Origin of the sequence: Mycetohabitans sp. B46 (assembly GCF_037389205.1) — a bacterium.
Taxonomy (GTDB): Bacteria; Pseudomonadota; Gammaproteobacteria; order Burkholderiales; family Burkholderiaceae; genus Mycetohabitans.
Window position 1 is genome coordinate 230,687 of sequence record NZ_JADBGL010000004.1, and the last position, 101,844, is coordinate 332,530.

General features: G+C 58.3%; 31 protein-coding genes and 4 pseudogenes (1 of these 35 running past the window's edge). 13 read left to right on the top strand and 22 right to left on the bottom strand.

Annotation, left to right across the window (positions count from 1 at the left end):
- The 4 genes and pseudogenes from mfd to IHE30_RS06585 form a co-directional block, all read left to right on the top strand.
- Positions 1–7, top strand: partial view of a transcription-repair coupling factor gene (mfd, locus tag IHE30_RS06570; protein ID WP_443193612.1) — the end only. The gene continues 3,491 nt to the left of window position 1, outside the view; 7 of the gene's 3,498 nt are visible here — the last part of the coding sequence; its start codon lies beyond the left edge, outside the window; it ends in the stop codon at positions 5–7.
- Between the two features lie 159 nt (positions 8–166).
- Positions 167–1,420, top strand: a complete 1,254-nt coding sequence (argE, locus tag IHE30_RS06575; protein WP_337689584.1) for an acetylornithine deacetylase — start codon at positions 167–169, stop codon at positions 1,418–1,420.
- Positions 1,421–1,481: 61 nt separating this feature from the next.
- Positions 1,482–2,480, top strand: coding sequence for a pyridoxal-phosphate dependent enzyme (locus IHE30_RS06580; RefSeq protein WP_443193615.1), 999 nt, complete (start codon positions 1,482–1,484; stop codon positions 2,478–2,480).
- A gap of 3 nt (positions 2,481–2,483) precedes the next feature.
- Positions 2,484–2,735: pseudogene (locus tag IHE30_RS06585) on the top strand (Tn3 family transposase); the annotation flags it as partial.
- Between the two features lie 255 nt (positions 2,736–2,990).
- Here the strand turns inward: IHE30_RS06585 and IHE30_RS06590 are convergent.
- The gene (locus IHE30_RS06590; RefSeq protein ID WP_337689585.1) at positions 2,991–3,608 is read right to left on the bottom strand and encodes a TetR/AcrR family transcriptional regulator; all 618 of its coding nucleotides are present in this window, start codon (positions 3,606–3,608) and stop codon (positions 2,991–2,993) included.
- Between the two features lie 77 nt (positions 3,609–3,685).
- Here IHE30_RS06590 and IHE30_RS06595 point away from each other — a divergent pair, with 77 nt between their 5' ends.
- The 7 genes and pseudogenes from IHE30_RS06595 (at position 3,686) to IHE30_RS06625 (ending at position 9,530) form a co-directional block, all read left to right on the top strand.
- The gene (locus IHE30_RS06595; protein ID WP_337689586.1) at positions 3,686–4,651 is read left to right on the top strand and encodes an alpha/beta fold hydrolase; all 966 of its coding nucleotides are present in this window, start codon (positions 3,686–3,688) and stop codon (positions 4,649–4,651) included.
- A 116-nt stretch (positions 4,652–4,767) separates the two neighbouring features.
- Positions 4,768–5,006: pseudogene (locus tag IHE30_RS06600) on the top strand (DUF1289 domain-containing protein).
- Positions 5,007–5,233: 227 nt separating this feature from the next.
- A complete protein-coding gene (locus IHE30_RS06605) occupies positions 5,234–5,437 on the top strand; it encodes a DUF1289 domain-containing protein (RefSeq protein WP_237070445.1) in 204 nt (67 codons plus the stop codon).
- A 565-nt stretch (positions 5,438–6,002) separates the two neighbouring features.
- Positions 6,003–6,212, top strand: a complete 210-nt coding sequence (locus IHE30_RS06610; protein ID WP_337689587.1) for a DUF2945 domain-containing protein — start codon at positions 6,003–6,005, stop codon at positions 6,210–6,212.
- Positions 6,213–6,321: 109 nt separating this feature from the next.
- A complete protein-coding gene (locus tag IHE30_RS06615) occupies positions 6,322–7,533 on the top strand; it encodes a putative DNA modification/repair radical SAM protein (protein WP_337689588.1) in 1,212 nt (403 codons plus the stop codon).
- Complete coding sequence (locus IHE30_RS06620; protein WP_337689589.1) at positions 7,530–9,032, top strand: UdgX family uracil-DNA binding protein; 1,503 nt, start codon at positions 7,530–7,532, stop codon at positions 9,030–9,032. Before IHE30_RS06615 ends, IHE30_RS06620 begins: the two co-directional genes overlap by 4 nt.
- A gap of 279 nt (positions 9,033–9,311) precedes the next feature.
- Positions 9,312–9,530, top strand: a complete 219-nt coding sequence (locus IHE30_RS06625) for an antitoxin MazE family protein (RefSeq protein ID WP_337689590.1) — start codon at positions 9,312–9,314, stop codon at positions 9,528–9,530.
- A 55-nt stretch (positions 9,531–9,585) separates the two neighbouring features.
- Here IHE30_RS06625 and IHE30_RS06630 read toward each other — a convergent pair whose 3' ends face one another.
- The 12 genes from IHE30_RS06630 to IHE30_RS06690 all read right to left on the bottom strand — a co-directional run bounded on the left by IHE30_RS06630 (position 9,586) and on the right by IHE30_RS06690 (position 91,988).
- The gene (locus tag IHE30_RS06630; protein ID WP_337689591.1) at positions 9,586–11,154 is read right to left on the bottom strand and encodes an integrase catalytic domain-containing protein; all 1,569 of its coding nucleotides are present in this window, start codon (positions 11,152–11,154) and stop codon (positions 9,586–9,588) included.
- A gap of 780 nt (positions 11,155–11,934) precedes the next feature.
- Positions 11,935–12,234, bottom strand: a complete 300-nt coding sequence (locus IHE30_RS06635; protein WP_337689592.1) for a hypothetical protein — start codon at positions 12,232–12,234, stop codon at positions 11,935–11,937.
- Between the two features lie 233 nt (positions 12,235–12,467).
- Positions 12,468–12,647, bottom strand: a complete 180-nt coding sequence (locus tag IHE30_RS06640; RefSeq protein ID WP_337689593.1) for a hypothetical protein — start codon at positions 12,645–12,647, stop codon at positions 12,468–12,470.
- Positions 12,632–12,901, bottom strand: a complete 270-nt coding sequence (locus IHE30_RS06645; RefSeq protein ID WP_337689594.1) for a HEPN domain-containing protein — start codon at positions 12,899–12,901, stop codon at positions 12,632–12,634. The genes IHE30_RS06640 and IHE30_RS06645 overlap by 16 nt, the downstream gene beginning before the upstream one ends.
- On the bottom strand, positions 12,898–13,242 hold the full coding sequence (locus IHE30_RS06650) for a nucleotidyltransferase domain-containing protein (RefSeq protein ID WP_337689595.1): 345 nt from the start codon (positions 13,240–13,242) through the stop codon (positions 12,898–12,900). The genes IHE30_RS06645 and IHE30_RS06650 overlap by 4 nt, the downstream gene beginning before the upstream one ends.
- Before the next feature lie 617 nt (positions 13,243–13,859).
- Positions 13,860–21,680 (bottom strand): SDR family NAD(P)-dependent oxidoreductase, encoded by a 7,821-nt coding sequence (locus tag IHE30_RS06655; RefSeq protein ID WP_337689596.1) that lies wholly within the window; start codon positions 21,678–21,680, stop codon positions 13,860–13,862.
- A gap of 79 nt (positions 21,681–21,759) precedes the next feature.
- Positions 21,760–34,521, bottom strand: coding sequence for an SDR family NAD(P)-dependent oxidoreductase (locus tag IHE30_RS15100; protein ID WP_443193613.1), 12,762 nt, complete (start codon positions 34,519–34,521; stop codon positions 21,760–21,762).
- Positions 34,522–34,588: 67 nt separating this feature from the next.
- On the bottom strand, positions 34,589–36,046 hold the full coding sequence (locus IHE30_RS06670) for a cytochrome P450 (RefSeq protein WP_337689597.1): 1,458 nt from the start codon (positions 36,044–36,046) through the stop codon (positions 34,589–34,591).
- A 23-nt stretch (positions 36,047–36,069) separates the two neighbouring features.
- Positions 36,070–48,516, bottom strand: a complete 12,447-nt coding sequence (locus IHE30_RS06675) for an SDR family NAD(P)-dependent oxidoreductase (protein ID WP_337689598.1) — start codon at positions 48,514–48,516, stop codon at positions 36,070–36,072.
- Between the two features lie 22 nt (positions 48,517–48,538).
- Complete coding sequence (locus IHE30_RS06680) at positions 48,539–64,258, bottom strand: SDR family NAD(P)-dependent oxidoreductase (protein WP_337689599.1); 15,720 nt, start codon at positions 64,256–64,258, stop codon at positions 48,539–48,541.
- Positions 64,259–64,319: 61 nt separating this feature from the next.
- Positions 64,320–84,716 (bottom strand): amino acid adenylation domain-containing protein, encoded by a 20,397-nt coding sequence (locus tag IHE30_RS06685; protein WP_337689600.1) that lies wholly within the window; start codon positions 84,714–84,716, stop codon positions 64,320–64,322.
- Between the two features lie 192 nt (positions 84,717–84,908).
- The gene (locus tag IHE30_RS06690; protein ID WP_337689601.1) at positions 84,909–91,988 is read right to left on the bottom strand and encodes a beta-ketoacyl synthase N-terminal-like domain-containing protein; all 7,080 of its coding nucleotides are present in this window, start codon (positions 91,986–91,988) and stop codon (positions 84,909–84,911) included.
- An 820-nt stretch (positions 91,989–92,808) separates the two neighbouring features.
- Between IHE30_RS06690 and fabD the strand changes: the two genes are divergently transcribed.
- Positions 92,809–94,764 carry an ACP S-malonyltransferase gene (gene fabD / locus IHE30_RS06695; protein ID WP_337689602.1) on the top strand — a complete coding sequence of 652 codons (1,956 nt, stop codon included), beginning with the start codon at positions 92,809–92,811 and terminating at the stop codon, positions 94,762–94,764.
- A 192-nt stretch (positions 94,765–94,956) separates the two neighbouring features.
- Here the strand turns inward: fabD and IHE30_RS06700 are convergent, their stop codons facing one another.
- Positions 94,957–95,982: a class I SAM-dependent methyltransferase gene (locus IHE30_RS06700; RefSeq protein WP_337689603.1), complete on the bottom strand. Its 1,026-nt coding sequence runs from the start codon at positions 95,980–95,982 to the stop codon at positions 94,957–94,959.
- 1,128 nt (positions 95,983–97,110) lie between these two features.
- Between IHE30_RS06700 and IHE30_RS06705 the strand changes: the two are divergent.
- Positions 97,111–97,224: pseudogene (locus IHE30_RS06705) on the top strand (IS3 family transposase); the annotation flags it as partial.
- A 31-nt stretch (positions 97,225–97,255) separates the two neighbouring features.
- Here IHE30_RS06705 and IHE30_RS06710 read toward each other — a convergent pair.
- The 8 genes and pseudogenes from IHE30_RS06710 to IHE30_RS15105 form a co-directional block, all read right to left on the bottom strand.
- Positions 97,256–97,525, bottom strand: a complete 270-nt coding sequence (locus IHE30_RS06710; protein WP_337689604.1) for a hypothetical protein — start codon at positions 97,523–97,525, stop codon at positions 97,256–97,258.
- A gap of 513 nt (positions 97,526–98,038) precedes the next feature.
- Positions 98,039–98,305, bottom strand: coding sequence for a hypothetical protein (locus IHE30_RS06715; protein WP_337689605.1), 267 nt, complete (start codon positions 98,303–98,305; stop codon positions 98,039–98,041).
- Positions 98,306–98,562: 257 nt separating this feature from the next.
- Complete coding sequence (locus tag IHE30_RS06720; protein ID WP_337689606.1) at positions 98,563–98,829, bottom strand: hypothetical protein; 267 nt, start codon at positions 98,827–98,829, stop codon at positions 98,563–98,565.
- On the bottom strand, positions 98,826–99,644 hold the full coding sequence (locus tag IHE30_RS06725) for a hypothetical protein (RefSeq protein ID WP_337689607.1): 819 nt from the start codon (positions 99,642–99,644) through the stop codon (positions 98,826–98,828). Before IHE30_RS06725 ends, IHE30_RS06720 begins: the two co-directional genes overlap by 4 nt.
- A 778-nt stretch (positions 99,645–100,422) precedes the next feature.
- On the bottom strand, positions 100,423–100,683 hold the full coding sequence (locus tag IHE30_RS06730) for a hypothetical protein (RefSeq protein ID WP_337689608.1): 261 nt from the start codon (positions 100,681–100,683) through the stop codon (positions 100,423–100,425).
- 326 nt (positions 100,684–101,009) lie between these two features.
- On the bottom strand, positions 101,010–101,282 hold the full coding sequence (locus IHE30_RS06735; RefSeq protein ID WP_337689609.1) for a hypothetical protein: 273 nt from the start codon (positions 101,280–101,282) through the stop codon (positions 101,010–101,012).
- Complete coding sequence (locus IHE30_RS06740; protein WP_337689610.1) at positions 101,279–101,683, bottom strand: hypothetical protein; 405 nt, start codon at positions 101,681–101,683, stop codon at positions 101,279–101,281. The genes IHE30_RS06735 and IHE30_RS06740 overlap by 4 nt, the downstream gene beginning before the upstream one ends.
- Positions 101,684–101,713: 30 nt before the next feature.
- Positions 101,714–101,844: pseudogene (locus tag IHE30_RS15105) on the bottom strand (integrase core domain-containing protein); the annotation flags it as partial.

Below are 101,844 nucleotides of genomic sequence, written 5' to 3' on the forward strand. Positions count from 1 at the left end.
CGCATAAGCGGCGCCACGCTGTGCCGCTCACGCATGGCGCGCAACCGCTCGAGCCAAAGCTTGAGTCAAACGCCACGCGCACGATGCTAAGGGAATTTATGCCTTGCAGCTTTGGAACGGATTCGTTTTTGGGTATGATCGACTCGTGATCAATTGGAGCCATACTATGTCTGCATCCGCGACATCGGCGTCGGCCGGTTCATCGGCCGCGCCGCTGGGTACTCCGCCGTCGCCCGACCTGCCCGCCAGTGCCGACGCCATTGCGTGGACCGAGAAGCTGATTAGCTTCGATACTACGAGCCGCCTGCCTAACCTCGGATTGATTGAAACAGTCCGCGACTACCTGCGCTCAGCCGGTCTTGACGCAACGCTGACGTACGACGAAACAGGCCAATGGGCCAACCTGTTCGCCACCGTGCCGGCCCATGATGGCACGACGCACGGCGGCATCGTGCTATCCGGCCACACCGACGTGGTGCCGGTCGATGGACAGCAATGGGACAGCGATCCGTTCGTTGCCCGCATCGACGACGGTAAGCTCTACGGGCGCGGCAGCTGCGATATGAAGGGGTTCATTGGCACCGCGCTCGCCTTGTTGCCGCCAATGCAGGCGGCAAAGCTCGCCAAGCCGATTCATTTCGCGCTGTCGTTCGACGAGGAAGTGGGTTGCGCCGGCGCGCCCCTGCTGCTCGCGGATCTGCAAAAGCGCGGCCTGCGGCCCGAAGGCTGCATCGTTGGCGAGCCGACCAGCATGCGCCCGATCATCGCCCACAAGGGAATCAATGCATACCGCTGCTGCGTGCGCGGGCACGCGGCCCACTCATCGCTGACGCCGCAGGGGCTCAATGCAATCGAGTATGCGGCGCGGCTGATTTGCCACATACGCGACGTCGCGCAGCGCTACCGCTCGCACGGGCCGTTCGACACGCTCTACGACGTACCATTTACGACCGCACAGACCAGTACAATCAGCGGTGGCAACGCGATCAACACGGTCCCAGCGCACTGCGAATTCCAGTTCGAATTCCGCAACCTGCCGACGATGGATCCGCAAGCCATTCTGGCGCAGATTGAGACGTATGCGCGTGATACGCTGCTGCCGCAGATGCGCCACGAGCATCCGGACGCAGCCATCGAGATCTCGGAGATCGCCGCTGCCCCGGGGCTGGACGCCAGCGAGCAGGCGGCGATCACGCAACTGGTACGGGCACTGACTGCCGATCAAGACAAGCGCAAGGTCGCATACGGCACCGAGGCCGGCCTGTTCCAGCGTGCCGGGATCCCGACCGTCGTCTGCGGGCCGGGCAATATCGAGCAAGCCCATAAGCCAAACGAATTTGTTTCGCTCGAACAACTGGGCGCGAGCGAGTCATTCATTCGCAAACTGATCACCAGTCTTGAGGTTAATACACATGTCTGACTGGGCCGCGCCGCCGCCTGTGTCGAAGCCGTTGCCCGCGTCCGCGGCGAAACTATCGACAATGCCCGCGTCGATTGATGGCCAACGCGTACCGACGCTGGATGATATCGCCGCGCAGCACCTGGCGCTCGCCCCGTGGGTGATTCGCACGCCGACCTTCGATCGCAGCGATTTTCCGTCCCTCGAAGGCACAACGATCAACTTCAAGTTCGAGTTATTCCAAGCGGCAGGCTCCTTTAAAGTACGCGGCGCGTTCTCCAACCTGCTGGCGCTGAACGACGCGCAGCGCAGCGCCGGCGTCACGTGCGTGAGCGCCGGCAATCACGCGGCCGCCGTCGCGCACGCCGCGATGCGTCTGGGTATCAGTGCTAAGGTGGTGATGCTCAAGACGGCCAGCCCGACGCGCATCGAGTTGTGTCGGCAGTACGGCGCCGAAGTGGTGTTCGCCGACGACGGCGCGCAGGCGTTCGACAAGGTCCGGCGCATCGAGGCAGACGAGCGGCGCTGCTTCATCCATCCGTTCAATGGGTACCGCACCGTGCTCGGCACCGCGACGCTCGGCTACGAATGGGCCACGCAGACGCCGGCACTGGACGCGGTGATCGTGCCGGTCGGCGGCGGCGGGCTTGGTGCGGGTGTCGCCACCGCGTTGCGCCTGGTGAACCCGCGCATTCATGTCTATGGCGTCGAGCCGGAAGGGGCCGACGCGATGAGTAAGAGCTTCGCGGCAAACCATACGGTGAAGATGGGTTTGATGCGCAGTGTCGCCGATTCGCTGATGGCGCCGCACACCGAGGCGTATAGCTACGAGCTGTGCCGCCGGCACATCGACCGGATGGTGACCGTCTCCGATGACCAGTTGCGCGTGGCCATGCTGCGCTTGTTCGAGCAATTGAAACTGGCTGTCGAGCCCGCGTGCGCGGCGGCGCTCGCCGCACTGCTCGGGCCGCTGCGCGATGCGCTCGAAGGCAAGCGAGTCGGTGTGCTGCTGTGCGGCACCAACACCGATCCCGATACGCTGTACCAGCACCTGACCTACGCGCGTACGCTGTCAAGCTAGCGCGCCCGCTCGGTATTCTTCTATCGCCTCGGCGCAATCCGCGCTCGCAGCTTCGAAGCGCAGCGCTACCGCGCCAGCGGCCTGAACCTGGTCACTGCCACCATTGCGCTGTGGAGCACGGTCTATCTCAAGCGGGCGCTCCAAGCGATGGCCGCACGCGGGGCATTGCATGACGCAATGCGGCTGCCCTATCTTTCTCCACTCAGCTAGAAGCATATCAATCTGACGGGCGACTATGTGGGGAAGCACCATTAGAAGCTTCAACCAGGCAAGTTCCACCCGCTGCGATTAATGCCGGAGTCTGATCGAAGGAAGGCTGCCGGCTACACGTGCTTTATTTCCGTTTCCTAAAGCGACCTCTATCCTAAGGTCCGTGTCAGATTCTTCATGCAATTCGAATACTGGTAGCAATTGAAGGAAATGCGCGGCGAATGTTTCAGCACGATAGTTCGATGCTTTCGTGATTCGCCAATCTTGCCGATTCCGGGCTTGACTGCGCTTCGAGTACCGTCAATCTAGCCGCCCCTCCTTAGAAAGCCGTGCTGCAACACCCGCTACCACCTCTTCAACGATCTCCTGCAGCTGCGTCGGTGTGCTACCGTCCCGCGCCTGGACCGAAATGCCCTGCATGACGGCAGCCAGATGGCGCGCCAAACGCCGAACCTCGTGCGCCCCCGCAAAGGGCTGGAGCGCTTGCGCAATCCGTTCGCGCATGGCATCACGCCGCGCGGCCGCGTCGCGGGCGAGCAAAACATGCTCCGGGTGACAGGCAATCATGCCGCTTGAGATCAAGCAGCCTCGTTCAAGATGAGGGTGGGTGACGGCGCTCACGGCTCCCTCAAGCAATACTCTCACCGCCTGCGCCAGCGACGCTGCCGAGTGGATGGACGCCACATCGAAGCCTCCGAGCGTCGCCTCGTAGCGGTTAACCGCTTCCCGATAGAGCTGCGCCTTGCTGCCGAAGGCAGCATAGAGGCTTGGAGGGGCTATTCCGATTTCCTTCGTGAGATCGCTAATCGACACCCCCTCATAGCCGTGCCGCCAAAACAATCGCATTGCGGTGTCGACCGCCTTTTCCCGGTCGAAGCTCCAAGGCCGCCCGCCCCGCGATTTTGAGTCTCGTTTCATAGCGACACTACACAACCCTTGACATGAAAAGTCAAGTGAGTTAAATATCGATCACTAAACAACATGGAGCGATACTCATGAACCACTCAAGACGTACCTTCCTCGCCGGCGCGGCCGGCCTCGCCGCCCTGGCCGCCGAAGTCGCTTATGCGGCACCTCGAAAGACCACTGCATTCGTCGCCAAACCGGGTGTCCATCCGGATATGGCTGGACCTTCGCGCGAGCCGTTCGTTGTGCGTTCCACCGATGGCGTGATGCTGGCGGGCGAGGCCCAGGGCGACAGCCAAGCGCCCGAGATCCTGTTCATTCACGGCCTGCGCCAGAGCCGCCTGAGCTGGGAGAAGCAGTTCGCCGATCCCGCGCTAAGGCACTTTCGCATGGTCAGCTTCGATCTGCGCGGCCATGGTGATTCCGACAAGCCGACTTCGCTCGACGCCTATTCTGAAGCCGATCGATGGGCGGACGACATTGCCGCCGTTATCGCCGGCGCCAAACTTCGCCGACCGGTGCTGGTGGGCTGGTCGCTCGGCGGCTACGTGGCCGGCGCGTATCTGCGCAAATATGGCGGCTCCGCCATTGCCGGCGTCAACCTGGTCGACGCCGTCACCAAGCTGTCGCCGGATCTTCTCACCGCAGAGGCGGATGCATTCACCAGCACCACCACTTCTCACGATTTCGCCGTACGGACCGCGGCCACGGCCGAGTTCCTCGCCGCCTGCTTTCACCGGCCGCCGACCGAAGTGGAGATGCAGCGCATGCTGGTCGTCAACGGCATGGCGGCACGGGCCGTGAACGAGGGCTTTATCAAGACGCAGACGTCCGATCTCGAGCCCGTCTTTCAAGCCTATTCTGGTCCGATCTTGCTGACGCATGGCGTCCATGACCGGCTCGTGCGCATTGCGATGTCGGAGCGAATCAAGTCGATTCACGCAAACAGCCGCCTGTCGCTTTTCTTCGAAAGCGGACATAGCCCCTTTTACGAGGAGCCGGTGCGCTACGGACAAGAACTTGCGGGGTTCGTGACAGCAGCCAACCAGGACTGAGAAGATCGCCGTGAACAATGCCCGGCGGCGTTCGCTTTGCCGGCGTCATCGGCGGCGCGGGGCCACCGCTCATGCTGCTACACGGGTGGGGACTGTGCACAGCAGCGCGGCTGGCGTTGCCGTGCACGGCCCTCACCCGCTGCTGGCGCCTGTATCGCGGTGTATGTTCCACCCTGTTCGACGAAGTCTGCAAAGGCTGCGGCCACGCCGCAGCCGAAGCGTTGAATTGGGTATTCACGACCGACGACGAAGTCGCATGATTTGGGCCGCTTCACACGCAACGGCACGGGCGATGCGCTTCAAGCGACGTGGCGATGGAGCGGTTACGGCTTGCTGCCGTCAAACAGGTTCATGAAGGTTCATGATCTGCTGACGCTGCCAAATTCATATCGGGCCGCTATCAAAGCGGGGCTCGCGTAGGGGCGCGGTGGGCCGTATCGCGCACGCCACATACAAAATCGAACGGGATTGCAGTTGCCGACATCGACGGTCGGCTCGATAGACGGGCCAGGCTCGATGGACGGGCCAATACGGATCGTTTAGCATGGGCGTCTTCGCCTTTTCATTGTCGACGTGTTATCAATGAGTTCCCCCCTTCACTCGCAGCCGGACAGCCCTTGCATCGGCGTATGCTCTACGTTATTTGACGAAGTCTGCAAAGGCTGCGGCCGGACGGCGGCGGAGGTGTCGAACTGGGTGTTCATGACCGACGATGAAAAGCGCGCGGTCTGGGAGCGCATCACGCGCGATGGAACCGCGATGCGTTTCACGCGCGCCGCCGATTGAGCCGCAGGCCGATGCAGTGTTAGCTGCACCGATGAACACGCGCCGCGGGCCCTGGGCAGCCGTCCCGGGAGATGGACCGCATACGCGCTAGCCAAACTGCCCCGAGCAGAGCGCTTCATGCTAGCAGCGTCGTTTTTTGCGCGGCGCGCATGACTGCCTCCTTCTTTCACGACAACAAGGAGAGGCAAGGGATGAGCCAATAAACAAAAGCCATTTCACGCCAACGACACGGGGGCTGCGTGACTTCGTTCGGCGCGCTGTGCGCTGCCCGGTTTCGGGCCAGAGAAAAATGCTCGCCCACGTCAATCAGACGCTCAATCAGGCAAGTGTGAAGCGAAGAAGCATGTCGTCGGCATCGGACGGGCGTTGCGGATCTCGTGCCGGCGTCGGCAGTCACGCCTCGCAAGCGCCGGTGCAAAAGATTGTCGTTAAGAAGGTTGACAGGCCCTCGCCTCGCCCTGGCATTTGATTGATCGAATCAGTTACGCGCCGTGGACGGCACGCTTGTTGCGCGATAACCGGTCGTCGGGGGCCAATCCGGCCGCCGCGCTTCCGGGAGATCAGTATGTCCACTTTATCCAAAGGCGACAAAGTCCAATGGCAAACTTCGCGGGGACGCACGGACGGCGTCGTCACCCGTAAGGTGACAGGTACCGCTAAGGCGGGCCGCCACGTTGCCAAGGCATCTGCGCGCGACCCGCAGTACGAAGTCAAAAGCGCGCGTACCGGCAAAACTGCAATCCACAAAGCGGATGCGCTGAAAAAAGTGAGCTAACCCCCAATGGTTAGCGTGTCGCGTGGCCCCGGCTGGACGGTAACGCCTGGATTGCCATCCATACGCAATGGCGTATAATACTGTATATCCATACAGTATTGTCAGCGCGATGGAATTGCTGAAAAAGCTCGAAATTTTGGCCGATGCGGCCAAATATGATGCCTCATGCGCCAGCAGCGGCGCGCCTGAACGAGATGCACGAGCGCGCGCCGGACTAGGTGCCAGCACGGGCGCCGGAATTTGTCATAGCTATACGCCCGATGGTCGGTGTGTATCGTTGCTGAAGATCTTGCTGACCAATTTTTGCCAGTACGATTGCCAGTATTGTGTCAACCGGCGCTCCAGCAATGTCCCGCGCGCGCGCTTTTTGCCACAGGAAGTCGTCAATCTAACGATGGACTTCTACCGGCGCAATTACATCGACGGCCTATTTCTCAGCTCCGGCGTGATTCGCAGCGCCGACTACACGATGGAGCAGTTGGTCCATGTGGCACGGTCGCTGCGTGAAGAGCACCAATTTCGCGGTTATATCCATTTAAAGACGATCCCGGACGCCGATCCGCGGCTCATCTCAGAGGCTGGCCGATATGCCGACCGGCTTAGCGTGAACATCGAACTGCCAACCGAGCGCGGCCTGCAACGATTAGCGCCCGAGAAAAACGCGTCGACGATCAAGTGCGCGATGGGAACAATCCGCCTGGCTCGAGAACAAGCGCAGAGCGAGAAACATGCGCCACTGAGCGCGCCGGCCGGGCAAAGCACCCAAATGATCGTGGGCGCCGATGATACCAACGACCGCACCATTTTACGCACCGCGCAAACGCTGTACGGTGCGTACCAGTTGAAACGCGTGTATTACTCCGCTTTCAGCCCGATCCCGGACAGCCCGTCCGCGCTCCCTTCGCAAGCTCCGCCGCTTCTGCGCGAGCATCGGCTGTATCAGGCGGATTTTCTGTTGCGCGGTTATGGCTTCCGTGCCGAGGAACTGTTCCAAAACGACGACGACCTGCCGCTGGACATCAACCCCAAGCTGGCCTGGGCGTTAGCGCACCGCGAATCGTTTCCAGTTGACTTGAATCGTGCGCCGTCATGGATGATCGCCCGCGTACCGGGCATCGGCGTACGCAATGCAAAGCGGCTGGTGCAGTTGCGTCGCGTGCGCGCAATCCGCTATCACGATTTGATTCGCCTGCGTTGCGTGATGGATCAGGTCAAATCGTTTATCGTGGTGCAGGACTACCGGCCCGCACGAGTCGATATGCCATCGGAACAGCTGCGGCACGCACTGTCGCGCGCACCCGTACAATTGGCATTGCTATGAATGGCGCGTGCCCGCCCACGCTGATCGTTGACGGCAGCTACGCCAGTTGGCGCGCCCAGGCGTTGCGCGCGCTCGCGCGGGGGTGGCCACCAGAGGCCGTCACATGGGTTGAGCACGGTTCGATAACAAGCGTCAGCGCAGCGCAAATGCCACTGGACTATCCCACTACCGCACCGGCCGGATGCGACGATCGGACGCGAGGATGGGGTACGGACAGCGACAGCGCCGACTTGCGTGTAAGCGTCTCAAGCGCGTTGGCGTCGCTGCTGCAGGACGCCGCGCTGTATCGTTCGCCGCAACGCTGGGCGCTGTTGTACCGAGTCCTGTGGCGATGGTGGCATGGCGATCGGGCGGTGGCGTCAGCGGCAGACGAAGACGGTGCGCGACTGCATGCAATGGTTAAGTCTGTGCGGCGTGCCAAGCACGATATGATCGCGTACGTGCGTTTTCATCGACGTGGCGACGCTGGAATGCCGGAATACCTGGCCTGGTACGAGCCCGACCACGATGTGTTGGCGTACGCCGCAGAACACTTTGCGCGCCGCATGGGTGCGTCGTCCTGGTGGATCGGCACGCCGCAGGGCGCGGCGCTGTGGGATGGCGCGACGCTGCAGTTCTCGGCCGCATCCGGCGATGCGATGGCAATACGGGCCGGTGCCGCTGTCGACGAAGTCGAATCGCTGTGGCTCGCCTATTACAAAAGCACTTTCAATCCGGCGCGGTTGAACGAAACGGCGCTGCACCAGCACATGCCGGTGCGCTTTTGGAAAAGCTTACCCGAGGGACCACTGATACCGGCAATGATCGCTGACGCGCGAAGTGGCGCGCGTCGTATGGCGCAGGCTAGCGCAGTGCGCGCGATGACAGGCAAGCGGGTCGCCGTGGACGCGCGACACGCGGGGCCGTCACGACCGGTCCCGCCTTCGCTCGACGAATGCCGTCGCTGTGAATTGTGGCGCAATGCTACCCAGCCGGTGCCGGGCCACGGCCCGGAAACCGCCCGGATGATGCTGATCGGCGAACAACCAGGCGACTACGAGGACTTGGCCGGCCGCGCGTTCGTGGGCCCCGCGGGTCAAGTACTGGACGAGGCGCTGCGCCGCGCCGGCGTGCCGCGCGACACGGTCTTCCTGACCAATGCGGTCAAGCATTTCAAATGGATTGCACGCGGCAAGCGGCGTTTGCACAAAACGCCAGCGCAACGCGAGATCGACGCTTGCGCCCATTGGCTAGAGCAAGAACTGGCGCGGGTGCGGCCGACCGTCATCGTCACGCTGGGTGCCACGGCGTTAGGGGCAGTCCTGCGCCGCAACGTCAACCTGCAGGACTACCTGCACGCTCCTGTGCGGCTCGGCGATACGTGGCTGGTCGCCACGTGGCATCCGTCCTACGCGCTGCGGGTGGGCGACGCGGCAGCACGGGAAGAAATCGTGACGGCAATGGAGCAGGCCATCGCGTGCGCACGGCAGTTGGCCACGGAGGCTGTCGATGTGCATTGACGCGAAATGCGCGCAAGGCATGTCAGGCGTGGCATGGGCGGGCCTGATTGTGGCTCGCAAGGACTTCTTTGTTCGCCGACTCCGATAGCGGGAGCGAACAGGCTGCCGGGAGGTGTCAAAAATTTGACAAAAGTGCCTAATACGCTCTAAAAAGCCGGGCCGAGCGCGTCGGTGGAGGCGGCCATCCACTGGAGCCAGCGGTACAGCGCTCCAAGCAGGATTGCATGAGACGGACAATAGCCCTAGAAAGTTACATGTAATTCAGAGGGGGGGAGCGATATGGCACATGTAAATTTACGCGTTCAAAAACACCGTGACGCACTGCGCAAGGCAGGACTTCGCCCGATACAAATTTGGGTGCCCGATATGCGTCGCCCCGACTTTGCGCAGGAATGCCGCCATCAGTCCCGGCTTGTCGCACAGTCGGACATGGCCGCCCCTGATATGCAGCAGTTTATCGATGAAGCTGTGGCGGATGTGGATGGCTGGACAGAATGAGGCGGGGTGGATAGCGTCAAGCAGAATGGCCGGCCTATTGCCTCATGGGATGATGTTACTCCCGGGTAATTGTCACTCTCCGATTATTTTTCGATGAAGGCTGGTGCTGCGTAGCAGCGCCAGCCTTCATCGCGTCGGCATCGCCAAGTATTCTGGCTACCAGTTCTCTGGCGCGGTTCGATCGCCATGCCTTCACACGGCGCTGCAGGGTACGTAGCTGCGCGCCGGAATACATCGCCGGTGCCATGGTGACGAGACGCTCATGTAGCTTCTTGGCCGTGATGCCGGGCTCGGTTTCCAGCCATTGCTGTATCGTCGGCCACGTATGCTCGAATGGATCTTCCCGGCTGCGCCAAGTGTGAGGCACACGCGCCTTTCGCTGATGCGTTGGTCTGACCTCGCCGTCCTGCCACGCTGTGCCAAGACTCGCCAGGAAATCCGCGAGGGGAACGCGAGCAGGTAGGGTTGCCTGCGTCGGCGTCGTGCCGGATTGGCTACATTGTGCGACGTGCTGCTGCGCTTCGCGCATGCGGCTCAACAGCTCCAGTGGATCGAGCGCTCGAAACTGAGCACGTAGTCTGCGTTTGGTTGCCTGTGGCACCGACGCCGAGCGCAGCACGCGCTCAAGCGGCGTCAACGGCGCTTCATACCGCTTCATGACTCTCGCGCCATGACGTGTCTTCGATTTTAGCTTAAATGAAGGCTGGAAGAAGTTAATGTACAAACGTGACACCTCGTAAAGGCAGGCAAGGATTTGCGTGGCTTCAAGTCCGCGTAACCTGCCATACCCGACGAGGCGGCGCACGACTGATCCATTCTTTTGCTCGACCCACGCCTGGTCATTTTTCTTATACGCACGAGAGCGCGTCAACTCGATGCCCGTTGCCTGGCAGTAGTCGAATACGGCCTCATTCATGAAGGCTGTATCGTTATCGCAATCCAGACCACGCAGCGCAAATGGCAATGCTCGGCTGACCCGTTCAATGTGCTCGAGAACGAACGCACCGCTTCGATAGGACATGGCCAGGCATTCGGTCCAGCCGGTCGCGATATCGGTCATCACGAAGCGATGCACGAAGTCGCCGTCGATCTTGGTGCCACCGCAATGCTCGACGAAATCAACCTCGAGATAGCCGGGTGGCGGATGATTCCAGTTAGCGAAGGTGCGGATCGGCACTGCACGGCCAATTGCGTTACCCGCTCCACCAGCGCGTCGGCGTTGACCCGCGAAAGCCTGTTCGCGCACGTCATGCAGCAGCCGGTCAATGGTGGCGGCACTGATCTGGCTCAGCCGTTGGCGAACCTGCTTGGATAGCGTCAGGTGACCATGCCGTGTCATCGCTTCGGTCAGCGTTGGAATGAGGGCTTTCAGTCGTTTGCCGCAGATCCGATCGGCCGCCTCCCACAGCATGGTCAACTCGGCCCGCACCTGATCGTCGTAGCGTCGCTGGGGGCCGGGCTTCGTCCTCGGCGGCACAGGCTCGCGGCACAGCACACGGATGGCGTGCTTGCGGTGATATCCCGTCACCTGGACAAACTCGTCCAGTATCGCGCGCTTCTCGCTCCGATCAGAACGGCGGTACCGCTCGCCGACCGCCTCTATCCATTCCCGTCGTGTTCGCATGCTGAGCCGTCTCGCCATCAGTCGCCCCCGCCAGCATGCTGACGGGTAACACATTACATGAGGCAATAGGCTCCGCTCGGTAGCAAAAAAACTGAGTCAATGCGCCGGCGGCAAAAGTAACTGTCGCCAGACAGTGCGCCAAGCCATGCAGCCTTGGCGACAAGCCTGTACGCCCACGCAGCAGCGACGCACGTATGTGCCACGAGCGGTGCTCTCCACTCACCGCATAAGCTGTTGGTAGCTGAGTCGGGGCACGGCGTCGCTTACCGACGACAACAAGCGGCACATCGAGCGCTTTGTTCAACGGCTCGGCGAGCGAAATCCACTGATTGTGGCGATCTGGAGGCTGTCGCTCGAGTTCGCCACAGAGTCAAGCGCCGCGCACATGAAGCGTTGGCAAGCTGGTTGCGCCAGGCGCAGGCCAGCGGTGTACCAGAAATGCAGCGGTTTGCAGCAGGCATTGGCCACGACTACGACGCAGTATAGGCAGCACTGCTAACACCCTACAGCCACGACATCATCGAAGGCTATATCAATCGGCTCAAGTTCCTCGAACGCCAAATGTGTGGCCGCGTCAGCTTTTCGATGCTTCATGCTCGCGTGTTGAATCGGTGCTAATTCGCCGCGCAAACTTCACACAAAGTGAGGAAGAGCCATTTTTACTTTGCGCGCAACAGCGCATCCTAATTACGTCATTATCTATCAGGTAAGGCCTCGGCTTAGACGAGTCGAAAGTCTCCGGATCAGGCGCGTCGTACAAAAACTTCCAACGAAGATGAATCATTGCATTTCCATGCTGGCGAAATACAGGGCCGACCAATCAGCGTAGGTCGCTTCCGGGGCTGTGATTGCTGCACGCACCATGTCCTCCACAGACACGCCACTCACGTCCTGCACTACATGACCGAGCTGAACAAGCCTCTCGGATACACCAGCTGCCCGTGCCTTATTGGCGAATTCCCACTCTCGGCCACAGCCGTACTCGATCGCGACGCCAAACCGCTTCCGCAGCAGTTCAATTGCCTGCGTGGCAGAATCCGGCAGCAGAATGGTGGTGCCGTCAAGCAAAACCAGCGGCACACCCTCGGGTGCTTCTACAGCCTCGATGTAGCGTTCCGCCCCAATTGTCGCTTGAGTTGAGGGAAACGCGGAGGACTACCAAGTTCTCGTGCATTCTTTTATACCCATACCCCAATCCGGTTTGATGTACAACAGCACAAATCTGATTCTACTTCAAACCAACTGTAGTGGACACGCGGAGAAGAGCGGATAAATGTCACAACACAAGCGGATGCGTTGTCGGCTTACCGGCCTCATGGTTTTATCCGGTGATAAGTTTCATTCGGGTTCTCTGGCATAAACTGACCCAGCATAGCGGCAACGAAGGCCTCGGCCTGCTCCACCATTTCTTGAGCATCGCCCAATGCAACCGACTCATCCTTATAATCCGCTACTAAGCGAATTTCCTCAGCGCGGTTTAGCAGTCGTCCCATGTCTTTCGATACTGGACCGTTCTTAACAAGATAGTTGCCAAAGGCCCCATCAGACCGCTATGAGTACGACCCACATCCGGTTCGACGGGGGCCCCCGACGCCAAAAGCGCAGCGCGCGCTGCATCGAACATCGCATAGTAGGCGCGATTCACTGCGCCATCCACGTCGCCTAAGTCAAGCAGTACGCGGGCGGATGCATATGCCCGCTCCGCCTTCGCCATTAACGCAACGGGCGTCAATTTTTGGTCACTCATAGCCTAACGCCTTCCCGGTTGATGTTGTGGAGCAACGAAGGGTTTGAATAGGTCTCTGGATGCTCCCATTCATCAAGCCAGATCGGCAGCGGCGAGATGAGAATGCCCGTTTGCAGCAGCACGTCAAATGCGATGTCGGCCATTTCAAGCTTGGTGGTGAGGAATCGCTGATGTTCTCCTTTCAGCAGGACAGCCACATCGGCGTCGCTGTCGGCCCGATGGGTACGCCGCGCCCGGCTTCCGTAGAGAATCGCGCCGGCTATGTCGTAACGGTCGGCAATCAGCGTGAGGAAGTACCGAACCGCTCGTTCGGTGTCCTGGTCGATGTGATTCGAGTTCATCGGCAGCATCCCTCCCCCGTAAAATTCGGTCTTGGGTTCATATGTCGCCCGTCGCGCAGCTGCGCGGATAACACAGCTAGTTTGGTACGCAATGAGTACCATGTCAAGCTTGTTTTGTGTGCCGTTTTCTGCAGTCCTGGAGCAGTCGCAGAATCGCCGCGCGTGCGAGATTAGGAAGGGGGCGGTAATCCTTCGACGTATTCGGCATCCGGTACGTCTTCATCGCGCGCGGGCTAATACCGCTGGCAGTTGCAAGTCCGTCCCAGGTTACGCCAAGCTGCTCTTTGGCAGCTCGCAAAAATTCCTGTTGTGTAGGTTCCGACATAGCCTAGAGGCACGATACGCATTGCGTACCATAATAGCGCAGCAACTCAACTTGTGCTAGAGCCGGAGAGCGATGCGAACATCGCCGTGTTTCTGTTGGGCAACAAGACAAGCGCACGCCGATCCCGCTGTGTAAAGCAAGTTGATTGAGGCTACCCTAAATCAGGGCCGGAAATTTCCACTTTAGAACGGCCCTAATTGGGGTAGCCTCATTGCGCCCATACAAATGGTCCATCTGCCTAGTTAGGTAGATGGACCATTTTATTTAACACGCAGGCGTCGAAAGCAACCTCCTACGTCAAGACAGTCTTGACCCCGCGCTTACCCTCGATCCATTCTGACCCATACAGCGACACGCAGAACTCTGCGATCACGTCAAACACCTCGGGTTCGGTCAACAACGTCATATGGCAGGATGAGTTCACCTCAATCATCTCAAAGCTCGGCAATTGCCGTTGCCACGCTTGCCAATAATTGGTGTGATTGAAGGCCGCAAATTCTCGGCTGTCGGTGGAGAAATAGGGCTCCAAATCTCCCATCCACAAGCCACTGGCATTACGGAAGTAATAGCAAGCGACTTCCTCCGCCTTCGGCAAAGGCAGAATCCGATAATGCTCCACCTGGTAGGATTGCTGAATCCGCGCCACTTGCTCCATCATATGCTGCAAACGGTCATCACTTATCTTTAGCCCTCGCTGCCGCGCCAACGCCATCAATTGCTGCCGATATTCTTGATGCGGCAACGACAGATCAATCTCGTCCCGGTGAATTAATACGTCGGCAAAACGTTCCGGCGTGTCGCTGATCGTCATTTGCAAAGACATATTGACTGCCTGTAGCAGTCGGGTCTTATCGGTCAGCTTGGCGGTGCGCTCACCGGTAACATCCGGCGAATCCAGCATCACCAAAGTCGTTACCGCTTCCCCCGATTCCTGCAGTTGCCGAGTCACCTCATAGGCCAGCATGCCACCGAGCGAGTATCCGCCAAGATCGTAGGGACCATGGGGCTGCACCGATTGGATCGCTTGAACATAATAGGCCGCCATCGCCTCGATTCCCTGAAGCGGCTCGTGTTCAGTCATCCATCCTTTGGCTTGGAGTCCGAAAAACGGCCGGTCGATATGCTGGGCCAACTCTTGGTATATCTCGCTGCCACCAAGGGCACCATGGAACCAAAAGATGGGTTGGCCATCATCCACCGTATTGAGCCGCTGCAGCTCCAAGAAGTGCGTCGTTGGACGGGTAAAAAGCTCGCTGATTTTTACTGGCAGCATTGGCCCTTTTGCGCTTACCCGCTCACCCCGTTCGTTCAGCAACGCAAGCAAGTCTTGAATCGTGACGCACTGCTGGATATTGGCCAACGCTAACTCAGGATCTATTTCCGCTTGTAGCTGCATCGCTAACTGGACCATGACGATGGAGTCAGCACCATAGGCACTGAGTGGCTTGGCCGGCGACAACTCTTCTGGTTGCATACCCAGCAAACCCGCCAACACGCGCAGCCCATGTTCAGCGACAGTCTCCTCGTGGTGGGCAGGCTCATCGACCACATTCACTGCCGTACTATCCAAGGTCTGCTGCGTAGCGCTAGCCGCCGTGGCGTTGTCATGCAGCGTTTTTGGCGTGTTGGACTGCTCCAGCCAGTAGCGTTTTTTATCAAACGCATAAGTCGGCAGTGGGACGATTTTTACGCCATAGCCAGCAGCAGTATTTTCCGCCAGATCGTCCCAAGCAATCTCACCGCCCTGCGTCCAGAATAGCGCCAGCTGTTGTCGCTCATCGGCCGCAATCAGGCTGCGGCTTAACGCGTCGGCGCCAGGACCGGATAGCAGGCTAGCCGTCGCCGCAGGAACCTCGTCAATATTGCCAAAGAACAACGGCAAATCGAGCTTATCCAACGCGGCCATCCCGTCACCGTGGTCCAGCATCTGCACAATCTTGCACAGCGCAGCGCGTAACTCATCCATGCTTTTCACTAGCAACGCCAGTCGCCACGGCATCGCCTCCCGGCCAACTTGCAGGGTGTAGGCAACGTCGTTGAGCCGCAAATCCGAATGGGTATCGAAATGGCGTGCCAACCTCGCCACCCCCTGGTGCAACGAGCGGGCGCTTTTCGCCGACATCGGCACAATATAAAGGACGCCGTTCTCAACCTGAGCGACATCATCCGACAGATGTCCTTGGTTCTCCTGATAGCTCTGATATTCTTCAAGCACCAGGTGAGCATTGGAGCCACCAGCACCAAAGGCGCTGAGCGCCGCCCGGCGCGGATATTGGCGACTCACCCCGTCCGTTTCAATCACGGGCTGGGGCCAATGGCCCAACTCGCGTTGCAATACAAAAGGTGAATTCTCAAAGTCCAGCTTAGGATTAAGCGGACCGAGCAACAGAGATGGCGCTAGCTGCTGGTGTTGCAGCTGTAATACCAGCTTGCTGAGTTGGGACATGCCCGACGCCGCCTCGGCGTGGCCGATATTCGACTTGACCGAACCCATTGCACAGGATTGGTTGGCAACACCGGCTTGGCCAAAGACTCGATTCAACGCACTAAGCTCGATGGCGTCGCCCATTGCTGATCCATTAGCCGCCGCCTCCACATAACTGATCGTGCGCGGATCCACCCCTGCCCGCTTGAAGTTGCTGTCGATCAGCGCCGCCTGCGCCTTGGCACTGGGCATCGAAAAACCATGGGTATGGCCGCCATGATTGACGGCGGTCGACTTGATCACTGCAAGAATCCGATCGCCATCGCGTTCGGCATCGGCCAGTGTCTTAAGTAAGACTGCGCCGACCCCTTCCGCCGGCAAATAACCATCGCCGTCGGCAAAGCTGCGGCTGCTGGCTTGGCTGCCAAGCACTTTACCGATACTCAGGCCGATGTATTTTTTGGGATGCAACGTTAGGTTAACACCACCGGCAATCGCCAGCCGGCAATCGCCGTTGCGCAGGGCCTCACCAGCAGCATGGATGGCGGAGATCGACGACGAACACATCGTGTCAATCGCCAAGCTGGGTCCCTGAAAATCAAAGAAATACGATACCCGGTTAGCAATCGCACTGTATGAAGTCACGGACACCAGCGACTCTCTAACGAAGTCCGCTTCAAACGCCTGGTACTGTTGGTACATTACGCCGACAAACACGCCAACCTGCTGCTGATACTGCTGTTTTAGCCGTTGTCGGGTCAGTCCAGCGCTTTCCAGCAAGTTCCAACATGTTTCAATGAACAGTCGGTCATTGGGATTGATGATTTCCGCCTCGCGAGGCGACAAGTTGAAAAACAGCGGGTCGAACTCTTCCACCCCATCGAGAAAACCACCCCATTTACAATAGGTCTTATCAAGCCGGTTGCGCTGATCAGCAAAATAAGCCTGGTGGTCCCAGCGCTGCGTGGGCACTTCGCTAATAAGGTCTTCGCCGCCGGCCAGCTTGTGCCAAAACGTCTCCAAATCTTCGGCGCCAGGGTAGCGCCCGCTGATACCGACGATCGCCAGTTCACGGCTTGGGCTGATCATTGACGGTGTGTCTTGCTGCGTGGTGCGGCGACGACGCTTGCGCGCGGTCATCTGCGTCGCAGCCGCAATTTGCTCCACCCTCTCCACTTTCTCTGTCTTCGGTACGTCCTTGACGGTCGGGTGCCGATTACCCGACTCGCTAAGCACCCGCCGCTGCAACGCCTCGCGATGATGGTGAATAAAGTACTCGCTCAGTTCACGCACCGTTTGGTATTCGTATAGCAAAGTATTCGGTAGCGAGCCAAAACTCTGCTCCAGTTTAGTCGTCAGCTCGGTGAGGATGATCGAGTCAACGCCGTAGCGTTCGAAGGAGCCATCGCTGTCGATTTTCTCTATAGGCCGCTTCAGTGTCGTCGATAGCAGTTGCTTGAAATAACGGATCGCCGGCTCGGTCAAATCCCCGTGCCCGGATTCGTCATGGGCGTTGGCCGTTGGCGACGGCTCGTCCACTCGAACTGGCGTCGTCGGCGCGGCAGGCTGTTCGGCTGCGCTCGGCTCGTCAAACATAGCCGCTACTGGCTCATGCCACTGAGCCGCGATAAATGCTTTAATTTTGGCGGTATTGCCTTCCAACACCATCAACCGCTCGGGTGCGCTAGCATCAGCCAGCGCCCAACGCAGCAGCGCTAGGCCACCTTGATCGCTCAACGGTTGGATACCCGTCTGCTCGACCATGAGTTGCTCGCGTTGAGGATCAATCTGCATCCCACCATTGCGCCATAACGGCCAGTTCACCGTGAGCGTGCGGCCATGGCGATGGCCCATGGCTGTCTGGTGGTGACGCCAGCCGGTAAATTCATCCAAAAAGGCGTTGGCCAGCGCATAGTCGCCCTGGCCGACATTACCAATCACCGCGGAAACCGACGAAAACAGGACAAAGCAATCCAGCGCAAGATGAGCGCTAGCCCGATCCAGATTCAGCGCCCCTGCCACCTTCGGCATCAGCACCGCCGTCCAATCGGCCTCGCTCTTGTTGCTCAGCAGGCTGTCTCGGGTAAGACCGGCGCAGTGAAAAATGCCATTTATCCCGCCAAACTCCCGCTCGCACCTCACGATTAGCTCATCAACAGCGGTCCGATTAGCCACGTCCACCGCCTCAAGCTGCACTTGAGCACCTAACTTTTTGATATTGGCAATCCGTTCGGCGGTTTTAGGCGACAATTGGCCAGCTGAGCGGCTAGCCAGGATCAACTTGGCGCCATGCGCTTCTCGGGCAATCGCTTCGGCTAGCAGCAGCCCCAATCCCCCTACGCCGCCGCTCAATAGGTAGACGCCACCAGCGCGCCACGGCGCGGCTCCGGCGGCGGTCAACGCCGTTTCCCGCCAGGACGCCACTTGGCGCTGATACTGGCCTCCCACGCTATCCTGATAGCGAACTCGCTCGTCATCCTGATCGCTATTCTCGAGCAATAACTTCGCCAGCCACTCAGGCGAATGGATTCCAGGCACCTCGATGAACTGGGCAGCAGCGATCAGTCCTTCGTTTTTGGCGGTCTTGAGCAGCGCTTGCAGTGACGCGAAGACTGGGGCGGTGAGCTGTGAGCCATGATCACTGTCAAGCAGGACCAATTGCACCAAGCTATCCGATCGGTTTTCTTTCAGGTGACCAAGCAAAACGCCAGCCAGGGATGGCAACGCCAAGGCGGGGTCTTCAGCAACGGCAGGCAATTGCTCGACGCTGATCTGCCGGCCCGATATCCGCTCCTGGCAGCAGTCTGCCAGTTTGTCCAGCATAATGGGTAGATTACCCGCCAGTAAGATCAATTGCCGGTTGTAGTGCCGGTTACCGTTCTGACGTGGCGCTTTATCTCGCCAAACCGGTGCCATCACCAACGGCTTAGTCTGGTTGCTATCCAATCTTTTCGACGAGAAGCCAAGCAGACGCAGCGCCACCCGGCCCTGGGCGTCGCACAGATCCACGTCCAACTTGTTAATCCGTCCAGGCTGGTGATTAACGGCATAACGTACCCATGCATAGCAACCGTTGCCGAGCAGGTTCAAATCACCAAAAATCACGCCGTCCAGCGCAAACGGCACCAGTGGCTCACGACGATCATCCGACTGAGCCGGATCCAACAACGCCAGTCCTAATGCCGCCTGCAACGCTGAATCGAGCAGGCCGGGAGGCAAGCGCAGCGACTCGTCGCATTCATCGGCTTCTGAGAACGCGCCAGGCAACGCTAATTTGGCCAGCACTTGGCCGTTGCCCGCCTGTAATTCGCTGATCCCGCGGAAGTGTTCTCCATAGTCCAGCCCCATCTCGCCGAAGATTTGGTAGCATTGCTGTGACGCCAGTCGCTGCTGCTCGGTGGCCGCGGCGATGGCCGGCAGGTCCAGCTGCGGTAAGGCTTGCGCAGCGCCGACCAACGCCGCGCCGCGGCAGTAGCTTGGACCATCAACGGTAGCGCCAAGAATCTCAAACAGAATCTCGCCATTGTCTTGCTCTGACAGCTCAATGTCGATTGACAATTCACTACCGTCATGGCGCATCGGTTGCTGCCACGCGATATGCTTTAATTGGACTAGTGTCTCATCGCCGGCAAGCGACAACTCGATCGCGGCCCTGGCCATTTCCAAGTAAGCGACCCCTGGCAGGATCTTGACGCCATTGACCCGATGCTCGTCAAAGAAGAATTCGTTGCCGTTAAATCGGCTGCTGAAACGTTGCCCCGCCAGATCCGAGGTATTACGTTGCACTAAAGGATGTAAGATCGGCTCACCCGAATGCTCGGCCGCCAGAGCATCGCTGATCCAATAAACTTCACGGCTAAACGGATAGGTCGGCAACGGGATTCGATGTGCCCGGCCATCTGGATAAAGCTGCCGCCAGTCAACGGTTGCACCCCGGCGCCATAACGCAAGCAACGTGTCGCGATCTTGTTGTTGCAGCGCTCGGAGCACCTCACCCGTCGCAATGTCGCCGGCAGGCTCACCACCCTGATCGTCGCCGTTGGCCAGATAGTGTCCGAGCTGAGCCAGAAGGCTGTCTCGACTGTCTGCCACTATGGCCAGCCGGCATTCCATCGCCTCACGTCCCAACTGCAAGCTGGCGGCCAAATCCGGTAACGCAAGCTGGGGCCGTTGCGCTATAAAGTCGATCAACTGCTTGACCCGCGATTTAAGTGCTTCGGGTGTCCTGGCCGATATCGGAAAGATCGTCGCCGCGCTGCCTTGTGCCGTTACGCCGACCGGTGGCTCAACCGCCTCCAGTACGATGTGAGCATTGGTGCCGCCAAAACCGAACGAGCTGACACCTGCACGACGGGGAGTGTCGGACGGTTGCGGCCACGCTCGCGCTTGCTGCAACACTTCAAAAGGGCTGCCGGCCAAGTCGATATAGGGATTGAGCTGCTCGCTATGCAAGCTCTTGGGTAAGTAGCCGTGCTTGAGGATGAGCAATGTCTTGATCAATCCGGCGATACCGGCGGCAGATTCGAGGTGGCCAATATTGGTTTTTACTGAGCCGAGGTAACAGCGCCGCTCGCTGCTACGGCCTAACTCGGCAAATGCCTGCTTGAGTCCGCTGATCTCAATGGGATCTCCAAGCCGGGTGCCTGTACCATGGACCTCGATATAGCTTATGCTGTCAATATCAACGCCCCGACAGGCTTGCTTGATCAGTTTGGCCTGGGCCGTGGAGTTAGGCGCAGTCAGCGAATTGGCGTGGCCACCATGGTTTCTCGCCGAGCCAATAATCGTGGCCACGATGTTGTCGCCATCGGCCAGTGCTTGTTGATAATCCTTGAGGATTAACACGCCCACACCTTCGCCCCGCACATAGCCGTCGGCATCAGCGGCAAAGGTTTTGCAACGGCCGGTAGGGCTTAACATGCCTGCCTTTGCGGCGCCAATGAATACCATGGGCTCAAAACAGAGATTGACCCCGCCGGCGACCGCTACCGTGCAGTCACCGGTAAGAATGGCTTGCGCCGCCTTATACACTGCCACTAACGAACTCGAACAGGCCGTATCGACCGGCGCGCTGGGGCCGTGAAAATCGAACAGGTAGGAGATACGGTTGGCAATGATCGAGTGGGCATTGCCGGTAGCATCGTGGGCACCTGCCGCCGTACGAGCCAGTAAGCCGTTATAGTCGGCTGACGATACGCCGATATAAACCCCGGTATCGCTACCGCGCAGGCTTTGCGGGGGGATCCCCGCGTCTTCAAAAGCAGCCCAAGTTTGCTCCAGCACGATGCGGTGCTGAGGGTCCATCGCTTCGGCTTCACGCGCGGAGATTTTAAAGAAATCGGCGTCAAACGCCATCGGATCCTTGATGAAGCCCCCCGGGCAAGCAAACTCTTTGCGCAGGTGGCGGCGTTCAGCGATGCCCGGCAGGTTCCAATAAGGGAACTCGCCGATGGCCGAGCGCCCTTGCACCAGTAAACGCCAAAATTCCTCGGTATTATCGGCACCGGGAAAGCGCCCGGCGAAACCAACGATCGCCACTTTGCTAGCGTTTGGCTCCGATTTGGCCCCGCTGTCTACGCCACCACCGATTTGCCGTCGGGTTTGCTGCTGCACGGTTTGCCGTTGTCCGGCACGCCGCTGGGTGGGCAGGCTGATGTCATTTAGATCGTTTGCAGTTGTCTTTTCCATGGCTCTGAATGCCCTTCCCGTTCTGGTGTGCCCGGCAGCATTGCGTACCGGGCCGATGCGTCAGATTCAGTCAATCGCCTTAGGCGGCTTCCAGCCTTGCCACCAACTCGCCGAGCTGCTGTTTTTCATAAAATAAATCAGGCATCAGTTTGGTACCGAAGCGTTTGTTCACGCTATCGGTCAGCTGCACGACCATAATCGAATCCAGCCCTAGATCATGAACCTGAGTCGACTCGCCGATGTCCTGCGCCGCAAAGCCCAGCTTGTCCTGTAACTCCTGCTGGATAAAAGCAAGAATTTTTTCGCTCAAGCCAGCTTCGCTATCATCGGTCTGCGGCTTAGCCTCCTGCTTTTCCATCCTAGCTGCAGTAGGCTGGCCCGCCGGCTCAAGCAGCGGCCGGGCGAGCACAGCGGCCGGCATATTGGCTGTTTCAGCTGTCCCAGTCAGTAAGAAGTGTTTTCGATCGACACTCGCTACCTCTTGTTTGCCAAGATACAGACTGACTTTGTCGACCTTGACGCAAATTTGCTCCCGCTCATCCAGCACCAGTAAGCGAAGTGATAGTTCGTTATCATGCAGCCCCATTCCCGAGAGCACCACGGAGAAGCCGCCTGCTGGCGTGTTGTAGCAGCAAAGCCGTTCGATATTGCGCACGATGACTCGGCCTTGCGGCAACCCTAGTTCATCCAGCAACAAGTAAAACGCTTTATCAATGGTCGTCGCCAGGTAAGGCGATAGCTGTACGTTGCCAGCATAATGGTTGTGACGGTTAACCGGCGGCCGCCCCTTCAGCAACAGGCCGCTGCGGCCAATTGCCAATTCGCCGTCATCGTCCAAATAAGGGGCGAAATCATAACCGGCTTGTGTCAGTCGCCGACTGACTTCGGCAGCGCTGAGCTGGCGGCCCGCCTGCAGCGCCTGGCGATTCAGCAACTCGCGGACATCGTCCAACCACTGTTGCGATAGGGGCGGCTCGTCGCCGGTCAGTGGATTGATCACGGCAAAGCCCAGGTTGGCAAGCTGTTCACCACTGCGACGGAATTCGAATTCCAGTTCCAGTTGCTCGCTGTCAATCTCGGACAACCGGTACTCCAGCCCGGTCACCGTCGACCAGTCGGCGATATAGTGTTCGAAAGCACAGGACACCGACAGCGTGCGGCCGTCGAACCGAGACGCCAATGCCGGCATCGCCAGTGCGACATCGGCAAAGTTGAAAGCGCTCAAGCGCCGGCCACCCCGTCCACTGTAGACATAATCCAGCAGTTCGTCTTCGACGAAGTTGGTACGGAATATCGCGCCTGGCTGCGGAGTCGAGCAGTTTTCTGCCACCAGTGGATGCAGCTTGTTTTTAAACATCAGCGGATTGACGATCGACGACTCGTACCCTTCCTCGGTATACCAGCAGCGCGTTTTCTCGAAACGGTAGGCCGGCAAGCTGATCCGCACCGGCGGTTGGGCATATAGACTGGTCCAATCAACTTGATTATCGCCGTTCAGCCACTGGGTCAGCAGCAGCGCCAACGGATCGTTTGAGTCGCGCTCCAGTGTCTGTACCGCGTCGCTTTCCTGGAAGCGGTAGAAGATCTTGCTGTCCGCATCGGATTGATAATGCCCGTCAATACAAGCGTTAAGCGCACGGGACAGCGCCTGGCGGGTGCGACAGCGAATCGCCAGCCGGTTGCGTAAATTGTTTTTGCCCACCTGTAGCGTATAGGCGATTTGTGCCAGCGGTGCCTCACTGCTCGCCAGCCAATCCCTAAAGCTTGTCAGGTTTTCCGCCAACAGCGCCAGTTTGTGCACCGAGAAGACAAACACCAGCTGATCTTCTGGGATGTGTCCGGCGCTATCCGCTGGCACGGGGTATTCCTCGACGATCATATGGGCGTTCATGCCACCAGCAGCAATCGAGGTGAGCCCCGCCCGGCGCGGGAATACCTGCTTGCGGCCATTGACGATGCGCTCCGGCTGGCGCCATTCGATCAACTGCTGTGGCACGACAAACGGCGTATCGGCAAAATCGATATCCTGGTTGAGCTGGCTCGAATGGATCGATGGCACAATCTGCCTATGCTTGAACTGCAGCAAGGTTTTAGTTAAGCCTGCAATGCCCGACGCCGCCAACAAGTGACCGATATTTGACTTGATTGAACCGAGATAGCAAAACTGCTTGTCGTCAGTCGCCCAGCGAAACGCGTTATTCAATCCCAACACCTCGATCGGGTCCCCTAGCTTAGTGCCAGAGCCATGGCCTTCGATATAGGAGATCGAGGACGGGTGCACTTTGGCCTGATCCATCGCTTGGCGAATTGCCTGGGTTTGCAAATCCGGATTAGGCACGTTGAAGCCGTTACGCTCGCCGGCGTTGGTTATCGCTGAGCCTTTGATGACACCGTAGATTTGATCCCGATCGGCAATGGCTCGATCCAAACGCTTGAGTAGTACCGCCCCGACGCCTTCGCCAATCACCGTACCATCCGCACCCACCCCGTAGCTGTTAACCGACTCCGAGGTGATCGATGTGAAATTGCCTTGGGATGTATTCACCGTGGTGTACGGGTGATACATCAGATTAAGGCCACCAGCCAGCACCATCTTGGTCTCATCATGCTTGAGCATCTGGCAAGCGGTGTGGATACAGGTCGAGGACGACGAGCACATGGTATCGATAAACAGGCTCGGACCTGTGAGGCCGTAAAAATAAGACACCGTCATCGGAATGGTCGCCATGCCTGACCCGGAAGCCATCGAGCCACGGAATAAGTTGCTCTCGAAACCGTAGTAATGGTAATCATTGGACATAGTGCCCAACAGTACGCCGACATCGCCGTTATAGCGGCTCAGCATGGTTTCTTTCGAGTAGCCGGCATCTTCAAAAGTATGCACCGCCACCTGGAGGAACAATCTGACCTCCGGCGACATATGGTCGGCATAGACCTTGGGCATCTTGAAATAGCTGTAGTCGAACTTGTCAACGTCCTTGATGAAGGAGCCGTTTATGCAAGTGGTCTTGCCGAGTACCTTACGGTTCTTGTAATAGATTTTGCTGTGGTCCCACCGATCTGCAGGAAAGTCGCTCATGCAGTCAACGCCATTGGCTAAGTTTTGCCAAAACTCATCGATGCTGTCCGCCCCCGGGTAATAGCCGCCAAGGCCGATCACTGCAATATAGTTCTCTAACTCGTTGTCCTCGATACGCTCACCAGACGCACCGGGCGTGACGCTTGGTGCGGCTGGACTGTTGACGTTGGAATGGGCTGCAGCGAAACGATTCCGCGACAACGGCTGCGCTGACGCAGGCTCGACAGCACTTTGTTTAATGGTTGGCACTCGATGTTCAATAGCTGGCACTTGAGCGCCACGCGAAGCCTCCTGATCTTCGTTCGTGCTGAACATCGCGACAAAATGGTCACGGTATTTCACCGCGAAATGGTCAACCATGCCGGCAATATTGACATGCTCGAACAACAGAGTTTTAGGTAGCGAGCCAAGATGTTTTTCCAACTCATTGGTTACGCCCACCGCCATGATGGAATCAAAGCCATAGACTTCGAATTTTTCCGCCGGATGGATTTTTGCCGGATCGATCTGGACCACGTCGGCGATAATTCGGGTAACAAAGGCTTCGATCCTTTTTTTCAGTTCGCTATCGCTCAGGCTCGTGGTTCCGGCAGCCTGTCCCGGTGCGGGTTTGGCCAGGGCCTGCGGTTTGGCGTCCACCGGCTGGCCAATGGCCGCCAGCCGCGATGACTCACCATAAACCACCCAGCCCTGAGCGCTGACCGGGTGATTCAACAGTTGCCACAGGCTTTCGACGCCCTCCTCCACCGGCATCGGCACGATACCAAGCCGTTGCCGCATCTGCTGCTCGATCACGGGAGCCAACTTCATGCCGCCGTCACGCCACAGCGGCCAATTGATGCTCAGTGAACGTCCCTTGCGCTTGCCGTCACCAGCCAAATTTTGGCGGTACTGCATAAAGGCGTCCATGTAGGCGTTGGCGGCGGCATAGTCCACCTGGCCAAGATTACCCATCGCCGCCTGAGACGAACAACATACCAAGAAGTCTAGCGCACGGTCGTTGATCGCCTGATCGAGCGCCTCGATACCGGCCACCTTTGCCGCAAGCACCTGCTCAAACTCGCTAGCAGGTTTATTGATGATCATGCTATCGCGGATGACTCCCGCGCTGTGTATCACCCCATGTAAAGCGCCTTCTTTGGCATAGATGTCGTCGATCCACTGCCTAACCGCCGCAGCATTACCCACGTCTAGCGCCTGGTAGTGAACTTGGGCGCCCAGTGCACGCAACCGATCGGCTTTTTGTTGCAACGGCTGACTGACGGTTGAGCGCCCTGCCAAGTAAAGCACCGGGTTACGGCAGTTGCTAACGATCTGTTCAGCGAAAATCAAGCCCAGCCCACCCGCGCCACCGGTGATCGCATAAATACCGCCGTCGCGCAACGGCGTCTGCTCAGGCTGTTGCGCGGGTGCTAGCTCACGCCACTGCCTGCTATACAGGCTGCCGTTGGCGAAGACTCGCACCAGTTCGTTGTTGTGATAACGGCTCTGCTCGACGATCACTTTAACCATCGCGTCATTGCCCATTTCGGGATCGAGCGCGACCAAGCGAACCTTCAACGCGCTGTTTTCAATCATCGCGGTTTTCAGCATCGCATCCAGTGCAGTCAAGCGCAGATCGTCCTGGCTCTGCCCCACAAAAAGCTGCAAATAGCCGCCGGCATGACCGCCGAGCAACCGCTGTAACCACTCGAGCAGCGCCAGCGCTGCCGCTTGGTAGGCCGCGGCATCATTGTCGCCTGGCGCACCCGGCAGTACGCTCACCTGATTGCCAAACTGCCGGCGTATCTCGCTAACCGTCGCCTCCGGCAATCCAAGCAAAAGCAACTGCGGCTTGGCATCAGCCGGCAGCCATTCACCAGAGCTGCCGACGGGTCTCCAAAACGGCGTCCGGATCAAGCGACCCAAAGCCTCGTCGCTGTCTGCCCCTTTGTCGTTGTCTGCCATGACGGGTGCCTGGACCGGTTGAGGTTCAACGCCAGTCTTGCGTGAGCTAAAACCCTCCAGCTGAACCAGACATTGGCCTGCGTCATTGCAAATTTGCAGGTCAATTTTCTCGATCGTGCCGCCACGCCGAGCTTCACTGTAAGCAGCAGTGACCGTCAGTGACCCAGCTCTGAGCGCCTGTTCCACTGAACCGTACAATCGTAGGCTTTCCAGCGCAAAAGGCAGCATCGGCTCGGCAGCGCCTTGCTGGCGGCTCTCCAATGAAGCTGCGATATGCAGTGCACTGTCGAGTACGCCCGGCGGCAACAGCACACCCTCTAATTGGGGATCAAGTGCCTCGGGGGTCAACCGGCCCATCACCTGGTCGCGGCCGATGCGGATTTGGCTAGCCGCGCGGAATGTCACGCCGTAATGGACGCCCATCGCCTCGAAATCGTGGTACAGCACGTCATGGCTTCGCTCACTGACAGTGCACCGAGCCGTCCATTCCGCCAGATCGAGCGGTTGTGGCAACGGTGCAGCGACGGCCGCCAGTTGCGCGTCGCCCTGGGCGTGCAATTGCTGCGCCCCGCCGTCCAGGCTATAAATCCTAAATGACACGCTGTCGTTGCCGTTCACGGCCAGCTCGCAGTACAGTTCGACGTCACGCTCGCCGCCACCGACCGCAACAGTCAGCGGCCGTAGCCACACAACGTTCTGTAATGTGACTTGCTGCGGCGGCAGCTCGCTCGCCCTGACGATCGCCTCACGAGCCAGTTCGAGGTACGCGGCACCGGGGAAGATAAGCTGATCGCCGATACGGTGATCGGCCAGGAACGTCTCGCGACCGCTGAAGCGGCTGACAAACCGTTGCGTCGCCAGCGTCGAAATATTGTGATGCACCAGCGGGTGCAGCCGGCCCATGTGCGGGCTCGCCACGAGCGCGGGCGGTTGTTGACGCCGGCGCACTTCGGGCCAATAGTGCTCGCGCGCGAACGGATAGCCCGGCAGCGGCAAACGCGGCGGCATGCTATGCGCACCGTTTGATGCCGCGGCAAACAGTCGCCGGCCGTCGATGTCGTAACCCTGGCGATAGAAATCCGCCAGGCCAAACAACAATTCCCTAGCTTCATCTTCGCTGGCGTGGCGACTATCATCCAGCAGCTGATTGATGTAGCGCGCAATTGTCTTCTGCCCGGAAAATTCGCGCTCCACCTCGCCGACAAATAGGTTGGGACGCTTTTCACCAGCCAAATATTGCGTAAGGGTGTAAAGCACTTCTTCCAGATCCGCCGCCACTAGCGCCAGGCGATGGCGAAAATGGTGCCGTCCTTCCAGCAACGTATAGCTGATCGACGGCAACTGATTATCGCGGTAGTCGCCATGCTGTAGGGCCGCGCTCAGTTGTTCGATCTTTTCTTTCAGCGTCTCAGCGGTTTTGGCTGATAGGACAAACAAATAACAGGACCGTCGGAACGGCGAGGCGTCACGCTCACGGCTGTAGCTTTCCAGTACGACATGGGCATTCGTGCCGCTCATACCAAATGCACTAACCGCGCCCAGCCGCTCACTGTCGCGGCCTGCCGCCGGCCAGGCCTTGTTCGTTTTGTTGACGTAAAACGGGCTTTGCTGCCAGTGAATATAGTCGTTTTCCTGCTCGCAGTGCAGGCTGGCCGGAATGGTTTCGTGGCGGAACGCCTGCAACAGGCTAATCACGCTAACCAAGCCCGACGCGGCAAAAGTATGGCCGAGATTGGTTTTGGTGGAGGTCAAGGCGCAGTGGCCTGGCTGGTTGCCCCGGAAGGCATCGTTGAGCGCGTTAATCTCTACCGGGTCTCCCAGTTGCGTGCCGGTACCGTGGGTAACAATATATTCTACCGCTTCAGTATTCATCCCCGCGCGCCGGTAAACCTCCTCCAATAAGCGCTGCTGAGAAGCGCCGCTTGGCGCGGTAATACCGTTGGTCTTGCCATCGTAGTTGATGCCGCTGCCTCGCAATACGCCGTAGATCGGGTCGCCGTCGGCCTCGGCTCGGTTTAGAGGCTTGAGCACGACGCAGCACACCGCCTCGCCCGGCACCATGCCATTGGCCCGACGATCAAAGGCAAAGCATTTACCGTCCGGTGACAGCATCCCCGCCTGGGTCATGCCAATAAAGGCGTCTGGCGAGAAAATCAGGTTGACTCCGGCGACAACCGCCATCTCGCATTCGTTGTTACGCAGGCTCAATGCCGCTTGATGCAGCGCCACCAACGCTGACGAGCAGGCGGTGTTAATCGCCATCGTCGGCCCGGTCAGGTTGAGAAAATAGGCTAGCCGCGACGCCAAAATACCATTATGGCCCGAGGTTAGGCTTTCTTCGCTCGCCAGCCGCTGGAAGTCGCCCTCCTCAACGCCCACGAACATGCCAACCCGCTGCGCTTCAAGGTGGCGCGGGCCAACGCCGGCATCTTCCAGCGCGTTCCAGGACTCCTGCAGTAACAGCCGCTGCCTAGGATCCAATGTTTTCGCTTCGCGGGGCGAGATCTCAAAAAACATCGGATCAAACTCGCTGACCCCTGGCACGCTGCCCATCCAAATACAGCGCGTCTTGCGAGGATCCTCGCGATGATCGCCGTAATAATCACGCCAGTCGTAGCGATCAGTCGGGATCTCGCCCACCATATCACGCCCCTCAGCCAGCACGCGCCACAGCTCATCGGCATTGCGAGCGCCAGGGAAGCGGCCGCTGATCCCGATAATGGCGATCGTGTCGGCATTCGACGTTGACGCGACGACAGGAGCCGGCATCGGCAACGGCTCAGTTGCGCTGATTACCTCACCACGATAACAAGCTTCGACCGCTTGCCGGTGGTGTGCTAATAAATAGGCGGCGATTTTTGCAAGCGTTGAATGGCTAAAAAATAGCTCTGGAGTCAACTTGAGGCTCAGGTGGCGACTCAATAGTCCGGCGTATTCCGCCAAACTAATGGAATCAAAGCCGAAGTCCGCCAAGTTGGTGTCTTCGCCAAGCGTATGCCGCTCGGCATTAAGAGGCCGGCTCGCCAAGTCCCGCAAATCCCATAACAGAGACTGCTCCACGCTCAGCCCTTTGAGTTCGGGGCGGCTTCGCGTCCGCTCAATCATGGGTTGGCGCGCCGTTGCTTTAACAGTTGGGTTAGCCGTTGCCTTGCGTGCCGGATCATTCACCCCGTCCACTAATTGCTGCAATTTCGCCGGCTCCCCGGCCAACACCAGCATGTGATCGGCATCGCTGGCGACAATCTGCTGCAACAACGTCAGGCCTTCAGCGCTTTCCAGCATGCGCTGACCGCTAGACTTCAAATAAAATTCGGTCGATGCCGGCTCGCCCACTGCCATACCGCCATTGCGCCACAACGGCCAATGGATTGCCACGACACGCCGAGCACGTCCAGCCTGCACATAACGCGCATAGGCCTGCTGGAATCGGTTAGCCATCGCGTAGCTGCATGCCCCCATATCGCCAAGCATCGCTGAGCTGGACGAGAAATAACAGATCAACGCCAACGGTTGTGCCGCCAACACTTCATCCAACACCAGCGTGGCCTTGACCTTGGCATGCAATACCGCGTCGAAATCAGCTTGTGCACTGTCAAACAGGCTGCCCTGCGCGCTTAGGCCAGCGGCGTGGATTAATCCATCGATCGGTCCACTCTGTGGCAGCACCTCGGCCAGCGCAGCGGTCAGTGCCTGACGATCAGCACAATCAGCCTGTAAATAGACAATGCTGCACTTGTCATGACGCAGGCTATCCAGTCGCGCCTGTTGGGCTGCCGACAGCGATGAACGGCCATTCAGGATGAGATTGAGTTGACCGCCGCTGCGGCGCTTCGCCCGGCTTGAAAGCTCGCCCGCTAGCCACGACCCCAATCCACCCAGCCCGCCGGTGATCAACAGGGTATTGATCTGCTCCAGTGCCAGCGGCTCGACGGCTGCGGTTGCGCGGGTCGGCGCCAGCCTCAACTGGAAAGTGCGCCCGCTTTGGTATAGCCTGCCGCCCGCCGCGTCGCCGCTAAGCTGCAGCCACAGGCGGCGCAGCCAGCGACTGTCGTCGCCGGTATTGTCCGGCAAATCAATCGCCACCTCGACCGGGCAATGGGGCATCACGGCGCCAAGCGACCGCTCGATGCCGATCCAAGATTCAAGATAACAGCGTTCGAGCGCGTCGCCAGCCCGACCGGCCAGCAATAATCGATCGATTGGCGCCGCCGTGGCAGCCATCGCCTTAAGCAGTGCGACAATCGCGCTGTTGTCAATCATCCAGCGACGATCGTCCATACTCCATAAATAGAGCACTCGGCTAGCGCCGTGAGCGGACAATACGTGTTGTAGCCCTGCTTGTAACTGCTGCGGATCATCGACTGCTACACGATAATGGCCATCGTCATCGCGACCATTTCGATTATCGGCCGCAATAAATATCAACTCGGTTTGCGCACTGAATGCACGGATTTGCCGGACTAACTGCTGCCGAAGCCCAGGTTCGCCCAGCAAGCAAATCACTCGTTCTATCGGCGCACCCGGCCCCGGTTCATCAGCCTCCTGCCATTGCTCCGCATAGGTTGCCACTGTCGTTTCGGTGGCCACTGCCGTTTGAGTGGCTACGATTGTTTTAGTGGCCAATGTCGTTTCGGCAGCCGCGATTTCGCTTTGTCCGGTGGTGGCCGCCGGCGCATCCAGCCAGTACCGCTCCTTGGCGAATGCATAGCCCGGTAGAGCGATTCGGGCGGGACGCGGCTCCTTGCCATAAAGGCACGTCCAGTCAAATGCTTCTGCTGCTTCAGCGTCCGCAAGCCATCGCGCCGCCAACTGTCGCATGTCGCCAGCGGCCACGGCTTCTTCGGCCGTCATGCTGGCTACGCCAAAATCCACGCCCGGCTCGCCGGCGATCCACGCTTGCAGCTGTCGTCGTAACTGCTCCACGCTGTCGACCATGAACATAGTCCGCGTTGCCATCGCCTCCCGGCCGGTCTGTAGCGTGTAAGCCAAAGCGGCAAGGTCAGGCGTGTGTTGCGTAAGATACGCCAGTAACCGCGCAGCCTGCTCTTTCAAGCGCGACGCATTGCGCGCCGACAACGGAATCAGCACTCTCTCGCCCTGGTGCGTGGCGAACTCGCGCTGCTCCCGATACTCCTGCAGCACAACATGGGCGTTTGTACCGGAAAAACCAAAGGAGCTGACACCAGCTCGCCGCGGTGCGCTTTGCTCCGGCCAATCACGTCCCTCTCGATCGATTACCAACGGCGAGTCATCGAGCTTGATGTGAGGATTCTGTTGTTTGAAGTGGCCCAACGCCGGCAACTTACGGTGCTTCATCTGCTGCAGCACCTTAATGACTCCCGCGATGCCTGCCGCACCCTCAGTATGGCCAATATTGGCCTTGACCGAGCCAATATGGCAAAAACTCCGGTCGTCGGTATAACGTGCAAAGGCCCGCTTGAGCGCATTAATCTCGATCGGATCGCCAAGCTTCGTGCCGGTGCCATGGGCCTCGATATAGCTGAGGCTACGAGGATCAATGCCGGCATCTTGCCACGCATGCACGATGACGTTTTCTTCCCCGGCCACGCTCGGTGCAGTCAGTGAAGGCGTGTAGCCACCGTGCAACGCCGCCGAACCCTTGATGATCCCATGAATCGGATCACCATCAGCCAACGCTTTCGATAGCGGCTTAAGCAGCAGCGTTGTCACGCACTCGCCCGGTACGTAACCGTCCGCTTGTGCATCAAAGGTGTGACAGCGTCCCGTCGGCGACAGTGCGCGGATCGCAGAAAAATACCGGTAGTGCCAGGATGACAGCAGTAAGTTGCTGCCACCCACAAAAGCCATGTCGCATTCGCCATTGCGCAATGCAACGCAGGCGGCGTGCAACGCCACCAGCGACGACGAGCAGGCCGTATTGAACATCAGGCTCGGCCCTTTGAAGTCGAACCAGAATGAAATGCGGTTGGCGGCGATCACCCCACTGCCCGTGGCGATATAGGGATCCATCGGCAGTCCCAACTCGGTGATCTTGTCAACGTATTCGTTGAAACAGGAACCGATGAATACGCCGGTACGACTACCCCGTAACTGCCTAATTACCCCAGCGTCCTCGGCGGCAGCGTAAGCGCTTTGCAGTAGCAGCCGCACCTGAGGATCCATCCATTGGGCTTCACGGCGGGACATATGGAAAAATTCGGCGTCGAACTTATCGACGTCGTCGATAAAGCTGCCCCACTTGGAATAGGTCTTGTCATGCGCTTCAGGATCCGCATCAAACCAAGGCGCAACGTCCCAGTGATCTGCCGGCACCTCCTTGATCAGCTCCCGGTCCTGCCAAATATTCTGCCAAAATTGGTCAAGGTCGCCGGCTTCACCGAACTGTCCCTGCATACCGATGATTGCGATATCCTGCTGACGGTCACCGCCGCTGACAGACGTGGGCACATCATCGGCGACACACTCATCCACGGCACAAGTTTCAGCAATCGGCGCAGGATCACTTACCTGCATCGACGCAGCCTGGCTTGCCTGCGCCGGCGCAACGTCACTTGCCTTCACCGGCGGCGCAACGTCAGTCGTCTCGCTACGCTCAGCTAACAATGGCGTAAAAGCCGCTTTATGCTCCTGCCATAAAAATGTCGCCAGCTCCGCCACACTGGGATATTCAAAGAATATTGTTGGCTCCAGCTCGATCGCCGCGGCACTTTCAAGCCGACTCGCCAGGTTGACCAGCTGCAGCGACTCCAAGCCCAATTCCATCAAGTTGCGGTGACGCTGCTTTTTACCAATTTGCTTGGCACCGAGGGCCTGCAACTGCGCCAACAGATAGTCTTCGATCCCTTCGCGGCTGCAGCCACGCTCACTGTCGGGCCGCGCTTTATCGTCAACCAAGTGGCTGTTTCGCAGCCGCTTCAGCGAGCAACCGCTGAATTCGGCTACCAGCCCACCCTCATCGTCGTATAGCTGGGCGTCAAACAACACCAGCTCACCGGAATTTTTGACTAATTGGGTATGAATCCAGCCCGTTGTCGGTGCTTGACCACGATGAAGGACCAGCGATTTAACGCCAAACGGAATAAAGTTGCTGTCCAGTCGTTCGCTGGCCAACAGCGGGATGACAGTCAAAAAGGCGCTGTTGATCAACAACGGATGCAAGCTGTAATGGCGGGAATCCGCATCGTCAGAGACGGCCAGCGTCGTGCGAGACAGCGCTTCGCCGTCATCCTGACGCTGGTAAAGCGCCTTCAGCGTCCGATAGCTATCGCCGATGTGGATTTGCTCGCTAATCTGGTAGATTGATGCCAGCGGCTCCACCGCTGTCATACCAGCCATGAGCTTGGCTAGATCGACCTGCCGCCGCTGGGCAGCCACGGCCGACAATTCACCGCTAGCCTTAGGCTGCCAAGGCGCCGACGGCGAATGTCGGCATACCGCCTCAAAGGCCCGGCCGTCATGCTGGGTTGCGCGGATCGCCACCTCAAGCTGTTCGCCTTCGGCCAGCGCGACTGGAGCGGCAAACGTCAGCTTTTTCAACCGCAGCGCCTCACCCTCGGCGAGTTGGCCCAAGCCGTACTCCAGCGCCAGGCTGGCATAGGTCAGGCCCAGCAGGATCCGCTGCTGATTAAACTGGTGATCCTTGAGATAGCGCTCATCGTAATGGTAAACAGCGGCTGCAATGGGGTTCTCGATCGCCGGTGGCGCCTGAATCACCCGCTCCGCCTGGTCATGGCGATAGCTGGCCCGGATCTTTTCAAATTCTCTGGCAGCTTCTTCGACACTGATTTCTTTCCGCTGTATTTTCCGGTGTAGAACCCTAATTTGACTGTCCACTGTTCTCTTCGCTCTCAAATGCGGATATGGCAGGCGGTGCCCATGCGACTTTCCCGCCCGTGTCCAGTTAGCGACCGGTCAGGTCGAGAAATGCCTTGTTCGATGGCCGCAAAAACGGCAGGTAGGTCGGCGGCGGCAACTTGCCCACCAGACGCGGCGAGAGCCCCTTTGGCCCCATCTCGCGAGCCAACATCGCGATAAACAGCGTGATCTCCAACGCGGCGACATGGCGGCCGAGACAGGCGTGAGGACCGCCGCCAAACTGGCAGGTTTCCACCTGGTTCGGTGTCCGGTCGATGCCCAGCCAGCGCTCCGGCTTCCAGCTATCCGGATCCGGGTAGCGTTCAGGATTGCGAGAAACATGCAGCAGGCTGACGCCCACCATCGCGCCAACAGGGACCGTATGACCCATCATTTCAAACTCGGTATGCACCTTGCGCATTTCAAACGGCGCCGGTGGATAGAGCCGCAAGGTCTCTCGGAATATCGCTTCCGCCAGCGGCACTTGCTTGACCAGCTCCTCATGGGTATAAGGCACGCTGTCTAGGCCGGCGACCTGTTGGCACAACTGTTGCCAAACGTCTGGATGCTGCGACAGCATTAACGCCGACCATGCCATTATCGCGGCGGTTGTTTCCGAGCCGGCAAACCCCAGACCCAGGATGTTGTGCACCAGCTCGACCTCAGACATGCCGTTGCCCTCATCGTCGCGGCCAAAGATCATTGCCCCGACCAGGCTATCGCGGTCGTTGTTGGCGCGTACCGTGGCGACGATCTGTGACACCCGCTGTTCCAGCCAGCCGCGCGCCTTGCGGCAGCGCCAGGCAGGAAAGCCCGGCAAGTTAATCTTCAGCGGTATCATGCCGAGGAAAAACTCTTCGTACTGGTGACGCCACTGCTCGAGTTCATGGGTTTCAATGCCCATAATCCGGAACACCACTTCCAGCGCAATATCCTTGGTCTCCGGAAAAATCGCCAGTTTGCGCTCGCTGGTCCAACGTTTAAGCCGTTGCTCGATGGTTTCCACCACGAACTGGCCGACTCGCGCACGGGTCAGCCCCTTCGGGGTGAACGCATCCATGCTAGCGCGACGCGCATTGCGATGACGTTGGCCGTCAAAGGCGTTCATCGCCTCACCCGTGATGACCGGCATCTGTTCGCGCAGATAGGAGTTGTCGGTGTACTTGTTTTGAAGGATCGCCAGGCCCTCCTCATCCATAATCTGCAGCACAGGGAGTTTAGCGCCGAAATAAGTCCAGAACATCGGCCCGCACACCGCCTCGGCCTGGCGCAACTCAGTTAGCGCATGCTGACTGATCTTATGAACATGGCCCAGCAGTGGAATGTTGCCTGGCATGACCGGAAACCCGTCTTTCATCTTCAAGTTCTTGGCGACCGGGCGCGCCACGTTCGTCGGCTGATCATTGCGCTCTGTTTTGAGATCGTTTGCCACCCCTTGGCTAGCGTGCGCTTCTGTGCCCGCATCGGCCTGCGCCAAGGCGATCATATCTTGCTTATGGTTCATTGTATTTCCCCGTTATGCATTCGTTAGACTGTTGTGATCAGTTGCGCAAATTGCTCGGCGTTCAGCTCGCCGCTGCTGATGCGGCGGTAGAGCAGGCTATTGAACGACGGTTGCGGCGTTGCGGCGGCCTGCGACGGCTGCGCCATCGCATGTTCAAACTCATATCCCGGTAAAGCGACCCGATTGCCGCCTTCCGGGAAAAGCGCGGATGCGTCTAACGGCGCGCCGCGGCAATAGGCTGCCGCCATCTGCGCAGGCGTGCCTGACGCGGTCCCCGCCTCGCCTTGCTCAACACCCTCGAACGGTGAGATCCAGCAGCAGCCCTGCACCGACTGCTCGTCAGTCAGCAATGACTGCAGCCGCGCCACCATCTGCTCCATGGTGTCGGCCACCACCGCCGCGCGGTGCGTCAATTGGTGCTCACGCTGCGCCAAGCTGTAGGCTAAATCCTGCAGTTCGAGACCGGGATGAGCGAGGATAAATGCGTTGAACGTTTTCAAGTAGGCGAACAAGCTGTGGCGGCTAGCCGCAGCGAAAACCAACAACTGCGTCTGCCCCTGGCGGTGCTTAAGCTGCGCTCGACGCTCCAGGTGCTCCTCCACCACTAAGCTGGCATAACTGCCCCCCGCGCCAAAGGAATTGATCAAGCAACGGCGCGGCTCAGGCGCGCCCTCTGCGCTCACCGGCGCCGGCCAGGGCGACACCTGCTGCTGCAGATAAAAAGCGCTGCCCTCAAGCCGTATATGAGGATTGGGCGGGTCGGCATTGATCGACGGCGCCAATTGCCCGTGCTGCAACTGCAGTAACACCTTGGTGAGCTGGGAGATGCCCGACGCCGCCTCAAGGTGGCCAATATTGGACTTGACTGTGCCAAGCGCACAACTGGCAGGTCGCGTATCGCCAAACACTTTTTTGAGCGCCGCCACCTCGATTGGGTCGCCCAGCTCAGAGCCATTGGCCGCCGCTTCAACGTAGTTGATTTGCGCCGGTTTCAGACCGGCCCGCTTGATGGTCTGCGCCATGAGCTGGGATTGCTGTTGCGTATCCGGAGCCGAATACATCAGCCTGCCACCGCCATGATTGACGCTGGAGCTTTTGATCACCCCGTAGATTCGGTCGCCGTCGGCCACGGCTGCGGCCAAAGGTTTAAGTAGCACGGCGCCGGCACCCTCGCCCGGGATCATCCCATCACCTTGACCAAAGCCGCGGCTAAGATCGCTACTCCCCAGATAGTTAGCCAGCTTTAGCGTTTGGTACTTGGACGGATCAAGGATCAGATTGACGCCGCCGGCGATCGCCATGGCACAGTCGTTCTGCAACAGGCTCTGGCAAGCCAAGTGGATAGCGGTCATCGAACTGGAGCATGCCGAATTGACCGCTAGGCTCGGGCCCTTCAAATCGAAATAATGGGAAATTCGATTGGGTATCTGCCAATCAGTGACGTTTGACTTAATCGCTGCCCGCTCCAGGCTGCTCTCGGTCCACGGCGATTGATGATACATCGAGCCGATGAAAACCCCCACTCCCGCCGCGTCGCGCTGCTGGATTCGGGCGATGGCATCGCTGTTGTAACCCGCGTCCTCAAAGGTACGCCAAGTCACTTCAAGCATCTGTCGTAGCTCGGGCGAAAGATGACTCACCTCGTCGTGAGGTACGCCAAACAACTTGTGATCAAAGCCCTCGACTTGCTCAAGGAAACCGCCGTAGTACCGTCCATTCGCCCAGGATTCCGTCCCGGTCAGAGACTGGGACCAACGCGAACTCGGTGCCTCACTGACACAGTTACGCCCGTTGCGCAGGTTATCCCAGAAACACGCCAAGTCGGCGGCCATAGGATAGCGGCCGCTGACGCCAATAATCGCAATATCTCGACACGTCGTGGGCTGTTCGACAACGCTTGCTGGCGTGGCCGCCGGCATAAGCTGAGCGCGCTTGGCAGGATTGTCGATCGGCTGGACATGACGGGGAGCGTGACGCGGCGCACGCTCGGGATTGGCTGCGACCGCGGTCACTGGCTGCACCACAACCGGGCGATTAAGCTCGTGGATAGCCGCAAAATGCTTGGTCAACTCAGCCCGATGCTCACTCAGCAGGTAGTCCGTCAGCTGATTGATCGTGTTGTATTCAAAGAGTATGGTGCGCGACAGCTCGCCGGTCGCCTTCTCCAACGCCTGAATCAAACTGATCTGCAAAATGGAATCGATGCCGTAGCGATCGAAGGCAACATCCCGCTGCAGCCGCTCAGGCGCCATATTGACCAGCTTCGACAGCACTTCAGTAATCAACTGGCGGCACTGCTTGGCTAAGAGGGCTTCGTCGACCTCGCCTTCAGCCATCGTCGGCGTCACCACAGGCGCACTGGCTGCGACGGGCGCAATCGATGCAACGGGCGCAATGGCTGTGACGGACGCCTCCACCGCGACGTCGGCGACGTCGGCCACGGGCATGACCCGTTGCTGCGCCGGCAGACGAACCACGCCATCACTCACAGCGACGATAATTTGCTGTCCCAGAGAATGACTACCTGCGACCGGGAAAGCAATGTCGCCAAAGCCCTGCGACTGCAGCAGCCGCTGCCAGCTCTCGGGAGACAGGCCGGGACAGCCGTTGATTCTTAGCGCCTCGTCATCATAGAGCCACCAGCCTTCGAGTAGACCGAAGGTCAGGTGAGTAAACATCGAGCGCTCACTGATTTCGTTCAGCAGCAGCAACCCGCCATGGCACAGCGTAGCCTTGGCATTTTGCAGCGTACAACGCAGGTCTGGCGTCGCGTGCAGCACATTGGTGGCAATCACCAAATCGTAGTGATTCGTGCTAATACCCTGTCCCAGGCAAGCTTTGCTGACGTCAAAAATGGCGGTGCGCAAATAGGGCGCCTCGGGTGCAAAATGCTGTTCGGCATGGCGCAGGAAGGCTTGCGACAAATCTGTGTAGCAATATTCAGCGATCTGATGCCGCCACGGCCGCAGTTTGCTGATCAGCCCAGCGGTCGTGCCGCCGGTGCCCGCGCCGATCTCCAAGATCCGCAGCGGCCGGTTGCTTTCAGCATGACGGCGGGCGATATCCACGACGACCTCACCGAGCGCCTCGTTGAAATAATCAGAAATCTTGTTGTTTTTATAGATATCTTCTACCAACGACATGGAGCCGCCAGGGAAAATCACTTCGGTAGCCGGCTTCTCACCGCGCAGAATGGCCGGCAACGCCCGAGCACACGTTTCGACTAGCTGCAACTGCGCACGCAAATCGCCATCCCGGCGCCATTCATCGCTCGCCTGGCGCCACTGTGACCACAGTGATGCAGCAGCAGGGATGGCCGTCAGCGCCTGCCCTTGATCGTCGATATAGCCTTTTTGCGCCAGCAAGCGCAGGCTTTCCCGCAGCCACCGACGATAGAAGGAATGGGCGTCGAGATTCGCTGCCACCGCCGGATGAGCGGCAATCTGTTGTTCAGTCAGTGGGCCGCCGCCGGCTAGCTCGCCAATGTAGGCGAAGGTCAGGGCCAGCAACAGTCGGTCCATCTCAGCTGCTGCACTGTGATGCTGCGGCGGCGGGCCTAGCCTTTGCGCCACATTTGTCCACGCATAGGAGGCTGAAGGCGTCTCCAACGGGTAACAATGAAGCTGTGTGCCGCTGTCGATACCAGCAATAGTCATCGGCTCAAGCAGTTTGATCAAGCCCAATTGTGGCAGCGCACCGACTAGCAACTGATCCAGTGCCGCCATGCCTTCGTCCGGCTCGATCGAGCCGAGCCCCTGCTCAGCCATCCGCGCTCGATAGCCGGCATTGGCCACCACGCCAACGCTGCCCCAATAGCCCCAGTTAATGACCTTGACTGCGCAACGCCAGTGCTGATTGAGCTGCATGGCAAAAGCGTCAGCAAAGGCACAGCCGGCGGCGTAATTGCTCTGGCCAGCGGCCCTGCTAAAGGCAATCATCGACGAGAAAAACAGCACAAAATCCAGCGCTGGATTGTCGGCTGGCGCAAAGACTTGGGCCATCCGGACGCTAGTGGCCATCTTGGCGTCAAGGCAGGCGGTGAACTGCGCTTCGTCCATCTGCTCCAAGCGAGCGTCATCCAGCACCAACGCCGAGTGCACCACGCCGTGGATCGCGCCGAACGATTCCACCACCTGACGCCTAGCCTGCGCCAACTGCTCTATATCAGCAGCGTCAGCCTGGATATACAACGGCGCCGGCGCGTTGCATGCTTGGCTCATTTGTGCCAGCACCGCCAGCTTGCGATGGATTTCCTCGTCAGCGGCGCGGCGGCCAAGCCAAACCACTCTGGCACGGTAATGACGGATCACGTGACGCGTCCACACTTCACCAATGCCGCCGGCCCCCCCTATCACGACGTAGACGCCGCCTTCACGGTAGCTCACGCCGTTATCTGTTTGCGCCTGTTGCGCCAGCGGCAATAGCCGTTGGCAAAACCATTCGCCGTCACGCCAGGCCAAGCATTCGCCGGGCAGCGTCTGCGCAGGCGTGGCGACCGGCAGCGCCTGCGCACCAGCCGGCAGATCGATCAGTTCAACCCGCCAATGTTCATATTCCTTTGCCAGTGACCCCGCCAAGCCATGACAGGCCGCCTGCTCCGGCGCCAACGGCTCGCCAGTACGCACCGCAACACTGGCTGTCAAAATCAATTGCAGTTCCAGCGCTCGCTGGTGATCACCCCGTTGCAGCAGCGCCTTGATTAATCTGAACAACGCCAGCACGCTTTGTTCGCGGCTGTCAATCAACCGTTGATTCGCAAAATCGGCCGACGGTTGCGGCGCCAGCCAAATCAACCGCTGAAACGGCGCGCAAGCAGCCAGCTGAGCGGCAATCCCGTCAATCGTTGTCGCCAGCGACGGCAAGAATTCGATCTGCGCATATTGCCCGGCCAGCCAGCTACGCCGCTCCCCAGACGCGCCAATCGCCAGGGTGGGCAACGCTTGCCGAGTGGTGGAGGCATTGTCGGCAACCCGCCATTGTGGCGCCAGCAGGCTCAGCCCTGCTGGCAATCGATCGCCCGCGGTGAAATGCGCGATTTGTCCGCGCGTGCCATTCAATGGCCGGGAGCTAAAACCCCGGAAACTGACGGCGATGTGCCCTCGCTCATCACACAGCTCGATATCGATCCGCTGCACTGCGCTGCTTTGGCCACGGCGGTCAACGCTGATCAACGCCCACATGACCGGTCGGCAGCCATCGTAGACATTTAGTTGCTCCAACGCGAAAGGCAGCAGGGTCTCGTGCAGGCCCTCCGTTTGTTGCAGCAATAGGCCAATCGATGCCTGTACCGCTGAGTCCAACATACCGGGGTGCATCACCCAGTCGCTGCCCAACCATTTGGCATCCAGCTCGAGCCTAGCCAGCAGTCTGCCGTCGCCGAGCCACAGCTGCTTGACACCGCGGTGGCTGGGGCCATAGTCGATATTAACTGGCTCAAACAGCGAGTACAGCTGCGCCGCCTCAACGCTACGCTGCCACGGGCCCGCTGCGAGGGCTTCAAGGTCCAGTGGCTCCACGGCAGCCGCGGCAGGCATCACTTGCGCACTGCCTTTGCAATGCTCGACCTCGTCGCCCTGAGCCTGTGAGTAGATCCTAAAATTGATTTTTTGCTGCTCCAGCGCTAGCTCGATATGCAGCTCGTTGTGCTGCGCTGCCAGCGTGTACGGAGCCAACCAGACGATGTTTTTGAATTGCAGCCAACCGGCGGCCAAGTGCTTCGGATCCCACGATTGGGCAATCGCCGCCCGAGCCATTTCCAGATAGCCGACGCCTGGCATAGTTGGAAGGCCGTTGACTTGATGGTCGGCAAACCAGCACTCTTGGCCGCGCCAGCGGCTGCTGAACCGCTGGCGGTAAAAATCCGAGGTATTACGTTCGAGCATCGGGTGCAACCAGCCGCTGCCTGGCACTGACTCAGTGACGGGTACGGTCGCCAAATCCGTCACCCAATAACGCTCTTGGGCAAACGGATAGCCTGGCAGGCTGAGGCGCTGCATGAAGCGCCCATCACGATAGAACTGTCGCCAGTCGATCGCCAGCCCCTGCGTCCACAATTCCAGCAATTTGTGATACTTGCGCTTGTCAATCCATGCCGCAAGCGCCGCAGCCATATCCTCATCCTGACGGAACAGCGCCAGCGCCCGGTTGTCTCCTTCGCTACGGCCGCGATAGGCAGCCTTGCCCCCGGCGGCAAAATCGGCAAGCTGGCGCTGCAGATCAGCCAAGGAGTCACTGAGCAGCGCGAGCCGCTCGGGCATCGGATCGCGGCCAACCTGCAACGTGTAAGCCAAATCATCGAGGTAATGCTCAGGGTTGAGCTTGGCCTCGGCAGGCTCCGCGGCAATAAACTCGGCCAGGCGACGAGCATATTCACGCAATTGCTCTGGCGTTTTGGCCGACAGCAGGATCGGTCGCGCACCGGACGTCACGTCGTGGCGAGAACGCTGCGGCGGTTGGTATTCCTCCAGCAGGATATGCGCGTTAGCACCGCCAAAGCCGAAGGAGCTCACCCCCGCCCGCCGCGGCAACGCATGACCGTTACTGTCCTTGGCAGCCAGCCAGGGCCGGCTTTGCTGCACGATATAAAATGGGCTGTTGTCCAGTTCGATATACGGATTGAGCACATCGCAATGCAGGCTCTTAAACAGCACCTTGTGCTTCAGTTGCAGCAATACCTTGATCACCCCGGCAATACCTGCTGCCAATTCAAGGTGCCCGACGTTCGATTTCACTGAACCCACGCCGCAATAGCCTGGCGGCAGTGGGCCAATGCCCAACTCTTCGCTCAGCTCGCGGAACGCCATTTTCAGGCCGTTGATTTCGATCGGATCACCCAGTTCGGTACCGGTGCCATGCGCTTCGATATAGCCGATGCTGCGTGGATCGACACCGGCTTGGCGATAAGCCGTTTTTAGCAGCTCCGCTTGGGCCCGCGGGTTTGGCGCAGTCAACGAATTAGCCTTGCCACCATGGTTTTCCACGGTGCTGCGGATCAGCGCGTAGATGTGATCGCCGTCGGCCTCGGCCTGCGAACGCTTCTTCAGCACAATCATCCCGACCCCTTCGCCCCGGGCGTAGCCGTTGGCTTGAGCCGAGAAGGTTTTACTGCGCCCATCTAGCGCCAGCATGCCGGCCTTATTGAAGCTGATCTGCGCTTCAGGCGCAATCAGGGTATTCACGCCGCCGACGATCGCCATTTGGCAATCCCCGCTGCGCATCGCCTGAACCGCACGGTGGATCGCCACCAGCGACGAAGAGCAGGCCGTTTCGACTGGCTCGCTGGGACCATGCAGGTCAAGCAGAAAGCTCATTCGATTGGGGCCGACCGACGGTACCATCGCCGTGGCACTGTAACCCTCCACCGGCACGCCGGCTTTGGCAATCAGACTGCTGTAGCCCGTCATGCCAGTGCCCACAAAAATCCCCGTACTGCTGCCCGCCAGATCCGCAGTGGCATAGCCCGCGTCTTCAATCGCCAGCCAGACATAGGTCATTAGCAAGCGTTGCTGGGGGTCCATCAACTGGGCTTCCCGCGGCGAAATACCGAAGAACAACGGATCAAAGTGGTCCACGCCGTGGATAAAGCCACCCCATTTGACGTTGGTCTTGTTGGCCTGCTGATGCGGATCGCCATAATATTCACGCCAGTCCCAGCGGTTGACGGGGATCTCGCTGATACAGTCCCGAGCATCGCTCAGATTGCGCAAGAACTGCTCGACATCGTCGGCCATGGGGAAGCGGCCGCTGACGCCGATCACGGCAATATCGTCCTCCTGCGCCGGTTTGCTCGGAACAGAGGAGACAGCCGGATTAACGGATGATTGCGCTACTGTCAGTGGGCGCCGCTTGAGCACCGATCTTGACGCCTGGGCGCTATGTTGCTGCGGCGTTGAGGGCGATGGCTTTGTCTGCTGCTGTGGCACCATTTGTTGTGGCGCCATGGATTGCGGCAATAGCTTGGCCGCGAGCACGCTACCGTGCTCGCGCTCCAGGTACGCAGCAAAACGGTCAATTGTGGCATGTTCAAAAAAGATCGTCGGCGCCAGGTTAAGTCGCCATTGCTGCTTCAACGTGCCCGACAGCGCGGTTAGGCTAATGGAGTCGAAGCCATATTGGCTGAACTCGGCATCAGTACGGATCTCTGCGGCAGGAATTTTCATCTGCTGGGACACGAGATCAATCAGCGCGCGGCGCAATGACTCTGCCAATGGCGCCCCAGCCTGCGTTGGCGACGACGGCGCGACGACTTGGCGTTGCGGCGCGTTGTCGCGCGCGAGCGCAGGATCAGCATCGTCGCGGCCGGTCACCAGTGCAGTCATCTGCTTACGTCGCCCGTTCATCACGAGCAACTGCGGCTTATCCCAGGCAAAACATTGGCACAGCGCATGAATGCCGGCATTGGTGGGCATGGCCACCATGCCGGTGCTTTCTGCCATGTGCTGCGCAATCGCCTCATCCACCTTCATGCCGCCTTCTTTCCACAGCGGCCAATTGATCGCCAGGCTACGGCCGCTTCGCCGTCCCTGCTTAACCAGCTGGCTGCGGTACGCGGCGTAACGGTCGACAAAGGCGTTTGCCGCCGCATAGTCGGCCTGGCCGGTATTGCCGATCACGCCGGTACCCGACGAAAAGAAGATCATGAAATCCAATGGCAGCTCGGCAGTAGCTAAATCCAGGTTGCGAGCACCGGCCACCTTGGCTGCCATCACTTGTTTCAGTTCGTCATCCTGCTTATTGATCAGCAGGCTGTCTCGGATCACGCCAGCGCTATGCAGCACGCCATGAAGGCGGCCATGCTTGTCACCAATCCATGCAACCAATCGCTGCACTGCGTCGCGGTCGCTGACATCCAGCTGCCGGTATTCAATCGTGTTTCGACCTGCGTCGATCTCAGCCACGCGCTGCGCGTCCACCGCAGAGCGGCCTGTCAGAATCAATGTGGCATCGCTGACACTGGCCGCTATCGCGCGGGCAAAAATCTGTCCGAGGCCCCCAAGGCCACCGGTAATCAAGTAGACGCCGTGATCTTTCCATGGCGTGCCGACCGCTAAATCGACCGTCGGGCAAGGGCGCCAGCGTTGCACTTGGCGCTGTCCTGCTTGGTAACGGATTTCGACGTCGCCGGTGGCAGCATTGTCCTTGAGCCGCTGCACCAATGTTTGCGGCTCGTCCAACTCAATCAATTGGCCGGTCAAACCCGGCGCTTCGAGTTGCAGGCTGCGCAGCATGGCCGCTAGGCCGCCGATCATCCGATCGCCTTTAGGGTTGTAGAGTGCAAGCTGGATCAGTGACCGTCCACTGACGCCCCGACCGAGTAACGGCCGAATCCGCTGCAACAGCGCCAGCGCCGCCTGTTGATAATCCTCGGCTGGATCCTGCTGCGCGACGGCCAGTAACTCACAGCGACAATCGGTACTGTGCGCGGCTAGCTGGCGTTGCACGTCGGCGACGCATTGTTCATCAAAGCCGCTTAGCAACACCAACTGCTGGCTAAAGTCGACCGCCTTACGGTGACTGGCCGCCTCGTCAACCCACTGCGGCTCGAACAGCACAGTTTCTGTGAGCGGATGATCAGGCGCGGCCTGATCGCTGTGGTCGCCGAGCACCCGAGAAGTAAAGCCTTGCATCAGCACGCAAAGCTTGCCCTGCTGATCAAATAGTTCGATATTGAGTCGTTGCAAGCTGGTATCGGCCTGCTGGTCGTCGCGCCGCTCGGCATACGCCACCCTGGCCCACATCCGCTCACTGCAGCGGTCCCATATCTGCAAGCCTTCCAGCGCAAAGGGCAGCGTTGGTCGCGTCGCCGGCGGCAGACTGCCCCGATCGCCTTCGGGAAGCACTACGTCGGCGCCGAGACTCAGCGCGATCGCCGCTTGGAGCGCCGAGTCCATTAGTGATGGATGCAGCAGATAGTCATTCAAGCTGTCATGCTGGCAGGACGGCAGCGCAAGCTCCGCCAATACTTCTGCCCGTCCCAACGCAATCGACTGCAGGCCCTGGTAAGCCGGGCCATGCTCAAATGTCATCGCCCGATAGGCTTGGTAGCATTGCTCAGCGCTCAACCGGCCGCCATCCATCCTAGCCTTCAACGCCGCCAAATCAACTTGGCGCTGCGCAGAAGGCTCAGCCAAACTGGCCAAGCCTTGGCTGTGCAGCACGGGTTCACCAGAAACCAGGCCTGAAAGCGGATCATACTCGCGGCTGGTGATCTCGAAGCGGATCTGATTGTCCTCTTCCAGCGTCAACTCCACGTCTATTTGCCGTGCTTGGCCATCGATGATTAACGGACGCAACCAGACGACATCGCTCAATACCGGCTGCCGCGCTGTCTCCGCCAAGCCGTTGGCAGCCATCGCCACCGCGGCTCGAGCCATTTCCAGATGACCGACCCCGGGGAAAATCTGCCGCCCCCCCACCACATGCTGCTTGAGGAAAAATTCTTCGCCATCAAACACGGTGGTAAAGCGCTGGCTTAGCAGATCTGAAGTATTTCGTGTCAGGAACGGATGCAGGCGACCCACGCTCAAACTCGTTGCCGCACCGACATCGCCTCCCGCCGTGCCCCGACGTGCAGGCGGTATCCAGAAATCTTGCCGAGCAAAAGGATAAACCGGCGCATGAATACGTCGGGCCTCGGCATCATAGCGCCGGTTAAACGCGTTCCAATCGACATGACCGCCCGCCACCCAGGCTTTAGCCAGGCGTTGTAAGTCAGCATGCTCGTCGCTAGACGGCAGTTCGACAGCCGAATGCTCGCCTGGGCCGATCTGCCCGTGCCACGTGTGCTGAGATGCCCGGTCGTCCAGCCAATCGTCGAGCTGCTGCGTCAGCTGGGCTTTGTCGGTGCATAAAAAAATCAACCGATGATCCTGCGCCAGCCGGCCTGTTTGCAGGGTATAGGCGAGATCCGCAAGCCGAACCGCCGGATCGGCTAACGCTTCGCGTACTCGGCGGGCATAGTGCTTGAGACTATCGGCAGTGCGTGCCGATAGCGGCAAGAGCCGCGGCCGTGACACCTCGACCTCGGCGCAAGTCGCAGCGGCCACCTCGACTGGTTCACGGACCACGATGTGCACATTGGTGCCGCTGTGGCCAAAGGAATTGAGCGCCGCCATCCGCAGCCCACTGTCACCGACCGGCCAGTCTGTCAGCTCGCGAGGGATATTGAACGCCGAATCTGCCAATGCTATCCGTGGATTCAATTGCTCAAAGTTCAATAAACCCGGCAACTGTCGGTATTTCATGGACAGCAAGATTTTGATCAAGCTGACTACACCCGCAGCCGCTGAAGTGTGGCCGATGTGGGCCTTGGCGCTGCCCAACGCACAGTAGCCGGTATCAGCGGTGAACTGTCGAAAGGCGCGGGCCAGCGCGTTGACCTCCACCGGATCGCCGAGCGGCGTGCCGGTGCCATGGGCCTCGACATAGCTAATCTGCCTCGGGTCAATGCCAAACCGCCGATACAGCTCACTGATCAACCGCTCCTGAGCCTGGCCGCTCGGTGCGGTAATGCCGTTGCTGGCGCCATCCTGGTTCATGCCCGAAGCACAGATCACCCCGTAGATCGGATCACCGTCAGCTATCGCTTCCGGCAAGCGTTTGAGGGTCACCATGCCGACCGCTTCCGACAATACAATGCCGTCGCTGCGGCTATCAAAGGTATGGCAGCGCCCGGTAGGCGACAACATATCCATCTGCGACAAGCTGATCAGGCTGGGCTCGCCGAGCGTAGCAAAAACCCCGCCGGCCAACGCCAGATCCGTCTCACGGTTGCGCAGGCTTTCACAGGCCAGGTGGATGGCCACAGCTGATGATGAACAGCCGGTATTGACGACCAGCGCCGGCCCTTTGAAGTCGAGAAAATAGGACAGTCGTGACGCGATAATCGCATCGGACGCGCCGATAAACGTTTCATGGAAGTAACCCGTCGGCTCGGCGCCGACAAAGATCCCCACTGCTTGATTCCGGAAACTTTTCGGGTTGTAGCCTGCGTCTTCCAACGCTTTCCAGCTTTCCTGCAGGATCAGCCTTTGATGCGGATTCATCGATTCCGCGTCGCGGGGCGAAATATTGAAGAACAACGGATCAAAGTCATCCCGCTGCTCGAGCACGCCGCCCCATTTGCAATAGGTCTTGCCAGGCTCACGCTGCGGCGCATAGCTGCGCTGAGGGTCCAGATAACGCTCGCCCAATTCAACGATGCCATCGACGCCAGTGCTCAGGTTACGCCAGAAACGCTCAACGTTATCAGCCGCGGGAAACTGTCCCGCCATGCCGATGACTGCGATTTCAACATGCGCTTGCGCCCGCCCCGGGCCAGACACCGTCTTCTCTGCTATCTCGCTCTGCTCTGTCCCCTCTCGCGTCGCGGTCGCGGCTTTCAGTCGTTGCAAACGCTGTTTGGCCTCGGCCACGGTGATCTGGCGATTTTGAAGTCCAGCAATGATGGACTGAAATTCTTGGCTGCTCATTATGTCGTTTCCCGGCAAGTGCCTACGCTGTACAGCGGTTTTCAACAGCGTCACGTTCTACGGTACCAATACTTACTAAATTAAGCAAAGAATCGATGGATAATTCACCGGCTAGAAATTGTTCTTCGAGTTGACTGTCGCGCGGATACGGTGGCTCAGCCTGACGGTATGACTGGGGCGCACCATTCGCTGCCGAGCCGGCTGGATTGCCGCCATTGCGCCAACTGGCCACCTCTGCACGATGATGATCGAGCAGGTACGCGGATAACGTCGTCACAGTGGGATAGTCAAACAGGATCGCCGCGCTCAGCTCAATGCCGAGTGCTCCACCTAGGTGGTCAACAAAGCTCGCGCCGAGAATCGAGTCAAGGCCGTAATCAGAAAACGGCTGCTCGTTATCGATCTGCGCCGCGTCAAGCTGCAACGCGCTAACCAGCCCTTGCACGACCAGCGCGGCGGCGGCTTCTTGGGAGGCGCCATTCACCTGAGCGGTAGCCACCGGATCAGGCACGTGCGCCGACTCAAGGCCATGGGCAGATTCAACCTCGCCCGGCTGCCCGCCGGCCAGCTGGGCACTTTCCGCCGGGTATTGGCCCAGCAGGTAGTCCACCAGACTGTCCAGCGTCGGATAGTCGAATAGCAAGGCGGTATTCAGCTCTATACCGAGCGCTTCGCCTAGATCGCCGACAAAGCTGACGCCAAGAATGGAATCGATACCGTAATCGGCAAACGGCTGATCCGCCATGATCCGCTCTGGCTCCAATTGCAGCGTTTTGGCCAAGCCGTTAAGCGCCACCGCGGTCAGTGCATCGCGGCTGTCGCCGTTTCCAGCCCCGCCAGCGCTGCGCGCCTGAGCGCAGCTTGCCTGAATGTCAGGACTGCTGTGCTCCTGTGCTGGGCGATCCGCTGGCGCCGCACACGCCTGACCATCGCTGTGAGCGACGATAATCTGCTGGCCGAGGCAATGAGCGCACTGCGCCGGAAAAGCAACGTCGCCGAACCCCGTTTCGCCCAGCACGCTGGCCCAGCTTTGCGGATAGAGCGCCGGCGTGCCAGGAATTCTCAACTCAGGATCTTCGTACAGCCACCAGCCCTTGAGCAAGCCGAAAGTGAGGTGGGAGAACAGCGATCTGTCGCTGATCTCGTTCATCACTAAGATCCCGCCGCGACGTAATACCGCGTTGGCGTGACTTAGGGTGCGGCGAATTCTGCCAGTGGCATGCAGCACGTTGGCCGCGATCACAATATCGTAGCGACCTGGCGTCAACCCCTGACTCTCCGGCGACTGCTCGACATTCCACAATTGATAAGTAAGGAAAGGATGAGCCGGACCGTATGTTTTTTTGGCATACATCAAAAATGCCTTGGACATATCGGTATAGCAGTATTCGGCGATATGCTCACGCCAGGGTTGTAGCGCCGGCAGCACGATTGACGTGGTGCCCCCGGTGCCAGCACCGATCTCTAGGATTCGAATCCGGCATTGGGGATCCTTGGCCAGTAGCGCTTCGATGTGCTGCTGAACCACGCCAGCCACCACCTGATTGAAGTAGTCAGACAACGCATTGTTGCGATAGACCCCTTCGACCTTCTCCATCGAGGACTTGGGGAAAATGACATCGGTTGCCTGGACCCGGCCACTGAGTATCGCCGGCAGCTGCTGCAAGCAGGCGTCAACCAGTTCAACCTGGGCCCTGCGCTGAGCGGAAGCCTTCAACTCGCCGCTGAGTTGGCGCCAGCGCTCAGCCAGCTGTGATCGCTGAGCGCACGCCTGGTCCGTGGCGCCAATCTGCGCGCCACGGCGCATCACCAGGCCATGCTGTTGCAGCAGCTCAATACAGGTTGACCACCAGCGACTATAGTTGTCGCCAATGCCAGCCTGATGGCGCATCACTTCGCTGTCTTCGAAGCATCCCGGCTGTCCAAACAGTCCCATGCGGCACAGCTGAACAAACGTCATGCCGGCCATCGCCTCGTCGAACGGCAGGGGGTCATGGGCAGCCAGCAGCGGTGCAGCGGCAACGCGGTAGCGCTCAAAGCCATCGATAGGCCTGGCGTCACCGCCGTCTGCGAGCACAATGGGCTCTGGTTGCAATTGCATTAGCTGCTGCACGGGTGCCGAAGCCGCCATGCAGATAACATGATCAAGTTGGCCCCGACTCAGTGCCTGAACAAAGCGAGCGAAACATTCAAAGCCGTCGCGATCCTCCAATGCACCGGCGTGGCGGCTCATCGGTTGCGCCGACGGGTCAACCGCCTGCTGCTCCGCGAGCGACGAAAGCCAAAATCCCCAGTTGATTGCGCCTACCGGGAAAGCGGCCTGGTGCCGCAAGCTGCGCACCAGGCTGTCACAGAAGGTGATCCCGGCAGCATAGGCGCCCAATTTAGCTGCGCCGGAGAAGGCAAAGCTCTGCCCCGACGAGAAGTAGCACATGAAATCCAGCGGCTCATTGGCAAACGCCCGGTAGAACGCAATGCCACCACGGCTTTTCACGTCCAGGATCTCGTGGAACTGCGCCTCTGGCATCCGGGTCAGGGCATCTTCATGGTTGAAAACCACACCAGAGAAAATCGCTCCGTTGATCGTGCGGTGACGCTGCTTGATCTGCGCGACAGCGCGTTGCAGCGATGCCAGATCGTTGGCGTCCGCTTGCAGGTACGTCAACTGCGCTGGATCGATCGCACCACCAACGCTGCTCAAGCAGCGATCCAGTCGCCGTCGCACCTTGGGATCGTGCGCCCCACTGCGTCCCAGCCAAATCACGTTGGCTTGGTAGTCGGCAAGCAGGTAGCGGCTGATGATCCCGCCCACTGTACCGCTACCGCCAAGGATCACGTAAACGCCGCCGCGCTTGAGCGCCGGGGTGACAAAATCTGTGTTGGCCTGCACCGGCTGCGGGGCCTGCCAAGCCAAGTTAAAGATGCGGCGGCAATAGCGCTGGCCTGCGCGCAAGCACAGTACGTCACCGCGCGCCAGCCCGCGCTCGCTTTGCAACTGGCGCACCCATTGCGGCAGGCGCCGGCTGTTGGCCAGCTCGCGACTGTCCACATCGATATGACGCACTCGGAACCGATGCTCGCCTTGAGCAATGGCATAGGCCATGCCGGTCAAACCGCCGCCAAAGGCGTTGACTGGCTCATCAGCAATGGCAAAGTTATTTTGGCTAATGATATAGCTGTCAATCGTTTGGCGACCACCCTGCTGCTTGAGCCACTTGATCAACCGGAGCAATAAAATCTCATTGTATCGCGGGCTATCGAGCAGCGCCTGCCAATCGGTTGGCTCGCCTGAGCTGCCAATAAAATAAAAGCAGTCGATCGCTGGATAGCCACCGAGACAACAATCCAGTGCTTGCGGATCTGCCGCATCCAACGACCAGTGATCCGCGGCCACTAAGCGGTTGAGCTGCCCCGGCTCTACGCGAATGACTTTGCCGGCGCCGTTCACAAAATCTGCGCTGGCGAGGTACTGACTTGCAATCGCTTCGGCAGCGAGCGCGGCCGACGCACAGGCGACAATCAAGACGCAGCGGTGCTCGCTGATCAGCGGCTGATCGTGTCGCCCCTCGGCCTGCCAGCGCGATACATAGCTCAGTCGATCACAGACGGTTGACGCCACCGACGCAGCCGCCGTCTCCATCGCGCTTGCGGGACGGGACGGGACGGGGGGGATCTCGGCAACTGCACGGTCGTCACTGGCGATACGCGCGCGGACAGGGGACTCGCTAACCGGCAGCCAGAAGGTCTCGCGGGCAAACGGGTAGACCGGCACGCTAATCCGGTATGGCTGCGGGCCCGGGCGCTCAGCATGCAGCAGTGACCAGTCGATCACCTCGCCGTCCACCCATAATTGCAGCAGCTTGTCGAACTTACCGCTAGCAGCACAGTGGCGGATAACCGGTGCCCAATCCTCATCGGCTTGCGCAACCCACCGTTCGCGCTTGACGTCGCCTACATAGATGCCGTCACCGGCCTGGCCGCCGCTGTCAATAAACGTTTGCAGCTTCATCGCTAGCGCAATAGGCGTCTCAGCCACCAGGCCGAGCCGTGTCGCCATCATCTCGCGGCCGGTTTGCAGCGTATAGGCCAGGTTGGCCAAGTCAGCACCCGACATAGACGGCCAAGCTTCAACATAAGCCAGCAGCGCCTTGGCATAGTCGCGCAGGCGCTCGCCGTCGCGGGCCGACAAAAGAATCACCTCAGCGCCACGCTGATTTGGCAGTGCTCGGTATTCGTTGTGCTCCTGCAGCAACACATGCGCATTCGCGCCACCAGCGCCAAAGGAAGAGACACCGGCAATGCGCGGTCCTTCCGCTGCTGGCTGCCAGTCGCCCAACGTCTGCTGCAAGTAAAACGGCGTGGCGTCCAATGTCAAGTTGGGATTCAGCTTGGCGGCATGCAGGCTTGGCGCGATCTGCTTGTGCTTGAGCTGCAGGATCACTTTGCTGACCCCGGCGATGCCGGCCGCGCCTTCTAAATGGCCAATATTCGATTTCACCGAGCCCAGCGCGCAACGGCCCAGATCGACGCCGTCCATCGCAAAAGCTTGGCTCAGCCCGCTCACCTCGATCGGATCGCCGAGTTCCGTGCCCGTGCCATGGGCCTCGATATAGCTAATCTGGCTTGCGTGCAGCCCGGCTTGCTCGATTGCCAGGCGAATCACTTTGGCTTGAGCTTGGGGATTGGGCACGGTGTAACCGTTGGTTTTGCCACCATGGTTGACCGCCGTGGCACGGATGACGGCATGGATGTTGTCCCTATCCGCTAATGCCTGCGACAGTGGTTTCAACAACACAACGCCGACACCCTCGCCGGGTACAAAGCCATTACCGCCTTCTCCAAAGCTGCGGCAGCAACCGTCTTTCGACAGCATTTGGCCGGCACATAGCTCGACATAGTTGGACGGATGCAAATAGAGGTTGACGCCACCGGCAAACGCCATTCGGCACTCACCGCGACGCAGGCTTTCGCAGGCCCGGTGCAGCGCGGTCAAAGACGATGAGCACATGGTATCCACCGGTTCGCTCGGCCCATTTAGGCCTAGGACATAGGAGACCCGGTTGGCTGTTGAGCTAAACGAAGTGCGCGGGAATATCAGATGACCTTGTTCTCGCAACGCCGGCCCATAGAGGCTGTATCCGGTTTTGGTGATCCCGGCAAAGACACCGACATTGCCTTGGTAGTGCCCCGCCAGCGTCGCCTTGGTGATGCCAGCGTCTTCCAGCGCCTGCCAGCAGGATTGCAAGAACAGCCGTTCTTGCGGGTCCATGTTGACTGCCTCACGAGGCGAGATATTGAAGAACAGCGGATCGAACTCGGCAAACCCTTCAACAAAGCCACCCCACTTACTGTAGCTACGGCCCTGCTTCAGCGCCTGCTGCACTGAGTCAACATAAAAGTCCTGCAGCGACCAACGATTCGCCGGAATTTCGCTGATGCAGTCGCGTCCCTCCTTGAGGTTGCGCCAATACTCGTCGAGGTTGGCGGCTTGAGGATAGCGACCGCTCATGCCGATCACCGCGATGGGCTCAACCGCAGCATCCACCACCGGCTCAGCAGCCATTACCCTATGTTCAGCCAGCGTCGTTTCCCGCTTAGCGCCCCCCGGTTCGCGTTCGTCCAGCTTAGCGCCCCCTGGTTCGCGTTCGCTCAACGCCTGACTCTGGACTTGCCCGTCGCTTTCCACTTCGACCAAGCCGCTCCACAACAAACAAGCGCGATGATGCCGCTCCACCAAATAGCCGGTCAACTTGTCCAAGCTGTGATATTCAAAAAACAGCGTTTTGGACAGTTGGCGTTCCGCCGGCTGCAGCGACGTCAACCGGGAGAAAGCGTCTTCCAGCGCCTTGTTGAGCCGGGTGATCATAATCGAGTCGATGCCATACTGCTCCAGCGGCGCGTCGGTCTCGACGCGCGCGGGCGGCAGCTTGGTGACTTCACAGAACACTGCCTTCAGTCGCTCAAGCGTGGCGGCGGCCAGCCGCTCACGATCCACCGTGGCATCGGCCAACGTCACCGCGTCTGGCGCACCGCTGCCCGCCGCAGCCAGCACCGCGGCCAGCTCTTCAGCGCCTGACGCGGCGGTGAAATGACCGCGGATCTGCGACAGATCACCCTCAATGATTAATAGCCGTTCCAGAGCGGCATTCAGTCCCAGTTGCAATGCGTTGACGCCATGGACCGACTGCATCGGCGCCATCCCGGTCTTGCGGCGAATGTCTACCCGATCGGCAGCGCTGATTTGCATGCCACCGTCCCGCCACAGCGGGTAATTGATTGACATCGTATGGCCAAATCGCTGGCCCTGCTCCACCCGCCTGTTGCGCAGGCTGGCAAAGTGGTCCATGAATGCATTGGCCGCGGCGTAGTCAGCCTGCCCCACACTGCCCAGCACAGCCGAGCACGATGAAAACAAGACAAAAAAGTCGAGGTAAAGCCGACGGCAAGCCCGATCCAGCAGTTCGGTGCCGATGACCTTGGCGGCAAATACCTCGGCCATATCCTGGGCAGACTTGCGTGCGAGTAGCCGATCCCTATTGACACCTGCACTATGTAGCACGCCGTTGAGGCCGCCATGTTTGGCGCAGATCTCATCCATTAGCTGCTCAAGTGCTTCGGCATCGGTCAAATCGACCCGGTAGTAGCTCACTTGGGCGCCAGCGTCGCGCACTTGCTGCAGACGCGCCTGCTGCTGGTGGTTAAGCGCCGAGCGGCCGATCAGGATGACAGTGGCCTCGCGACACTGCTCAGCGATCGCCTGAGCGAAAATCAGCCCCAAGCCACCCGCACCGCCAGTAATCAGGTAGACGCCTCGATCTTTCCAGCCTGCGGTCGCGCCATGCCTGTTTATCGGTTGGCCCGCAGCGACATCGTCAGCCAGCTCCTGCCATTGCAGCTCCAGGCGGCCACCGTCCGCGCCGCTTCGTTGCAATACCGAACTGCCGCTGCGGTGCGTCTCAGAGAGCATCGCCGTTAGCTCACTCAGTTGTAATGCGGACAATGGCTGGCCGGCCTCAACCTCGACCAACAGGCAACGCGCACTGAGCGTAGACAGCTCCAGGCAAGCCGTTTTCAGTAGGCCATCGAGCCCCGCGTAAAGCAAACTGTCCGCCTCGTGCTCGGCAATGGCCAATTCGACGTGCACCCGGCCACTCAATTTTTGTAGACGCAGTAACAGTGCAATCGCCAGCTCCTGGTAACGCGCTGCCGGCGTGCTCTTGTTAGAAGCCAGGACCTCACAGCTGAGCGCACCTTCTACAGCGGTAGACAGCGCTTGCCATTGCGCCACCTGCTCACGGCTAAACCCGATCAAAAACAGCAAGCGCTGGACGGCTCCATCATGAGCCTGAGCGTTTCCGCCAACAGGCTCCTGCCAAACAGGCCGTGCGAGGAACAAACCCGTAGCAGACTGCGGCAAGTCATCGCCCGTTGATTCGCTCGCAGCATTCGGTGCTGCAATAGCGCTGCGCTCAGCGATGACCGACCGTGCGGTTTGATCGACCCAGTAACGCTCCTTGGCAAACTGGTAACTCGGCAAGTTCAGACGCCTTGCCGATCCGGCCGGCCACCGCGTCGCCCAGTCAATCTCGGCGCCGCCAACCCATTCAGTGGCCAGTCGCCCAGCTTCGTCGTCCAACCATACGGATGAGTTGCCGTTGGCCAGCCGTGCCAGCTGGGCTTGCAGCTGCGAAAAATTGTCGGCCACCACCGCTGCCCGCACCCGCATAGGCTCTCTAGCCGTCTGTAAGGTAAAGGCCATATTGGCCAGCAGCCCCGGCTGCGACGACGCGCTTTTGTCTAGCCAACGCGCCAGCGCCCGGGCATTGTCCTGCAAGCTTTCAGCGGTTTTAGCTGACAATGGAAAAATCCGGCTGACTGTCGGTGGCGCCAGGCGCGGGTCAACGGCTTGTCTTGCTGGGTAGTCACCGATGACCAAGTGGGCGTTGGTGCCACTATGGCCAAAAGCATTCAGCGCCGACAGCAGCCGTTCGCCGCCTGTTGGCTGCCAATCAATCGCTTGACGGTTGATATAAAACGGCGAGCCCTCCAATTCAATCAACGGGTTGAGCCGTTCGAAGCCGGGCATCACCGGCAGTTTGCGATGCCGCATCGACAGTAGAATCTTGATTAAGCCGATGACCCCGGCACCCGCGGCCGCATGGCCGAGGTTAGCTTTGGCACTGCCCAACACACAATAGCCTTGGGCATCGGTGAACTGACGGAACGCGCGGATCAATGCGTTGGCTTCGACCGGATCGCCGAGCCGAGTGCCGGTGCCATGGGCCTCGACATAGCTGATCTGCGATGGGTCGATGGCGAACTTACGATAGGTATCGCGGATCAACTGCTCCTGGGCGTCACCGTTTGGCGCGGTAATGCCGTTGCTGGCCCCGTCCTGGTTCACCGCCGACGCTTCAATGACACCATAGATCGGATCGCCGTCGGCCTCGGCATCCTCCAGCCTTTTTAGCACCACCATGCCGACACCTTCGGAGATCACCGTGCCATCGGCTGCCGCATCGAACGCGTGACATTGGCCGCTGGGGCTGAGCATATCGATCGCTGACAGGCTGATCAATCCCTGCTGATCCAGCAGCGCGTACACACCGCCGGCTAACGCCATATTGCTTTCTGCATGACGCAAGCTTTCGCAAGCCTGGTGGATCGCCACGGCAGACGAGGAGCAACCGGTGTTGACGACCATCGCCGGCCCTTTCAGGTCGAGGAAGTAAGACAGTCGAGAAGCCACGATCGCCTCGGAGCCACCCGTAAAGGAGTCGTGGTGATAGCCACCGGGCTCCGCGCCGACGTAGACGCTGATCGCACGACCCGCCAGCGTCATTGGGTTATAACCGGCATCCTCAAGCGCCTTCCAGCTTTCCTGCATCACCAGCCGCTGGTGCGGCGTCATCGACTCCGCTTCATGAGGCGTGAGGTTGAAAAACAGGGGATCGAAGCAGTCACGGTTCTTCAGTATCCCTGCCCATTTGCAGTAACTCTTGCCGGGTTGCTTATCGGCACTGTAGGCACGGGGATCGAGATAATGCTCCGGCAGCGCTTGCACGCTATTGTGCCCGGCCAGCAAGTTATCCCACAGCTCATCGACATGATCAGCGCCAGGGAACTGTCCAGACATGCCGATCACCGCAATCCGCCCGCTAGCGGCCGTGCTCGCTAACGACTGGCCGCTTGGGGCTGCGTCGATAGCCGTCGGCCGGCCTGCGCCACCCAGCGCAACGGCCATGACTGGGCTCATCGTCGCTGTCGCTGCCGCAGCGGCAACTGCCGGCGGCTGGGTCGTCAAGGTATCGTTCGCTACGGCCGTAGCAGGACGAGCGTCAATCGGTTCAGCCAGTGCCTGTTTGATTTGCTCGCCATACGTGGTGTGCAAATAGTCCCGCAGCTTCGCCACCGTGGCCTGCTCAAACAGGATCGCACTATTGAGCTTGATTCCCAGTTGCTGGCTCAAATGCTTGACAAAGCCCACCCCAAGGATCGAATCCACGCCATAGTCAGAAAACGGCGTGCGTAGCGCGATGCTCTGTGCGTCAGCCTTAAGCGTCTTGGCTAACGAATCGATGATCAATTGTTGCAGTTTACCGGTCATATCTTCGCATTGTCCGGCCTTGCTTGCATGGTGCTCGTTTAACATTAAGTCGTTTTCCGGTTGGCGTGCCGACGCGGCTGGGGAGGGTTGTCCGATGTGTTGCAGGACTAACCCGTCACTATGGGCGGTGATGATTTGTTGGCCTAGCGTAACCCCGTGGTCGATTCGCAGACTGACCTGCTTGAAGCCTTCACTGCACAGCAGCGCAGTCCAGCTGTCATCGGCCAGTAACGGTGAACCGGGGATCCGAAGTGGTTCGTCCTCATACAGCCACCAGCCGTCGAGAAGGCCGAAGGTCACGGTCGCTGCGGTCGTCTTGCGGTTAAGCTCGTTCAACGCCAGCAGACCACCACCGCGTAGCATCGCCTTGGCGTGGGCTAGCGTGCGACGCATATTGGCTGTTGCATGCAGCACGTTGGTGGCAATAACGATGTCATAGCCGATAGCGGCAGGGTTGCTATCGTCAAAAGCCTGGCTGATATCCAGAATCCGGGTGGTGAAATAGGGGTGGTCAGCCGCGAAACAGCGCTCGCCATGCTGTAAAAACGCCCGGGAGAGATCGGTATAGCAATATTCACCGATTTGCCCAGCCAACGGCTGCAGCGCGGGCAGCAGCTTTGCAGTGGAGCCACCCGTGCCAGCGCCGATTTCAAGGATTCGCACCGGCCGCTGGGGCTCCGCCTCGAGCCGGCGGCGCGCATAATCGGTCACCACGGCCGCTAATTGATCGTTGAAAAAATCCGACAACGTATTCTGTTTGTAGATCCCCTCGACCTTGGCCATCGAGCCGTCGGGGAACAACAGATCCGTGGGCTGAATCTGTCCAACGAGAATGTGCGGCAGCTGTTGCAGGCAATCATCGATCAAGACCACTTGAGCTTGGCGATCGCGGTCTTCCAAATAGCGATCACGCTGCTCCCGCCAAGCAGCCCAGATCGCTGCATGGCGCTCTTGGGCAATGTGTACCGCCAGGCCAAAGGTCTCGCCCTGCTGCTGTAGATAGCCATGTTCTACTAGAATCGCCAAGCATTCCTGCCACCAGCGGCGATACCTGTCGCTGATCCCTGCTTGCTGTCGCCAAGCTTCAGCACTTTGCTGACCTGATGCGGTGAAAATCCCGAGCGTTTGTAACTGGATCAACAGCAATACGGCGATCGACTGATCCAGTATTCGAGGATCAAAGATGTGCTGCAGCCTGGCAAGCTCGGCGGGCTCCAATTCGACGCTCTGCGCTGGCTGCGCTGGCACGGCAAGAGGGTTCAGCTTGTATTGCCGCCCCTGCGGCACGGCCATCAACTGACGCACCGCCGTCGAAGCCTTGATACACAACAATCGAGGCAGCGAGCCGCCAGCCAGGTTGGCGACAAAGCGGCTGAAGCAGGCAAACCCTTCGTCATCGTCAAGCGCATCCATGTGTTGGCTGATCGCCTGCGGTTGTAGCGACGCGCGCCAAAACCCCCAGTTGATTACGCCGACCGGGAAAGCCGCCGCCGGGCGGATCGCGTCGGCAAAGGCATCGGCAAAGGTAATGCCGCACGCATAAGCCGACAATTTGGCCGCACCGGAGAACGCAAAACCCTGGCCGGAAGAGAAATAACAGAGGAAATCGAGTGGCTGCTCGGCAAACGCCTGATAAAAATGGATGCTGCCGCGGCTCTTAACTTCGAGAATTTGCCTAAATTGCGCTTCCGAGGTCTGTTGGATGCTGTTTTCAAAGTCAAAGACCATGCCGGAGAATAGCGCGCCATTGATCCGCCCATAGCGTTGTTTGATCTGCGCCACTGCCTGCTGCAACTGCGCCAGATCCGTCGCGTCGGCCTGGATATAGTCGACTCGACCACGGAAAGGGGCCGCCGACACACTTTGCTGCACCTCGCGGCTGTCAGCGGCCTTGCGCCCCAGCCAGATCACGCTCGCCTGATAATGCTCGATCAGTTGGCGACTGATCACCTGACCGATGACACCGCTGCCGCCCAGGATGACGTAGACCCCCTGCCGCTTTAGCGCTGAACGGCTGTCACCGCTTACTGGCAAGGCCAATGGCGTCAGCTGTTGAACAAAGCGCTCGCCTCGGCTGAGCTTGATTAGCTCCCCCCGCTCTGAAGCGGGTTCAGCGAAGATTTGCGCCAGCAACCGCTGCCGACTGTCTCGCGTGTCTAACTCCACGGAGCAGATATCTAGGTTGCGCAGTTGCACCCGGTGATCGCTCTGGGCCATCGCATAACCCAGCCCGGCCATGCCCGCTCCGAGCGGATTGCCTACTCGCTGCTCACCGGCAAAAGCGTAACGGTCTAGCGACAGCAAGAAACAATCTATCCACGCGCTGGCAGCTAAATGCTGCTGCAATGCCTTAAACAATCTGAGCAGTGGCAATTCGTTGTGTTGCACGCTATCGGTTAGACTCAGCGGCGTGACATCGCGCTGAGCTTGCGCACCGATCACGATAATCTGCGCCACCTTGCCAACCGCCGCGAGGATCCGCGCAAAACCTTGCGGATCCTCGTGGCCGCAACGCCAGCGACCCACCGTCAACTCGGCAGTGGCGCCCGTACCGCAGTCGATCTGCACCACCGTGCGACTATCGCGATAATGTTCAGCCAGTGCCTCGAGCAGCAGCCCGGTCGCCGCGCCGCGTTGCTCCGCCGCCACTAGCACAATCGCCCCAGGGCCTACCAACGTGGCCCGCTCGGCCGCTGCTTGCGGCTGCCAGCGCGGCAGATAGCAACAATGGGATAAATCGCTGTCGGCCAGCACCTCACGCTCAAGCAACGGCAATGCGTCTGCCCCTTGAGCGTCGGCCCCGTCGTGACACGGAGTGGGATGCGCTAGCGACGGCATCCAGTAACGGTTTTTGGCGAACGGATACCCTGGCAAGCTCACCCGCATGGGCTGCCGATACGCTCGATCAAGATAGAGCCGATTCCAGTCGATTGCGCCGCCACGCACCCACAACGCCGCCAGTTCGGCCAACTCACGTTGCTCCAGCCAACGGCCGATTTGCTTTTGCGATTCAGCGTCGGACCACTGCGCCTCGAGCGACTCGTCAAACGGATCGACATGGCCGTGGAACACATCGTCGATCGGCTCGCCAGTGAGCCACTGTGCCAGACGGCGTTGCAAAGCTGGAAGGGTGTCAACGATGAGCGCCAGCCGCACGTCCATCGCTTCTCGCCCCACTTGTAGCGTAAAGGCCAGATCGGCTATCTCAATCAGATGAGCGTCTTCACTGTCAAGGTAAGCCTGCAAGCGGGACACCGACTCAGTCAGGCGCTGCTGATCGCGAGCCGACAGCAGGATCAACCAGGGACCGGCTGCGGCGGGTCGTTGATCTACCGCGCCAATATATTCCTCGACAATCAGTGAGGCGTTCGCACCGCCCGCCCCAAACGAGGAAATTGCCGCGATCCGCGTGTCGCCGTTGGCTGGCCACGGCGACAACTGTTGCTGCACCCGAAAGGGCGTGCCTTCAAACTGAATTTTGGGATTAAGCTGCTCGGCGTGCAACGACGGCACCAGTTGGCGATGCTTGAATTGCAGCAGCACCTTGCTTAACCCAGCGATACCCGCTGCGCTTTCACAGTGGCCAATATTGCTCTTGACTGAGCCAATGGCACAACCCTGACTGGCCGCGCCATTACGCTTGTCAAAGGCTCGACTCAAGCCGCTGATCTCAATCGGATCGCCCAGTGCGGTACCGGTGCCATGAGCCTCGATATAACTAATTCGGCTGGCGTCGAGCGCCGAGCGCGACAGCGCTTTTTCTAATACACGCTGCTGGGCGCCGGCGCTGGGCACGGTATAGCCGTTGGTCTTGCCGCCGGCATTAATCGCGCTGCCACGAATCACCCCATAGATCTGGTCACCATCGGCAATCGCCTTGTCCAGCGGCTTGAGCACGACCGCGCCCACCCCTTCACTATCCACGAAGCCGTCGGCGTCACCGCCAAAGGCACTGCATCGTTCGCCTGGCGACAGCATCATCATCTCGCACAGGTTGACGTAGTGGTGCGGATTGACGATCAAGTTGACGCCACCTGCAATCGCCACCTCGCAGCTGCCGTTCGCCAGGCTTTCAATCGCCAGATGGATCGCTGTCAGTGATGACGAGCAGGCGCTGTCGACCACAAAGCTCGGTCCCTGGAGATTCAGTTGATAGGACACCCGATTGGCAATCGACCAATAGTTGCTCATCGGGTTATAGCTGCCGTTCATCACCCCGACAAAGACCCCAACCTCACCCTGTCGATACAACGTTGCCGGGTTGTAGCCCGCATCTTCGATACTGTGGTAGGCCACTTCAAGGAAAAGCCGCTCTTGCGGATCCATCCGCTCAGCTTCACGGCGGGAGATCCGGAAAAACGCCGGGTCAAACTGATCAACGCCCTTTAGAAAGCCACCCCAGCGGGTGTAAATGTGCTCGGCCTTTCCCTTCTCTGGATCAAAATAACGGCGCCAGTCCCAACGCTCAGCTGGAATTTCGTCGATCGCGCAATGGCCGCCGGCCAGGTTACGCCAAAATGCCGCCATCGACTCTGCACCAGGATAACGGCCATCGAGACCGATAATAGCGATCTTGTTTCGGCTGTCCTGCCCAACACATTCGATCGGTGCCGGGACGTGATCGATATCGGGTGTGCCATTGACCTCCGGCGCCGGGTGGGATTTAGCCTGCGACACGAACTGTACAACGGCGGCTGCCCCCTTGTTCAGTTCAACGTTGGGCTGTCCCAACAAAGCTTCAAGCTCGTCTTTCCGATGCTGAATAAAATAGTCAGTCAGCGCCGCCAGAGTCGGCATTTCAAAGAACAACGCACTGTCAATGGCTTCGAAGTGCTCATTGAAAGCATTGGTCAGCCGAACCACCAAGATCGAGTCTAGACCGTAGTCCTCCAGCGGACGAGATAGGCTCATCTTGTCTGCCGGAATCTTCAGCGTTGACGCCACCAGTTGTCGCAGGTAATCGCTCACCCGCCGCCGCCAACTGCCTGACGCTACGCCATCCTGCATCGGGCTGGGATCGTCATCACGCTGGCTGGCGATGGACGGCCGCGCGCTCGGTCGCTCCGTCTTTGCGATAGTTTGACGCACGATACCGTCACTCTGGGCAACGATGATTTGCTGGCCTAGGCCATGGGCCTGCTGGGCGGGAAACAGAACCGGACTCAGCCCCTCCTGCTCCAGCACCGCCTGCCAGCCAGCGGGCGACAATCCAGGGCAGCCGGGAATACGCAATGCACCATCCTGATAGAGCCACCAACCTTCTAGCAGGCCGAAGCTCAGGTGAGTAAACAACGATGCTTCACTGATTTCGTTGAGCAACAACACGCCACCTTTGCGCAAAGCAGCCTTGGCGTTGCGCAACGTCTGGCGGATCTCCGGCGTGGCATGCAGCACATTGGTCGCCACCACCAGATGATAATGGTCTGTAGCGATCCCCTGCTCCCCGCAAGGACGGGAAACATCGAACAGCCGAGTTTGTAAAAATGGGTGATCCCGGCCAAATTCATGGGCGCCATGCTGTAGAAAGGCATGGGACAGATCGGTATAGCAATATTCGTCGATATGCGCCCGCCATGGCGCCAGCGCAGCCAGTAGCCCTGCCGTAGTACCGCCAGTGCCGGCACCGATCTCAAGAATTCGCAACGGCTCGGCATCCTTAGGACGGCTTTCGATATAGGCCAGCGCCGCTTCGATCAGGACCCGATTGAAGTAATCGGAGATCCTGTTGTTTTTGTACACCCCTTCCACCAGCGCCATCGAGCCACCAGGAAACATGACGCTGGTCGCCGGCTTCTCGCCAGTCAGTATAGATGGCAGGTTCTTCAGACAAGCGTCAAGCAACTGCGCCCTGGCTGCCAAGTCACTCTCCTGACGCCAACTCGCTAGCCGCTCGTGCCATTGCTGCCATAACGAGTCGGGGTCGCCAACCTGAACGCCAGCCACATACTTTAGGCTTTCGTCTAGCCAGAGATAGAGGTAATCCGGCGTGGCGTTACCGTGCTGCGGCGCAAGGCGCCGCAAATCCTCGTTGCGATGTAGCCCCAGTTTGTGCAACTGGATCGCCAGTAGGCGGCACGCCAGCGCTTCAAGTTCACCGGCCAGCGTTGCTGTAGTCTGATTTGCGTCTGTTAGCATGCTTCAATCCTGTGGTGACGCGTCTGCTGTCTCTTAATGGTTGCGATGTCAAGGTGTTGCATCATACGCACTCGAGCGCGCCGGGAACACCGGAGGGAGGCTGGCTTGCACCAGCCGGCGGCGCTAACGCTGCCAGCCTGTCCGCTAGCCGATTCTGCATCATCGCCATACTGCCGTGGTTATCGGGATAAAGCTTGATTTGCTCGTGGCTGAGCAGTCCAGCCAAACTGTCGAGACCGTCGATCTCTTCACTTTGAAGGGTTTTTAACAACGCCAATTGATTCATCATGCCGCTCAGCAATTGCTCCAATACCAGCATGCCTTCCTCCGGCTCAATCGAGCCCAATCCCAGCGCGCTCATCCGCTCACGGTAACGGACATCACTCACTGAGCCGACACTCCCCCAATAGCCCCAATTGATCACTTTGACCGGGCAGGGCCAATCGGCTCTGAGCCGGTCAGCAAAAGCATCGGCAAACGTGCAGCCGGCAGCATAATTGCTTTGGCCAGCGGCTGTGCTAAAGGACATCATCGACGAGAAGAACAGAACGAAATCCAGTGAAGCGGCGCTTGACTCGAAAGTCCGAGCCAGTGCAACGCTGGTCGCGACCTTGGCGTTTAGCACACGGGTAAAGGTCTGTTCATCCATATTGGCCAGGCTTTGGTCCTTCAGCACGATTGCCGAATGCACCACACCGTTGATTTCACCAAAGCGCTCGATAATTTGTCGCCGTACCTCGGCCAGTTGCTGCTCGTTTGCAGCATCGGCCTGGAGGTACACAGGCGCCGGAGCGTGGTGGCGAAGACTAAAGGCAGTCAGCTCATCGAGCTTGGCTTTAAGCTGTTGATCCGGCGATCGGCGACCGATCCAGATCACCCTAGCGCGATGGCGGCTGATGACATGGCGGCTCCACACTGCGCCGATCCCTCCCGCGCCGCCGATCACCAGGTAGACGCCACCGTTGCGATAGGCGGGCTGCTGCGCGGCGGGCGGCGCATCAACCGTCACCTGGGCCAGCTTTCGGAACCACCACTGATCCTGGCGCAGCGCCAGTAATTCACCTGAAGCCACGTGATCAAATGGCGCATGGGCCAGAGGGGCCAACTGTTCGTTGGGCAGATCCGCGAGTTGCACTCGCCAGTGCGGATATTCCTTGGCTAACGAGCCAGCCAATCCATGCACCGCAGCGTGCGCTGGTCGGCAAGCCTCGCTAGGCAGCGTGTTAATCGCCTGCTCGGTGATCAATGTCAAGCATAGAGGCTGGCGACCGTAACCCAGGCTCAGCAGCGCCTTGATCAATCTGAACAGCGACAGTACGCCGTGCTGTTGTGCGGCAACCAGTTCCGACGCGCTGGCACAGTGGTCATCGCTTGGTGGCGCCAACCAAATTACCTCGGCGAGCTTCGATGGGGTGTTCAGTGCGGCCTGATAGTCGGCCTCCGAGTCGGGCGCGTTCAGCGCCAACGCAGCGCCGGGATACAACTCGGCCAACGCCTGGCGCCGCGCCGGAGTCGCGCCGAAAATCAGCACCGCGCCCTGCCGTTGACGCCGCTCAGCAACTGCACCGTTGACCACCGACCAGATCGGCGCCAGCAAATGGCGCGCTTCCTGCTGCGGCTGGGAGACAAATGGCTTGGCCTGCTCGAGCGCCGCGCTTGGCGGTCTTGAACCTGCAGGCAGGTGTCTTGACCTTAAGCCCAAAAACCGTACGCAGATTTGTCCTTGATCGTCGCAAAGATCAATATCCATTTTGCCGGCGGCGTTATCTGCGTCGTCTCTATGCAGCAGCGCCCACATCCGCTGACGACAAGGCGCAAGGATCTCCAGCCGCTCCAGCGCAAAGGGCATTAAAGGCGACGTCCAACCCGCCACACTGCCGTCGAGCGGCAATAGCATGCCGATCGCCGCCTGCAGTGCGCTGTCAGTGATCCCCACATTCAGCCACCAGTCATCGGCTGTGCCAAGCGAGGCCCCGTCAAGCTCCAACTCCGCCAGCACATCACGCCGGCCGCCCCGCTGCGCAACCATCAACTGGCGGATTCCGCGATGGCTGTCGCCGTAATCTATGCCCATCTCACTAAAGAGACGATACACTTCATCGCGATCAAGCCGCAGTCGCCAGTTCAGGCCCCGCCAATACGCCAGATCCAATGGATCTTCATGAAGCGATACGCCGGTTATCGCGGTGGCCTGGCCATGCAGCACGGATGAGTCACCCTCATCGGTGAATAATTTGACACGGATCCGTTCATCCACACGCGCCAAGCTGATCTGCATGCGGCGCGGATCGGACGCCACCGTCAACGGCGCTAACCAGTGCAGCTGCTCAATCACCATAGCGTCTGCTTTGCCGTAGGCCAGCGAGTGCATCACCGCTACCCGAATCATTTCTAAATACGCGACACCGGGTAGGGTTTGACGCCCACTCACCTTGTGATCCTTCAGCCAAGGTTCGTTACCGCTGAATTCAGTCACAAATTGCTGTTGATCAAATTTCGAGCAGTTTTGATGCACTAACGGGTGCAACCGCATAGGCGGCGTCGATGACGATAATGGTTGGGCTCCTGTGGACACCCAGCAACGACGGGTGGCGAACGGATAACTCGGCAAGCTGATTCGCTGGCGTTGTTCACCGCTGGCAGCCCATAGCGCTGCCCAATCGATGGGCAGGCCCTCGCTCCACAACTGCAGCAACGACTGTTGTTCACCGTCCTTAAAGAGCCTAGCCAACTGCTCACGCCACTGCGCCTGAAAACGGGCTTTAAACTGTTCAACCCGCTCGCTGGTCGTGCTCGCGTCGCCGCAAACCCAGCCACGACTGTCGCCGTCTGACAGGCGACGTAATGCATCGAGCAAGCTTGCCCTCTCGCTGGTGATGAACGCTGCGCGATGCTCCATCGCTTCCCGGCCCACTTGCAGCGTATAGGCAATGGCCGCCAGGTTATCTGTAGCTTGCGAATGCTCGAGCCTGGCCAGCAAACGGCTGGCGATCTGCCGCAGCTGCTCGGGTTCTCGGGCCGACAGCAGAATCATTTCGGGCTTGCCGCTATCGTCAAGCACAGGCTGGGCTTGACTGTACTCCGCAATGATCAAATGGCCATTGGAGCCGCCAGCGCCAAACGAGGAAATGCCAGCGATCCGTGGTACAGGCTGACCATTTAGCAACGGCTGCGGCCACGCTCGCAGTTGCTGGTTGACCTCGAAGGGCGTTGCCGCAAAGTCAATAAAGGGGTTGAGTTGTTGTGAATGCAGCGACGGCGCAATTTGCCGGTGTTTCAACTGCAGCAGCACCTTGGTCAACCCAGCGATCCCAGCCGCCGCTTCACAGTGACCGATATTCGACTTGACCGAGCCTAACCAACAAGTCTGCTCGGGTTTGCGTGTTCCTAACGCGTTGGCCAGGCCAGCGATTTCGATCGGATCGCCCAGCTTAGTGCCCGTGCCGTGGGCCTCGATATAGCTGACGATTGCCGGATCGACGCCAGCGTCCTGCAACGCGCCGCTGATCGCTGCCTGCTGCGCCCGTGGATTGGGCACGCTGTAACCGGTGCTCTTGCCACCGTGGTTAAGGTAACTGCCTTTGATCACCCCATAGATGTGATCGCCATCGCGCTGCGCATCGGCCAGTCGCTTCAAGATGACTGCGCCCACCCCCTCGCCTGGCACATAGCCATCACCGCCTTCACCGAAGCTAGCGCAATGGCCCTGGTTCGAGATGAACTGACCGCTGCTCAGCATCAGGTACTTGTTGGGATGAATCGTCAGGTTGACGCCCCCGGCAATGGCCATCGAGGTGCGGCCATGACGCAAGTCCTGACAGGCAAGGTGAATGGCCGTCAGCGAGCTGGAGCACATTGAGTCAACCGTCATGCTCGGGCCCTGCAGATTCAGGCAGAACGAGGTCCGGTTGGCGATACTGGCGGTGCAGCCAGCAAAGCCCATACGCTGGCCTTGCAGGCTGGCTTCAGCACCGAATAGCTGGTATTCACCGTACATGACGCCGACGTATACGCCAACTTGCGCGCTCTCCTCGATTTGCTCGCCCCCGATGCGGCGGCTGTAACCGGCGTCTTCCATCGCCGACCAGGCGGTCTGCAAAAATAGCCGCTCCTGGGGGTCAATCAGTTCAGCTTCCAGCGGCGAAATATTGAAAAACAGTGGATCAAATTGATCGACGCCGTCAATGAATCCGCCCCACTTACTGTTGTGCACGCCACTTTCGCTACGATTTTCGCTGTAGTACTCGCGCCAGTCCCAGCGCTCGGCCGGCACTTCGCTGATGCTGTTTTTGCCTTGGCGTAGATTCTGCCAGAAGGCCTCCAGATTGTCCGCCTCGGGATAGCGCCCCGCCACACCGATGATCGCAATATCGTCCCTGCGCTGAAGATTGGACTGGCTACGTTGCAGGCTTTGCTGGGCAGGGAGGCGTGCCGTATTCGCCACGCTGTCGAACAGCCGGCGGTACGGAGCGCCCTGGCCTCCGGAAGCTAGCGTTGCCAGCGGCTTTTGTTCGTCAGTCGGGGCCACCGCCATCGTATCCTTCGGCTCAAGCGGCCGGTTTGTCAAATAGTGCGCCAGTTGCTGCAAGCTGGAGTATTCAAATAATAGCGTACGCGGTAAAGCGCCAAAACGTTTTTCGAGCACGCTGGTCATCTCCATGATCATCAGCGAGTCAAGGCCATATTGATCGAAGCACTGCGCATCATCGATCTGTTCCAGCGCAATCCCCAAAGTGCCCGCCAGCATCGCTCTCAGTTGCGCGATCAACGAGTCATCCGCAGCGGGCGCGGCTTGACTGACAGCTGGCTTTTGCGGCAGCCGCGCGACTAAATGATCCGCCAAGCTTTGCAAGCTGGGATATTCAAAAAACAACGTCTTCGGCAGCGGCCCAAAGCGTTTCTCCAGCGCCGCCGTCATGTCCATGACCATCAGCGAGTCAATGCCGTATTTTTCAAACGGCTCGTCGTTGTCAAGCCGCGACTCAGCGATCTTGATCGTGTTGGCGAATAACCGGCGCAATCCAGTTAATACATCGTCGCCATCAACCGCTGTGATGGCTGGACTGGCAGGCATCGGTTCACGGCTCAGCAGCGCGACCAGCCTGTCTTTGTCGCCTGCCAGTACCATCAACTGATCTTCATCGCTGTGCAGCGCCTGGTATAGCGCCTGAATACCCGTTGTACCGGTCATCGCCTTGATGCCAGTGCGTTGTGCCAGCGCACGCCGAGCGGCATCGTCCATTCGCATGCCGCCTTCGAGCCACAGCGGCCAGTTGATGGCCACGGTGCGGCCATGGCGCTGTCCCGCCGCGACCTGTTGATTGCGAAGACCGGCAAAGGCATCGAGATAGCCGTTCGCCGCCGCGTAATCACTCTGCCCGGCGTTGCCCAGTACGCTGGCGATGGATGAACAAAGCACAAAGAAGTCCAGTGCCACCGCAGCGCTGCACTGGTCGAGGTGGCGCACGCCCGCTACCTTAGCGGCGAATACGTCTTCGAAGTCCTGCTGCGTTTTGTGCGCCAACAGCGTGTCACGAGTGAGCCCGGCGCAATGGATCATGCCATGTAATCCGCCGTGTTCCATCATGATTCCAGCGATCAAGCGCTCCACCTGATCTGCCTGTGCCAGATCCACAGCGCGGTAGTGACAACGTGCGCCCAGTTGCGCCAGCTTGTCGGCGACCGATGGCGCGTTAGCCTCGGTACGGCCGCACAGCACCACGCTCGCGCTCGGCGCAGCGTCCAGGATCGCCCGCGCGAGGATCATCCCAACGCCGCCCAGGCCTCCGGTAATCAGATAGACGCCGTCCGGCCGCCAGGGCGCAGGGCTATGACTCAATGGCCGGTGGTGCCAGGCTAGCGCTTGGCGCCGTAGCTTGCCAGCCTCGGACAGATAACGCAGCTGGCGCTCACCCGGTACAGCCCGTTCGGCCGCCAGTTGCCACGCTACTTGTGACGCATCGAGCCCGGGCGACACTTCGATTAACTGACCAGTCAGCGCCGGCTGCTCCCGGCTGGCGCTGTACAACAGGCCGGCCAGGCCGCGATAACCTTGCTGATCGTTTGCCGGGATGACCAGTTGAACCATGCAGCGGCGCTCAGTGCGAAGCAGTGGTTTGAGGTGTCCGGCCAGAGCCAGCGCCGCCTGCTGATAATCGTCACTGGGCATCGCCAGGCTGGAGATTTGATGCGCTTGCAACTGCTCCGGCAGGCTGGCAAAGGCTGGATGGTGGCCCAGCGTCAGCACCAGATGGGACATCACCGGCGCATCCTTGGCCGAAGCGAGCGCAGCCTCACGCCATTGCCGGTGGCAAAGCAGGGCTTCGCTGGTCACATCATTGTCAGCAGACAATGTTTTGAACGACAACTGACGGATGGTCGCATAGCATCGGCCGTGTTTGTCAAACAGCGCCAGATCAAAGCGATAGCTACCTGGTGTGCGCCCAGCACTGCGAATCTGGACTTGCAGTGTTGCCGGGCAGTCGTCAAATAGCACACATTCAGCCAGCCCTTCGGGCAGCAGCAACGGTGGTTGCTCGCCGAGTTCATCAAACAATAATGCCATGACCGCTTGCATCGCGGCATCCAGCAGCCCAGGATGAATAGCGTAACCGTCGCTCACCGCAGCATCTTCCAGCGCAACCCAAGCCAGTGCTTGATCCCCGTGGCGCAGCAGCGACTGGATCCTGCGATGGCTTGTGCCATATTCGATGCCCATGGCGGTGAAACGCTGGTAGCAAGCCTCGACATCCATCGGGCGAGCGTTAGCGGCCATGAAGTCAAGGTTGGCCGGTTGCACCACGGCGGTCCCAGCCACCGCTCGGCAATGCAGTTGCAGCTGCCCGGCAGGATCATACGAGTAAATCCCGATTGGGCAGTCGCCATCCGGCTGCGCCGCCAATTCAACGAATAGCTCGCCATGGTTGGACGCGTCCACACTGAAGGGCTGATACCAGGACAGATCACGGATAACCCGTGCCGTGCCCACAGGCTGTGCACCCTCCAATGCGTCAGTGAGCGCCGCCTCGATCATTCCGATCATCGCCGCCCCCGGCAAAATGCCGCGACCGTTGATTCGGTGTTCGGACAGGAAGCTCTCCTGGCCACTAAACCGGCTGAGGTAACGCAAGCCGCGTAGGTCAGAGACGTTGCGGTGCAAGAGTGGATGAAGTCGCGCCTCGCTCGTCGCTAACGCTTGCGCCGGCTCATTGTTGTGCCAGTAGCGCTCACGGGCAAACGGATAACCCGGCAAGCTAATGGGCGTCGGCGTGCCCTGTGGGTACATCAAGCGCCAATCCAGCGTTAAACCGTTGACCCAAGCCTCGAGCAATTTTTCAGGCTGGCCACGGTCAATCCAGTTAGCTAGGGCACTTTGTTTGTCTGCACCAGCCAACAGCGACAGCGCCTTGTCGTGATCCTTGACCCGACCGCTATAGCAAGCAGCTGTAGACGGATGATCAATAAAATCTTGCAGTTGGGTCTTCAAATGGGCGAGTGATTGAGCCAGCCACCCTAGCCGATACTCCATCGCCTCGCGACCGACCTGCAGCGTATAGGCCAGTGCCGGCAAATCGGCGTCAACCAGCTCGTCCTGCTCCAGTGCGTGCAGCAGCAGGCTAGCCTGCTGCAAAAGCTGAGCCTGTGTCTTGGCCGATAACGGAATGATCGCTGGCTGCTGCTCGTTGACGACAATCACCGGACGCGGCCGATGATCTTCGTATTCTTCGATCACTACGTGCGCGTTGGCGCCACCCGCACCGAAGGATGACACCGTCGCAATTCGCTTGAATGGCTGACGGCTGCCATTGATCATGACCTCGGGCCGATGCCAGTCAGCCAGCGACTGCTGCACCACAAACGGAGTGTTAGCGAAATCAATCTCTGGATTGAGTTCACCGGCGTGCAGCGACGGAGCCAGTTGGCGGTGCTTGAGCTGCAGCAGCACCTTGGTGATGCCCGCAATGCCGGCAGCACTTTCACAATGGCCGATATTGGACTTGATTGAGCCAATCGCACAGTACTGTTTAGCTGCCGTCTCGGCGCCACTATTAAACGCCCTGGTCAGCCCCGCAATCTCAATCGGATCCCCCAGCGATGTGCCGGTGCCGTGGGCTTCAACATAGCTTACCGCCCTAGCATCAACGCCGGCCCTGGCCAGCGAATCGGCCACCAGTCGGCTCTGGGCCAATGGGTTAGGCACGGTATAGCCGTTGGTCTTACCGCCGGCATTGATCATGCTGCCTTTGATCACGCCGTAAATCCGATCGCCGTCTGCCTCCGCTTGAGCCAACGGCTTGAGCAGCAGCGCACCTACGCCCTCGCCGGCGACAAAACCGTCGGCATCCGCCCCAAACGCCTTGCACTGCTTGCCTGACGATAGCATTTTCATCTCGGTCAGACGCAGGTAGTGCACAGGATCGATCACCAGGTTGACCCCACCGACCAGCACGCAGTCGCTCACGCCGCTGTGCAAGCTTTCCAGCGCCAGATGAATCGCGGTGATGGATGAGGAGCAGGCGGTATCCACCGCCATGCTCGGTCCTTGGAAATTGAACTGATAAGACACCCGGTTGGCGACCGACCAATAACTGGACTGATGAGTGTAGGTTCCGTTCATCACGCCGACAAACACGCCCACCCGATGCCGTTCAGCCAAACGACCCGGGGTATAGCCCGCATCGCTGATGCAGTGATAGGCCTCTTCCAAGAAGAGCCGCTCTTGGGGATCCATCTTCTGCGCCTCATGGGGCGAGATATGGAAAAACAACGGATCAAATTTGTCGATTTCTCGAATGAAACCGCCCCAGCGGGTATACATGCCGCCTTTTTTGCCTGGCGTTTGATCGAAGTATTGACGCCAGTCCCAGCGATCCGCCGGCACTTCATCAATACAGTTCTCGCCATTTTTTAAGCACTGCCACAGCGCCTGGACATTATCGGAATGCGCGTAGCGTCCCGCCAGGCCGATGATCGCGACTTCAGTGCCACACTGGCCCTTTGGCGCGCTGTCGGGCGTCTTGGCGGCAAAGCGGTGTCCAGCTGCGAGCTTGACTAGCGTATTGACCGGATGAGTCGAGGCTGGATCCACCGACACGGGCTGTTCAACCACCGGCGCCTTATCCAGCCCCAGCATGGCCTTAAGCTGATCTTTTTGTGATCCAACAAAATGATCCGCAAGCGCGTCGATGGTCTGGTATTCGAAGAACAGTGTGCTGCTGATCCCCGACAGCTTGTCACGCAGCAGGTTGGTCAGCTGCACCACCAGGATCGAATCGATGCCATACGTCTCGAGCGGCTCCCCGGCATCGATCTGCTCGGGCCGGATTTTGAACAGCCCGCCGATCATCTGCTTGAGATAGTGCACCGTCTGGTCTTTTAGCGCCTGCGCAGTGACCTCGCCCACCGACACCGTGTTGACGATCCGCTGCGGGGGCCGCGAAGCGGGGGCCGCTCGCACCGTCAGGCCCTTGGGTGCCACCTTGGTCGGTTCCACATCGTTGTGCCGATCTTGCCAGATGACGCCGTTGCTCTCAGCAATCACGATTTGCTGACCGAGGTCGTGGTCAGCCAACGCCGGATAATAGACCTGCCTGTAGCCTTCGCTCTCCAGCACCTGCTTCCACTGTTTGGGGGCGAGCGCAGGTCCACCAGGCAAGCGCAAATCCTGATCGTCAAATAACCACCATCCCTTGAGCAAGCCGAAGGTCAAGTGGGTAAACAGGCCGTTGCGACAAATCTCGTTGATCATCACCAGGCCGTTGTGCTTCAACGCTGCCTTGGCGTTTTTCATTGTCCGCCGTAGATCCTGCGTCGCGTGCAGGACATTGGTGGCCATCACCAGATCATAATGGCCAAGCTTGATGCCTTGCTCAGCCAAAGGCTTGTCAACGTTGAAAAGCTGATAGCTCAGGTACGGATTTTCCGGCCCGTACGTTTGCCGTGCATGCATGAGAAATGCCTGCGATACATCGGTGTAGCAATATTCTGCGATGTGCCGCTGGTAAGGCCGAAGTTTTTCAAACGCCCGTGCACTGGTGCCACCGGTGCCAGCGCCAATCTCCAAAATACGGATTGGCGTCTGCGGCGCCTGTTCCAGCCGTCCCCTGACAAACTCAACCATCGCGTTGAGCATCACTTCGTTGAAAAAATCGGACACCGGATTATGCTTGTAGATCCCCTCGACCATGGCCATCGATGAGTCGGGGAACATGATGTCCGTGGCCATGATCCGACCATTGAGGATCGCTGGCAGCACCCGCAGGGTGGCCTCGGCAAGGATCACCTCAGCTTTCAGACTGGCGTGTTCTAGCCATTCTGGCTTTTGCGCCTCCCATTCGCTCCATAGGGATGCCACTGCCAGCGGCTGAGGATGGACCACGCGATAGGCGGTCGGACAATGATCGCCCTCCATCGACAGGTAGCCACGCTGCGCCAGCTCTGCAAGGCTCTTATCGATCCAGCGGTCATACATCGGCAGCAGACCGCTGCGTTGCTTCATCTGCTCGATGATTTCGTGCTCGTCACTAAACCAGCCCAGTTGCTGCAGCTGGGCGTACAGCAAGCGGCTTTGCAACGCGTCGATGGCCGCCTTCCGGGCTTGCATTTGCTGCATCACCGTCCGAATCGCGTTGTTGTCCACAACCAGATGGTTTTTTATCCGGGCAATCAGCGACGGATAGGCTTGCGTCAGCCTCTGGCCATACTCGCCAAAAGGCCCAGCCGGATGGGTGGGCAGCGCCAGGTGGCTGAACGTATCGCTGAGCCGCTGCGAGGTCCGCAAGAACGTTAGCTGGGAAAGCGGCCCGGCCAGCAGCCTGTCCAGCGCCACCATCGCCTGCTCGCCCTCGATCGAACCGAGACCGACCTCAGCCATCCTTCGGCGATAGTCTTCGCTAGCCACCGAGCCCACATGCCCCCAGTAGCCCCAGTTGATCACTTTGACCGGGTAGGAACACTGCTTGGCAAGATAATGGCCAAAGGCGTTTTTGAAGGTACAGCCGGCGGCGTAGTTGCTCTGCCCGGCTGACTTGGTAAAGCTTTGCAACGACGAGAAAAACAGCATGAAGTCCAGCGGCTGGTGCGCAAACATCTCAGCCAGACGGACGCAGACATCCACCTTAGGGGCCAAGCCGGTGGTAAATCTTTGCTCGTCCATCCGCGCCAGACTTTGATCCTGAAGCTGGATGGCGGCATGGATCACGCCATGGATCCTGCCATACTCGGTGCAGATCTGCGCCACCGCTTGTCGTAGTGCGGCATGATTGCTGGCATCGGCACGGATATAGCGCGGCGCGGGTCCCAGCTTGGCAAGCTCGGCGATCGCCTGGTCAATGTCGTTGTTCTGCTCGCGACGCCCCAGCCAGATGATTTGCGCCCGTCGAGTGCGGATCAGATACTCGCTCCACAACCGGCCGATACCACCGGCGCCGCCAATCACCAGGTACACGCCCCCCTCGCGATAGAGACTGTCTACCTCGCCGAGCTGCGCGGCCGCCTCTGTTGCGTCCCCTTCCGATAGCGGCAGGTAAGGCGCAAGATATTGGCGGTACCAGACATCGTTGCGGCAGGCCAGCGCATCGCCACGAGGATGGGTAGGCAATGACAGCGGATCCACCGTGGGCCAACCGTCGCCTGCCGGCAGATCCACCAGCCGCACCCGCCAGTGACTGTATTCCTTGGCCATGACGCCGATCAGTCCGTGCACGCTAGCATGAGCCGGCGCCACCGGCCCGGTCACAGCGGGGTGGCTACTGTCAGCCTCGTCGAATACGGTCAGCACCCCTCGAGTCATCACCGTCCAGGTCAGCGGCTGCTGATCCAGCGCCAACGCCAGCAGCGCCTTAATCAAGCGGAAGCAGCCCAACACGCCACGCTGTTGGGCACGGATCATGCCGTCAAGATTCTCCTGCTGCACCAGCGTTGTCGGCGCCAGCCATATTAGATGCTCAATGGGCCCCACTTCGCGCAGCCGTTCAGTCAGCTGCTCAATAGATTCACTGCCATCCAACAACAGTGAAACAGCTTGCGGATAACGGTCAGTCAGCTGTTTGTGGCCCTGAGGATCATTGCCAACCAGCAGCAGCCGGCCGGTAGGCGGGATCAGGTCTTGGGGACAAAAACGTTGCCACTTTTCCACCAGATAGCAGTCGCTATGGGGCCGATCTTCAAGCATCACTTCCAGCGGTGACGGCTTTTTCATGACCCGTAGCGCAAATTCACGCAGCGCGGCGCAATGTTGGCCCCGTTGATTATAAATATCGATATTAAATGTCGACTGTCCCGCTTCAGTATGCTCGGTGCAAGGGCGCACCCAAGCCCAGATCTGATCGCCCAGCTCAGCGCCGCTCAACTGCAATTGCGCCAACGCAAAAGGCACCCAGGTATGCTTCAGTTGCGGCGTCAACCCTTGTTCGAGCTGATCCGCAACGAGTAAGCCTACGGTTGCCTGCAAGGCACCATCCATGAGGCTGGGATGTAAAACAAGTCGCTCGTGATCCGAGGTCAGCGCTTGCGGCAATTCAATCCGCGCCAGCACTTGGCCCCCATCGATCTGCAGCGCTTTCACCGATCGGTGCCACGGGCCATAGTAGATCTGCATGCTGTCGAACAGCCGGTACAACGCATCAGCGTCAAGCATATGGCCGCCGATCGCCGCTTGTAGCGAAGTCAACGATTCTGCCGGTTCGCCAGCATCCTGAACAAAAGCCGCTTCGCCCTGGCAGCATACCGCCTGCTGCTTGCGCTCGAGAATGTCGAAGGTCAGCCGATGCTCGTCAAGACTGTTGATACGGATCTCGACTTCAACCGAGTCGTCGCTTTGCTTGCTGAGCATGACCGGCTGCGACCACACCAGATTGCGCAAGCTCAGCACGCCGGTGGGCGCCCGCTCTCCCAACGAGCGGATGATTGCCTCACGCGCCATTTCAAGGTAAGTGACGCCTGGCAGCACCTTGTGGTCACGGATCAGGTGATCCCGCAGGAAGAACTCCCTGCCGTCGAATATTGAGCTAAATTTTTGCTGAGACAGATCCGATACGTTGGTGTGCAGCAGCGGATGCAACCGCCCCCCACCGCTATGCTGTCCCAATGATGGGAAGTGGGACTGACCAGAGACCCAGATCCGTTCGCGAGCAAAGGGGTAGCTTGGGAGGCTGATCCGCTTGGCCGTCTCCTTCGGCTGCCCAAATAGCGTCCAATCAAGCGCCAGCCCTTTGACCCACAGCTCCAGCAGCTTATCGTATTTGCATTTGTTGGCCCAGGCGGTCAAGGTCGCCGCCATATCCTCATCATGGGCGAGCACTGCTATGGCCGCCTTATGATCTTTGACTCGACCGATATGAATACCATCAAAGAAGCCGAACGATTCGGGCTGGTTGGCCAGTAGCTCGGCGCTTTGCGCCAGCCTGTCTTGCAATTGCTCGATCGACTCGGCGATAAAGGCCAGACGATACTCCATCGGCTCCCGGCCCTGCTGCAGCGTAAAGGCCAGATCGGCCAGCCGCGGCAGCGTAGTCTCAGCGCCGGTCCGATGCAGGAACTGATGCAATTGCTCGACTTGCTGTCGTAATTGAGTTGGCGTTCTTGCGGACAGAGGAATCATCGCTGTCTGTCCGCCGACGTCGTCGTCCCGAGTCGGTGCAATATACTCAGCAATGATCACGTGCCCGTTTGAACCACCCGATCCGAAAGACGAGACTGAAGCCGCACGGGGATACTCTCGCTCCCGGCCATCGAGATTCAACACCGGCCGCCGCCATTCCTGCAGCTGCTGAGGGATATAGAACGGCGAATCGGCAAAGGAGATGTTGGGATTCAAGCGCTTTGAATGCAGCGAGGGCGCCAACTGGCGATGCTTAAGCTGCAATAGCACCTTCGCGATCCCGGCAATGCCTGCCGCCGACTCCAAGTGCCCAATATTCGACTTGACTGAGCCCACCGCACATTGTTGAGCCGGCGCTATCGCGCTGCCCAGCGTCGCGCTGCGCCGAGTAAAGCCCAATTGCAGGCCAGTGATTTCGATCGGATCGCCAAGCGCTGTGCCCGTGCCGTGGGCCTCGATATAACTTAGCTCTCGTGGATCCATGCCGGCCTTGTCGAGCGAATCGGCGATCATGGCGCCCTGCGCATTGGGGCTCGGCACGGTGTAGCCATGGGTCTTACCGTTATGATTAATTGAGGTCGCCCGGATCACCGCATAGATGTTGTCGCCGTCGGCCTCGGCGCGGGACAGCGGCTTGAGCAGCACCGCGCCAACCCCCTCGCCGGGCACAAAACCGTCCCCCCCATCGCCAAAGCTGCGGCAGCGACCGTCAGAAGACGACATCGTCAGCTGGGACTGAATGAAATATTTGTTCGGATGCAATGACAGGTTGACGCCACCGGCCAGCGCCAGTTGGCACTCGCCGCGCCTTAGGCTCTCGACCGCCAAGTGCAGCGCCGTCAACGACGATGAGCAGATGGTGTCGACCGCCATACTTGGACCGTTGCAGTCGAAGACGTAAGACACGCGATTGGCGATCGAACCAAACGACGAATCGACCGCATCATCGGTGCAGTCCGGAGCGCTCGAGCGCGTATACAGCAAGTATTCGCCGTGCATCACACCAACGAATACCCCCATTTCACCCTGGTAATGACGCCGCAGTGCGGCTCTATCGTAGCCGGCGTCTTCGAGCGTGCGCCAGGCGGTTTCGAGGAAGATCCGCTCTTGAGGATCCATCCGCTCAGCATCGCGCGGCGAAATATTGAAAAACAGCGGATCAAAACGATCGATGTCGTCGATAAAGCCGCCCCACTTGGTGTGGATCTTGCCTTTTACACTGCGGTCGCGGCTGTAATACTGGCTGTGCTCCCAACGCTCGGCGGGTATCTCGCTGATACTATCGACACCGTTTTTCAGGTTGTTCCAAAAACTGTCGATATCCGCTGCGCCAGGGAACCGACCGGCCAAGCCAATGATAGCGATCGGCTCATTTCGCTCGCCCCGATCGTAGCGTCGCATTGCCATGACACGTTGTGGCTGTTGCGCTCTGGTGGCTAGGAGGGGCTGCGTCGCCTGCATTCCAAGTAATTGCCGGCTGCGCAGCGGATGCTCGGCGACAAAATAGCCCGCCAGTGCAGCAATGCTTTGGTACTCAAAGAACAAGGTCGCCGACAGCTCACCAAACTCCTGGGACAAACGTTGGTTGAGCGTGGTAATCATGAGCGACGTCAAGCCGTAACGATCGAAGGTATCTTCACAATCGAGGTGGCTCTCAGGAATCGCCGATACCTTTGAGAAATGGCGCTTAATATGGCTTTCCAGTGCCCGTCGCAGCGCCTCATCTTGTTCTGACTGTTCTGGCTGCGACGCCTCGTTTCCTGACTGCGACGCCTCGTTTCGCAGCACCTCGGCGCCATCGCTGATTGCCGACGCAGCAATATGGCAATCGACGGCCGCAAACGGATAAGCCGTCAACGTCACTCGGCGATGGTGATGCCGGGCGATCTGCGCTAAGCTGCTCTGTCCGGCAACCCATTGGCCGGCAATCGCTGTCAACGCCTGGTGATCCAGTCCCTGAAGGTCCTTTTCAATACGGCTGGGCTGCGGCGCTTTTTTAAGGCTGCCGCGTAGCGGCATCTGCGAATTGTTGCCTTGAAGTCGCTCCACCAACTCGTCGCGGCTAGCGGCCACGACCGCCAAGCGATGGTTGAGCGCGACTCGGCCGACACACAGGGTATAGCTGATATCCCCAAGGCTGGCGTCGCCAAACCGTCCAGCTTGCAAATCATCAGCAAACGCCGCAACTAATTGATCAAGCTGCTCGCCGCTTGCAGCAGCAAACGGAAACAGCCAGGGCCCGTCACCTTGCCGTACAGCGGCCTGTTGCGGCGGCGCCTCAAGGATCAGATGACCACCCGATCCGCTGGCGCCAAAAGCATTGATGAGCGCGCGCTGCGGTCCCCGCCAGTCGCTCAGCTGATCGGCGATGGCAAGTTGATTGTCGCTCAAACAAATCATCGGGCTGAGCGGATTGCAACCGAGCGTTGGCGCGATCTGCCGGTGTCTCAGCTGCATCAGCACTTTGGTGATCTGCGACAGCGCCGACGCTGATTCGAGATGACCGATATTGGCTTTGATCGATCCCACCAGCAACGGCGCATCGCTGCGGCGCGCGCCAAACACGTTGCTGATCGCCGCAAACTCAGCTCCATCCGCTAGGCTGGCGCCGGGGGCCGCGGCCTCGACATAGCCGATCTCGTCAGCGGACAATCCCGCCTGTTGTAGTACTCGACGCATCGACAGCGCGTGGCTATCGGCATTGGGCGCACCGTAACGGAAAGTCTTACCGCTATGGCTGATCGCCGTCGCGCGGATGACGCCGAGGATTGAATCGCCATCCCGCATGGCGTCTTTGAGTGGCCTAATCAACAGCGCGCCGATACCTTCGCCAGCTACCCATCCATTGGCATGGCGGCCAAACGGATAAGATTGAGACTCGTTTGACAACAGCTTCAGTGACGTCAGCAGCTCGAGGTGCGACGGATGGCTGATCAAGTTGACGCCGCCGACAATCGCTGCCTGGCACTCACCCTGACGAATACTGTTGCAAGCAAAATGCAACGCAGTCATCGTCGATGAACACGAGGTATCGAAAACGACGCTGGGGCCATTGAAATCGTTGAAGAAAGACACACGGTTGGCGATCGCTGACAGGAACGAGGTGGCCCGCTCGCCTTGTTCAGTCGGCCGATGATGCTGGTAATCACCCCACATTGCGCCGACAAACACGCCAATGCGCTCGGCCTGCTGCCGCAGGCTCGCAGCGGTATAGCCGCTACTTTCCAAACAGTGCCAAACCGCTTGCAGGAACAACCGCTCTTGAGGATCGAGCGTTTTCGCCTCCGCCGGCGTAATGTTGAACAGCAATGGATCAAACAGCTGCTTGCCGGCCAGTGCACCCACTGCCCACTGTGGCGAATCGCTCACCTCGTCGCTGCCGTAGCATAGCGCTTCGCGACTCAATGGAATGATGCTCGCGCGGCCAGCGCTCAAGTTTTGCCATAGCTCATCCGGGTTCGCGGCGCCGGGATAGCGACCGCTGATTCCAATGATCGCCATCGCGTCGTCATTGCAGTGCGCATTGACCCCTTGAGTCGCCCCCTGCCCATTGACCTCATGCGCTGACGCGTGAGCGGCTTGAGCGGATTCACCCGTTCCGTGCATTTCCAACCGTGGCCAGCCAACGGGCAGGGATTGCGTCACCGCGCCGCCCACAAAGCTGTGCACCAGCTCATCGCCGTCATCCAGATCGAACGCGTCGCGGATTTTATTGAAATACATCGATCCAATCGGGCATAGGCCAATCCCGAATTCACCCTGCTTTTCTAGCAGTAGCTGACCGATTCTGCCCGCTTGAAGCAAATTGAAATAACGGCTTTCATCACCGTAAGTCGTAGAGCGACCGGCGACAATAAAAATTCGCAGCCGGGCCTGATGAGCGTGCTTACGGTTAAACGGCGTGTAGCAACTGCTGATTGCCGATAGATCGCCGTCGCTGACCTGCACTAAGCTATGGCTGTCGCCCTGGTAGCGGTATAGTCCGGCGGGCAGATAGGCCCCCTGGCAGCCTTGCTGTACGCTTTGTTCAGCAAGGTGCAAATAAATTTTCAGCGCTAACCCGGCATCGGCGTGGTACAACTGCCCGTTGTCCTGATCGGCCCGCAACAGGTTCAACAGTCGGCTCAACTGGCCTAAATTCAGCGGCCCGTCGCAATATTGCCGCTTGGCCGCCCGCAGCCGCAGTGCGTCAGCGCTAATCGGCTCGGCGCACAGCTCGACTACGCCGTCGCCCTGCTCCGGCAAGTCATGGCGGATCTGGCGCTGTTCTTCGTGCAGTTGAGCCAATTCCTCCCGGGTTGGTAACGCAAAACCGTTATTTTTCTCGCTGAGAAAATCAGCAAACAGCGGGCCAGACTGACGCCAGTGATCATTCAGTGCTTGACCTTCCACAGCCAGGGTGGCCGGCGCGACGCCCTCAATCAGGCAGTGCAGAAACCGGTGGCTCGGCCGTAACTTAAACAACCCGGCAATCGCCGCAAAATCTACGCCGTAGGCCGGAGACAGCGCGATATCAAAGTCGCGCTGGCGGGACAACAATAGCTGCTCAATATAACCCGCCTCGAGCACCAGTAAGAAGGGTGACGCTTTGTTGTAGATTGGCGCGATCGCGTCATTTTCGGCAATCAGAAACAATGCAAAGCCAGCCTCGGCCAGCTGCGCGCGCTGCGTCGGCGGCAAGGCCTGGGAATCCAGCTTGGCCGGTACGCTAACGGGCAGCAGGCGGTTGAGCTGTGGTTGATAGTAGTAGACGCCGCCTGCCAAGCCGTCGATCCGCTCTTCGGCCACATACAGATAGCACTGAACAGCATTCAAGCCACCTGCTGACGAATAAAGGTACTTGCCCTGACCGTCTAGCGGCATCTCTCGTAGCAGCGACAGCAGGCGTCCAAGCCGTTCGAGATTCGCAGATGAACCCTTGGCGGGTCGCCAGTATGCACGAGGATCAAAGCTGACCTTTTCTAACGGAATCAAACCCCTGACCGTGGATTGGCAAGCCGGTGCAGCGCTCAACGTCGGTGGCTCCACCTCGTCAGCCGTTATGCCTTTAGCCTCAAGAATATAAGCGGTCACCGCAGCGATGGTCGGATGCTCCAGAAACACATCGACTGGCAGCGTCACCTGATGCTGCTGCTGGATGCTGTGGACGGCTTGCACCAACGTAAAGGAGGTGGCGCCCTGATCAAAAAGATCGTCATCGGCCGCCAGTTCATCGATCCCGAGCGCCTCGATAAAATACTGTTGCAGCCAGGCAGTCAGCGCCTGCGGATTGATCGCTGGCTTGCGCGGTTGAGCCTTCGCCTCCACGTCACCCGTGAGCAGCGCCTTACGATCCGCTTTGCCGTGGGCAGTCACGGGAATCTGATCAATAAAGCTGACCAGATTGGGCACCATATACTCCGGCAAGCGGGCTTTAACGAAATCCCGTACCGCTTTCTTGTCCAGCCCCTGAGCCACCACAAAGGCCACGAGCTTGGGATCCGCTGAATCAGGGTCCTTGACCAGCACCGCCGCATCGTCGATCGCTGGATGGCTTTTCAGTGCGCTTTCGATCTCACCTAGCTCAATGCGAAAGCCTCGCAACTTGATCTGCGAGTCAAAACGGCCAAGCAGCTCGATCTCGCCATTGCTGAGGAAACGGGCTTTGTCACCTGTGCGGTATAGTCTGGCGCCGGCCGCATCAGAAAACGGATCGCGGATAAATTTTTCAGCCGTCAACTCAGGCCGATTGAGATAGCCCCGAGCCAGGCCGACACCGCCGATACACAACTCGCCAGTTTCCCCGATCGGCACTGGCTTTGCTTCGCTATCCAGAATATATATCTGGATGTTATCGATAGGTCGACCGATTGGCACGAGTTGGTCTTCTCGCGGCTCACCACGCCAATAGGTCACGTCCACCGCCGCTTCGGTTGGACCATATAAATTGTGCAATTCGGCACTCAACAGCTGGCGGAACTGGAGCAACAAGTCGTGAGTCAGCGCCTCGCCGCTAACAAATACCTTTTGCAGCGACACGCATTCGGAGACCGCCGAATGCTTGAGAAAAAAGCGCAGCATCGAAGGCACAAAATGGCAGATGGTGATCTGCTCCGCCTGAATGACCTCCACCAGGTAATGCGCGTCCTTGTGACCTTCCGGCTTGGCCATCACCAAGCAAGCGCCGCTGAGCAGCGGCAAAAACAGCTCCCAGACTGAGACATCAAAGGTAAAGGGCGTTTTTTGTAAGATCCTATCGGCTGGTCCAACATCATAATGGCGCTGCATCCACAGCAGACGATTACAGATCGCCTTATGCGGCAGCATGCAGCCTTTAGGCCGGCCGGTAGAGCCCGATGTGTAGATGATATAGGCAAGGTCATCGGGGCCATTGATTGGCACAGGATTGCCCTCATCGCCAAACAACGCTTGCTGGTTAGCATCGTCCAAGCACAGCACTTCGCCGTCGTAGCCCGCTAGCCGACTACGGAAACGCTGTTGCGTCAGCATCACTGTCACCGCAGCGTCCTCAATAATCAAAGCCAGTCGCTCATCGGGATAGCCGGGGTCCAGCGGCAAATAAGCACCACCAGCCTTCATGATCGCCAGCAGCGCGATGATCAGCTCTACTGAGCGCTCCATCTGAACGCCCACCAGACTATCTGGCCCGATGCCTAGCTCCCGTAGGTAATGGGCCAACCGATTGGCCTGCCGGTTTAACTCGCGATAGCTTAAGGCCTGGCCTTCGAAACGAACCGCCACCGCGTCCGGACTGCGTTCGACCTGCTCTTCGATCAACTGCTGTAAGCACTTGTCCAGTGGGTATGCCTTGTAGGTATCGTTCCAACCGGAAAGGATTTGACTGTCTTGTATGTTCACGAATTACTATCCTGGTCATTGTGCACAGCAATCATGTCCGGGCAATGCCGCTGTTTGCTCTGCTAGCTGTCATTCATCAAGCCGTGGTCTGTCGCTTCACGCCCTTCCAGCCAAATTAGGGCAACTTCCGCTGCGACTATGCGTCCGTGTCTAACTATGCGTCCGTGTCTAGATGTAGGGTGGCGATGCGATTCAACTCATTACTGGATCTTCGCTTGCAGCTAGCGTCGCCGCCAGTTGGGGCTCCGGTACCGTCCACAGGCTATCGTCATCGGCCAACGCCTCGAGCAGCCGGCAGTAGTCGGCAAACATCGCCTCGACCTGCGCCGGCACCAAGCAGTCAGCCGCGAGATCCCAGTGGATCAACAGCACGTCTTGATGCTCGATGCTGAGATTGTCCAGCGCCACCCCATGCGTGCGACTCGCGCTCTTGGCCAACATCGCTCCGTCTGGTAGTTCCAATGGCCCTTGAGGATTAAGCCGGGTGAACACCACAGGAAAATTCAGCTTCCGCGCTCGCTGCTTATCCGTTGCCACTTTACGCAGCGCTTGCAAGCCGCTGATCGCACCGTGGCGTTGGTCCTCCGTGAAGATTCGCTCACAACGCCGAACCCGCTCGATGAAAGTCATCGGTTCGTCGTTAAAGTCGACCCAGCTCAAAGTGGTGAAGTCACCAACCAGCGCGTTGATCTCAGGATGTACCGCAGGCCTGTGCCAGCCTGGCGCCACTAAAGTAAAGGCCTGCTTGCTGATATGTTCGGCAATACTCCACGCATAGGCAGAAATCAGGAGCGCGTCCGCGCAGATGCCTGCCTGCGCGATGCGTTGGCGGAGCGCCGGCCAGCAATCAAGGCGGTGCTCGTAGCCTAGATACTGGCCCTTGGCATCCTTGTCATTCACCCGCGGTCCCTGCGGCAGCAGGCGGAATTTTTCTTGCCAGTACGCCGCAGCGTTTTGCGCCGCTGGCGAACGCTTGTATTGTCCAAGCGCTTCGATATAACCGCCGAAATGAATGGATAACGGTGCCAGCGGGCGGCCATGGTAGAGGTCCAGCAACTGGCGGATCAACAGATCCCGGCTGGGCAGGTCGGCAATCAGCAAATCTACCGCCAGATGCACCAGGCTGCGCCGCCCGTCCAGTTGGCTGACTCGCAATTCAGCATAGGGCCAATCCCCCAGCGCCGTTACCCGAGCGAGCATCTCATCGGCAATCTGGGCCACATCGATGCCCTGCTCGCTCAGTTCGAGTGGCAGTGAGGGCACGGCCTCCATAAGCTGCTGGGCCCCGCTGGGCAAAATCCGGGTACGCAGCATCGGGTGGTGGGCCACCAATTGCCGCCAAGCCTGCTCCAACCGACTCAGCTCAATATCCTTTATGGCCACCGCCATATAGAGGTGCGAGCTGCTTTGCTTTGGGTAAAGCGAGCGGCTAAACGCATACGCCTGCTGTTGATCAGTCAACGCAAACGGCGTTTTCGTCGGCTCGCTCGGTGCCAGAATAAAGGGCCCTGTATGCCCGGCGGTCGAAACGGGTAACGGCTGCTCGGCGACCGTCAGTCGCCCCACCAACTCGTCCGTTTTTACAGCCTGCCAGTCAGCCTCGCCGTCTGCCAGCTTATGCAACACATGGCAGTAGTCAGAGAACAGCTGGTCGATCATGCCGTCTGGATAGCAGTCGATGGCAACGTCCCAGCTGAAACTCAGTGCCCCATCGCGCTCTCGCAGTTGATGATCGAGGTTGATCTGTGGCGTTTGCGTGACACAGTAGTGCTGTGCGTCGCCAAAGCTGTCTGCGCCGCCAATCACTGGATTGTTGAGCATCGACGTAAATACCACCTCGCCGCCGCTAAAATGCAGCTGCTTGCCATAGCGGCGCCGGGTTTCCCGTAGCGCAGCGACGCCGCTGACGCTCATATGGTCAATGTCCTCGAGCAATTGGTGCTGAACCCGCTGTACCAATTCAGCCAGCGTATCTTCCGCCGCGTCAACAAAGGCAAAAAAATGGGTCGAGATGAACGGCCCAACTAAACGATCAATCGCGGGATGTAAGGGGACACGGTTATAAAACGTGGAGATCAACGAAAATGCTTTGCCCGCATTGGCCTGCTTAAGAATCAAGCCGAACAGGGTCAGCAGCAATGCCGTACCTGAGATTTGCAAAGCATCGCTCTGCTGCTTCAATCGCCGCCAGCGGCTTGGCTCCAGCGTCGAGGCCAGTCGCCGTCGCTGGCGGCCAGCGGGTCGCTGCGCCTTGGGCAAGCACAAACCTGGCGGCATCTGCGCCAGCTTGTCAACCCAGTATTGCAAATCACGTTGGTAGCGTGAAGACTGTTTGAATGCTTCCAGCGACAACTGGTAGTCCCGAAATGACAGGCCGTGATCGGGCAGCTGCGCAGTGGGGTCCCGGTACAGCATCAACCATTGCTGCAACAGTAAATCCAAAGAAGTGGCGTCAACCACTAACTCGTCGATACTCAGGTGTACCCGGCTGTGCTGTTGATCCAGCAGCGAAACGCGGATTTCAAAAAGCGGCGTTTGCCCCGGTAGGTAGACGTTGTGGGACATCGACGCACGAATGGCTGCCAACGCCAACTCGCGGCCGGCCGCGTCGATTCGTCGCAAATCCCGTGCTTTGATGCGATAAGAGGCCGATTCTTCGATTTGCTGGCGACCGTCGTCAAGCAGCTTGACTCGCAGCATTTCATGTCGGCTCATCAATCGATTCCAGGCCTGATTGAGCCGGTAGACTTCGAGATCTGGCCAGTCAAATTCCAAATAGATATGGCAGCCTACCCGCTCAGTCTCGGCCAGTAGCTTGCGCCCCGACAGAAAAGACTGCTGGATATCATTGAGTGCAAAAGGCTGCCACTGATCGTTGGGTGCCGTTTGCAACCGAGGCACCGGATGATTGTCGCCCTGTCCCGTTAGTGACGCCAGGCGGGTTTCCACCTCGCCAAGGCTCAGATAAGGGCTCAATTGCGCTAACGATACAGATAGCTGCAATTGCTGCTCCAATTTGGCTTTCAGACCGACTGCGGCCAGCGAGTTAAGGCCAAAGCTGGCCAGGCTACGCGATTCACAACCGTCAAGCGCTGCTAGCTCGCATCCGAGTAGTCCAGCCAGTATTTGCCGAAAGCCTTGCGGTTGCGCCACATTTTCGCTTTTCTGACAGACTGCATCCGCCTGCCGTGGTGGCAGCCAGTGACGCGTCTTCGCAAAGGCATAGCCGGGCAGACTGATGCGCCGCACCTCACCGAGACGCGGCAACTTAAGCCAGTCTAGCTCAACGCCTTGCCGCCAGTAACTCGCCAGCGCTTGCAAATCACAACGGGTCAAGGCCAGATCCACCTCGTCGCCGATCCCAGCCTGCAACGGATCGATCGTCATCGTGTCCGCATCGAGCATCGTGATTGCATTCATCGGCGCACGCTCGAGTGCGTCGAGTTGCTGTTGGAGTGACACGATGCTGTCAACCACGCAAGTCCAGCGGCATGCCATCGCGGTGCGACCCACTTGCAATGTATAAGCGATGTCAGCCAAGCCTAGATTGGGCCGTTGGGCAATATAGCGGCTTAGCCGCGCCGCCTGCTCCGTCAACCGCGCCGCATCCCGTGCCGACAACAGGATGAGCTGGGGCCCGACGTCATCTTGTATCGCACGCTGTGGGGCGATGTACTCCTCCACGACCAAATGGGCATTGACGCCGCCGAAGCCGTAACTATTGATACTCGCTCGCCGCGGCAACTCAAGGCCGTTCCCGTCCTTTGGCGCTGGCCATGGGCGGCTGTCGGCCTGCAGCCGCAATTGGCGTGGATTCAGCGTGATCGCGGGATTCAGTTGGGCATATCCTGGGATCCCTGGTAACTGCCGCTGTGCCACAGCATCGATCACTTTGAACAACGCCGCCATGCCAAAAGCCAGTTCACAATGACCGATCACTGGCTTCAATGTACTGACTGTCCAAGGCGCATCGTGGTCGCCGTCGCCCAATTCCGCCCGAGCTGCCTGGATAGCGGCTATCTCTATTGCATCGCCGAGCAACGAGCCAACGCCGTGCGCTTCCACGTAACTGACGCTGCTCGGCTCCACGTTGGCCCGGCGATAGGCGGCAACGATTGCCGCTTTCATGCTGTCTTGATTCGGCGCGGTCAGCGAAGCCCCTCTCCCGCCGTGGCAAACGCCGCTACCCTTGATTTTCAAATAGATGCGATCGCCATCCCGCTCAGCATCCGCCAGTGGCTTGAGCAACAGTACGCCAACGCCTTCGGCACGCACATAGCCATCGGCCCCCGCTTGGAATGAGCGCGTTTGACCTTGCGCGCTGAGAAAATCCATCAGCCGATACCCTGCCGTTTCGTCAGGCGACAACAACAGGTTGACTGCACCGACCAGCGCTTGCCGACACTCGCCGGCCTTGATCGCCTGCATCGCTCGGTGTAACGCCACCAACGCCGATGAACAGGCCGTGTTGCAATATTCGCTCGGTCCGCACAGATCCAGGAGGTAAGAAACCCGGTTCGCATACATGCACGCAGACGAAGACGTCAGCAGGAACGGGCTATCTTGGGGGACGTCAACGACCCCACGATATTCACTCGGTGCGGCAGCAATAAATACACCGGTGGGGCGACGGGCTAGCTGCGCAGCTGGAATGCCGGCATCTTCAAGCGCCAGCCAAGCATGTTGCAATAGCAACCGCTGCTGGGGGTCCATCAGCGCCGCTTCCGCCGCCGACACGCCAAAAAATGGGTGATCAAAGCAATCAATATCGTCGATATAGCCGCCTGGCGACCCAGCATTGGCGCGCCCGGCCGGCGCCTCACGTATCTGACTCGTGCCACTGCGTACCGCGGCCCAAAAATCCTCCAGTTCCCCGCCGGGGAAACAACCGCTGATGCCGATGATCGCAAAGTCATCGTGGTCTTCGATTGAGGTGGATGGCGTTTTTTGCGCTGACGGGCTAGTGGAGGGAGGGGTGGGTACGTTACTGCTGCTCGATGACGGCGCCTGCCCGTCCAAACGTTCTTTTAGTGCCGCAACGATCTTGTCAATGCTGTTATGACGAAAGAAAAATGTCGGCTCCAGCGTGAGCCCGAACATCGGTCCCAGTTGTTCACCTAGCGCAAGAAGATCAGCTGAGTCGAGTCCCAGCTCCATCAAGCTGTGGCGCGGGGACAGCCGGCTGTCTTCCGACTGGCCCAAGCACCGGTTGACTCCCTGACGCACGGCGTCATCGATGGATACCGTCGGCAACGCCATCGGCGCTGTGGTCAGCTGCAGCGCTTGGCGCTGGCGGCTGGCCAGATCGTAATGCACCAGCACGCCGTAACCCGAGTTGTCATGATCAGCCGGACGATAACCTGCCACCAGCCGCTCGATCCGTGCGCCGTGAAGCTCGTGAAAACGCAGTACCGGATCCAGCAGGATTCCTCGCTCGTCTCGGCTGTGGATATAGTCACTCAAAGGAATGTGCCGATGCTTCGGATAGTCCTTGCAGCGAGTCACCCCCACCACGGTATCCACGCCATTGAGCACAGTGCAGTATTGCAGCATGAACTCTAGCAACTGATCGCCATACCCGCTGTACTGATGGGCAGGCAAAATGTTCAGGCTCTGAATTTGGACTATGCTGCCTTCGGTATGATAAAGCTGATCGACGGTCGCGAAACTGACTCCGAAAAGGCCATCGATTTCCGTGATCCGCTGCGAATAGATCACGCCGACCACCTCGCCATCGAGTTCCAGCGCCAACTGTCCAGCTGACCACTGACTCAGCCGGCGACGCAGGATCGGCTCGTCAACCCTTGCGCCTTCCGGCCAGCACGCCTTTTCCAGCCCCAACAGTGCAGGCAGGTCATCGATGGTCGCATAGCGAATACGGTACTCTCTGGCCTGGTAGCAACCTATGGTCGCGTCGCAGTCGGCCCGATCCCGAGGCAACTTATGCAACATTCCCGGACTCGCAAACAACCCAGCGCCGGCCAGCGCCATCAAGTAATGGGCAGCTTCAACACCGTAATGATAAGCAAAGCGATCGGCCAGGGCGCCGCCAGGGCGCCAGTGGCTTTCGCTCAGGACTACCAAATGGCTGCTCGCTAAAGCAACCAGATCATTAAACTGGGCTTGCAAGCCACCCATCACGCTGGCGCCATCTGCCGCCAAGCCGTTGGAGCGGATGTAATAGCGTGGTGGCGCCAGTTGCGATTGCGGCACCGGCGTCGTCCCCGGCTCTTCGAGATTTTGCTGGCCCACACCTAGCCATAGCACGCGTTCGCTCGTCCCAACGCCAGCGTCTTCAAGGCGTCGTCGAAGCGCGGCCAGATCGCCCCACACTGCGTCATCCAGCACGAGCAACCGTAGTGGCAAGCTATCCAGCACCTTGCCTCGGGCAGTATGCTGGCGAATCCATTGCCACACATCCTCCAGTGAACCGCTAGGACGGCGGCCAAATTCAACAATCCAGTCTGGCTGCGTGGCTAACGGCTGGGCATCAAAGACCGCGCTCAACAGCTGTTCAAGCGCTGGCTGGTCGCCGCGCCAGATCTGCCGCTCACCCGCCTCCTTTAGCCACCGCGATGCTGCAGCCCATCGCTCCCCCTTGCCAAACAGTACGTCATCGAGCATCGACGGTAGGCTGGCACAGTACGCAAGAAACGACTCACTCAGCAACTCCGACAATAGTGCCCGCCGCATTGGGTTGAGCGTCAGCCCCTGCTCACCATTGCTTTGAATCCATTGCCGAGCAACCAGGAAATCCGTCACCTGGTGCACCAACATTGGGCTAATTCGGCCACTGTCGATACGCCGTGGATCCACCCGTGCGGTGTCGTAGTCGATCGCCTCGCTTAGCATCATTCGGCGCAATATCGCCAACGCCAGCAAGTCGTCGAGGCTGCGAATCAATGCAGGGCAAGGCAAATTCCAGTCCAACGCCGACAGCGACAACCAGCGCGACAGCTGCGGCAAGTCTTCTTTGACGGGTTCACGCTTAGGCGCGAGCCAAGCAAAAATTTCAACGATCCGATCCGGCAGGGCCTGGACAGCACATGCTTGGCGGTTAAAGAAATATTCGCTGCCACTTGACTGGCCCAGCCAGCCAAACGTCTTGAGGCCATCCAACGCAACCCGTAGCGGGCCGACATTGACTGACGCGGTCGAGGCAAATTGTTCGAGTTGGAACGGCTGGCAAACCCCACGGCGGGAAATCAGTCCACGACTTTCGAGACTCAGAATAATGGAAAGAAAAAACAGACGATCGGTAAAAATGACCATCAGAAGGTTTCCATGGCAATGTTTCAGTTATTAGATAGAAAATAGCTTAAAAACCATATTCACTCAATGGTTTATTAAAACAGCACAATAGGTTGGCGGCATGCCAGAACTAGCGCAAACCGGGAACAGTATGTCTTTTAATGATATTTCCGTGGCGTTCATAGACAAATTTTGCTCGTGTTATGACAAAAATTGTAGAAATTTGGCTCCATTTCGCTCCCCCTTTAAATGCAAAAGACACGATCGCGCCAGGTGTGCGGCACTGACTATGGCGACCAGTCCAAGCGACCCATCCCAGGACGTAGCAGTCCATGGATTCGGGCGGCGAATCGCTGACTACGCTGTCTGTATGTCGCTGCATCGGATGTCGGCAACCCGCATGTCGGCAACCCGCATGTCGGCAACCCGCATGTCGGCAACCCTCACCCCAGCGCTGTACATAACCGTCAGCATGGTCATGCTGTATGGATCGGTATCGTGTCGTAACAATGGCCGCATCGGTATACTTAGATACCCCGATACTGTTCGGCGCGAATAGGACGAAGCTACGCCACATGTTGATCGGGTGCGGCAAAAAGCGGCAGTGTTCTTGACATCGTCACGCGCTGCGCCTGGGCACGGGCGAGCACGAGCTGGCGGGGCGAAAAGCTGAACGTGTGTCCCAACAACGGTCTGCAGCGACGCACGTGCACAAGGCATTGCAATTGTGCAGGACCGCAGAATAAGTTTTGGCTAGAATACTGTCTCCCTGCACCCTCCACACCCCAGGACGAAATTTATGCCGTACCTCTGCGAAGGGCGAAAAACTTCTGTTGTCTTTATGTTTCCAGGCCAAGGCTGCCAGTTTTACCAGATGGGTCGGGAGCTTTATCAAAACAATTCGGTATTCCACCGCTGGATGAACGAGCTCGATGCGCTGATTCGCGTCGAACTTGGGCAGTCGTTAATTGCTGAAATTTATGATGCAAATAACCCACGTTCCAAGACGTTCGACGATCTTAGCATTAGCCACCCAGCCATCTTCATGGTGGAGTATGCACTGGGCAAGACACTGATTGAGCAGCAGATCCAGCCAGACTATCTACTTGGCACCAGCCTCGGAGAACTTGCCGCGGCTGCTCTCGCGGAGGCGCTGCCGCTGTCAGATGCCATTCGTTTCGTGACCCGCCAAGGTCAGCTATTTCACCGCCGTCAGTCGCCGGCCACTGAAGGGACAATGCTGGCAATTCTCTGCGATGAATCGCTCTACCAGCAAACGCCTCTACTGCGTGATCATTGTGATATCGCGGCCTATAACGCTCAATCACTGATCGTCATCGCCGGGCAATCCGCCCGGATTGCAGACGCTGAACGCTACCTCAGCCGTCAAGATATCGTGTTCCAACGCCTGCCAGTCAAACAGGCGTTTCATTCACGTCATATCGACTTCCTTAAACCGGAAGTCGATGCGCTAGTCAGTGAACTGCGCTTACGGCACACGCAGATCCCGGTGATCTCCTGCCACAACACCGAGACCTTGACTCAACTCACAACCGACCACTTTTGGCGGACCATTCGCGAACCGATTCGCTTTTCCCAGACACTGGCGCGGATCGAACGGGAAGCCACCGAGCGCGGTGAGTCAATGATCTATTTGGATCTCGGCCCCAGCGGCACGCTAGCCAACCTCATCAAACAAAATATCCGTGACCGTCAGGCGCCGCAGACTTTCGCTGTGCTCAGCCCGTTCGGCCGTGATCTTGAAAAATTTGATGAAACGCTAGCGCTTAGACGGAAGCTACAACCGCTTCCCGCAAGCGCGACCGCACCAGCACAACAAACGCCCCAGCAAGGCCAGTCATTCGCGCGGCCTGCGTCGCAGCCAGTTCAGCAGCCGGCCCCCGTGGCACAGCAACCGTCGACACGGCCAGCGACTGGCCCGAAACGCGTTTACGTCTTTCCTGGCCAGGGATCGCAACGCGTCGGCATGGGAGCAGAACTGTTCGAGCAGTTTCCCGATCATGTTGCCCAGGCTGACAAAATTCTTGGCTATTCGCTAAGAACGCTTTGCTTGGAAGACCCTGATCGCCAGCTGTCCCATACCCAATATACGCAGCCAGCACTCTACACCGTCGGCGCGCTAGCGTTCCTCAGCAAACAGCAACGGGATCGTCGTTCACCGGATTACCTTGCCGGCCATAGCCTGGGCGAATACTGCGCACTTTTTGCCGCTGGGGCCTTCTCGTTCGAAACCGGCCTGAAGCTGGTCAAAAAACGGGGCGAATTGATGGCGCGCGCTACTGGCGGAAGCATGGCGGCGGTCATTGGCCGCTCCGCAGATGAAATCAACTCGCTACTATCCCAACACGGCTTAAATGCTTTAGACGTGGCCAACTATAACTCGCCATCCCAAACCGTCCTCGCCGGCCCCGTTGAAGCGCTTAGTCAAGCCAAAGAGATCTTCCAGGCGCTGGAAATCAGGGTTATTCCCCTGTCAGTCAGCGCTCCGTTTCATTCCCGTTATATGCAAGGCGCGATGGAGGAGTTTGGCGACTATCTGAAGCAGTTTAGCTATTCGCCGCTGCAAATACCCGTGATCTCCAATATCCATGCCACTCCCTATCGAGATAACGAACTGATCGATAACCTCACCCGGCAGATCTGCGGATCCGTGCGCTGGGTCGAGACCATTCAGTATTTGATTCAACAAGGGGAATGCGAGTTTGAAGAACTCGGGCCAGGGAATGTGTTGACTAAATTAATCAACAGTATCCGAACCACGCCAGCTCCTGTTTAAAAAAAAGCCGCTGATCGTAGCCCACTGCTCTGATCGCGGCATGTCCCCACGCTCTTTTTTTATATTGGAAAAGCAGTGATGGTGCGGCTCAATCATTCAAGCTGCTCCATCACCAGCATGGCGAATCATGTGGGCTGAGATCTACCGGGCCAGCCCACCTCCAACGCCGCGAAAACTGTCCACTCCCAAAAATTACGCAGTTTTCTTAAGACGCCAAAATTTGTACGCTAAGTGTCCATTCTTATAAGCCTTCAGGCCACTATCGTCAAAAAAGTGGAGCATCGTATCGAATGCATGATACACGTCGGGCGGCAGAAGGCTATGCTGCTGCTTTTTTTCATTCACCAATGCCTTGAGTACGTGCTTTAGGTGACCTTGCTCGCTGTCAAAAGCTCTAGCCACTCCTTCAGAAATGTCAACATGATCCTCTACTTTAAACTGGGCGTTGCGGATCATTGCGTGATGCTGCTCTAATACGTTAGTGAAAAAATCAACGCCAATCTTATCTTTTTCGGACAACGCATCCTGATTGTCGCCCTTCATGGTATCGGCATAAAAAAACAAACCTTCTTTTTTCAGCACTCGCCGTACTTCTTGACCAAACCTATTCATATCTGGGTAGCAGTGAGACGACTCGATGTTGACCACTACATCAAATTCTTCATCGGCAAAAGGTAAATTCGTCGCGTCACCGTCAATAAAGGACAGCCCGTCGAGGCGATGCACTTGATTGCAGAACTCGATATGCGCTGGGCAAAAATCCAGACCGGTCACCGATGCGGCGCCAGCATATCTGGCAAGGTAAGAACAATTTCCCCCTCTTCCCGACCCCACTTCAAGGACCTTTTTACCGCGCAAATCGGCATCGCCTAAAATGGTTCGAATCAAGTTAGCTGAGCATTTCTGCTCGATGTCTTCCTCTTTGATCCAGCCAAAGTCGTCGTTCTTACCCAAATAGCCGTAGTTAATAAACGTTAGCCGATCATCGGGAAACATCCTGGTCATCATGTCATACCATTGGCTGATCGGCGATACGTCTTTTTCTGATGAAGTTTCCATTTTTACCTCGTTGTTAAAATGATGAATAAAATTTTCTCCATCATAACCTACTGAGCAAAAACGTTCCAGCGCAATTATTTTGACTTGCGCAGTCAGCTGTGCACGGCAATAAGCGTATGCGGCCGCCGCCGCTCTCGCACAGATACAACGGCGACGCACCTGCGGCGCTCTTGCCCAAGGTCGGTCTGATCCAGCTTGGACACATTGCCGCCGTCGCCTGCCGTCGCGTCCCCGCTCATGCTAAAGGTGCTCGATTGGTCATCCAAGTGGCTCGATAACCAAGTAGATCAGCGTGCCGGTCCGTAGGCGATGCTGTGCTTTCGCCACTTTGCTTGAAATATACGCGCCCTTCAGATCGGTGTTGCCTTTTACGGCGGTATTAAAACCACCTTGCTGGCCTCCCTCCTGCCTGCTCGTTCGCGCTCGCGTAGTCGCCATGCACGTCACCGTTCTGCACGTTGAAACTAAAACTGCCCCCGCCCTAGCTCACGCCGAGCCAAGGCCCGCGCTATGCTGGTGCGCCACGCTCATGCTTGTGCCTTGTACACTCGCTATGTTTAGGTCATCCTGTACGTCAGGCATCGGTTTAAATCACTCACGCCAAGCTCTTTGCTATTAATTGCCATTTTTTCTGAAGCTCTTGTCCCCTCCTCTTGCTTTAGTGCCAGCAACGCTTTGATAAATTGATATGTAATACTCCTAAATATGGTTATATAGACTGGAAAACCGACCACAACCGGCTTCCACCCACCACCTTGTGCAAACGAAAATATAAGCACAATTATCGGAATGCCAATGGTACACATGTATGCGACTGCCACACGCTTAAGTATGTTTCTTTTTTCTTTCTCAAATCAGTAAACATATCACCTCTATTTTTTAATCTTTATTTTATTCGTCTCTATCACCGATTGAGCCGGACTAGATAAGACTTTGATTAACTGATTTATAAACACCCCTGCAGGCCCTGGCATTGTTGCATTTATTCCTTGGTTCAGCACTGCTCCAGTCAAACCGATACCCGCGGAGAGATCCGGGGTACCTGGCTGCGTGATTGCCGTACCCGCAAACGCCCCGTTCCCGCCAGCACGCTGTTATAACCACCCACCACGATCTTTCCGACAGTACTCCCACCCAACGTACTCCACGGTAAGAAAAACGGTGCCATTACTTTAGCAATAACAAAGGCAACCAGCAACTTTTCCACTCAAAGTTGGCAGTACTCGCTGTCGGTGTATCACAAGGCGCTCCAAAAGCATTCCACCACGCAAAAGCAACTGCCTCGATGAGCTGCACGCCGAACTGAAACACTACATTTACTACTACAATCACGATCGCATCAAACTGAAACTAGGAAGCCTGAGTCCGGTGGTGTACCGTGCTCAGTTCACGCAGGCATAGCTGTCACACCGTCCAACTTTGCGGGGACACGTCATCGCCTTTTAACGGCAATCAAAGACATTCGTATTACTTCAATCGCGATTACCAGGACAACAACTATTCCAATGACGTACAAAATCGCTTCATGCTTCCTCAACTGTGCTTCTGACATGCCAACTATAGCTAGATTAGTAGATGCCCAAGCAACCACCACAGGAAGATATAAAAATCCTAAATAAACAAGAGCAATCCCTAATACACGCGTACATGCCCCTTTCCATCCATTTTCGCAAATTAACGCGTCAATTTTCGATATCCTCATTTCTGTGGCTCCTTGCTCGGCACGAATGACGACGTGCCTTGAGCTATAGAACCCGCAGTGGCACCGCCTAATCCAGGAAAGGGATTTCTCACACCCTGTAACCAGGCAGGGACCTTAGGATTCAGATTTGGGTAAATAAATGGCCGTGTAACTTGTGTGAGTCCTCGGATTGTGGCTGAACCAACAAGATAGCCGCCCACCCCAGACAAAGCACCGACCCCACCAGCGTATAGGGTACTATTCGATTCACCGTAGTAAATATTGTTAAAAAATGTATTGGTAACGTTGCTAGCACCGCCCAACAATACATTCTCCACGAAGCCAGTGTTCGCACCAATTGGCCCTGCGATTGCACCAGTCGCCCCCGATAATGCCGACTGTGCCGGTCGGATCGTACCAGATTGCGCATATTGACCAGCTGCATCCATACCTGCACCAGTCGAGGCTCCTAGCAAGGAAAAAATTTTTGCTACCGTATGCAGTGTCACCCCATATTGGATTTTTTTAGGACTCTCACTTGAACCACGGACCGAATTTCTCCGGATCGTCGCTCAACCTCCCTGCCTTGCGCAGCGGCTTCGGTAAATATTTTGCAAACACGATGAACTGGATCACAAATACCGGAAACCCAATACCAAAGACGGAAACGCCATCACTCCAGCCAAGCAACTTCCTACATATCCCGATTACCACGACCGTATTGCAGCCAGCAGCAGCAAACGAAGTCAGACCAACCATAATCCAGATTTGAAGCATGGCATATAATCTACGCCAATTCATTTTTCGTCTCCAACTATCTGCCGCACATCGTTAACCACTGCCGCCGCTCTCGCTCAGATACAACGGCGACGCACCTGCGGCGCTCTTGCCCAAGATCGGTCTGATCCGGCTTGGACACATTGCCGCCGTCGCCTGCCGTCGCATCCGGTGACAATCCAAGCCCCGTCAATGCCTGGTTCAAATAGGTTGATTCCGGCTGCCCTGACACCGTCTGCTTCGCACCCGCTATCAGTACATCCGCACTCTTTCTAGGACTCTCACTTGAACCACGGACCGAATTTCTCCGGATCGTCGCTTAACATCCCCGATTTGCCTAACGTTTTCGGCAAATACTTCGCGAACACGGCAAACAGAACAATAAATAACGGCAAACCTATCAACAAAATCACTTCGTTATCGCCAAGACCAAATACTATGCGACAAACCCCTGCGACCAAGAAAGACCAACATCCCGCCCCGCCCAAGGCAACACCGCCTATGACTCCATATATTTGAACGGTCGCATACAATCTGCGCCAATTCATTTTTTATCTCCCATAACCTGCCGAACGTCATGGACGACCGCGGCCCCCTTCGAACCAACGCCAAAGAGCAGAATCCCCTGCGTCGTACCATACGGCCAAGGCTGCTTAACAAATGGCAGCAAGTTCACATTATCAATACGTGGAACCGTCACGCCAAACATCGAAACAGGTCTATTTAATCCATCAGCAACACCAACATTTAGTGGGACTTTGACTTTCAAAACCGCTATAGAGAACGCGAAATTAACACCGTCGTACACAGCATTCCCCCATATAGGGTTTAACTGGTTGAAACCCCAACGCAACGGGTTATCACCAGGTGCATTCGCACCGTTATAGCGGTTATACAGACCACTTCCGCCCTCTACCACTTCGCTCAACCCAAAGCTCGCCATCCAGCCGCCGACCGTACAGCCCAGCCCTGTCGTGCAAAGTCCGACACCAGTCTTCGCCGTCACACCTCCAACGACGACCTTCGCCGCATCCTTCGCCACGCCCCCTGGATCGCTCTTCACCGCATCGCCAATCTTCTGGCTTGAGGTGTACTTGAACAGGCCCGCCTCTTTTTGTTGATTCACCCACTCTAACTCGGCCCCAAGCTGCGATGCCTCCTGACTCACATAGTTCCAGTTATATTCATCACTACCTGGCCTGTATTCGGCCCAGCACTTCACTGCATAGCACGCTGCCTTTGTTAACCGCTCTTGCTCCGCCTTATTGCTGCCCGCTTTTTTCGCGATCGCCCTCTTTTCATTGTTGCTAATCTGCCGATTAAACCGCCCTTCCGTCACCGCAGCCGTCGTTGCAGTCTGCATGTCTTAGCCCAACATCCCCGAACCACGCCGATCACGCGCACCTTCCATTCAGCACGTGTCCGCCGTCTTGCGAGACGCTAGCATAAGAGCACCCTCACCCGGCCCCGACGCATCGCTTCCCCATGGATGCAGATCGCCGCTGAACTGCTCGCTCACGCCGGATTCCTCCTCGATCAGCATATGCTCTTCAGCGTCGATTATCGGACACCCGCACATCTCTATCACGCCCGACCATCACTACATGATCGCCGGCGTGCCCATCATTCCCTGACACCACAGCAGGCAGGCAAACGCCGTAGACGACGCATCCGGCCATTTCATACTATCGACTTGATGACTTCTTTTTACTGAGTCATAGACCGAATTTCTCCGGATCAACGCTCAGTGCCCCCGATTCGCGCAAACGCCTTGGCAAATATTTCACGAACACTGTCAGCAAGACAATAAATAACGGAAGGTCAATAATAAATACAAAAAATATTAACCCAAACCAATTAAATTTCCACACGACCCAATCACAATAATCACACAAAATCCCGCAACCCCGACTGACACACCACCGACAATCCAAATTAAATATTAAATTTATTTAATTTTTAATTATTAGAATTTGACACAATTACATCAAATATAGAATTCGGACGGTTCATCCAATCATACGCCCCCATATTCAACGAAACTCGTTCTAGCTAATTCCCAATGGTAAAAAAGAAATTTTCATCATTGAATGTAGTTTATATTATTCCACGTTGAATCGATCGGATTTTTAGATCATCATCTAGGGAAGCATAAAAACCCACTGCAACCTCACCCAATTCAGTAATGCCGAGAACACAAAACCAAGAACAGCAGAAAGTAGAAATTTTAATGTGGGTTCTTTATATATTAGCCAGGCAGTCAGCAACACACCAAGAAATAACGTCGATTTTAACCAGTAAAAAATTTCTTGCTTCAATGCCAGATCATCCCTACCAAACATCAACCAAGTGATTGTAAAGGATGCAAGTGAGATAACTATGATTCCTACCTCTAGAGTCACTGATCACCCTCCTTGAGTTTATTAATCGTGTTTTGAATTCCCCACCAAGAATTTGAGGTAGGATCGAAGAATGGATCGACTGCTCCGCCTAGCCCTATCGGACTTCTCTTACCCTGGTAAGTTAACCGATAACGCGAAGAACGAGTCGTTCAACAGACGCTTCCGTGAGTAAAGCCTACACGCATGGGGCTCCGGGACGATTCGACCCACCCTGAAAAGCCGGAAATTTCCACTTTAGAACGGCATTGATTGAAAATAGCCCTCGCAGCAGGCAAACGCCGTATACAACGAACCCAGCCTCGGCTAGTTTCGTTGTTTTAGGTTATCTAATTTCGCTTGAACCAAGAGCCAAATTTCTCCGGCTCGTCGCTCAGCACCCCCAACTTGCGCAAACGCCGTGGTAAATATTTTACGAATACCACCAGTAAGACGATAAAAAAAGGAAAGCCAATAGCAAATACAGAAACATTGTCACTCAAACCAATCAGCTTTCTACAAACCCCAATTACAATAACCGCATAAAATCCCGCAGCCCCGACTGATACACTGCCGACAACCCCGACTATTTGGCTAACTGCATACAGCCTTCGCCAATTCATTTCTGCCCTCCAGTACCGCGAATATCATTGATAACAGTTACCCCTTTCGAACCCACGCCAAATAGCAGGATACCCTGCGTAGTCCCGTAAGGAGCCACTTGGTTAATGAGTGGGATCAAAGTGTTGTTATTAATACGTGGCACAGTTACGCCGAACATTGACCTCGGATGATTCAGACCATCGGCCACCCCCATCTTAAGTGGAACCGGGACATAAAGAGCAACAATTGCAGTGGCAAAGCTCAACCCGTCATATGCAACGTCTCCCCAACCTTCCGGCAGTACCTCATTGAATCCATAACGCAATGGATTTAACCCAGGAGCACTAAGGCCGTTATAGCGGTTGTACAAACCATCTACACCTTCAGCCATGTCGCTGATACCTAATGCCGCCATCGGCATACCTGACCTGCCTGACTTCTTCGGACCGTTTCAAACTTGGAGAACGGCCTCGATTGCTTCAGTTGAACAATACCGCTGCTTGAACTCGTTGGGCGTCAGGTAATTCAGGCTCGAATGTGGTCGGATGGCATTGTAAGTGGCGGCGCCACTGTTCGATCACC

What these genes read in the sequence shown, in the direction of transcription:
- argE (WP_337689584.1), top strand. Translation starts at nt 167, where the DNA reads ATGTCTGCATCCGCGACATCGGCGTCGGCCGGTTCATCGGCCGCGCCG.
- IHE30_RS06580 (WP_443193615.1), top strand. Translation starts at nt 1,482, where the DNA reads ATGCCCGCGTCGATTGATGGCCAACGCGTACCGACGCTGGATGATATC.
- IHE30_RS06590 (WP_337689585.1), bottom strand. Translation starts at nt 3,608, where the DNA reads ATGAAACGAGACTCAAAATCGCGGGGCGGGCGGCCTTGGAGCTTCGAC.
- IHE30_RS06595 (WP_337689586.1), top strand. Translation starts at nt 3,686, where the DNA reads ATGAACCACTCAAGACGTACCTTCCTCGCCGGCGCGGCCGGCCTCGCC.
- IHE30_RS06605 (WP_237070445.1), top strand. Translation starts at nt 5,234, where the DNA reads ATGAGTTCCCCCCTTCACTCGCAGCCGGACAGCCCTTGCATCGGCGTA.
- IHE30_RS06610 (WP_337689587.1), top strand. Translation starts at nt 6,003, where the DNA reads ATGTCCACTTTATCCAAAGGCGACAAAGTCCAATGGCAAACTTCGCGG.
- IHE30_RS06615 (WP_337689588.1), top strand. Translation starts at nt 6,322, where the DNA reads ATGGAATTGCTGAAAAAGCTCGAAATTTTGGCCGATGCGGCCAAATAT.
- IHE30_RS06620 (WP_337689589.1), top strand. Translation starts at nt 7,530, where the DNA reads ATGAATGGCGCGTGCCCGCCCACGCTGATCGTTGACGGCAGCTACGCC.
- IHE30_RS06625 (WP_337689590.1), top strand. Translation starts at nt 9,312, where the DNA reads ATGGCACATGTAAATTTACGCGTTCAAAAACACCGTGACGCACTGCGC.
- IHE30_RS06630 (WP_337689591.1), bottom strand. Translation starts at nt 11,154, where the DNA reads ATGCGAACACGACGGGAATGGATAGAGGCGGTCGGCGAGCGGTACCGC.
- IHE30_RS06640 (WP_337689593.1), bottom strand. Translation starts at nt 12,647, where the DNA reads ATGGGACGACTGCTAAACCGCGCTGAGGAAATTCGCTTAGTAGCGGAT.
- IHE30_RS06645 (WP_337689594.1), bottom strand. Translation starts at nt 12,901, where the DNA reads ATGAGTGACCAAAAATTGACGCCCGTTGCGTTAATGGCGAAGGCGGAG.
- IHE30_RS06650 (WP_337689595.1), bottom strand. Translation starts at nt 13,242, where the DNA reads ATGAACTCGAATCACATCGACCAGGACACCGAACGAGCGGTTCGGTAC.
- IHE30_RS06655 (WP_337689596.1), bottom strand. Translation starts at nt 21,680, where the DNA reads ATGGAAAAGACAACTGCAAACGATCTAAATGACATCAGCCTGCCCACC.
- IHE30_RS06670 (WP_337689597.1), bottom strand. Translation starts at nt 36,046, where the DNA reads ATGAACCATAAGCAAGATATGATCGCCTTGGCGCAGGCCGATGCGGGC.
- IHE30_RS06675 (WP_337689598.1), bottom strand. Translation starts at nt 48,516, where the DNA reads ATGAGCAGCCAAGAATTTCAGTCCATCATTGCTGGACTTCAAAATCGC.
- IHE30_RS06680 (WP_337689599.1), bottom strand. Translation starts at nt 64,258, where the DNA reads ATGCTAACAGACGCAAATCAGACTACAGCAACGCTGGCCGGTGAACTT.
- IHE30_RS06690 (WP_337689601.1), bottom strand. Translation starts at nt 91,988, where the DNA reads ATGGTCATTTTTACCGATCGTCTGTTTTTTCTTTCCATTATTCTGAGT.
- fabD (WP_337689602.1), top strand. Translation starts at nt 92,809, where the DNA reads ATGTTTCCAGGCCAAGGCTGCCAGTTTTACCAGATGGGTCGGGAGCTT.
- IHE30_RS06710 (WP_337689604.1), bottom strand. Translation starts at nt 97,525, where the DNA reads ATGAGGATATCGAAAATTGACGCGTTAATTTGCGAAAATGGATGGAAA.
- IHE30_RS06715 (WP_337689605.1), bottom strand. Translation starts at nt 98,305, where the DNA reads ATGAATTGGCGTAGATTATATGCCATGCTTCAAATCTGGATTATGGTT.
- IHE30_RS06720 (WP_337689606.1), bottom strand. Translation starts at nt 98,829, where the DNA reads ATGAATTGGCGCAGATTGTATGCGACCGTTCAAATATATGGAGTCATA.
- IHE30_RS06725 (WP_337689607.1), bottom strand. Translation starts at nt 99,644, where the DNA reads ATGCAGACTGCAACGACGGCTGCGGTGACGGAAGGGCGGTTTAATCGG.
- IHE30_RS06735 (WP_337689609.1), bottom strand. Translation starts at nt 101,282, where the DNA reads ATGAATTGGCGAAGGCTGTATGCAGTTAGCCAAATAGTCGGGGTTGTC.
- IHE30_RS06740 (WP_337689610.1), bottom strand. Translation starts at nt 101,683, where the DNA reads ATGCCGATGGCGGCATTAGGTATCAGCGACATGGCTGAAGGTGTAGAT.